The following is a 115,343-nucleotide window of genomic DNA, read 5'->3' on the forward strand; positions in this document are numbered from 1 at the left end:
GTCCGCCGCCGAGCGGGAAAAGGCATCACGCTCCCGGTTCGCCCAACACTCCATCCACCCCGAGGAGGTGGCCCGCGAGGTCGCCGCGATCCGCGACACCCTCGGCCGCTCCGGTGAAGTCCGTAGCTTCGTACGCCGGGCGCTGCCCGCGCTCAACGCTGTCCTCCGCGACGAACCGGGTGGCTCGGGAGACTTCACCGCCGAGCTGGGTGGCACGCCAGCCGGGCTGCGTGACGCCCTCTCTTCGGTGCTCGGCGGCGACGTCGTCGAACAGGACCGGCCGGTCCCGTTCCGTGGGACGGCGGCCGTCGCGCGCGGCGAGGCCGCGCTGGTCCGTACCGATCCGGCGGTGGCGGCGCTCGCCGGGTACGTCCTCAACACCGCCCTTGACGGTCGGGCGACCGGGCCACGCCCGGCCCGCCGCTGCGGCGTCATCCGCACCCGCGCCGTTGACGGGCGTACCACGCTGCTGCTGGTCCGCTACCGGTTCCACCTCACCCTGCCGTCCCGGACCGGGATCCGACAGCTCGTCGCCGAAGACGCCCGGCTACTCGCCTTTGCGGGCGCACCCGCCAGCGCCAACTGGCTGTCGGCCGAAGCCGCGTTGAACCTGCTCGACGCCAGCGCCGACGAGAACACCGACCCCACCTTCGGGGAACGCACGATGGGCCGGGTGCTCGACGGGCTGCCCGCCATCGCCGACCACCTTGAGACGTACGGCGAGGAGCTGGCCGCCCAACTCCTCGCCTCACACCGCCGGGTCCGCAGCGCCGCCGGCGAGATCGTCCGGGGCCTGACCGTCACCGCGCAGAAACCCGCCGACCTCCTCGGCGTGTACGTCTACCTGCCGGTCTCCACGACGGCGGGAGGGCCGACCCGATGAGCCCCACCGCCCGCAACCAGGTCTTCACCGCCGTCCACACCATCGGCGGGCTGATCCCCACCGACATGCTGGAGCGGATCTCCGAAGGCAGGGACGTCACCGGCTCCCACCCCGCCGACTATCGCGTCATCGGATCCCGCTCGGTACGCGACGACGCCGAACGGCACTGGAACTACCTCAAGTTGGTCTGGGCGGAGCTGCGCGGCAAGCTCCCCGCCGCCCCGGAGGCCGACACGCCCGCCGACCCGACCGGGGTCGCGATCAGCCAGTGGCTCGAACCGCTCTTCGAAGGGCTCGGTTTCGGGCGGCTGACCGCGATCGGGGCAGCCGGAATCACGGCCGACGACGGCGGCAAGACCTTCGCGATCAGTCACCGCTGGAATCACGTACCGCTGCACCTGGTCGCGTGGAACGCCACCCTGGACAAGCGGTCGGCCGGCGCGGGGACGATCCCGCCGCAGTCGCTCGTGCAGGAATGCCTAAACCGGTCGACGGCTCACCTGTGGGGGATGCTCACCAACGGCCGGCAACTTCGGCTGCTGCGCGACTCCAGCGCGCTCGCCACCGCCTCGTACGTCGAATTCGACCTGGAAGCGATTTTCGACGGCGAGCTGTTCAGCGAGTTCGTCCTGCTCTATCGGCTGCTGCACGTCTCCCGCTTCGAAATCGCGGCGGAGGCCACCCCGTCGGCGTGCTGGCTGGAAAAATGGCGCACCGAGGCGATCAAGACGGGGGTCCGCGCCCTGGACCAGCTCCGCAAGGGCGTCCAGGAGGCAATCACCACGCTCGGCACCGGGTTTCTCCGGCACCCCGACAACAGTCGGCTACGGGAGGACTTCGACGTCCAGGCGTTTCACAACGCCCTGCTCCGCCTGGTCTACCGCCTATTGTTCCTCTTCGTCGCCGAGGACCGCGACGCCCTACACCTGCCGGACACACCCGAGGAAACCCGCAAGCGGTACGCGGAATTCTTCTCCTCAGCGCGGCTACGCGTCCACGCCCGCCGCCAGGGCGGCGCGCACAGCGACCGGTATCAGGCGCTGCGGATCGTCCTCGACGCACTCGGCAACGAGAACGGTCGCCCGGAACTGGGCCTCCCCGGGCTCGGTGGCATCTTCGACAACAGCGAGGCGGACGCACCGCTGGACGGCCTGGCGCTGGCGAACAAATACCTGCTGACCGCCGTCTGGCACCTGTGCCAGGTGCACGATCCGGGCTCACGCCGATGGCGGACGATCGACTATCGACACCTGGACGCCGAGGAACTGGGCTCGATCTACGAGTCCCTGCTGGAGCTGGTACCGAAGCACAGCGCGGTCGACCGTACCTTCGAGCTGGTCGAACTCGCCGGCAACACCCGCAAGACCACCGGCTCCTACTACACCCCGTCCTCGCTGATCGAATGCCTGCTGGACTCGGCACTCGATCCGGTAATCGACGACGCGGTCAAACGTGGCGAGGTGGCGGCAACCGCCGCCGGTAAGCCCGATCCGGCCACCACGATCGTCTCCGAGCTACTCGCCCTCACCGTCTGCGACCCGGCCTGCGGATCCGGCCATTTCCTGGTGGCAGCCGCCCGCCGGATCGCCAAACGGGTCGCGGCGGTACGGGAACGCAACCCCGAACCGACCGTGAAGGCGGTACGCCGTGCCCTATACGAGGTCATCTCCAGGTGCATCTATGGCGTCGACCTGAACCCGATGGCGGTCGAACTCGCCAAGATCTCGCTGTGGTTGGAGGCCCTGGAGCCCGGCAAGCCGCTGAGCTTCCTCGACGCACACATCAAGCACGGCAACGCCCTGATCGGGGCCACGCCCGCACTACTCCTGCGGGGCATCCCCGATGAGGCGTTCAAGCCCATCGAGGGGGACGACAAGAAGTACGCCAAGGCGCTGGAGAAGCAGAACGCTGAGCAGCGAGCGGGCCAGGGCAGCATCTTCGACCTGCTCGAAACGATGAACGTCGTGAACACGGCTTTCGCTCAGGGGCTACGTCGCATCGCGAACGCGCCCTCCGCTGTATTGGGAGACGTACGCCGACAGAAGTCTGCCTATCGGGACTGGGCGAGCGCCACTGACTATCAACGGGCCCTACACGTCGCGGATGCCTGGTGCGCGGCGTTCGTGTGGAAGAAAACGGCCGATGCCCCACCTGCGGTAACCCACGACGTCCTCCGCGCGCTGGCGGGCCCGAACCCTTCGACTGTCACCCAGGCAACCCATGACGAAATCGATCGATTGCGAAAGCAGTACCGGTTCTTCCACTGGCACCTGGAGTTTCCTGAGGTCTTCAAAGTGCCGGAGGACGACACCGAGATCGACCAGACAGCCGGTTGGGCTGGCGGCTTCGACTGTGTGCTCGGCAACCCGCCGTGGGAGCGCATCAAGCTCCAGGAGCAGGAGTTCTTCGCGCAGCGAGACGCAGACATCGCAACCGCGAGGAACGCTGCTGCCCGGAAGCACCTGATCACCGCCCTCAAGCGCGACAAGGACCGTCGCCCGCTGTATGAGGAATTTGCGGCAGCCAAGCGAAAGGCGGAAGCCGAGAGCCACTTCCTACGCAACGGCGGCCGTTACCCGCTCACCGGCCGAGGTGACATCAACACCTATGCAGTTTTCTCGGAGACGGACCGCTCACTGGTGAGTGAACGCGGGCGCATGGGAGTCATCGTCCCGACCGGCATCGCCACGGACGCCACGACAAGGTTCTTCTTCAACGACCTTGTACGCAACGGGTCACTCGTGGCGTTGTATGACTTCGAGAACCGCAGCGGGCTTTTCTCTGGCGTCGACTCGCGCATGAAATTCAGCATCCTCTCTCTTGCCGGCGACCCTCTACCAGAACCCGATGCTCAATTCGCCTTCTTCCTCCACGATCCTGCGGAACTGGGCGACAATAAGAAATCCTTCACTCTCACATCCAATGAGATCGACCTCGTAAATCCCAACACTGGCACCTGCCCACTTTTTCGCTCACGCCGAGATGCCGAGATTACCCTCGACATCCATCGGCGAATACCGGTCCTCATGAAAGAAGGTGACCCTGAAGGAAACCCGTGGAACATATCGTTCATGACAATGTTCCACATGTCGAATGACTCGCACCTTTTCCACACCCGCGAAGACCTTACATCCGACAACTGGATCCTCAGCGGCAACATTTTCACCAAGGCTGGAGCCCAAATGTTACCTCTATACGAGGCAAAGATGCTCCATCACTACGACCACCGCTGGGCGACATACAACCAGGACGGCACCACCCGAGATATAACCCTGAGAGAAAAGCAGAACGATGACGTCGTGGCGTTGCCACGATACTGGGTTGATGAACACAAAGTAAACGAGAAACTCGCAGCCAAAAATTGGGAACACAATTGGCTTCTCGGATGGCGCGACATTTGCCGCGCCACCGACGAGCGCACGACAATCGTCGAGATATTTCCACGCTCAGCCGCTGGCCACAATCTTCCCATTTCCGTCTTTTCCACCGCCGATACTGATCTACTACCCGGGCTCCAAGCGTGCCTAACATCATTTGCCTCTGACTTCGCAGCCAGAACCAAGGTGGGCGGCACTCACCTGACCTTCTTCATTTCTCAGCAGCTGCCAACACTTGCCCCCACAACAATGGCACGACACAAAACCTTCTTAACGCCCCGCATACTTGAATTGTCATACACAGCCCACGATTTGACCATATTCGCTCGCGACATCGGCGACAACGGGGCACCATTTCAGTGGGACGAGGAGCGACGGCAAGCTATTCGGGCCGAACTGGATGCGCTCTTCTTCCACCTATACGGAATCTCGCGAGATGACGTGGACTACATCATGGAGACGTTCCCGATCGTGAGGCGAAAGGACGAGGCCAAGTACGGCACGTACCGAACCAAGGACCTGATCCTCGCTGAGTACGACCGCATGGCCGCCGCCGGTGTCAGCCCGACGAATCCGCTGATCGACGGGGAGAACTACACGTCCACCCTCAACCCACCTCCGGGGCATGGCCCCCGCCACCCGGCAGCTTGCAAGCAACAAGATCCCTCCTCCGGTTGATCAAGAGATTGACGTCACCGGACCCGCCCTCCGGTGACGTCAATCTCTTGATCAACAATGGGGGGCGGGTGGCATGTCACCGTGCACCACGACTCGGTCGGCGCGCTCGGCGCGCCGCCCGACAACGGCTGGTTCTCGCCTCTGCTGACCGCACTCGGCAACACCGGACGGAACCGGGCCTGCACGCGGGCGTACGACTGCTCCATTTCGCCTGCGGTGGACGGGGCAACGGCTTGCCCCGTCCATTGATAACTTTGAGATCCGCTGGCAACATGATCGTCGTTCCTCGGTCCAACCGGGAGGAGAGCAGCATGCGACTCGTCCGCTGGGCGTCAGCCGCCGCCGTCGCCGTCCTCGTGGCGTCTGTCCTCGTACCGTCGCCGGCCGGCGCGTGGGCGGCCACCGTTTCGTCGTCCGGCGTTCCGCTGCCCAACGGGGTCTACCCGGGGCAGGCCGGCTACCAGAGCGCCGGCTACTACCAGTACGCGCCGTCGGTGGTCCAGACCTCCAACACCCAGCGGATCATCTACTACTGCGCCAACCGGGTCGCGTACGACCGGGACGCCGGTAACGCGGTCGCCGCCACACACGACCATGTCCTGTTCAACGTCGGCACCCGCCAGTCGAACGGGAGCTACACCTGGGGGTCTACGCAGGTGGCGCTGCGACCGCGGCTCAGCCCCGGTGACCCCAACTACCATCCGGCCACGCCGAGTTGGTCGGCGTACCACATCTGCGACCCGGAGGTGGTACGCGGCAGCTTCACCTACACGACGCCGCAGACCGGTCAGCGGACGTACACCTGGGCGATGTTCTTCACCGGCGCGGACAATGACGACGGCGGTGCCGACGGGCGGTTCAACGTCGTGGGGGTAGCCCTCGCCACCGCCCCGACGGGTCCGTGGACCATCGTCGGAACACCGATCATCGACGTCACCGAGCCCGACTACAACCCCAGCGGGTACGGCGTGGGCCAGCCCAGCGTGACCAGCGTCGACGGGCAGGGCAACATGCTGCTGTTCTACAGCGGGTTGGACTGCCGGGCATTGGACGCCCCCGACCCGACCTGCAACGGCCTCGACCGGGGCACCGCCGTACGCACCCTGGATCTCGGCAACGCGAACGCGCCGGTCCTGGGGGCCAGGTCGTTCGTCACCACAGCCGGACTGACCCCGGAGCCGTACCTGCCCAATTCGGGGCGATTCCTGCACAACGCGTCCTGGACCTACGATGCCAGTCGGGACGTCTTCTTCATATCCCGGGACACCGGCGCACTCGATGGCAACGAGGTACAGGCCAACGTGGAGGTCGACCGGATTCCGGGGGTGAACATCTGGGCTGGCGGGGGCACCTGGACCGTCGTCGGGCAGATCACCAGCGCTCAGACCGGATACCGGTGGAACCACAACTCGGGGCTTGTTCGGGACGCCTACGGCGGGCTGGCCTACCAGCGGCCGGGTGACTATTCCGGAGTGGACGTCTACTTCGCCACCGAACCGGGAACCGGGAGCACTCCCCCGCCCTGGGACGGCTATTTCGCCTACCGCATGCAGCGCAGCACGTCCGCCCTGTAGTCGCCCCGCCGGCGAAGCCGCGACGCTGGCGTCCAAGGTGCGCGGCCAAATCTTGCGTACTCACGAGAATGCTTCAATGATCAAATGCGCAGCGAACGTATCGGGGCAACTATCGGTTCCATCGGTGGCCTCGCCTTCATCCTGATCAACTCAGGCAATCTGCCCGGAACAGCAAGCCTGCTCGTACGCATCGTCGGGGTCGTGGCGTTCCTGGCGGTGTTGTGGTTCGCCGTGATCCGGTCACCCGCCCAGCCGCAGCCGTCGGAGCCGCCGTCGCGGCGCGCGATCCGCATCTACGGAACCTCGGTCACGGCGATGGGCATCGGCATCCCGGTCGGGGCGAACATCATCAACAACGTGCTCGACCTACCGGTGCTCACGGTCCCGTGGGTCGTCCTGCTGGTGGGTGCCCACTTCCTACCGTTCGCCAACGCCTTCGCGGCCCCGGTCTTCGCCCGGCTCGGCTGGACCATGATCGGCCTGGCCGTCGTCGGATCCATCGTCAGCCTGGTCGTCACCGAGGCCGCGGCTCCGTGGACGGGTGTACTGGCTGGCTTCGCACTCCTCGCGTTCAGTTCCGCGGGGGCACAGCGGGCGCGGCCAACCGCCTAGATGATTGAGTCCTAAATCTTTGCTGGTGGGAGGTGCCGGCGTACTGGTACAGGGAAGGGTGTCGTTGTCTGCTCGTGACAGCTGACATCAACACCCTTCTGACCGCACTGTACGTGTTCGTAGACGATCACCTGGTACCGCGTCGCCGCCGTCCCGGCCGGCCCCAGCGGTTGTCCGACGCCGAACTGGTCTGCCTGATGATCACCCAGGTCCTGTTCGACTTCCCTCGTGAACGGCACTGGATCCGCTGGGCCGGCACCCACCTGCGCGACATGTTCCCGTACCTGCCGACCGCGTCCGGCTACGGCAAACGGGTCCGCGGCAGCGGTCAGCTCATCGCCACCGTGCTCCGGGCCCTGGCCCATGTCACCCCGACCAGTGCCCCGATCCTCAGGTTGATCGACTCCACCCCGGTACCGTGCGGCACCTCGCGGGAGACCACGAAACGTTCGGACCTGGCCGGGGACGCCGGCTACGGCTACAGCGCCTCACACTCCCGCTACTTCTGGGGCATGCGCCTGTATCTACTGGCCACAGCCGAGGGCATGCCCGTGCTGTGGTGCCTGGCCAACCCGAAACTCGACGAACGGGAGGTGATGGCCGCCCTCATCGAGGCCGACCACCACCTAATCGCCGACGGGCAGGTCATCCTGGCCGACCGTGGCTTCGCCAGCCCGGAGTTCGACCAGTTCTGCGACCTGCGGAGCATCCACCTGGTCCGCCCGAAACGCGCCAACGCCAAGGCCGACGCCCCACGCACCCCGGCCGAGAAAGCCCTGCTCCGCGCCCGCCAATGGATCGAGTCGATCTTCCAGAGCCTGAAAGGCCAACTCTCCCTGGAACGACACGAAGCCCGCCGACACGACGGCCTGTTCGCCCGCGTCGGTCAACGCCTACTCGCCCTGGCCGCCGTGATCTGGCACAACACCAACATCGGCGCACCCAACCCAAGATCACTCATCGCATACGACCATTGACCAGCAGGGATTTAGGACTCAATCATCTAGTCGAACGTTCGACCCAACCGGCGACCACCGCGGACACGCCGCCTACCCCGGCCCCTGACCAGGATGCGACTCTGGCACGGCACCAACGACGAGATCCTGTCGTACCCCTACTTCGGCGAGGCCATCGAGCAGTGGACCAATGTCCACGGACTGAGCCAGACGCCGACCTCGACGGACCAGCCGCAGCCGAACTGGATCAATACCCGGTATGCCACCGGTGCCGTCCTCGGCCGGTTCGAGAAAGGTGGCTCAGTGTTCGAGATATGTGGCGTGATCGAAGTCGGCGTACACCCCGTCATTGCCGAGGTCCTGCACCCACTGTCCCAGGAACGCCCCGGTGAAGCCCCAGGCGGCGGGCTCGCCGTTGACGATCAGGGCGGCGTGCTCGTCGGAGAGGATGGTGGCGTCCAGTTCGACGGGTAGCTGCCGCCACTCGTCCCCGAGGTCGTAGCTGAACCGCACCACCGGGCCGTCGAAGACCGCGCGCAGACCGATCCGGTCGGCCGCGTCGACCTCGACCGTCAGTTCCGGGTACGACGTCCGCCGGCCACTGTCGGAGCTGAGCAGTTCCAGTACGGTCCGGCCGTCGTCGGCCCGGGTCAGATAGAGATAGTGCCAGTTCAACGTGTTGTAGTAGGCGGTCAGCCCGGCCAGGTGCCGATGGTCGCCGTGGATGCGCAGGTACGAGGGCGGGTACGCAGGTCGACTCAGTCGACCGTGGCGGGACGACGCAAGGTGGACCAGCAGGTGGCCAGCTGCGGTGCATCGAAGTGGTCGGTGGCCGGCTCGGCGGGCCACGGGTGCGGGGCAGCCCGGGGTCGGGCGGCGAGGTGCGCCAGGTACCACCCGCCGTGCTGGGGACGCACCAGACTTCCGTGCCCGGCCTCCTGCAGCCGCAGGTCGGGGCGACCGGCCGAGGTCAGCAGCGGCCCCACCGGGTCCACCTCGTACGGCCCCAGCAGGTCCCGCGACCGGGCGACAGTCACCTGATGCGTCCAGCTCGTCCCCCCTTCGGCGGTGACCAGCCAGTACCAGCCGTCATGGTGGTACAGGTGCGGGGCTTCGGTGACGCCGACGGCGGTGCCGGCGAAAGTGACCCGCGCCTTACCGACCAGCTTTCGCTCGACCGGGTCGTAGCGCTGGATCTCGATGTCGGCGAAGCGCTCTCGACCGGGCCGCCAGTCGGCGCTCATGCTGGGCAGCCAGCACGTGCCGTCCGGGGCGTGGAAGAGCGAGGCGTCGAACCCGTGCGAGTGCAGGCGTACCGGGTCCGACCAGGGGCCGGTGATGTCGCGGGCGGTGGTGAGGAAGTTCTGCGGTCCCAGTAGTCGCTGACAAAGCTGGCGACGTCGCTGTAGACCAGGTGGAAGAGCCCGTCGTGGTACGACAGGCATCGGTTGATCAGTGGCCGGGAATACTACCGTCAGGGGAGCTGCTCCGGCGGTCACGGCACCATCTACGACAGCTACAACTAAAGCAGCACGCCCCTCATCCACTCCTCCGACACCGACTGCTATTCGATCTTCTGCTGGTCGGGCAGCAGCGGTCTCGGTGGCGGACCTGCCCCGGTGGTCCACAGATAATGGTGCCGGACCACGAATGTCGGGTGGCTGCGACGATCGACACATGGTGCTACGGTGAGGCCGCTCGAATGCCCGCACAATCATTCCGGGCCGGGTCGACATGGGAATCCAGCCGTCGCCCGGCTCCAAGACCATGACGTCGGCTTACGTCTTGGGGGCGCATGCCATGGAACTCATGATCGAAACGGTCGAGGCGGGCTGGCCCCAGGTGTTGGATCTATTCCGTGGCGATACCGCGGCAAGGATCGCCACCCGGCACGGCATTTCTTTCGATCTACCCGGCCTCAATGTCTGGCTACGCAACCCGAGCGACCTCACCCCGCCCGCCGACTATCCATATCCCGAGCTGATCAAGGATTATCGGAACCGGTTGTTCGGCAACCAGCGAGACAAATCGCTGCTTTTCCAGCGGATGCGCCGATGGCAGGACGACGACCTGAACCCATTCGATCAGTTGAATCGGATCACCGAGCTGCTCCGGCGTGACCCCAGCACCCGGTCCGCCGTCTTCTCCACCTGGCTCCCTCCGTCCGACCTGACGGCCGACTACCCGGTCTCCCCGGTCGGCGGGGCGGTACGCGTCGTGGGCGGCACACTGCATCTCTTCGTGACCGCCCGCAGCGTCGACGTCTGGGTCGGGTTCGTGCCTGAACTGCTTGCCTTCGCCCAACTGGCTGGCGATCTGGCGTTGGATGTGGGCGCTCGCCGCTCTGTCGTTTCTTATCAGTGCTGGAGTGCGCACCTCTACGAAGTGGATTTTCTCAGCTACCTGACGAGGCAGTGATGGAACGCTCGCTCACCATGCTGGACAGTGGTCTGGTCGGCTACGACACGATCGACCGGGTGCTACAGGCGGTGGTCTTCTTCGCCGACTCGATCGCGATCCGTTCCTCGTACGAGATCGCGCCAGTGGACAGGCCCCGGGCAAAGGTGATCGAGCGGCGGGTCGCCGAGCTTCGGGAGCAGGGGTTCGTCAAGCTCTGGGCACACGAGTACGAGGTGGACGACGCCGGCCGGGCACGGAACCCGACCGTGGTCGACGGGATCCGGCGACCCGCCGACCTGGTGGTGCCGGCCGCCGGTCTCGGCACCGGCCTTAGTGAGATGGACGAGGTGATGCGCGCGATCCGGGAGTCGGCCTATCGGGGCGACGGCAGCGGACGCTCACCGTTACGGCAGGGTACGGCGGAGATCGTGGGTTTGCGTAACCATCTCGCGTCGCTGGTCATCTCCGCCGAACTCAACCAGGACGGGATGCTGACCAATCCGGCGGCGCGCACCGCGCTGGCGAGCACGTTCCGGCGCGGGCCCGGGGAGGGCTTCCAGACGGCGGTGGTCCGCGACGTGATCGCCCAACTCCAGTTGGGTTCCCTGGCGCAACTCACCGCCGAACAGGTCGAGGAGTGCCGCCGGTTCAGCGTCGACTTCCGCAAGCTCCTGGATGCGTCCCTGGTGGCGGTGGCCCGGGGCGTCGATCCGGTGCTGACTCCGGAGGCGACGGCACGCGAGATCATGACCAGGTATCGGACCATCTCCACCGAGTACGCATTGCCCCGACTCGGTCCGGAGGTCGGTGGCGAGATCATCTGGGACGTGCTCGGCGCGACACTTCCGCCCAGCATCGTGTTGAAGTATGGCATCAAGGCGTTCAAGTGGCGGAAGGTCGCGAAGGAGGTGCGGCCATATCTGCTGTTGATGCATCTGGAGCGGGCGCTGCATCGGCCGGGGCTGGACCGATAGCGCTCCGAGCAGCGGCGACCTTGCCGACGACCACAGCAAGTGGAACAATATTCCCCAATGGCCCGTAATACCATCAACGCGAAGAAGCCTCGCCCCTGACGGAAGGGGAAAGCCCTTGACGCCGTTTCGGGGTCAGATCAGTCGGGACACCTGCCATTCGATCATCGCGGCAGGCGCCAATCTGTCCCTGACGGAAGGCATTCGCTGGCGGGTCACGCCGAGCACCCACCCGGCACCCCTGAGCGCGCTGTCGCACCGGCTCCGCACCTGTCAGATCAACGGAGACACCTTCGAGCTGCCCGAATCACTGCGGGACTGGCTTCCGGTACGGTTCGACATCGCTGACGCCACCTATCCGCTGGCGATCATCTACCTGTGGATGCTGTCGAACATCGAGCGTGGCAGCAGAACACCGGAGCGACCAGATGCCACCAATGCCCTACTTTGGTATTTAAACGTCACGACACCGCATCTCCGGGCCGGCGAGCTGAGGAAGCTCCGACGGGCCCTTGACTCAACGACGAGACTCGATGTAGAAACATAAGCCCAGCGCTCGCACCGACCTAACCGACAAGCCGCACTCTGCTAGCGATCAGACCACGGATCGGTTGGATCGCGAGAAAGCGTGGTGCCCCGTGGAAAACCGCGTCGACCAAATCGGCACTGCGATTATCTTCGAAGACGAGCACATACGGGTGTGGCTACTTGACCTGCCGCCGCACGGGGCGTCCGAGTGGCACGACCACCACAATCCGTACCGCTACGTGGTAACCCGCCCCGGACTGGTCGCGACCGAATACGAAGACGGACACCGGGAACTACAGGACGACCTCGTCAGCGACACCCGCTTCCAATCCGCGGACGCCCGTCACCGTCTGGTCAACCTCAGCAACTCGACCTACCAGAACGTGGTCATAGAATTCCTTCGAGTGCGATGACCCGGCCCACACCGCAGCAGGCGCTCTCCGATTGGGTTGCCTCGCTGCATCCCGACATCCCCGCCGTCGCCGCCGCGATCGCCGCTTCCCAGGCCGAGGCACCGGACCGTATCTCGTCAGCCTATCGAGAAATGCTCTCCGGATACCGGACGAATCGCGACGACCTCATCAAGGTCACCGTCGAGCTGGACGAGTCCACCGAATACGCCGGTCTTGTCGTCGCCCGTGACATCCCGTTCGTATCGCTCTGCGCACACCACTTCCTGCCGTTCTTCGGGCACATCCAGATGGCCTATCAGCCGGGCCGGATCATTCTCGGCATCGGCAAGCTCCCCCGACTCGTCGACATGCGGGCACGGCGGTTCCAGATCCAGGAGTTCATCGCCCGGGACCTGTGCGACGACCTCATGGACGGTGCCCACGCCCGCGGTGCCTTCGTACAGACCTCGGCACGACATCTGTGCGTCTGCGGCCGAGGGCCCAACAAGCCCGAGGTCTGGAACACCACCACCTACGCGCGGGGCAGCCTCGGCCACTGGCGCCAGCTGCCCAACGACGCCTGAGCGGTCGGACCATGGTCGACTGGTCGGCGCTGCTACCCGCCGAGATCGACCACATCATCGCCGTACCCGATTCGTTGCTCTCCCCGGTGATCGCCCGGGTGGTGGAGTCGACGGCGGTCGACTATCTGCAGACGGTGCACGAGTCCCAGGCGGTGGCCCTCGCGGCAGGACTGGCCCTGGCCGGTCGCCAACCACTGCTCTGCATGGAGAACTCCGGTCTGCGGGCCGCCTGCGAGACCATCGCCCGGTTGGCGCTGCTGCACCAACTCCCGATCCTGTGCCTGGTGTCGCACCGTGGCGAGTTCGGCGACCCGAACTGGTGGGCCCAGGACCATTCCGAGCACATGTCCGGGATCATCGCCCTGTTCCACCTGCGCTCGACCGTGGTGCGTACCACTGAGGAGCTGACCGCCGCCTTGCGGGCCGGCTCCGACGTGGTCCGGACCCGGATGCGCTCCGTCGTGGTCATTGCCAGCACCGACCTCCTGGAAGGGCTACGTCGTGCGATCGGTTGACGCGGTTGGTCTGGTCCACGACGTGCTCGGGGACGACGTGGTCGTCGTGGCCGGCGTCGGTCGGTCCGCCTACTGCGCGTTGCGGTACTGGCCAGGCCGTACGCTTCCGGTCGACGCACTGGGCGACGTCCTCCCGCTCGCCCTCGGCCTGGCCGTCGGGTTCGGCCCTCGGGCCCGACTGGTGTCGCTGGAGGGCGACGGGTCCTTCCTGTTCGGGCTCAACGGCCTGACCACCCTGGCCATGCTGGGTGACCGGCTCGCCTCGTTCACCGCGGTCGTGCTGGACAACGATCGGTACGAATCAGCCGGCGGCCTCCCATCCCGGCACTTCCCGTTGGACTGGGCAGCGCTGGCAGCCGCGTTTCGGCTACGGTTCGCGCAGGCTGGGGAGCTTGACGAGATCCCTGCCGCAGCCCGCGCCACGGCCCCGGTCGGGTTGCTGCGACTGATGGTGCACGACGACGTCCCACTGCCCGTCCCGACCCGGCCTGAGAACGGCCGCGAGACCGTCCATGCGTTCCGGGCGATGCTGGCCGCCCGGTACGAGGTGGCGCTGCCGGTCGCCGCGCGGAAGTTCTAGCCTGTTGCGATCGACGATGCGGCTTGAACAGACTGGCCGAGACGGGTTCTACCGGGTTCGGTCGGCCGCCCCGCTCCGCCTCTTCGTCTCCTCGTCGCCGGCCGGACGCCGGTTGCTCTGTGACCCGACCCTGGTCGGTACCGCGTTTCAGGCCACCCTTCGGCAGGCATGCGAGAGGGCCGTCACCGACCTGCTCCAGGCGGAGCCGAGCGTGACCGAGGCGCTCGTCGACGTGCTGCCGGACGTGCTCTACATCCTGCGCGGTGGCCTGAACTTCGGGCTGCACGAGGTGGTCGAGCAGGTGCTCGGACGACCCTGCCGGGTCAGCTTCATGAGCAGCCGCCGGGAGGTACGCGACGGTCGGGCGGTCGTCACCGGTGACGAGTACCGGCAGATCGACCTGGGTGGAGCCAGCGTCCTGTTCGTCGGCGACATCGCGGCCACCGGGCAGACGATCACGAACGCGCTCACCGTACTGGGTGGGCAGGGCGGTGACGGCGCTTTTGCGTCGCACGTCGTCATCGTCACCATCGGGACGAGAGCCGCCGCCGAGCGAATCTCCACACTGCTCGGTGAATCGACCGGTGCCCCACGCGGCCTGGTGACCATGGTCGCCCTGGAGGGCCTGTTCGGCGTCTACCAACAGGAGTACGACCTGGCGCTGCATCTGGACCAGACGGACTTCATCCCACGTGGCGGACTGATCTCACCGGAGTTCCGGGCCGCGTCGGCCCGAGACCCGGTGCACCTCCTGGAGCGGTGTGTGATCTACGACGGCGGGCTGCGGGGCTTCGCACCCGGCGCCCATCTGCGTCACCTACTCGACTACTGGGAAATGTTGTGTGCGGCATTCGCCGAAAACCACGACCTGATCGGTCGACACCTGGCCGGTAAGAACGATCATCTGCCGAGCGGAGTAGATCTTATCGAAGTGGACGATGAATTGGTGAGCCGGCTTGACTACGGGTCGATCCTTGGCCGATGCTACGCGCACCGCGATCGCATTCGACGTGCATACGATCGACTGACTGGGAGCCGAGCGTGAAGATTATCGACAAGCTGGCCTGGCTACGGGTAGAGGACGGCAAGATCCTGAGCACCCGCTCATACGGAAAGGACGCCTATTACATTCCTGGCGGCAAGCGTGAGGCGGGCGAGAGCGATCACGAGGCGCTGAAGCGGGAGATCCAGGAGGAGCTCTGCGTCGACCTGGTCGACGACACGATCGAACTGGCCGAGGTCTTCGAGGCACAGGCCCACGGCAAGGCCGAGGGCATGATCGTGCGGATGACCTGCTACCGGTCGGACTACAAGGGCTCACTCAAGCCCGGTGCGGAAATCGAGGAAGTCATCTGGTTGGACTACTCCGGTCGGGAAAAGTCGTCCATGGTGGACAAGCTGATCTTCGACTGGCTGCACGACCGCGGCGAGCTGTAACCCAGGCCACTCACTGGTCGATGACGACGATTCCGCGCTCGACCAGCTGACCGAGGCGTCGACAGGCGATCTGCGCGATATCGGCGAAACAGCGCAAATTCCGCCCGCCCGGAGTGCCGATTCCCATGCGGCGGTACCGGCAGATCACTCGAACTTGAGAACCTACGTCGACACCACCTGTTGCCTGCGGGACAGCGACTCACTACTCCCGATCCGCGCCAACGGAAAGATCCGCAGACTGAGCCTCGGTGGCGGTGGCGCTGTTGGCGATTTCGGCGGTGTCAGTGGTTGGACGCGAGAAGCGGCTCCTGTTGCCGACGGGCTTTCGAATGCCGCTCCCGGGCGATGGGCAGCATCGCGGCGATGATGGCGGCGAGTACGGCCACACCCGCGCCGACGGCGAGGGCCACGCGGAACCCGTTGAGGGAGGGCACAGCGTGTCCGCCCAGGTCGAGAGTCATGCCGGCCAGGACGACGCCCATGACGGCCGCGGCGACCGACGACCCCACGGAACGGGTCAGGGAGTTGAAGGCGTTCGCGGCACCGGTCTCGTGGTGCGGTACGGCAGCCATGATGAGGGCGGGCATCGCACCGTAGGCGAGGCCGACGCCGCAGGAAGTCAGGATGGTGCTGATCAGCAGGGCTGGTGCGGAGTCGAGCAGGAACTGCGCAGAGCCGTATCCGAGTGCGATCACGAGCCCGCCCACAGCGAGGGTGACCTTGGCACCGTGGTTGCGGGTGATCTTCGCGCCCACCGGACTCATCGCCATCATCATCACGCCCGCCGGTGCCATCCACAGACCCATGGCCACCATGGACTGCCCCAGGCCGTACCCGGTCGAGGTGGGCAGTTGCAGGAGTTGGGGGACCACCAGGGACTGCGCGTACATGGCGAAACCAACCAGGAACGAGGCGACGTTGGTCCACAGGACCACCGGGTGGGCGGTGGTCCGCAGGTCGATCATCGGGTTGTCGGCGCGCAACTCCCACCAGCCCCAGACCAGAGCGACCAGGAGTGCGGCGGCCAGCAGTCCGAGGACCCTCGGGGAGCTCCAGCCCCAGTCGTTGCCCTGGGAAACCGCCAGCAGCAGGCAGATCAGCACCACCGACAGGCCAAGCGCGCCGATCAGGTCAAAGCGGCCCCGTTCCTCGGCGTCGGGGGCCACGGTGGGCACCCAGGCGGCCACGGCCGCGGTGATCAGGATGCTCAGGATGGCGGCGAACCAGAACAGCAGACGCCAGGATCCCCGTTCGGCCACGGCGGCGGCCAGGGGCAGCCCGAGGGCACCGCCCACCCCCATGGAGGCGCTCATCAGGGCGATCGAGGCATGCAGGCGTTCCTGCGGGATCACGTCCTTGATCAGTGAGATGCCGAGCGGGACGATGCCGATGCCCAGGCCCTGCAGCGCTCGGCCGAGGATGGTCAGACTCACGTCCGTGGCAAGGGCGCACACAACCGAGCCGACGATCATCGGAACGGTCAGGATCAGCACCACGCGCTTCTTGCCGTACATGTCGCCGAGCTTGCCGGCGACCGGCGTTGCCACCGCACCGGCCAGCAGCGTCACCGTGACGATCCACGAGGCTTTCGAGGCGGTGGTGTGCAGCAGGGCGGGAAACTCCGCGATCAGCGGCACCACGAGGGTCTGCATGATCGCCGAGACGATCCCGGCGTACGCCAGCGCGACGATGACGCGCGTCTCGGCTCCGGTTCGCCGGGACGCGGGCGCGGCTGTGGCGGGCTTCATAGGGGGGTTCCTTCGGACAGGACGGGCAATGAGATGCGCCGGTCGGCGATCGCCGATCAGGACCAGCTATATGCATGATACATGTTATATGCATAGCACACATGTCATGCATGACGCATATCGCGTACGCTTGGGGGCGTGAGCAGCCTGGCGAGGTCCATCGAACGTGAGGTCATGCTGCTGGGCAGGCACGCCTTCCTCAGCCCGCCTGGCTCCAAGGGGCGCGGCAACCGGCTGGATCGATCCGCCTACGTGCTGCTGACCCGACTCGAGGAACAAGGCCCGATGTCCGTCGCCGAACTGCAGGAAGCATTCGGCCTGGACCAATCCACCCTCAGCCGGCAGACCTCCGCGATGCTGCGCGCAGGTGTCGTGGAACGTATTCCCGACCCCGACGGCGGGCTGGCCCGCAAGTTTCGTGCCACCCCGCTCGGGATCGAACGACTCGAGGCTGATCGTTCCGAGAAACTCGCCGCACTCAGCAAGGTCCTACGCGGCTGGAACCAGGACCAGATCGAGGCGTTCGCCGAGATGCTGCGTCAGTTCAACGAGGGCATCGAGCAGGTCGACGGACGACCATGGCCCCGAGCATGACGACCCGGGGCTGACGGGCGAGGCGGGGTACACGACACCTCGTCCTGCTTTACTCGCGCTTTACCGCCCGTAACGACGCTTTGCCGATGATGCTCCATCGCTCCTCGGGCCGCGCCCTGGCCGCGGCCACCGTGTTCGCCATCATCTCCACCACGACCTGGGGTGCCTCCCCGGCACCAGCCTCCGCCACTGTCACCACCACCGCAGCCCCCCCAACCGCTGAGGTCACCGAGGCCCAAGGGGTCGCAAAAGCCGTAGCTGCGGCCAAGCGAACCGGTAAGCAGGTGGAGGTCATCGACGAGCGGACCGAAACCTCGCGTCTCCTTGCCAATCCTTCCGGCACCCTACTGCTGGAGCAGCATGCGATGCCGGTACGGGTCACCGTAGGTAATCAGTGGGTACCGGTGGACACGACGCTGGGCCGGACCGGCACCGGTGCGGTCCGACCGGCGGCGGTCTCGGTCGACCTGCTGCTCTCCGATGGGGGAACCGGTCCGCTGGTCACCCTCGGTCGGCACGGGCGCGAGCTGTCGTTGTCGTGGCCAGCCCCGCTGCCGCAACCGGTGCTCGACGCCGACACGGCGACCTACCGTGAGGTGCTGCCCGGCGTGGACCTGCGGGTACAGGCGACGGTTGACGGATTCACCCAACTCCTTGTCGTCAAGGACCGTCGAGCCACCGCCGACCTGCGCCGGGTCACCTACCGTTTGGCCACCAAAGGGCTGACGGTCCACGCCGGCCCGGACGGCACCACGACCGCCAAGGACGAGCAGGGAAAGGTCCACTTCTCGTCGGGTACACCCCTGATGTGGGACACACCACCGGCCGTTGTCACGTCTGGAGCACTGACCGGCCCCGTCGAGTCGCACCAGCGAGCAATGGGACTGACCGTCGATCGTACGAGCCTGACCGTCATCCCCGATCCGAAGCTGCTGGAGACAGGTGGGCTTCCGCTGTACATCGACCCGTCCTACTCAGCCGGAGCCAGTGCCTGGACCTACGTGAACAAGCAGGCACATACCACGTCCTACTGGTCGACGAAGGACAGCACTCGCGCGAAGGTGGGCAAGACCTGGGGCAAGAGTGACGGGCCGTACCGCTCGTTCTTTCAGATGGGGATGTCACGGATCGCCAACGCGACTGTCAAACGCGCGTGGTTCTACATCGTGCTCGACCATTCCGCGGACTGCGCAGCCGGCCCGGTGGAGCTGTGGCACACCGGCTTGATCGACCCGACAAAGTCATTGACCTGGGACAACAGCGCCTCGCTCTGGCTACGTAACCTCCAGACGCAGTCGGGCAAGGCAAACGAGGGCAGCGCCTGCCCGTCACCGGACGATCCGATGGAGTACGAGCCGGCCGCCTTGAAGACCATCGTCCAGGACATCGCCACCCGTAGGCTCCCCACCATCACGGTAGGACTACGAATTCCGGCCAGCTCCGAGACGAACCAGTACCACTGGAAGTACTTCCACCCGAGCAGCGCCCGGGTCAACATCGAGTTCAACACCCCGCCGGAAGCGCCGGCCGGATTGACGACCGTGCCGGCGACTCCGTGCGGTAGCGCGACTGCGCCGACCGCACTCAACACCGCCACGCCCACCTTCTCGGCGGTACCCTCCGACCGCGACAACCACAATCTCACCACCGACCTGGAGATCCTCCAGGGCGAAACGGTGCTGACCTCGATCCGCTCCGGGACCTCGGGATCCGGTGCCGCGATCAGCTGGCCGCCGCTCGACTACGGCGTCCTACCGGAGGACCAGCCGACGACGGTCTTCAGCTACCGTGCCCGGAGCCATGACGTGCCAGCCGACTCGGTGGATGCGTTGTCGGGTGACTACACGCCTCGCTGCTACTTCACGGTCGACCGTGCGGCGCCCGCGCCGGGCACGATCGGCTCCGCCGACTTCCCGAACGGGGTCGCGGTCCGATCGGTCGGTGAAACCGGGACGGTGACCTTCGCCAAGGCCGCCGCCGACGGCGACGTCGCCGGGTTCCGCTACGGCTTCAGCCGAGAGAGCATCACGCTCTTCGTGCCAGCCGGTGCCGACGGCACCGCCACCGTCCCGATCACCCTGTGGCGCCGGGACCCGGCCGACCCGTCCAGTATCTCCCGCACGCTGTTCATGCGGGTCGTCGACCGGGCGGGCAACCACAGCGGCACGGCCGGGCCGTGGACACTGACCGCCACCGACCGTACGGTCACCGCGCCGGCGGTGCGGGCGGACGTCAACGGCGACCGGCGCGCCGACGTCACGACCCTGGTCGACCAGGGCAACGGCGGCACCGTGGCCTGGAACTTCGTCAGCACGGGCACCGCCGCACGCGGCTACGTCGGCTGGGATGCCGGCGGCGCGGGCGGCTTCCCCTCCTACCGCGTCACCAGTGTCACCGCCGAGGTGGACGGCGACGGACGGACCGACGTGGCGGCCTTCCGTGAGGACCCGGACCGTACGACCAGCCTGTTCATCCTGCGCTCCGACGGGACCCGGTTCGACGCCGGGGTCGCGGCCTGGACCGGCACCACGTTCCGGCTGAGCCACATGAAGGTCGTCGCGGGCGACTTCGACGGCGACGGGGACGACGACATCGCCGTGTTCCAGGGTTCCGCGGGTCTGCAGACGAAGCTCTTCGTGCTGTGGTCGAACGCCGGGGTGTTCGGTGCGCCGGTGCAGTTGTGGGACAGCCTGGCCAATGGCTGGGACGTGAGCCGGTCCCGGTTCACCGCCGGTGACTACGACGGGGACGGGGACGACGACATCGCGGGCTTCTACGGCTACGTGGGCAACCAGACGAAGCTGTTCGAGTTCATCTCGAACCGTACGGGCTTCGCCGCCCCGGTCGTGCGGTGGGACAGCGGTGCCGGTGCCTTCGACCTCGACCAGGCGACGTTCGCCAGCGGCGACATCGACGGCGACTCGGCCGGGCGCGACGAGGTGATCGCCAAGTACAACGCCGGCGGTGCCACCACCCGGCTGTACACCTTCTGGCCCGGTGCCACCTGGACCCAGCAAACCTGGTGGACCTCCGACACCGGCGCGCTGGACGCCGCGAAGACCACTCTCGCCGCGGGCGACTACGACAGCGACGGCAGGACCGACGCGGCGCTGCTCTACGACCTCGGCGGTGGGGCGCGGCGGCTCTACACCCACCTGTCGACCGGGACGGCGTTCAGCGGCGCGCGCACCGACTGGGAGGGCGGTGTCGGGGCGGCTACCCCCACCCTGTTCGTCGAGCCGGGGCGCAAGTACAAGCTGCACCCGGTGCACAGCGACAAGTGTGCCGACATCGCGGGCAACAGCCTGGAGAACGGTGCGGCCCTCCAGCAGTGGAACTGCACGACCGGCACCAACCAGCAGTTCCTGGTCGAGCGGATCGGCGCGAGCCCGTACTTCCATCTGAAGGTGGTCCGATCGGGCAAGTGCCTCGACGTGAACCGCTGGGATACCGCCGACAACGTCAAGGTCCAGCAGTGGACCTGCGCCAATCTGGGTGCCTCACAACCCAACCAGCAGTTCCGGCTCGACTACATCGAGGGCGCCGGGCTCGACGTGGTGGTCCAGCCGGTGATCGTGCATAGCGAAAAGTGCCTGAACGTCACGGGCGCGGGCACGGCCGACGGGGCCGCGATCGTGCAACTGACCTGTTCCGGTGCCACGCACCAGCGCTTCTACCTCCGTCTGGAGCCGTAGTAGCGAAGGACCGGGCCGCTGAGGATGGTCTCCTCAGCGGCCCGGTGCGGTGCTCTCCGCCGCGTCAGCAGTGGTCGGCCTGCAACCAGACACCATCGATGGACTCAAGGTTCGACGAACGCACCACGACCGTGGGCGAGCCGAGCCCGGCGATCAGGGCATCCAGGGTGGCCTCCACCGCCAACTGTCGTTCCTCACTGGGAAAGCGCCAGATGGGTGCCCAGTGCGGACCGGTGGGCGGCCCCTGATCACGCAGCGCCTCGTCGATCGTCGCCTCCGCGCCGGCGGGCAGGGGGGCGAGCAGGAAGAGGTTGTCGTCCTCCTCGTCGTCCCACGGTCGCTGGGCGAAGATCGTGAAGTGCCATCCGGAGCTGGGGTGGTCGAGCCACAGGAATCCCGCGCGTGGTCCGTCGTACCAGTCCAGAATGATCGTCCGGGCGACGCGGATCGGGCCGGAGAAGCTCCCGACGAGATCCGCACTGGGATCGGGCACTGTTCTCACCTCTACTTCGATCGACCGAAGGCCGTGTTGAAGGCCTTCTGCACCGCTGCGGTAACCGGTTTGGGCAGGTCCACGGTGTGGTGGAACTTGTCGTTCCTCGTCGGCGTGTGTCGGACCGTGAACCCGGCCGCCTCAAGCTGGCCCCGGGTCGCCGTACTCATGTTCGCGCCAGCGACCCTGGCCGGATCCGCAGTGACGGAGACGCCGTGCCCGAATCCCTTGTCCTCGGCCTCCCCCGCCTTCCTCGCCAATCGCCCGGTGCTCTCCCACGAGGTTCCCATCCGGGCAAGGACAGTATCGCTGTTGGAAGTGAACGACGATCTCGCCGTGTTCGCGGCGAGCCCCGCACGCGCTCCCCGGGCGGCGCCGCCGGCCAGGCGGCCTCCCGGCACGATCGCCATGAGTTCCATGGCCGCCCCGGCACCGTCCCCGTTGGCACCCGCGATCATCGCGTCGACGACGCTCATGCCGGCCGACGCGGCCAGGCAGACGCCACAGCCGAACATGGCGGCGACGCCAAGTCCGATCTTGACCGCATTCCAGATCTTGCCACCGGGTTTGGCGTTCCTACCGACCCACTTGGCTCCTTGCCAGGCCTTCTTGGCCGCCTTCTTGGCCACCTTCTTGGTGGCGTTCCAGGTCTTCTTGGCCGCCTTCTTGACGTGTTTGACCGCCTTCTTGACCGCCTTGGTGACCTTCTTGACGACCTTGACGACCTTTTTGATGTGCTTCTTGACCTTCTTGACGACCTTCTTGGTGACCTCCTTGGCCACCTGTTTGACGCGCTCGACGCCCTTGTCGACAAAGGACACGGTCTGGTGGACGACCGTCTTGACCGTGGAGACCACCGGCTGGACGACGGTACGCACGACGGTCTTGAAGGAGTGGACCACGCTGCCGAAGAACTTGCCGTCCGGATCGGAGAAGGTAGCCGGGTTGTTGTTGGCATAGGCGTAGCCGTTGGCCTGCTGCGGATCCTCGTAGTCCACCATCGGATCGACCGAGAGGAACCGCCCGGTACCCGGGTCGTACTGCCGGGCGCCGACGTGGATCAGGCCGGTCGACTCGTCAGCCGTGCCACCGACGAAGCTCTTCTCCCCGGGCCAGCCGGCGGGCTTGGCGCCCCGCTCCTCGCCGTATGGCGTGTAGCGGCGGCGCTGCACGGACTGGGTGTCCGCATCGATCGCCAGTTCCGGGGTGCCGTGGTGGTCGACACCGAGCCAGGTGAGCTTGGTGCCGCCGGCGGACGCCACCCGGACCGCGACCAGCTTGCCCGCGTGACCGTAGTAACGGGTGCCGGTCACCACGCCGTTGCCGTCCACCCGGACCTCGGTCTCCCCCAGGTAGAGCGTGGTCCCGGTGGGGTCGGTCCGCAGCAGTCGGTCGCCGTCGGCGTCGTACACGAAGGAAGTGGTCTTGTTGCCCTCGACCACCTTCGACAGGTAGCCCTCGGCGTCCCACTCCAACGACTGGGTGCTGCCACCGCGCTTACGCATGGTGGTGTTGCCGGTGGCGTCGTAGCCGTACTCGTTGGTCGTCGTACCGGTCGGGCCCGTCGCGGCGACCGTCCGGAGGGTGTGCGGCTGCGCGGCGCCCGCCGCCGGATAGGTGTAGGTGCTGGTGGTCTGACTGCCGTCGGCCGCCGTACGGGTCTCACTCGTCCGGTTGCCGGTGGCGTCGAAACCCCAGGCGTGCCAGTAGGCGGAGGGACCGCCGAGCCCCGCGGCGCTGGGTGCCGCCGCGCAGTCCCCCGACGTCGGGGTCCACGCGTCGGTGGTCCGCCGCAGGTAGTCCTGCTTGAAACACTGCGTCTCCGCGGAGATCCCCGTCGCCGGGTCCGGCGCGTCGCCGATCTTGAGTACGTTTCCGGCGTCGTCGTAGCCATAGCTCACGTTGGCGACGAGCTGTGCCGTGGTCTCCCGCTTGATCTGGACGCTGGACAAGCGGCGGGTGCCGTACTCGTAGTCGTACTTGTGCTTGAGCCATTTGCCGCCGGCGGAGAGGCTCAACTCGTCGATCTCGCCGTACTTGGTGTAGGTGGTGCTGGTGACGTACGACGTGGTCCCCGACAACGTCGTCGGACTACCCAGGTTGTCGTGCCCGTAGGTCAGGGTCTCGGCCGGCAGTCCACCGGCGGCCGGCATGCTCGCCGTGGCCACCGCGCCGTCCTGCTTGAAGGTCGTGCTGAAGTGGTAGGTGCCGGCCAACCTGCTGGCCTCACCCCCCAGGGCAGGGATGGTGATGGACGTCCCCGTCGGTCGTCCCGCGTCGTCGTAACCGGTGACGGCGTTGGTGTACGCCTTGCCGTCGACCCACCGGGTGGCACTGGTCGGCAACCCCTTGGCCTTCGCCGTCGGATCCCCGGCGATGACGTCGAAGGTCCAACCCAGGCGCTTGGGGCCGGTGAGTGAGCCCTCGTGCACCGCTGTCCGGCGACCCAACTCGTCATAGGCGTACGCGAGGACGATCCCGCGCGCGTCCCTACTCGTGAGCATCTGTTCGGCGTCGTCGAAGGTGTACTCGGTGATACCGCGATCAGGGTCCTCGCTGCGCACCATGCGGCCACGTGCGTCGTAGGCGAACCGCCAGGTGTTGCCCACCGGGTCGACGACGCTGACGAGGTTGCCGCGCCGGTCGTAGTCGTAGGTGGTCTTGTCGTACGCGCCGGTGGGGGTGCCGCCCTTGTACTGGCGCAACTCGACGAGGCGACCCTCGGCGTCGAGGATTCGACTCGTGGCGGTCTCGCCGGCGGGCGGCGTCAGGTCCACCCGGGTCACCCCGGGCGGCTCGACACCGACCCCGTTGGTGCGATGGCTGAACGTGGAGCGCCACTGCTCCACGCCCTCCACCTTGAAGATCTCCGCGATCGGCTGGTCGTCGCCGTCGTACTCGGTGACGGTCTGCGCCGGCAGTAGCGCCTCGTCCGGCACGAACAGGTCGGGCCCGACCGGACCATCGTTGTAGTACGGGCCGTTCACCTTCACCGGCAGGCCACGCGAGTTGTAGACGGTGTCGACGATCGTCCGACCACCGCCGGGTGCCGGGTCCTGGCTCTGCCGCAGCCGCATCAACCCGTCGTAGAGGTCGTACTCGGTCTGATACGTCCCGTCGTGTTGCAGCGTCTTGGTGGAGATGACGTTCGCGCCATCGGCGCGCACCACATAGCCGTACTCGACGGTGGGCGACTGGTTGTCGGCGCGGCCCGGTTCCCACACCTTGGCCATCCGCCCGAGCGGGTCGTAGGTCCCCCTGGTACGCCGACCATTGGCGTCGGTCACGACCAGTTCCTCACCGATCGCCGGATCCAGGTCGGTGCTCGAGGTGTGCCCCAGCGGGTTCGTCACGGTCATCCTGGTGACCGGCCCGCTCGCCGGGGTGTAGCTCGTGGTGGTCTTCCTGTTCTGCACGTCGATCGCCTCGATCTGGCGACCGTAGGCGTCGTAGCCAGCGCGGGTCGTGGTGACATAGGTGGGTGCCCCACCCGCCCAGCCCGAGATCTCCTCCTTGCGGGTGATGTTGCCCTTGGTGGGCGCGGTGCCGAAGGTGTCGCTGCCGTCGTAGAAGATGCGCTCCTCGGCGATGACATCCTCGGCACTCGTGGGCTGACTGGCGCAGCTCAGCGCCGCGATCTGCTTGCGGGCCAGCAATCCGACGATGCCGGGGCCGTCGGAGGTGTACGTGTACCGGGTGCAGGTGTCGTCGGTGGCGTCGGTGACGTCGTTGAGTTCCTGCGCCTGGACGAGCAGGCCGCGCGCGTCGTAGACGTGGTCGGTGCCGTTCTCGCGCCAGCCACCACCGGTGGCCACCTCGCCCTGGCGGACCTTGGCTTCCTCCACCATCACCGCTTTGGTGGTGCCCCACGGCCGGGTCCTGGTGGCGGTCGGCGCGCTCTGCCAGGGGTCCGTGATGGACCGTTGCAGGACCGTCCCACCCGCGGCGGTGTAGGTGATCTGCTCGCGCTGCACGCCGGACAGGTGGTTGTCGTCGTTCCAGGCCCTACCGGTCGAATCGACGACCTGGACGGACTTGGGTGTGCCGGTGCTCGTACGGTCCCCGTGCATGCCCCGGAAGTAGCGGGTCTCGGTCTGCGACTGTACGGTGCCGGCGCGCCCCTCCTTGGTGATGACCTTGCTGTAGCCGCGCCACTGACCCCAGGTCTTCTGGTCCGTGGGGACCATTCCGTCTTCCTCGTCGAAGCGCCACGCCGGCGGCTCCGGGTACTCGATCGTCGTCTCCTCGGCCTCGACCCGGGTGGTGACGTCCCCCTCGGTGACCTTGGTGACGACGTACTTGTTGAACCAGTCCTGGCGCTCCTTGGCCATCGGGTCGTTGAGGAAGTCCGGGGTCCACTTGCGGGGGAAACAGCGCTTACGGTTGCTGTCCGGCGGGTCGAGGTTTCCCGCTCCGGTGCTGCTGGGTGCCACGCACTCCTTGGTCGCGTAGTTCACCGTCAGAACGCCGCCGGTCTCCAACCGGACCCGGTTGATCCGCCACCAGTTCATCGGTGGGATGTCGTCGGTGCCGTCGACCCGGTTGGGCATCTGCACACCGTCGAAGTTGACCGGTGGCATGCTCAGCGTGCCGCCCAGATGGCCGGTGTGCTGCAACGAGGAAAGCCACATGCCGGCACGCGTGCCGTCACCCGGGGCGGGAAAAGAATGCGTCAGCGTCCACGAGTTGACGTCCTCGTGTCGGGCGGTGGCGCTCCGGTAGACCTGGGTGGTGACCTTCGCCAACCGCTTCGACGTCCAGAAGGTCGGCGTGAAGTGCTTGTTGCTACAGGAGGTGGTCGACGTGCAGGACTGGTCCCAGGGCGTGTCGGGATACGAGGCCGGAGACGACGACGTGCAGGTCGAGCCAGGGATGCACCGCTCCGCGGTGGTGAAGAGGACCTTCGCCACCGCCGGGGTGGTGTAGACCGCGCCCGCACGCTGCCCGTACTCGATTCGGTTGAGCTGCGCGGCCCGCTGGTAGGTCGACACCTTGGTGGTGGTCATGTTGCGGGCGTAGTTGTTGTTCTCCGGCGTGTAGAACAGGCTCATCGTGTTGCCGTTGGTGTCCACGACGTAGTCGAGGTACCACCGCCACGCCTGCGCGCAGTACGACGAGTCGAAGGCGGTCTCGTAGCACGGCTCGCCCGGATGGTTGCCGTACACCGGGACGGTCAGCGTCGATCGCGTCTGCGGATTCGGATCCACCCAACCGGGCAACCTGTTGCGGCCGAAGAAGTACTGGGTCCCGTCCCGCGAGGTGATCTTCCAGTATTCCCCGTTGCGCGCCCCGTTGCCGGTAGCCGCGTCGTTGATACGCTCCACCTTCGAGCCGTCGTCGGCGCGGGGCCGCCACACGCCGGTGGCGTCGTCCCGGATGAGTTCGCCGCCCTTGCCGTTGAGCGCGAAGGTCGCGTTCTCCGTCCCCCAGCACTGGTCGCCGGTCTTGCGCTTGGCGTTGTTGGGCGTCTTGCCGTCGACCGCCTTCTGGTCCATCCCGCAGGAGACGTAGCGCCGCTCGATGAAGCCGCCGGGAGCGAAGTCGAAGCCCTCACCGACCCAGGACGGCTGGTTGTTGGAGGCCGACGTCGATCCGTCCACGCCACCCGAGGAATAGGAGATGTTCAGTTGCGGTGACGGCCCTTCGAGGGACGGCGGGACCTCCATCGGGTACGCCCAGCTGAAGTCGCCGGACGAGCCGCCCACCTGCCACGTCGACGACGCTCCCAGTTGTGAGGCACCGAAGTCTCCTCCGGCGGAGGAGGCGAACGCCACCAGGCCGTAGAGCTGCCCGGCTCCGGCCCCCGGCAGGAGCACGTCAGCCGAGAGCGTGCCGGTGCCGTTGTTGCGAGTGGGAATCATGGTGCCCTGGCACTCCTGCGCCTCGGGCGTCTTCAGCGCACACTCGGGCAACTCGACGAGACGCAGCCGTAGCGCCCAGTCGCCACCGTAGGCGCCGCGGAATCGGGAGTAGTCCACCTCCACCGGCACCTTGCCCGCCTCGGCCGCGCCGACGTCGGTACGCGCCAATCGGAACAGCGGGCCGTCCAGACGCTTGTCGAGGACCTCGACGCGTACCTGGGCGGTGCTCGCCCGCCCGACCCGGACCGGCATTCCCGCGACGTCCAGCCGGGTGCCGGCCGATACCACTGCCGATCCCTGTTTCGGCCAACTCACCGCAGGCACCTGACGGACCTCTGCCGCCTCCGCCGGATCCGGCGGCAACTTCTCGGCCACCGCAGTGCTGCCCGAGATGGATTTCTCGGTACGCGCGGCGAACGCCGGACCGGCTTCCGCGTGCGCCGGAAATGCCGGAACGGCGATGAGGCCGGCGACCATCACCGCACCCGTAGCCGCACCGATCCACCGCCGTGGCAGTTTGGATCTCTGTCTCACCCTACCCATCACCAGGACCTCCCCGTGCAAGCCAACCCACCATGTCGATGGCGCTGGCATCGTGGGCCGTCGCGGTGAAGGTCCGGTAAAGGAGACCAAACTTGCGGTAAATATCGACTGGCGTCATGATGTGCCAGATGTGCGCCGATGACGGGGATCGGTAGCGATGCGCTATCACGTGTTAGGCCCTCTGGAGGTCTGGGCTCATAACGCCCGGACACCACTGGCTGGCCGGTGGCGAGCCCTCCTCGCTGTTCTCCTGGCCAACGCCGACCGGACGGTCTCGGTCGACCGACTTCTCTACGAGCTGTACGGAGAGCAGTCGCCCAGGTCCGGCGGCAAACTGATCCAGGTCTACGTGAGCAAGCTCCGCCGTGCGCTGGGCGACGCCGACGGCAGATCCCTGGTCACGCAGCCGGCTGGATACCGCCTCCGACTCGACGCAGATGAGATGGACGCCGTTCTGTTCGAGCGGCTGGCACTCCAGGGACGGCAGGCACTCCACGCCGGCTTGCCGGATACCGCCGCTGGGTTCCTGCACGATGCGCTGGCAATGTGGCGCGGGCCCGCCTTCGCCGACGTGCCGCACTCAGCGGCGATCCAGGCAGCCTCCCTCCGCCTGGAAGAGCTACGGCTCGCCACCTGGGAGGAGTGGGCCGACGCGCAACTGGCCCTGGGGCACCACACAGAGATCATCGGCGAGCTGCGCCTGGCAGTCCTCGAACAGCCACTACGAGAGCGGCTACGCAGCCAGCTCATGCTCGCGCTCGCCCGGGACGGGCGGCGCGCCGACGCACTGGCCGAGTATGTCGCCGGCCGTCGGATCCTGATCGACGAACTGGGGGTGGAGCCAGGTAGCGCGATGCAGGCCCTACACGCGGAGATCCTGTCGAACGGGCTACCCGGTCGACAGAGTCTCCACGTTCTTCCAGCCCACGGGGAGGAGCCGGCAGGCCGACCGCCGTGCCAGCTTCCCCGGGCCGTGCCCGATCTCGTCGGACGCGACGCAGAGACGCAGGGCGTGCTCCAACTGCTGACGGGATGCACTACGCAGGATGGTCCGGCTGTCGTGGTCATCACGGGTCAGCCCGGCGTGGGAAAGAGTGCCCTCGCCATCCAGGTCGCCCACCGGTTGCGACCGGAGTACCACGATGGACAGTTCTATATCGACCTGGGCGCCACAGCAAGCGGGCCCGAACACCTCAGCGACCTGCTCGCCGGCCTGCTCAGCGGGGTGGGCTACCCGCCCGCGCACCTTCCTGAGGGAGCTGCCCAGCGAGCCGCCCTCTGGCGTGCCGCCCTGGCCGACCGACGCATCCTGCTCCTGCTGGACAACGCGAGCAACGAGCAGCAGGTGCGACTACTTCTCCCCGGCACACCGGGTAGCGCCGCGCTGATCACCAGCCGGTCCTACCTGACCGGAGTGGAAGCCGTTCACCGACAGCGCCTCACTGAGCTTACCGATGCGACCGCTGTCGAAATGCTTGCCAGGATCATCGGCGAGGAGCGGGTAGGTGCCGAGCCGGAGGCCGCGGTCGACATCGCCCTCCTGTGCGGGTTCCTTCCCCTGGCCCTGCGCATCGCAGGGGCCCGCCTGGCGATGCATCCGGAGCAGACACTCGCCCGCTTCGCCACCACACTTCGCCCGGTCGGCCAGCGGCTGGATCAGCTCATCGCCGGTGACCTGAACCTGCGGGAGGCGATCCGGCTCAGCGAGGTGGACTGCGACAGCCGGGCGACGCGAGCCCTGCACCATCTCGCGATGCTCGACATCGCCGACCTGCCGGAATGGACCCTCGGCCCGATGCTCGACCTCCCCGAGGAGGCATCGTACGAAGCCCTCGACTACCTCCTCGAGCGCAACCTGCTCTCCGCGCGGCCGGTAGGGGTCTCCGAACCCGCCCGCTACCGGCTGCCCGAACTCATCGCCGTCTACGGTCGGGACCGCTACGAGAAGAGCCGTACCCCTGTCTCAGCGGAAGAGCATCGCGCAGCACTGCGACGGTTGTGCGTCAACTACCTGGCACTGATCCATACAATCAAGCAACGATCTTCGATGAGCATCGAGCCGCCAGCCGGTCATGCCGGACCGCCACCGCACCTGTCCGAACGCAGCGTCAACGCGATCCTCGCCGATCCCCACGCCTGGCTGGAAGCGGAACGCTCGACGGTGGTGGACCTCATAGAACGCGCCGGCGCGGCAGGGCTGACCGAGGAGACGGTTCGGCTGGCGGTCTCACTGGGCCCGCACTTCGAGGCGGGTGGCCATCTGGACGACTGGCGGCGCAGCCACGAGGCGGCCCTGCGGGCCGCACAGGCCGACGACGTACCCGGCGTCGGTGCCGTCCTACGCCAACTCGGCGAGCTGCACACCGTTGCGGACCGCTACCCCACCGCCATCGAGTACTTCGACACTGCCCTCGCCGCCTTTCGCGGCACCGGTGACCGGGTCGGCGAAGCAGCCGCACAGTCAGGCCTCGGATACGTGTACCGCCTGCAAGGTCATTACGACGACGCACTCCGCCATCTGAGGCTCAGCGCTCGGCTCGCCGGCACGGACGAACGCTGGGCCGCGGTGGCCTACGCCAAGGTCCAGATCAGTGCGATCCACCTGGAACACGGCAACCACGCCGTCGCACGCCGTCACCTGCAGGGCGCCCTCGCAATGGCAGACCGGTCCAACTTCACTCCCGGCATCGCGGCCGCACAGCGATGCCTCGGCCTCACCGAACTGGCAGCTGGCGATCTGACGCGCGCCGAGGAACATTTCCGGACCTCCATGGAGGTCTGTGCCGACATCGGTGACCAACTCAGCAGGAACCACGGTCGCCAGTGGTTGGGCTACGTCGCTGCGTTGCGCGGTGACCAGCGGCTGGCGGCCGAGACGCTCCACGAGTGCCTTGCGCAGTACCAGGGTGCGCGCCAGATCTTCGGCCAGGCCATCACCCTCCGCAGCCTGGGGGTTCTCGACTTGCGCGCCGGCCGGCTCGATCAGTCCCTGACCCACGTACGCGAAGCGATGGGTCTCTGGGAGCAGATCGACTCCCCGTTCTGGACGGCACGCACGCTCGACGTCCTTGCCCAGCTACATGCTCGTCGGGCCGACTCGCACAGAGCTGCCAGTTGCGCACAACGCGCCTCCCGACTCCGCGTCCGAATCGGCATACCGACCAATATGGGTTCTTGAGTGCGCGCAGTTCGACTGGCTGGAACTGCCAAGCCGCGAGTGGACAGCGGACCGGCTGTTTGGCGCGGACGACACCAGTTACCACCTGCTGGCCGTACGGATGGCTACACCTGGCGGCGCGTTCCAGGACCACCTGAGTGGTGTCCACGGAAAAGGCGGGCGAGTCGCCCCGGGAAGCCGATGAGGACCTTCGCGGTGAACCGGCCAGTGAAGACGGTGAACCACAGGGCACCACGAAAGGCGATGGCCGTCATGACGTTCACCCGTAACCGGCGGCCGTTGACCCGCACGATCGGGGTGCGACCCCTGGGCTCCCGGCTGCGTCCTGGTGGGCTGCTTCGCCGCCGCGTTTGTCTGGCTCGGCCGGCTGATGCGCGACCGCGATACAGCGCGGATATTGGCGGGGGTCGCCGCCCCGGCTGAGTCTGAGGTGGTGTCGACATGACCGGGCTGGTGTTGCTGGCCGGGCTCGGCACCGGAGTGGGGCTGTGGCTGCTGGTGGTGGGCTGGTTCCCGCGCCCGCCTCGGCTGGACAAGACCCTGGACGCACCATACAGGCTCGACCGCGCCGTCGATGCCGCCGAGGTCCGGTCTCTGGGGTGGACCGGGCGGTGGGGCCGCCCGGCCGTGCGGTGGCTGCGCCAGGCGGGCCTTCCCCTGCCCAGCACCCGCCGTGACCTCGCCACCGTTGACAAGCCGGTCGACGTACACCTCGCCGAGCAGGCGACCGCCACGGTGTTCGGACTCCTGCTGCCTCCCGCCGCCGCGACGTTGCTCGCCATCGCCGGGGTGGGTACCGGCGTGACCATGCCCGCCGCCGCGTCGCTACTGCTCGGCGCGGCCGGGTTCCTCGTCTCTGAACTGTCGGTACGATCGGAGGCTGCCAAGCACCGGGCCGCCTTCCGCGACGCGTCCGCACCGAGATCACCGGCACCGCCGCGACCGTGGTACCTGGCGTGCGGTGGACTGTCCGCGCCACCGTCGTACGACCCGTCGAGCGCTTCGTGCCCGAGGTTCGTGGGTTCGCGATTACTGAAGCACTGGCGGCAATCAACTGAAGGAGGTGAAACGTATGGCGAGCTTAGCTTGGTGCTTCAGTTCCCGGTCTGACGTCGTGCACCTCGGCCGGCAGGGCGATGCCCTGTGTGGCCGCGAGCTGGTGGAGTCGGGCGATCTGGTGCCGAAGCGTGACGAGTTCCTGGACCAGCGCCAGGATGTCGATCTGGCTCGACCATTCTCGGATGCGGTCGGCGCGTTGCGCGAGGAGGTCCTTCTCAGCACCGCGTATCTCGGCAGCTGCCTCGAAGTCCTGATTGTCGACGGCGATTTCCTTTTCCTTGCGCAGCCGGTCGATCAGTTCGCCGAGCTCGTGTATGTCGTTCGGAACAGCGATGGGCGGTTCCACGGGCTGTTCCCGAGGCGGCGGGCACTCGTGCGAGGTCAGGGTCAGGATTCCGTGTATTTCAGCGCGGATGCGGTCTGGTGTGGCGTGCCAGCGGGCGAGTACTTGACCGGCGCCGGAGCCGTCAGCGGCCAGACCGAGCAGGATGTGTTCTGTCCCAAGGTGTTCGGCGCCCATGGCGGTGCTTTCGGCATGCGCCACCTGGAGCATGTGCGTGAGGTGCGATGTGGCGGCGGGTGCGGGGTTGGTCGGTTCGCCTGGATGCCCGGGTTCCCGGTTCAGTTCCTCGCGGAGTTGATCGAGTGGAATGCCGATCAACCGCATCAGGTCCCAGCCAAAGCCTTCGCCTTCTTCCAGCAGCGCAAGCAGGTAGTTCTTGGGGATGACGTGCTCTTGGCCCCGGGAGCGGGCGTCCTGCTCCGCGAGTGTGGCCACTCTCCGGGCTCGGTCGGTCCATCGCTGGCGGTGGTCGGGGTGGCTGGCATCCGGCATGGAGGTCCTTGGCTAGCGGTGTGTCCGTCGTTCGCCAGTGTCACTCGGCTAGTCGAGTTCGGGGTGGCTGAGCGCGGCGGTGTAGATAGCCGCGCCGGCGGGGCTGAGGCCGAACAGTACGCAGATGCGTTTGACGTCGCCGTCGGTGGCGAGGACTTCGTCGAGGATGCGGTCGGCGCGGATGCCGCGGGCGGCTGTCCCGAGTTGCAAGCCGAGCCAGCGTCCGCCGACTGGTTTGAGGCCCAGCGCGGTACGCATGTGGATAAACAGGTGCGGGTTGGCGGTGTGTGGCCAGGTGGCGGCGCGGTGGTCGAGGTAGGCGGACAGCCGGGTCAGCACAGGTGGGGCGAGCGGGATGACGCGGCTGTCGAGGTGCAGTCGCTGGTCGCGGATGTCGGTGAGGTGGAGTCCGCGCAGTTGGCCTGGGGTCAGGGCATGGAACGCCAGCAGTGCGGCGAGAGCCGCGCGGGCGGGTTCGGCGGAGTTGAGGGCCTCGCGGATGACGTCGAATTCGGCGGGTTCGGGAACGCGGGTGTGCGGTGCGCCGAGCTTGATGCGCGCGGTGGGGTCGCGGAAGACGACCTTGTGCCCTTTAGGGTCGAGAAGATCGAGCGGAGACAGGAGCCGAGCAGGTAGCGGGGGTGGCCTTCGTCGGCGGCGCGGATGGCGTCCAGGACGAGGGTGCGGGTGATCTCGCGCAGCGATTCGTGCCCGGCTGCGGCCCAGGCGTGCAGGGTGGGCAGGACGGTGTTGAGCCGCGCTCGGATGGTGCTCTGGGTACGGGCGCGGCTTCGGGGCGCGTTGGTCTTGTGACCGTAGAACATGACGTCGAACCAGACCCGCAGCTCGGCGCGCATGGGCGCGGGAAGGTCGGCGACCTTGCCGGTGAACCAGTTCTGCAGGGCGGGTGTCAGGTCGTCGTCGAGCAGGTCGAGGCCGCCCAGGAACTCCCGCAGCTGTCCGGTGGCCCTGTTCAGGGGCCCGAGGTCACGCAGGAGACTGGCCTTGATGCGGGCACCGGGAGTGTCTTGCAGGCCGAGTACCGCGTGCAGGCCGCTGCGGGCCTTGCCGAGAGTACTGGCGCTCCAACCATGCAGGGTGGCGTGCTCTGCCAGCAGTTCGGCGAGCATCTGCGCGGTGTGGGGGTCGGGTGGCGGGGGCAGGGCGATGCCGGGGCGCAGGTGGCGCCGCACGTCGAGCAGGACGAGCTGCTCGTGGTTGACGGGCCGGATGGCGTGTACGGCTGCGGGGTCGTGGCGGCGCGGCCGTCGCCGTGCGGGCCGCCCGGCCTCGCGCCTGCAGGGGTTCGCCGAACAAGTTGGCGATGAACAGCTGCTGGCCGGCCTCGTTCGCCTCAAGGATGGTCAGGCCGTTGCGGCTCCACCGGATCATGGCGGCTTGTCGCCAGCACAGCCGGCAGATGTCGCGGTCGTCCACAGGGACGTGACGGCGGCAGGACAGGCAGGTGCCGTAGTCGTTCTTGGTGCGCCAGCTGACACAGCCCCAGCACATGTACTTGGTGTGGCGGGTCACGCCCCAGCCCAGGCAGTGCTTGCAGGAGGTGACGTGCTGCGGGGCGGCGGGGTGGCAGCGTTGGCACAAGCCCGCCGAGTAGTAGTCGTCGAGGGCGGCGCAGACACGACACGGTGGTGGGGTGAACGGCCCGCCGGGCAGGCACTGGTAGCAGAAGTCGACGCGCGGGTCGGTAAACGCGACAGGGCGCGTGCGGCAGACCGGGCACGGCTTGGGTGGTCTCATGCCGGTGGTGCGGAGCGACGTCGCCTCCGCTGCGGCGTGACGACAGCTCCGACGGCCGCGGCGGGTAGCGCCGGCGCCGCCTTCGTGGGCTTTCGCGCGGCGACCTTCTCCGGCTCGCAGATCAGCAGGTCCGCCGGGCTGCATCGCAGCACCGCGCAGATGACGTCCAGGTCGTCGAGACGCACGGTGGTGGGGGTACTGGTCCACAGTGGTGCCCCGGGCCGACGGCACGGCTTGGAGGAGTGGGATCAGCTGGGTGACGTCGTTGCGGTTACCGCCGGTCAGGGTCGACTCGCTGGAGAGCACCGCTCAGTCTTGCCTCAGCAGCATGTGAGTAGGTAGACCCTCAGGTCGTCCAGGGCACCCAGGCCGCCGTCACGGTCGGCGGTAGAGCACGATTTTGCCTTCGCGGCGGGAGGTGACAATGCCGCCGCGCCGCAGCAGGGTCAGCTGCTCCGATACGGTGGATTGTCCGATGCCGGCCTGCTCGGCGACCTCGCTGACCGATAGTTCCGCGCCCTGGGAGAACAGGAGCCTGATGCGTTGGCGGGCGGGACTCGCCAGGGCTTTTAGGAAGTCGTGCGTCTTCTCCGACACCTGATCGCCCCAGCCGTTACTGAGGGTTTTCGGGGGCAGGTTCAACACTACATAGACAAGCATCAAGGCCCCGACCAGATTCTTGCTGGTCGGGGCCTTGTTTTGTGCGCCGCCAGGGACTCGAACCCCGAACCCGCGGATTAAGAGATTGGTCTTGGACGGGTCGTTCGGTCCAGCGGCGCGCCCTGGATTCCATGTGTTCGCGATTATTACCCAATCTCGTCGAGACGGCGTCCCCGTGAGTCCAGCTAACCTCGGCCCGTCCGCGGCAACCGAGCACCCGACGAGCACCTATGGGCTGACGGTTTCGTCGGCGCGAGCGCCTGCGGCTGAACCCACCCCGCACTGGCCGCGCAGCCGTGGAGCAAGGGCCGTGGAGGTTGGAGCCGGTTCAAACGGGTCCACCTCCTCGCAGACCTCATCTGCGCCTGCTTGCTCCGTCCTGGTCAGGATAAAGCAGCCCTTCGTCCCGTTGATCCAGGGTGTCGCGGATGCTAGACATGACTTCGCGTGTACGCTCGCACGCTGAACCGCAGGGGGCGTGTGCAGTGGTTGATCGTTGGCTATCGGTGGACGAGGTGGCCGAGTACCTCGGCGTAAGCAAGGACACCGTGTATGCCTGGGTTGCGAACAAGGGCATGCCAGGCTACAAGGTCGGTCGGTTTTGGAAGTTCAAGCGCGAAGACGTCGATGGCTGGGTCCGCGCCGGAGGCGCGGCGAGCGCGTCGGACGAAGACTTAATAGAAGGGCACGCTCATGAGTGACGACCTCGGGGTCAAGGACGTCGATCGGTCCGGCGACGATGAGGTCACCTCGCTCGAAGAGGGCATTTTGCTGGACTACATCACCGCCAAGCCGGTGAAGGACACCCCGAAGGAGCAGGTGCGTCAGCGGATCGCCCGAGCGCTGCTCCACGAATACGGCATTTCCGTGGACGACATGGTGCCCGACTACAAAATTCGGGTTGACGGGCGGCTGAGGAAGATCGACATCGCGATCTTCAACGCGGGCATGGGCCACACAGTGGAAAACCTACGTCGCGTAGTCATGTGCGAGAAGGAGCCCGCGAGGGGTACCAAGAGCGCGTACAAGATGCGCGACCACGAACAGGCGAAAAAGGAGTTCGACCCGCTGTACTCGGTGATGACCGAGGCGAAGGACTGTCAGTACGGGCTGTGGACCAACGGCCTGGAGTTCTTCTTCTTTGAGAAGCAGGTCACCCGCTTCGATTTGAAGTTTCAACCATTGGGCGACTGGCCGCTCGGTGACGACACCCTGGGCTCGCGAACGGTTGCCTCGAACGCCCAGCTCCGCAGGGCCGACCGAGAGATGCTGCTCACCGCCTTCCGCCGCTGCCACAACTACATCCACGGCAACGAGGGCATGTCGAAGGACATCGCTTTCCGACAGTTCCTGTATCTGATTTTTGCCAAGCTGCACGACGAGCGGCGCCGGCGCGATGAACCGCCGCGGTTCTGGGCCGGCATGTTCGAGAAGACGGTTAACGGCCGGCGCCAGCTCGTCGACGAGCAATTCGACCGGGAAGGACAAAAGGCAATCCGCGCCCGGATCGAGCCGCTCTTCGAGGAGGCGAAGAAGGACTACGCGGGCACCATCTTCCAGGGCGACGAACGGATCGAACTTTCGGACCGGGCTCTCGCCTTCATTGTCGCCGAGCTAGCCAAGTACGACTTCCGCCGCACAGGCTTGGACGTGAAAGGTGCAGCCTACCAGGAATTGGTGGGGACGAACCTGCGAGGCGACCGCGGCCAGTACTTCACGCCCCGAGGTGTGGTCGACCTGATGGTCGAAATGCTCGATCCAAAGGAGAACGAGCGGGTCCTCGACCCGGCCTGCGGTACCGGCGGCTTTCTTGTTTCCACTCTCAAGCGACTGGATCAGCGCCTCCACGATGAGAAGGAAGTCACGGCTGGCGACGAGTCGACTGCGGACTTCCTATCCATCCGGGACCGCCTGGCGAGCTTCGCACGCGCGAACCTGTTCGGCGCGGACTTCGACCCGTTTCTGGTGCGCGCAGCCCAGATGAACGTAGTTATGGCCAGCGAGTCGGAGGCACGACTGTTCCACATGAACTCGCTCGAGTTCCCGGCCGGCCACCTACCGGGCGTCGCCGCAGCTCGCAAAGATGCGCGACTCGAGTCAATGGACGTCGTGATGACAAATCCGCCATTCGGTTCGGACATTCCTATCACAGACGCAAACATGTTGAAGGCGTTTGACCTTGCCTACGTCTGGGAGCGCACGGAGGACGGCGGGTTCCGAAACACTGGACGCCTGCAGAGCAGCGTCGCTCCCGAGGTACTCTTTATCGAGCGTTGCTACCACTGGCTGAAGCCAGGCGGCCGAATGGGGATAGTCCTGCCCGATGGAATTCTAGGCAATCCCGCTCAAGAATACATTAGGTGGTGGCTGTTGCGTCGCTGCTGGCTGCTAGCGAGCGTTGATTTGCCGGTCGAGGTATTCATAGTCGAGGCCAACGTGAACATCCTAACCAGTCTCGTCTTCTTGAAGAAGAAGACGAGCGAGGAACTGAAGGCCGCGGACTTGGGCGAATCCCGCGATTATCCAGTATTCATGGCGGTGGCAGAGAAAGTCGGGTTTGATAGGCGAGGCAACACACTTTACAAACGACGGGCCGATGGAGAAGAGATTGTCGAAGAGGTAGAGCATCGGGAGCGAGTGCGCATCGGCGGCCAGTCAGTCGTTCGAGTGCTCAAACGAAAAGAGAAGGTCATTAACAATGATCTCCCCGAGATTGCTACCGCCTATTTGGCCTTCCGTCGCGACTCCCTGGAGCCTGGCGAATGATTGTCAAGCGCATTCCGTTTTCATGGATCGCGGAAGAGGAGCACAGGCTAGACTGTGGCCCGTTTACACGCGGCGGAATCGAAGCCAAGAAGCGGCTGGAGGCTTCGTCTCTCCAAAAGGAAGATCTTATCGATCTGACTACCGGTGGAGCCACCGGGATGTACCACGTAGGAATGGACAAGCTGCGCTGGGTCGATGGGCGAGATTATGGCGTTCCGTTCCTGCGGAGTTCCGACATCCTTAAGGCCGATCTATCGAGTCAGCCGCTGATCTCCAGGGAACAGGCTGAGGCTAATCCACTCTTCAGGTGCCCGGCCGGCAGCACCCTGATAACGCGATCCGGCAGTATTGGTCGGATGGCATACTGCAGACAGGACATGGCCGATATGGCCATGTCACAGGACGTACTGAAGGTGGTGCCGGACAGTTCTCGAGTTCCGCCGGGTTACCTTTATGCGTTCCTCTCGTCTAGGTTCGGGGTACCACTCGTGGTTAGTGGGACGTTCGGATCGATCATTGTTCACATTGAGGCGGAGAACATTGCGCGCTTGCCTGTGCCGCGCCTCGGTCCACAAGTTGAAGAACAGGTACATGCCCTTGTTCAAGGCGCGGCTGCGGCTCGGAGTAAGGCCGTAGGGCTGCTGGAAAAAGCCAGGCAGCGAGTCCGGGGAATGTTGCCGGTGCACGCCGGGCCAAGTCCCTCCCTGTGGACATCAGTTCACTCGTCGCGGCTCCAACCCCGGCTTGACGCGTTCTACTTCAGCGCGCCGTGCATCGCTGCTCGGCGGGCCTTCGATGGTGCCGCAGTAGCGGAACACCGGAAGCTGGGCGACGTCGCCAGGGTATTTATCCCGGGAATCTTCAAGCGCCGCTACGCCGATCCCGAGTACGGCATTCCGTACCTCACTGGTAACGACGTATTCCAACTTGCGCCGACGTCGGATCGGTACCTGATGCGGTCAGTCGCTGAGCAATTCGACTTGGTCGTCTCGCAAGGTGACATCCTGATTCAGGAGGCCGGCCAAATTGGCGGGCTCATAGGACGATCGGTGCTCGTCGGCAGTTACCTCGACGGGTTCGCTATATCGAACAACATGATCCGACTCACGCCGCACGAGGCAAGTGATTCCGGATATATCTCTGCCGTGTTGTCGACGTCCGAAGGAGTGCTGCTGATTTCGCGAGAAAGCGCGGGATCTAGCATCCCTCATATCGACGAGAGTCGTGTGCGCAACATCCGTATACCTTGGCCACCGGCCGCTGAGAGACGCACGATTGGAGACGACGTCATTCGAGCGCAGGAGCTACGCGACCAAGCATGTGTCGATGAGAGCCGGGCACGCATGCTGGTTGAGGATGCTATCGAGGCGGCGAGTTAATGGCTGCGACGGTGATCGCGGTTGGCATGCCGGTCAACGAGGCTGAACGCCGGGCCATCGCGTATCTCCGGGATCATCTGCCGAGCAGCTACACGCTGATGCACAATTTCGAGATTCACCGGAACGGCGAGGTCTTCGAGGTTGACCTGGCGGTGATCGCACCGCATGCGGTGTACCTGGTCGATATCAAGGGCACCCGAGGCCTGATTGAGGTCTACGGGCCGAAGTGGTACCCAGAGCGCCGACAGCCGTTTGCCTCACCGCTGGTCAAGCTGCGCGGGCACGCGCGTACCCTTAAGGGCCTCATTACGGCGAGCCAGCCGAACCGGCGTGATCTCGACGGTGTCTATGTTGATTCCGTCGTCATCCTGGCGGCACCGGACGCGGTCATCCAGGATCCGGGCGGGCGGGACGCGCCAAGTGTCACGACGCTTGCGAAGTCGGTGTCGTTCTTCCAGAACACCGCCCGCATTCCGGCCAAATTCAGCAAGAACATCGCAGGCGTGCAGGCCATGGTCCGCCGGGCGGTGCAGGGAGCGGCCCACGCCCGCACCGGGCCACTGCGTTTCAACAGTTGGGAGGTGGAGGAACGGCTGGGCGGCACGGACGCCTACACCGAGTATCGCGCCTTCAACAGCTACGCCGGTGCAAAATCCGGTCACGTGCTACTGCGGGTGTACGTCACCGATCCTTACCTGCCCAAGGAGGAGCGGGCCGGGCAGCGGACCCGGATCGCCAACGCCTACAAGGCACTGAACCACATGCCTGGCCATCCGGCCATCATCGGTGTACGGGACTTCTTTGCCACCGAGGGCGAGGACCGCTATGTGCTCGTCACCGAGGATGTTGCCGGACAGGCGTTGCGGCTACACATCGACCGGCCGAACCTCGCGCTGACTCTCGACCAAAAGCTCGCGGTCACCGGCGAATTGCTGGACGCCCTGGCGCACGCGCACCGGCACCAGGTCGTGCACCGCAACATCACCCCGGGCACGCTGCTGCTGGGCGCGAGTGGGCACCTGCATGTCATTGGGTTCGAGTTCGCCCGCGCCGGGGTGGACCGGTCGAAGACCATTGCCCAAGCCATCGTTGATGACTTGGAGCCGCTCTACCAGGCGCCAGAGACGTTTCGGGAACCGGCCAATGCCAGCCCCGCGTCGGACGTATACAGCGCTGGCCTGGTGCTATACGAGCTGTTCACCGGCGAGAAGCCGTTCAGCAGCCCAACCGACGTATACGACCAGGGTGGTGTCTTTCCCGCCAAGCCGTCCGACCTCCGTAGCGAAGTACCGACCGCGATCGACAACTGGCTGCAAAAGCTGTGCAGCTTCGACCCGGATCAGCGACCATCCGCGGCGCAGGCGAACGAGGATCTGCGAGGGCTCCTTGCCGCCCGGAACAGCGACGACTTTGGCGGGGAGCCGTTGGCGACCCCCGCCGAGACCGAGGCTGCGTCGATGGTCGACTACGGGCGGCTGGTACCCGGCACGATGCTGACGTCGAAGTACCTGGTGGAGAAGCGGATCGGCGCCGGGTCATTCGGCGTCGTCTATAAGGTCATCGACACCTTGGGTGACGTGCCCCGGGCGGTCAAGGTGATCCTGAAGGATCGGCACTCGACGCTGGAACGGCTGAAGAAGGAGTACCGGACCCTGCTGCGGGTGCCCGAACACCCCAACGTGGTGCGGGTCTACGACGCGCAGTTCTCGGACTCCGGTTTTCCCCCGCCATTCATCGTCTTCGAGTACATCGACGGGTTGGACATCAGCGAGATGATCAACCAGAAGCTGTTCTCACCCGACGACGCGCTCGATCTGGCCAAGCAGGTGACCGATGGTCTGGTCCACCTACACCGGCATGGCGCCTACCACTGCGACATCAAGCCCCGCAACCTGCTGTGGACCGGCAACGGGGTACGCATTATCGACTTCAACGTCTCCGTCCTACGCAACGTGGACAACGGACATGGCGGCGGGTCAGACCGCTACCTTCCTCCCGACCTCGACCGCACTGCCTACCCGCAACCCGGCGATCTCGCAGACCGCGACCTCTTTGCGCTGGGCGTCACCCTCTATGAGGCGATTACTGGCCGCTACCCTTGGGAAGCTGCAGCTCCTCCGCCCGGTGTCCCAGCAGCCGATCCACGGGAGTTCTCCGGGCTCGCGGAACTCGCACCGGCCTTTGTGGACGTTCTGCTCAGGGCGATCGCACCGAAGCGTTCGGATCGCTTCGCCTCAGCAACCGAACTCCAGTCAGCCTTCGGCAAAGTCAAGCAGGCGGTCCGGTCACGCCCGGAGCCCGACCGGACCGGAACGATCCACGGCCCTGTCGACACAGACGCCTTGCCGCCGAACACCAACCCGTACGTCTCGCGCCTGCTGACACTCTACAGCCAGAGCGCGCACAGCAACGCCGGTACCCGGGGACTGGACACGCTGGCCGAGCGGACGTACGTGGAAACGGCGCTCGACCGGGAACTGGAGCCGGCCGTGCTGGCGGGTGAGTTCCGTTTGGTGATGATCACCGGGAATGCGGGTGATGGCAAGACGGCGTTCCTGCAGCGACTGGAGAACCGGGCCCGCGAGCAGCAGGCCAGCTTCGCGGCGCCGCTGCCCAACGGTCGGCGGTTCACGCTACGCGGGCGCACGTTTGTGACCAACTACGACGGCAGCCAGGACGAGGGCGAGCAAAGCAGCGACGACGTGCTCACTGAGTTCTTCGCGCCGTTCGCCGGTTCCGATCCCGAGGCGTGGTCTGACAGGGAGGCCCACCTGATCGCGATCAACGAGGGACGTCTGGTCGACTTCTTGGCCGCCAACGCGGCGCGATTCCCCTTGCTGGATCAGGTCGTCCGCAACGGCTTGGTGACCGGGGCACCAGAGCACGGGGTGGCAGTTATCAACCTCAACCTGCGCAGCGTCGTTCACGATCCGCTCGGCTACAACGGTGACGAACAAGATGGCGATGAGTCAATCTTCGCGCGCACCCTGCGGCGGCTCACCCACGAAGGGTTCTGGGAGCCGTGCCAGCGGTGCGACCTGCGCGACCGTTGCTACGCCTACCACAACGCTCGTACTTTCCAGGATCCGGTGGCCGGGCCGAAGGTCATCGAGCGCTTGAAGACCGCGTACACCCTGACGCATCTGCGCGGCCAGTTGCATATCACGCTGCGGGACATGCGGTCTGCGCTGGCCTACATGTTGGTGGGCACCCGCGACTGCGGGCAGATCCACGAGCTCTACCAGGCCGGCGACCGGGAGGCAATCCTGCAGGGGTTCTACTTCAACAGCTGGCTGGGTGGCGACCGGACCACCGGTGACCGCCTACTCGACCTGCTTAAAGACGTGGACATGGGCGTGTCGAGCGACCCCCGGCTGGACCGCGGCTTGGACTTCATCTCGCCCTCCGCCGATCGCACGCTGTTCCGGTTCGATCTGCGCGGCGCCTATGACCGTGACGTGCTGCGGAGTCTGTTCGCAGAGCTGCCTCGCGACTACTCGGGGCAGGCGACCGAACGCCGCGGGGAGGTTCACCGGCAGTATGTGGCCATGGCCCGCCGGCGGGCCTACTTCGAGCGCCGCGATCCGGGGTGGCGCCAGATGCTGCCCTACCGCTCCGCCGAGCGGATGATGAATCTGATCGCTGGCCGTTCCGACCTCGTTGCCGCGCTCGCGGACGTATTGCACGCGATCAACCGAGGTGAAGGGCTCAACAACCTGGGCCAGGTGGAGGGCAAGCTCGCGTTGCAGGTACGCCAGGTCGAGCGGGGTACGGTGCGCAGCTATCGGATGTTCCCGGCCGAACGGTTCTCGTTCAGCGTGGTCGACGCGGCAAGTCGGGCGAGGTTCGTCGAACACATGCCCGCAAGCCTCATGCTCAGGCATCACGCAACCACGGGCAGCTCCGCTGAGCTGCTGGTGAACCTCGACGTGTTCGAGATGCTGGAGCGTCTCAACGCTGGCTACCGCCCGAGCGTCGAGGAGGAGCAGGGCTACTACCTGAGCCTGGCGGTCTTCAAGAACCGCCTCGGCTCCGAGCCTTACCAGGAGGTAATGCTGACGACGACCGGACACGACTTCTACCGGGTGGAGCGTCATGACGACGGCCGGCTCGAAATGAGCCAGGTGACCGGGACGCCGGAGGACAGGAGGTAGCCTGATGCCGCTGTCCAAGCGCGACCGCGAGTTCCGTCTCACCAAAATCAGCTATTTGGACTTTAAGCAGATTGAGATGGACCGGGTGCTGACCGCGTTCTTCGCTCGGCTGGCGCACAAGGGATACCCGAGTCGCCTGCGTCGGTCCATCCAGCTCACCACCGAAGCCTTCGTCGACGAGTTCCTCACTCATCCGGAGTGGTTCACCGGCTTCGCGGAGCACCGGGACATTCTCGAACGCTGGGTCGAGACGCACCTGATGGACGTGGTCAACCGCGGGAAGTCCTCGCAAGCCATCGCCGCGCCGAGGCCGCTTCACGGGTATACGTACCGGTTCCGCAATCCCAAACACTCGCGTGACTATGGTGCCGCGCAACACCTCTACGAGATGCTCTACCACGCCCGTGACGGGGCCGGGCAGAGGGCGCTCGAACACCTGGAGACCTTCTTCTTCCACGGGCACGACAGAGTCACCGGCCTTCCGGACAGCGCTGTGACGCTGGACGTCGAGACGCAGGCGTTGCTGCGCCTGCTCGATCAGGTCGAGGACACCGCGGACACCCGGGAGGATCGGGGAAGCTTTCCGCCCCTCTGTGTCGGTGCGGCGGACCTCCTCGCCGACGATGTGACTCGACTCCTGTGTTACGAGCGCTTTATCCCGCGGTCGGTGATGGTGGACTACCTGAAGGTATTGTTCTCCTTTCACCTGGCCCTCTATCACCTGCGCCTGCTCAAACTGCTGCCCGCTCTGGTGCGCCGCAGGGGCGGCGACCCGACCTGCGGTGCATGCCCCGTGGCCGCGAAGAACCCCAAGAGTCCGCACGGCGACTGTCAGTACCAAATCGGGCTGCTCGTCGACGTGGCCGCCCAGCCCGGGACGCCCATGTCGTACCTTGCCGAGCGCAGCGCCGACCTGCATTACCGGCGGATCCCCGCATTCGTCAAGGCATACTTCGCGACCCGCAAACTGGACGAGTTCGCCACGTACCTCGCTCGGAGTAGCAAGCTCCCCAGGCCACCGAGCGGCGACTTCTCCGTCGGCCAAGTGCTGGCTCTACTCGGGCCGGATCGCGAGGCTGAGCGGGAGAAGTACTTCGGCCAGCGCGCGATCTCTGTCGAGGACACCGGCGGGGCGACAGATGGGGATCTTGATCCCGAGCTAACGGCTGTACGCGCGATGGGACTGGGCGAATTCGACGCCTACATCGAGATGCTGGTCGCGGTTCGGGGTCGCTTCCACCGTCAATACCTCACGGAGTGCCTGGACTCGCTGCTGCTAAAGAACCGGCCGGGTGCGCTGATCACGCAGCCCCGGGCGAAGAACTCAGCACGTCGGTTCATCCTGGACAGCCGTCTACTCGAAGTGCTGCTCCAGATCGCCGTTCTACGACCCGGGGGCGTCCACGGGTACCACACCGGCGAGCTACGGATCGACGAACTGCTCGCCTTTCTGCGTGAGCGGTATGGGCTCCACATCGACCGGTTGCCGCCCGGCGACGGGTTCGGCAGTGCATCGATCACCGATCAGCAGGCCCTGCGCGGCAACCTCGCCGCCTTCAGATCACGCCTGCGTGAGGTCGGCTTTTACCGCGACCTTTCCGACGCCTACGTCACCCAGACGGTCACCCCTCGGTACCGCATCGACATCACTGGTGTCACACCCAAGATTCCGACCACCGGAGGTGTGGCATGACCCAGGGACTTCAGGAAATCGACCCCCAGGCCATCGCCGCCGAACTGGAGAGCGTGTTGCTGCCCCGGCTGCGCCGCCTGCTCAGCTCGCGGGGGCCGGGCCACTGCATGCGAATCACCGATCTCGACACCGACCTCATGGCACGACTGTGCGGGCGACTCCGCGCCGAGGTGCCCGGCACGGAGATCGTCATGCTCGGCGGTGGTGACGGCAGCCTTCCGCGCGACCTGACGGTCAGCAGCACCAAGCTGGTCGAGCTGCGCAACCCGCTGCCGGACGGCACCCTGCGGCCTCCGCTTCTGGCGTTCATTCCGAACGACGTGCGAGCCGCCGCCGAGGACTCATTCGGTGTCGCAACGTTCGAGCAGGTGCAGCTCGGCGATGTGTACGGCGAGTTGCGCCAGAAGCTCCTGGACGAGATGCCGCCCGACATACGGGGAGACCTCGCGGAGGCACTGCGGCGGATCACCGACGGCGACAGCCCCTGGGGATTCGCCGACCCCGTCGCCGTCGTCCGGTTCCTGCTGACCGCTAAGGCCAACGACAACGACCCAGAGGCGATCGGCGCGGCCTTGTACGAACTCGCTCTCGTGCCCGACTTTGAGCTGCTCGCCATGCCTGACAGGGCGCCACTTCGAATCAGCCGTAATCGCGAATGTGTGGAAAAACTTACCTGGTCGGCGAAGTCAGAGCGCGGTCGGGTCTTGGACCTGGGACTTACCAGCAGCGACATGCGTAACCGGCTCGGCGACTTCTTCACAGAGGCCGGCCTCGAGGATCCCCGGACGTGGACCCGCCGCATAGTCATTGACCGCAATCACTGGAGCCTCGCTTTCAACCGGTGGGAGTTCGACAGCAGCAGCGAACCGCCGGACTCGATCTGTATCAGCGAGGTGACGGCGAGCCTGCCCATAATCGAGGAAGGCGAGACCGATCCGAGGCTGAGTCAGTTGATCGGTCAACGGGTTCTGGCGCTCGGCAGCAAAGGGCTGCAGAAGTTTAATGTGGCCTTCCGGGTTGACCCGCAGCCCAGCACTGTGCCTGGGCTTGCGAGCTTTTTCCTTCAGGTCATCTCCCAGGAACAGGGACCCATCGGCCTGGTACGCACTAAGAAGGCGTGGACCTCGAAGCGACCCGACGCAACTGTCAGCTTCACCAGGATCAACACCGTCGGTTGGGAGGAAGGCTGGCACTTCATCCGTGTCCTCGCCAGGACCGAAGTAGGCGATTTCATCCCGCTCGTGGACACCGCAGGGAGCCCGATCTTGTGGGCGGCCGACGATGATGACCCCTCCCAGCAACCGAACGAGAGCGACCTGTTCTACGTGCTCCCTGATGGCGACGTGGACATCGAACCGCCCCAGCGAGCACGCCAACGCGAGGTTGGTCTGGTCCACGCGCGAACCCGGCTGCAGTTCACCGCCCTGATCGACGGCCGGGACCCGGAGGCCGTCGCGGTGACCTCCGTGAACTGGACCGAGCGCGCACCCGGAGCGCGGAGCGTGGGCAGCGAAATGCTAGAGGTCGACTTTGGACGCGACGGCACAATGAACGTGCCGGTGAGTCGACAACTTAAGGCACTGGAACAGCGTATTCTCGCCGCGCCGGCGGGCCCGATCAACTGGCGTATCCCGATCGCTCTCGGCAGCGCCGGCCAAGCCAGCGGCGAGACCTCCCGTTGGCCCCAGGGCGAGGCCACCTCGCGGTTCCTGGCCGCACGCGAGGCGTATTTCCAGGCGGTCCGGGCAGGAGCGACGGAACTGGTGACGCAGGCCGCAGACGTCCGTGCGCTTCGCCCCCTTATTTCTGAGTACGCTGACGCCTACCGGCTGCTTATCCAAGGTCTGCTGAAGCGGGCTGAGACGGCGACGACGGACGCCGCGCAGCACGCGCTGGCCGACCTGCGGCGGGTACTGGCTGTCGACACCGTGACGCTGGCGATCCGCAATCATCGTGGTCGACGGAGGGAAGCCGCTCTGGTCGCCCCCACCCATCCGCTTCGAGCCCTCTGGCTCGCTGTCTGGGCACAGCTCACGCAGATATGGCTACAACGGGCGAAGCGGGCCCCCCGCGAGTTTGCGGTCCCGACACGGGAAGCGTTGCTGCGCGGTCTGGCGCCGATCGGCTTCCCGCCCGTGCTGCCGATGGCCAACGGTCGCCTTCTCGCGGCAGTCGACAACCTTCACCCGTTCTGGACCCTGTACGCGCCACCCCACGAACAGGACCCGCGCAGCCTCGTCGGCGACGTGTGCGACGCTCTCGGTCTGCCCGAGCCGGCTACCGCCGGCACGTCGATCAATGGTGCCTACCTCGCCTCCCGTGTCCAGCGGTATCTCGTTCAGCACCCCTACGTACGAACATTGATGATCAACGCGTTCAACCCCGGACGCGCGGGCCTCCTCGCCGACATGCTGCTCGAACTTCAGCGGCAGCCAGCGATCGCCGACATCCGGTACGACATCCGACTATTCGCTCCGGACGCCGATGCACCGGGCCTCGGGGAGGCCCTCGGCGAGTTGTTGTCTCCGACACCCAGCGTCACGGCACGCGAGGCGGACGCCTTCGCGGCGCCGACCGAGACGCATCTGCGTCCGAAGCTGGCTCTCGCCGTGAGGCCCACCGCCGACTTCCGGCGCTCACCCAACGACCACCCCGCGCACCTGTCGATTCTGTTCGACCTCTTCCCCGCCGAGGAGGTCGGCGTGGCCAGGGCCTCGATCAAGGAGTCGGTCTCCCCGGTCCACGGACTTGTTCAGGAATTTCACGTCGAGTACCGCGACGACGAAGCGACGGTCGCCTGGGCCCGACAGCCTCGACACGGCCAGGCAGTGCCCATCGACGGCGCGGAGGAACTCACCGACCTCCTGTCAACGCTGCCCGGTCTGGTGTCCACCGCGACGGCTACTGTCTCGACGGGAGAAACAGAACTGGCCCTGCGGCCGGTCATCACACTCGCACTGGACGCCGAAGACCGCAGCATTCTCCATCAGGTGCACGAGGTGAGCGACTGGGTTCTAACGCTCGACCGCAACATGGGTATCGAGTTCTTCGACCACGGCGGGCTCAGCGACCGGCCGGACTACCTGATCGATCACAGCCCGGAGACGACCGGGCAGGGCCACCGCCTGGTCATCACCTCCCGATCGGTGGCAGAACTCGAAGCGATCCTCAAGCCGGTGCTGGATCAGTACCACCTCAAGGCCGATTCGGCGCATGCAGTCGCGCTCCTCAACCAGTTGCGTTCGCTCTCGGGCCGCCTAGCTCTCAAGCTGATCTCCTCCCCGACACAGCGCGCAGAAGCGCTTGGGCTCGCCCTGTCCCGCCTGTTCCTAGAGCACCAGGGTGTGTTCGCCAACCAGGTCGTCGTGCCACTCGACGCACACCTCGATCTGTACCGTGCGATCAAGAGGAACTCTGACGAACTCGGCGACGAGGTCAGCTTCCGGCGAACCGACCTCGCCCTGTTCGACCTCGACGCCCGCGCGCGAACGATCACCTGCCGACTGGTCGAGGTAAAGTGCTACAACCAAGTGGGCGACCTCGGCGCCTACAACCAGCTCAAGAGCGACATCGCAGAGCAGATCGCGCAGAGCGAAGAGGTAATCGGCTACCACTTCGACCCGCACCGCTCACTGGTGGATCGGCCCGACAGGCTCATGAAGACGCGCGAACTCAGCACCCTGCTGGAGTTCTACCTCAACCGTTCGGTCCGCTACGGGGCGATGACCGGCGACGCCGCGGAGGAGGCCCACTTCCTTCTCCGAACTTTAGAAGACGGATACCGGCTCGACTTCGCTCGTGCGGCCCTCATCTTCGACTTCGACAAGCCCGGTACCGAGCCAGCCGAGCTGGATGCGGGCATTGAGTACCACCGCGTCGGCGCCAACCTCATCCAACAGCTCATCGACGCCGCCGCGCCCGAGCCCATGGCCGAGGAGGAAGAACCGGATCCGGCACGCGGCGAGGAAAGGGCCGAGTCTACGGCGGCTCGGAGCATCGCCGACATCGCACGGCGCCGCGAGCGGGCGCCCTCCGTCCCGACCTTGGACAGCGCCGCATTCCTCAGCCCACCGCGTGACCGCACCGTCTCATGGGAGGACCTCGCTGCCAGGCGTACCCTCGGCGACGATGATCTGAGCTTGCCCCAGGATGCTCGTCAGCGAGACGACGCTGAACTCGCCGAAGACGGGCAGACATTAGTCGATCTTCCTGGGGACACGCGACCTGATGGCTCGCAACCAATGCAGATCGACGCGGTGACGGATGGGTCGGCCGCCTCTACGTGGCCAGAAAAGCCGGTGCTGGCGGAGTCGGAAACCCCCAAGTCACCCGACGACGAGGACGTGCCGACACCGTCTGCGGCCGGGGCCGCAGCCGGCGACTTCGAGCCTGGGCAGCCCGGCTACGACGTGCTGATCGGAGCAACAAGCCCCTCGCCGCAGTACGGCATCCTCGGCGAGATGTCGGGGCGCAAGGTCGCCCTTGATCTGAACCAGACGCACACAATCAGCCTCTTCGGGGTCCAGGGCGGCGGAAAGTCCTACACACTCGGCACCATCGCGGAAATGGCCTCGTTGCCGATTCCGAACCTGAACCGGCTGCCGCATCCACTGGCGACAGTGATCTTCCATTACAGCCCCACCATGGACTACAAGCCCGAGTTCACCACGATGATCGCGGCGAACACTGACGAGGCCCAGATCGACGCCCTTCGGGAACGGTATGGTGCACAACCCCGGGCTCTCAGCGACGTCCTCCTACTCGTGCCGGCCGACAAGCTCGACGAGCGCCGCACGGAGTATCCGGGAATTGAAGTCCGCCCGCTGAAGTTCGCGGCAGCCGAACTCCAGGCAAGCCACTGGCGGTTCCTCATGGGAGCGGTCGGCAACCAAGCCACCTACATGCGCCAAGTCAACCGTGTCATGAAGGGCCTGCGCCACGACCTCACGCTCGAAGGCATACGTGAAGGAATCGACAACGCACCACTTCCGGACCACCTCAAGGCCATGGCAGGATCCCGCCTCGACCTCGCCGCCGAGTACATCGACGACAGCACCCGCCTGAGTAACCTCATCCGCCCCGGTCGGCTCGTTATCGTCGACCTCCGGGACGAGTTCATCGAGAAGGACGAAGCCCTGGGACTCTTCGTAGTTCTCCTTCAGCTGTTCGCCGACGCTAAGCACGGCGGCAAGGCGTTCAACAAGCTGGTCGTCTTCGACGAGGCTCACAAATACATCGAGAGCCCTGACCTGGTGGCCGGTCTCGTCGAGGTGGTACGGGAGATGCGGCACAAGGGCACGAGCATCATGGTTGCCAGCCAGGATCCACCGTCCGTGCCTGTGTCGTTGATCGAGTTGTCGAGCCAGATCATTCTGCACAAGTTCAACTCACCGGCCTGGCTCAAGCACATTCAGAAGGCCAACGCGGCCCTAACCGGCCTTACCGCCGACAAGATGGCGCACCTACGGCCCGGCGAGGCGTACATCTGGTCGAGCAGGGCTACCGATGAGACCTTCAGCAAGGGGGCAGTCAAGATCCGCTGCCGGCCGCGCGTCACGCAACATGGCGGCGATACGAAGACAGCCGTAACTAGCGCCGATCAGGGTTGAGGTGTCCGACTTGTCGTGCGCCAGCCCATCCTTCTCGAAGGCCAGGACCGGCACGCTCAGTAGCAGCATCAGCGGGTCTTCTCTCAGGTGAACGTGCCAGCTCTGCCGCCCGAGCGTGAGGCCCACGTGCTGGCGCGGATCATGCTGCCGCTGCGAGGCAGTAACGGGCCGCGCAGGCGCGACGTAGGCCGCTGCGGCAGCCAAACCTGCCAGAGACTCTGCAGTCGGCGGCCAGCCAGCGAGGCGCCGGCTGGCCGTCGCTGCTGACGGCGGGTGGGCAGCTTCCGGGCTACGCCGGTCTTGTCGTGCCACGCCGTCGCGGAACGACGGATGCGGTTGCTTCGGCTGCGGCGTGGGAAAGCTCGGGGAGGACGTCGCCGTAGAACTTGGCGGTGAAGTGTGGGCTGGAGTGGCGGAGTCGGTTGGAGATGACTTTCATCTGGACGCCGGCTGCGAGGCCCATGGTGGCGGCACCGTGGCGAAGATCGTGAAGCCGGATGGGTGGTAGGCCGGCTTGGGTGGCGAGGTGGTGGAAGTGGTCGGTGACATCGGCGGGGTGGAGTCGTCCGCCGGTGGGGGTGGTGAAGACCAGCCCGGTCTTGGTCCACGCGGTGCCGGTCGCGAGGCGTTCGCGGTGTTGCCGGGTTCGGTGGGCGCGGAGGACAGCGACGGTTTCGGTGTCGAGGGCGATGGTGGCTTCGCTGTCGGTGGTCTTGGGGGTGTCGATGGCGGTGGCCCAGCCTTGTTGGACGAGTTGCCAGCGGACGGTGAGGGTGGCGGCGTCGAGGTCGAGGTCGTCCCAGTGCAGGCCGCAGGCTTCGCCTCGGCGTAGGCCGGTGAAGGTGATGAGGTGGTAGAGGGCGTAGAGCCGGTCACCTGCGTCGTGAGTGTGGTCGAGGAACCGACCGGTGTGTTCGGGGGTCCAGATCATGACAGGGCTGGGGGTCTTGCCGGTGTCACGCCAGGTACGGATGCGTTGGTCGGTCCAGATGGTGGGCTTTGGTGCTCGGGCGGCGGGTAGCTCGACCAGGAGGGCGGGGTTGATGTCGATGTAGCGGTGGCGGCGCATCGCGTCGTTGAGGGCTTTGCGCAGGGTGGCGTGGATGACGTGCAGGGTCCGGTTGCCGACGATCCGCTGGTTCTTGACCTGGTCGCGTTTCGCGGGGTCGCGGCTGGCGCGCAGGGTCGCGATGGTGGCGTTGCGTTCGGCGATGGCGTCGTACATGGCGTCGATATGGCCGGGCCGGAGCCGGTCGATGCGCAGGTGCCCGAGGTGCGGAATCAGGTACAGGCGGATGTGCCCTTCGTAGGAGCGCAGAGTGCCTGCCTTGATGTTCTTGCGTCCAGCGAGCCAGTCGGTCAGGTACGCCTGCATGGTGGGCAGTTCGGTGGGGGTGATGTCCAGGTGCAGCGCGCGCCGGACCTGGTCCGGGCTGGGGACGGGCGCGCCGGTCTTGACGGCGGTTTCGATGAGGTCGCCGGTCTTGACGGTGGCGTGCAGGTCGGTGGGGTCGGGGACGGCCAGGGCAGCGCGGATGCGGTCGAGGATGGTGTCGGCGTCGGTTTGGGTGGGGTAGGGGCCGTGGCGGAGTGTGCGGCGGGTGCCGCCGGCGCGGGCGGGGATTTCGATCTGCCAGTGCCATTGGCCGTGGTTGCGGGACCAGCCGCCGCCGGGCCGGCGAAGCTGGGGACAGGATCGTCCCAGTCGCCGACCCGTGACGCTGTCGCGGCAGCCGCAGCGCTTGAACGTGGAGCCCTTCACTCATCGTCTCCTGGGTGCTCGACGTGGTGCCGCCAGCGGTGGTGGGTGTAGTCCGCTGGTGGCGGGGTCGTTGCATCCACGCTCGGCACGGCGATGGGATCAAGTCGCCGGCTGCCGTCGTCGGGGTTCGGGTTCGTGGGCTGGTCGAGGAGGAGGAGTCGCAGGAGGCCGGCGACCGGGACGATGATGCGGGTACCGGCGCGGATCAGCGGTGTGGGAAAGGCGTCGGTGGCGGCCAGGCGGTAGGCCTGGGATCGGCTGATACCGAGTACGGCTGCGGCGGTGGGCAGGGTGGTGGCCGCGCCGAGCGCACGGATCTGCTCGGCGGTCCACACCCCAGCCGCAGGTGGTCGTGGGGTGTTCGGCGGTGCGTGGTGTGTCGAGTCGGCGTTGGTGCTCATGGCGTCGGTTCTCCTTGCGGTAAGTGGGGTACCCGTCGTGCGGGCGAGGTGTCAGGCTCGACGGTGGCGTATGTCGTAACGGGCTGGGTGTCGGCCGCGAGGTCCCGGGCTTCCTGGTCCTGCTGCGGTGACCGGGCTGCCGGGGGCTGTTCGTCTCTGAGGGTTTTCAGCAGGTGTGATGCCCTGGTGTTGGACACGGTGTGCCCGGCGGTGCGCAGCGCTGCGGCGAGCGCCGCGCGGGTCAGTGGCTGTTCCTGGGCGGCGAGTTGGTCGCGGGCACGTCGTGCCGCCGGGAGGAGTTCGTCGGATCCGTTCGTGCGGCCAGCGGACGGTCCACGCCGTGAGGTGCGGCGCCGGTGGACCGGTCCGCTGGGATGGTGGCGGTCCGGTCCACCAGGACGGTGCTCGTCACCGGCCTCGTGGTGGACGGTCCACGCGGAGGCGGACCGGTCCGCGACGGGCACGGGCGACGGGACCTCGCTGTCCGGGACGGTCGGCAGGGCGGTGCTGTCGATGGACGGCCCCGCAAGTTGGACAGCGGCGGGGTCCACCGGTTGGGTGGTGGACGGGGTGACATCGGTCCAGCCGGTCCCGGACCTGGTGGTGGTGTAGCCGAGGGCGATCTTGACCATGACGAGGAAGCCGAGCGCGGGTACGGCTGCGGCGATCCAGCCGATCGGTGACGACTCGGCCTCGACGACCTGCGCGGCCAGGGACAGCGTGACCGCGCAGACCAGCACACTCGCCGGGAATGCTGTCGGGGCGTGGGCGCGTTTGCCGCGGCGTAGTTCCAGGCCGGCGGCGATGGACATCAGTTCCAGCACGATGGCGTCGGCCCAGGCCAGCCATCCGGGTTGGCCGTGAGCGGCGGCGACGTTGTGGACGTGGGTGAAGCTGGCCGCCCCGGCTGCGCCGCCGATGGCGAGCATGATCACGATCTGGACGCCGCCCTCGGCCCGGCTGTGGCGCGTACCAGGAGCCAGGTCATCTGCCGATGGCGTCGTGGCGGACCACCTCCCCCGCCCGGTCCGCGAGGGTAATCCGGCCGCCGTGTGGTGTGTACTGGGTAGGCGGGCGGGCAGTCCGGACGGTCCGGTCCGTAACTGGGCGGCGGACCGGCGGGCCTCCGATCGCGGACCGGACCGCGCAGGGGCGGGGCGATACCCGTGTCCCTGTGTCCTGGGAACGGTGCCGGTCTGTCACGGGTCTGTCAGCCGTCGTGTACCGGATGCTGACAGACCCGTGACAGTGGCCGGGGGTTCCGGTCCCGGCCACTGTCGAGGTACCGTGCGCGGCTGCCCGCTCGATACGGGATGTCATACGACCTCGCCCGGGTAGTCTCGGCCGTCGACGACGTAGCGAGCGAGATCGGCCAGGCGGTGCCGGGGCCCTCCCCTACCGGCGGCGGCCCACACTGCCTCGGCCGGGCACAACCCGGCCCCGGTGGCGTGGTCGCGGGCACCGGTGGCCACCGGCAACAACGACGGGGGCAGGTCGGCGAGCAGGCGGCGCAGGTTGGTCTCCCGGGCAGCGGAGTGCAGCCAGAACAGCACCGGCCACGCCCGCCCGATCGTGGCGAACAACTCCCCGTAGCCGGCCAGCTTGCCGACCAGCACCGACAGTGGCTCGCGACCGGTGTCGTACTCGACGAAGAACGGCACCCTGGCACCGTCTTCGGCCCACCGGCCGTAGCCGTCCGGACGCACCCGCGGCTGGTAGGCGCGCACCAGTCCCGAGTCCGCGCGTGTGGTGAAGGCGCCAGCGCGGGCGCAGGCGGCCTCCGGCAGCCACTCGACCAACCCCGCGTCCGGGTGGGTGCGGGCGTAACCGGCCAGTTCGGTGAAGAAGCCGTTCACCCCGAGGCGGTGCGCCAGCGTGCGGCTGGATGTCCACCGCCGCCGCTCGACGCGGGCATGGTCACGCCGAGGTGGCCGCTCCTGCCGGTCGACGGTGACAACCTCCGCGCCGAGCTGGTCGATCACGTAGTGGTAGGGATAAGAGCCACCGTCGGCGCGCTGCGGCCGGAACCGGGCCACCAGCCGCAACCGGTACAGGGTACGCAGCCGGCGTTGGCAGAAATCCAGCGACGGGAACAGGGCATGGGCGATCTGGAACGAGGTCAACACCCCGTGGTCGAAGAGCCAGCCCAGCAGAATCCGATCCCGATCGGTCAGCTGGGACTGAACGCGAAGGACCGGATCATCCACCGGATCTCACGCTCCTATCGGATTTCGTGATGCGGATGCGGGTCCCTGGGGAGAGACCCGAGACCATGCAGGGTCTCTCGCAGGACACGTGGCAGGTGCTGACAGAGGTCGTGACCTGCGTTGTAAGCGATAGTCGGGGGTCAGTTCGGGGGTCCGGCTGAAGACTGACCCCAACCCGGACGTCAACACGGACGCCCGAACCGAGGTCAAGTTGGGATCTGTCACTGCCGCCGGCAAGGAGCCGAAGCGGCGAGGGGAAGCAGTCGGAGAACAACACAACTCCTTGATTGAAGGTCTCGACGGCGCCGACAGTCACGACGCCGTGGTGAGGTCGCCGGCCGCACCCACCGCACGGCCAGATCGAGGCGTGCGGCGGGCAGCCGGCACCCAGCCGGGTCACGCCCGGCAGGGTCACGCCCGGCAGGGCGGGGCCGCGCGAGGACGGCTGGCGGGAATGCTCACTGTGGAGGTGTCAACGAACACGCCGCCGGGCGCACCGGAGGACACGCGACGGATCAGGGCAGCAGTCATCGCCACGACCGTGACCAGCACGATCGTGTACACGAAGATGGACATCAACGGCGATCCGAACCGGCGGGCCTCACACCCGCTTCCGGCAACCGGAGCAACCGTTCTGGGACAGGGGCACTCCCGCTCCGGCCGCTCAGCACACCGTGTTGCGGCCAGACGGGCGTCGGCTCAACCCGCCGGGAGAAGATCCTTCATCGCGGTCCTCCTGTCACTCGGTCGGCACCCCGTCGACCGGACCACCGCACCAGGCCGCAACGAAGAAGAAGCGCCCTGACGAGCGCCCACCCATCGACCAGTCGGCCCAGCGAACAAGCCCGCCGTACGGGGAACGTGTGTCCAGTACCTCTCGACCAGGCTGCCGCTGTCAAGCGAGTCAACCCCAACGATCGACGGCCTCGGCACGCCCTCGGCGCGGCACGGCGCGGGACAGCGCTGGTCCGGCCTCACCAGGCCCGCCACCTGCCGTAACGGTTCCCACCGTCCACACGACCCGACCGTCCCACTCGGATACGCCCCACCTGAGAGCGCGTCGAAATAGGTGGCTTTGACCGAAAGCTGAGCATTCTCTGGAGCACTTTGTGACGACGAACACGGAGTCCGCATGCTCGCCGACACCCGCCCGCCTGAGTCAGTCCGGAGTCTGGCCGATCACCTACCCCTCGCCAGCGACGGTGACCCTCCAGCCGGAGTCGGCACGCGTGTCGACGGAGCTCACGAGCCGACGCGGCACTCGCACACGGCGCGCTGCTTCCCGAGCCCCCTTGTAATCGAAGATCACCGACACGCCGTCTGCCCATCTGTCGCCATCGGTGTTGATAAAGCGGCAGGCGGTCGAAGAGCGTCGCCGCCGGCAGGCGGCCCTCGATGAGGCCCGTCCCCAGGCCGCCGAACTCGCATCGAAGACGCTGCCGCCGAACATGGGATGGCTGTAGACGTATGCCCCGACAGGTAGCTCACGCAGGAACGCGAGGGCTGCGTTCAAGCTGTCGAGGTTACGCATGGTGACGATCGGCGCGATGCCACGTTCGGCCGCGTTGTCGATGTCTTGCGGTTGCCAGCAGCAGGCGAGGATGCGCTGGGGTTCGGTGACATCGAGCCAGAGATCGAGTATGGCGGCACGCTGGCTAGGGGTGAGGGCTTGGCCGCAGGTGGTGGAGCCAGACAGGATGAAGTAATCGACCCACGTAGCGGCGGGTGTTTTCGTGGTGGATGGCGCCGTTGCTGCCCGGCAGGGTAAGGGTTGGTACCACGACGTCGAAGGTTCCCGTCATTGACGGTTGTACTCCTCTGGCGATGTTGTCGGCGGTGACCAGTGCGTCAATCGTTTTGGCGGCTTGCTCGGGCGCTATCTTGTCCGTGCTTAGCCGGGCTAGAAAATCGGACGCGTTGGCATGTTTGAGGTCTTCAGCTGTCTCGTCCCATGCAGTGAGGCGTGCGTCGATGTCGGCAGAGCCCCCGCGCTACGGCGCGTACGGCTGTCGTCTCGCGGGAGCACCAGAGAAGGATGGTGATCCAGCGGGCCGGATAGGCGGTAACGGCGCGTATGCCTGCGATTTGGCCGAGATGCAGGACTGGCGTCTGCTCGGATTTGAGTATCGCGGATAGGTGCGGCTGGTCAACGACGTAGAGGTTTCCGTAGCGTTCGTTTCGGTACACAACGTGCCCATGGCCGTGGAGGCGCGCAAGCTCGTCTGGGCTGGCCAGCCGATAGCCTCGGGCGTTGCCGCTGCCGATCTTCAAGCGCTGGTAAGGCGCATAGCGGGGATCGAGCTGCTCGAGCGCCTGTGTGATGGTGTCTTTACCGGAGGCGGGTGGCCCGTAGAGGATGACCGCCGATGGGGTCATGGTCATTGGACGATCCATTCTGATACCCGCCGCGCTTCGTCGATGAGCTGGACGGCGCCGTTGAGGGAGTTGTCGACGTAAAAGTGTGGTATCTGAGGCCGCATGCTGATATCGATTTGTGTCAGGTAGTCGTCCCAGTGGTTAAGTTTCCACGTGTCGCGGGCGGCGTCGCGTCTTTGCAGGTAGGTGTACATGGTGTCGGTGTCCGCGCCGACCCACACGATTTCCAGGTGTGCGTTTGCGGCGGCGCAGCGGTGCATGAGACGGCGAAGCCACTGCGGGTCCACGACTTCGGCAAGGAACGGGGCTGTGACGATGGTCGACGTCCTGTTGTCGATGTTAGCGAAGGTGGCGTTAGCCAGGCATCGATACTCAACAGGCCGCACTTGAGTGCGGTAGATCTCGGAGTGCCGGTCGTTGGGGTCGCCGTTGAGCGTGGTCAGCATGGTCTCCACGAGGGGGCGGGTTAGCACGTCCTTGTCGAGTAGCGCCCAGCCGGTAACGGAGTTGAGGAATTTGGCGAACTCGGTTTTTCCGGAGCCGGCGAACCCGGCGACCAGGACAAGGTTGGTGTCGCGGTGGCCGGTGTAGCGGCGGTCAGTCCACGCCCGCATAACCAGTTCCTCGAAACGGTGCACGTCGGGTGGGTTGTTGTCTTTGACCTCGGCCGGGCGGGAGACTTCCAGCGCGTTGCGCAATGTGGTGGTCAGCGCGGCGGGCACCGCCGTGGCCGCGACGAGCCCTCCGGCGACGGCGCCTGTTTGATCGCCTGTCCGTAGTCCCATGCTGAGATAGTCGCGTGGGATGTTCAGCCCAACCGCAACGCGTACATACACGTCATAGTTCTCAACGCGGCGCTTGCCACTGGCGATCTCACGGACACGCTGTTCGCCAATGTCGGTGGCCTGAGCGATAGCGCCCCAACTCCACCCCCGGCGGTGCAGGAAGTTGAAGACGGCTTTGATGTTACGCTGGGCCAGCGCGTCACGCATGGCAAGGCCGTCGATGTAATCGGCGTTCCACCACGCCGGGTCGATGGGCTGGCGCACTGACATGGGTTTCCTGTCCCAGACCTGTCGGTGAATGATGTGCGGTATCTCTATTGGATACTAATTAGGTCGATCCAGTGGCGTCCCGCTGGCCCGAAAGCACTGCAGAAGAGATCGCCCGACACGTGCCGATTTGTACACGTCACAGGGTGCCAGCATCGTCACGCCCACGAACCCGCCACCCTGTGACGCACACGGTAACCTGATTTCGATTAGGAACCGGCCGCACTTGAGGAAGCTGTGAGGCCTGCGAAGCCGCCACCGATGTTGAAAACGAATCGGCCGCCTGGTCATAGGATTCGTTTGATCGCAGCAAACGTCGTGGTGGTGTCGGTCTTCCAGATGGCTGCGTTGCACAAAACCGCGTCGACCGGTCCGGTCACTGCGGTGGCGACGTCTTCGGCGTTGGCGAGGATCCAGGTGATGCGGGGGTCGGTGTGGGTGCGCCGCCCCACGGCGTGCATGGCTTTTGCGTTGTCGATGGAGATGATGCGCCCGCGCCGGGGCATGGCGGGTCGAGCGTCTACCTGCCAGTTTGACGTGGAATACCTTGCGACAAGGGGGTTGAGCCGGTGGCGCTGTAGCGGTGGTGGACAGGGGCCACGCCTGTGGCGGCCGAGGTGGCGGCCAGGCTCGCGGCGTCGATAACGGCGCAGCTGTCGATGACGATCTCGTCGAGTTCAGTCAATAGGCCGTAGGTGCCCGTGAACGCCTGCCGCAGATCGGGGCGGTCGTGCCAGATGCGGGTTGCCATTCGGACGAGGTCGCGCGTGGGCAGATCGTGGCGGGCATGCTCGAAGTCGATGACGCGTACGGTGCCCTGTTCGTCGCGGATGAGGTTACGAGGCATGAAGTCCAGGTGGCATGGGGTCAGAATCGCCAGGTCGAGTTGGGCGAGTGTGTCCAGTTTGTGGCTTAGCTCTGCCAGATGTGTCGGGTCGATTGGCGTGGGGACCCGTTGCAGCCAGTAGGTGCCGCGCTCGGCCAGGTATTGACAGAACCGCGGGTTGTAAACGGTGGGCGCTGCGGCGTGTAGGTCGCGCAGGATCGCGCCGGCCTGGGCGAAGGTGTTCTGCTCGTCGGCTTGGGACAATGTCAGTTCTGCGACGGGCCGTCCCGGCATGCTGGTGATGGCAATCGCCAGTAGCTCGTCGTTCACGGCGATGAGCTGCGGGGCGCGGTCGCCGAGGGCGGGGACCCATGCGCGGTAGGCGTGGACCTCGCGGTCGTGACGCTGGCGATCCCGGTGAATCTTGACGATCACGTCACCACCGTCGGTGTGTGCACGTAAGAGCATTGTGTTGTTGTGGCCGTCGTGCCAGGTGGCGACGGTGAATGCGCCCAGGAGCCTACGGGCGGCGTGCAGGAGTGCCGGGCGGCTGGTCATGGCAGCTCGGCGAGGTGCTGAGTGTCGTTGTGGGTGTCGAGGAGCCAGGTGGCACGGCCGCGCCGGTTGACCTGGAGGCGCCAGCGCGCAATGGCGGTGTGGTTGCTGTGGATCCAGACGCGAGTGCTGGAGCCGCGGGGGAGGCCGAGCAGCAAGTTATGAGCGGCTTCGATGGTCTCACTGTGTCCGATGATCAGTATGCGGTTGCCTTCGTGTTCGGTGAGGATGCGGTCCAGGGCGGCGGTCGCCCGATCGAGGTAGCTGTTCCAGGAGTCGCCACCCGGGGCGATGGGTTTGTCGGGCTGGTGCTGCATGGATCCGCCAAATGTTTCCTTGATCTGCGCCCAGGGTTGCGCGTCGGCGTCGCCGTGGTCGGGGCCACGCAGGTCGTTGATGACGGTGTACGGCAGGCCGGTGGCGGTGGAGATCGGTTCGGTGGTCTGGCGTACGCGGAGTCGGGGTGAGCAGACCAGCATGTCGTAGGGCTCGATGTGGTGTTCGGCGCTGATCCGGCCGGCGACGGCGTTTGCTTGCCGGTGGCCGAGGCTGGTCAGGCCGGTGCAGCCTTTCTCGCCGCCGACGATGGCGGCGGCGTTGCAGGCGGCTTCTGCGTGTCGGATGAGGGTGGCAACAGTGCGGATCGTCATCAGAGTCTCCGGGTGAGGGGGTGGGGCCACGGGCGCAGGGAAGGCCAGTGTTGGTGGTAGCCGTTTCGGCCGGTGTAGGGCGTGGTGAGCAGCCAGTTCAACTCGGCCCAGATCGCCAGGTCCTCGGGGGTACAGCGGACCTGGCCGAGGGCAGAGTTGTAGGCGTCCAGCGCCATAGCGATGACGTTGGTGTCGAGCGGGCCGTGGGTCATGGCCATGGAGACGACGAGTTTGGCCAGGTCGTAGCCGTAGGGGGCGAGGGTGAGGTCGTCGAAGTCGACGATGGCAACCCCGTCGGTGTCGGTGATGAGGAAGTTGCGAAGGTTGCTGTCCTTGTACAGCGATGCGGGCAGAGTGCTGGCGGCTTCGAGGACCCGGTCGACGGCGGTGATCGGGATGTGGTGTGTGCGGGCGGTGTCGTGGAGTCGGTGACGACGTGTGTGGATGAAGTCGGCCAGTTCGCAAGCCCCGACATCGTGTGGTCGGTCCAGCCGTGAGTCGCGGAGGCGTGGTGCCGCTGCGGTGTGCAGCCGGCCGATGGCCGCTGCGACGATCGGCATCCGTACCGGTCCCGGTATGTCGCCAGGCATGGCTTCGAATGCCAGCCCGTCGCTGAACCGGTCGAGCAGTCTGGGGAGCCGGACGTCGGCGTTGAGTCCGACGAGCCATGCGTGATGGGTCTGTGCGGCCCGCAGTGTGGCGGGGGTGGCGTAGCGTTTGACAAAGATGGTCACCGCCTCACCCCGATCAGGTAGGAGACGGTGGAGTTCATCGTCACCGACTGGTCGGATTGCCGTCGGCGCAGCCGCCGGGCGATCTGGTCGACGCTGGCACCGCCGAACTGGTGGCGGGGAGTGGTGGCGAGATAGACGGCCAGATGACGGCGGTCGTGGAAGCGGAACAGGTGCCGTTCATGGCAAATCTGTGCCACGAACAGGTGCAGATCGACAGCGGCGGTCAGGCCCCAGTCGTGACTTCCGTCACGAACTTGTTGGCTTGCTGCCTGCTGGTAAAGGTCAACAGTCTGGCGTGTGGGGCGTGCTGCTGGGTGAGGGCGGTGACCTTCGGTCGCATCTGCTTGCGGTAGCCGATGATGTAGCGCACGAAGCTCCAGGTGATCCGGTCGAAGACGCCGTCTTGATGATGCTGGCCACCGCGATAGCGCAATCGCCGTTGGACGATGCCCCATAGACACGTCATGGCCGGCAGGTCGAGGAAGATCACCGTGTCGGCGGCGGCCAACCGGATGGGCAGCGTCGAGGCGTGGTTGCCCTCGATCAGCCAGCGTTCCGCGGCTACGAGCTTTTCCTGCCTCGCGGCGAACTGGTCCTGGGGCAGCGGCTGCCAGTTCTCGTCGTAGTAGACCGCGTCCAGGTGTGTGATGGGCAGGTTCAAGGCACGGCCGAGTCGCTTGGCGATGGTGGACTTGCCGCTGCCACCGCAGCCGATGATGGCGATGCGTTCCATGGCCCTCCACGGTAGGCGAAACGTTGATAAGCAGATGGTCAGGTGCCGGCATGTCGCCACTCGCTATGCAGCAGTCGGTTCAGCACCTGCAGTTGCCGGGATAGGCGGAACAGGTCGAGACGTTTCAGACAGCAGGCGATCAACTCGGCATGAAGCCGGGTGCCGGCGATGTCGGCCAGCCAGGTGCACAGACGGATCACGTCGGTACCGTCGGCGGTGTGGACGCTGGCCGGGGCGAATTGGGTGGCGGATCTGATGACGGCGGGAGTGATCGGGATGCAGCCGGCCAGGACCGCCTCGAACAGCCGCTGGGTTATCTGCCCGGAGGCGGCGTAACGGGTCGGGCAGCAGCAGGACGGTGGCCAGGCTGGTGCGGTAGATCCTCTCGACGTCAGCGAACGGGACCCGACCGGAGAAAGTGATTTCAGGCCATGCGCTGGTGTCGGTCCATTTCCCGGCGACGACGTGGGGGACGGCCGCAGCGGCGGGGGCGAAGAACTGCCCAAACATGGCGTCACGGTCGTACTGGTTCCCGACGTACGCCAAGGTGGTTGACCTACTCAGGCGGGCCAGCGACCACGGGTCGGCGGCGTCTAGCGCGCGCTCGTCGACCGGGAACAGGAGCCTGGTGTCGGGGTACCCGCTACCTGGTCGAACTGCCTCCCGGTTCGTGGTCCCGGTCCCGCTGACCGGCCGGGACACGTTGACCGTCGGGGACGCGGTCATCGCCGCCGCCGGAACCCTCCCACCGCAGCTGGCCAAGTCGTTGACCTGGGACTGCGGGGCGGAGATGGCCGGGCATGCGAGGATCACCGCCGCCGGGTTACCGGTGTACTTCGCCCGCCCGCACTCAGCGTGGCAGCGGGGCAGTAACGAGAACGCCAACCGGATCCTGCGCGAGTACTTCCCGGAAGGCGTTCCGATCACCTCAGACCCCGAAATACCTCGCCATGGTGGCTGCTGAGATCAACGACCGACCGCGTAAGATCCGCGACTGGAAGAAACCCTCCTAAATATTCGCCGAACTCGTCGAGGCAAATGCTTCCACCTTCTGAACCCGCAGAGATCTATCGCGTACCCGAATCAACCTGGAGGATCTCAAATCATCTTGGGAAGTCCTTCAGGTTTCAAGAAACAGCCGCGATGGCTGCATTGACGGCGCGGTCGTGGACAACCCCCGATCTTGTAATCTGCGCCTTCGTTTCGGTGCAGTCGACGATAGTTAGGTGATTGGCCAGTGGACTGATGCCGCCGTCGATGCAGTACGCGACGCTGATCTCAGACTCCGCTACAAAGCTTTCAACCTCCGCAGCTGTGATTGCTGGACCTAACGTATTAGCCGGGTTCGAGAGATTGGCCGTGGTGGCAGCGATAGGCACGCGACTTCGCTGGGCAAGTTGACCGAGTAGGCCTGAGTCGAGGGTTACGAGAGCGTTGGGCACGCCGACAGGCTGGTGCTGCTGGGCGTGTTCGGAGTCTCGCCAACGGAGAATCATAGCCAGATCGCCGGGCCAGAAGGCTGAGGCGAGCTGGATTGCGGCCGGTGTCATGACGAACAACTCGTTGGCTGCGACGAGCGATGGCAGTATGTAGGCCAACGACTTCGACCGTGGCCGGCCCTTGCCAGCGTAGATGCGCGCGCAGGCGTCGTGGTCGCGCGCGTTGGCGCAGATCATGTACCAGCGTTGAGTTGGGACAACGACAAGCTCGCCGGCTTCGAGCGCTTCAATTGCTAGCGGGAGTTCGTCGGGGCGGATCAGTTTCACGGCCTCAGCCCTTCAACCCTCGGGAGTGATATCGTGCTCTTCACGGATCTGGTGCTGTCGAACGTCGGCATCGGCGGGGATATTGTGAACCGTGACCGGGCGCAAACTCAGGACGATGTTGACCGTGCCCGACGCCACCTGATGCGCCATTGTGTCGGCCTTGGACGCCGGGATCTCTATCGCACTCGGGCGATGAGTGGCGGGAAGTCGAGCCACGGGTCGCGAAGCGCGTCGAGACGGCGGCTGGCATGGCTTACATGGGATACCCGGAAGTAGGCCATGATCCGCGGGATGGCGGTCAAGTTGCGGCCAACGGCGTGGGGGACCAAGTGGTGCATCAGCAGTACATCACCGGGCTTGCCCAGTAGCGGGGTGCCCTGCTCGCTGTCGATGTGTGGGGGAACTTGGGCAGTGATGCCCAGCGACCATTGGGTCCGGAACCACTCCGCCATCCGGAGGTGTCCGCCGACGACGTAACGCAGGGCACCACCGGCCGGATCACTGATGTCGGAAAGCACGACACCCACGAGAAGCGAGAAGGTGCGCAGTTCGGCGGGGTCGAGGTGCGGGCAGGCGACGCCATCCACGTGCATGGCCTTTTCGGGTTGCGCTTGGCCGAGGTCGCGTTCCGGAACGCGAATCTGGATCTGCGTAGCGGTGACCGGTGCCACGTCGCCAATGAGCTCGCCTGCGAGCCCGGCCACACCTGACTCGTTAAATAGCGCGAGCAGGTCCCTGTGGTCACCAAGGTGCGGGGCGAAGGTCCGCTGCGTGAACTCGGCGATTCGGCGTTGATCTAGGCCGGTGCGATACCAGTCGGTTACCAGCGCCGCCGCACGGTCGATCAAATGTGTCGGAACGAAGTTGCGTTTGACGATCATGCCCTTGATGGTGAAGGTGGACAGGTCGTCAGTGCTGAGGGGCATGGTCGTATCCCGTCGGTGATGGACTACAGGTGTTGTAGAACCTGATCGGATGCGTCCAGGGCGCTCGCGATGATGGCTTCCCCCAGTTCGGCGGAGGCCAGTTGCGGGTTACCGCCACTGATGCCGAAACTGGAGATGCGGTCATCGTCAGAACTCCACGGCCACGTGGTGCCGCGGTCGAGGACGAGTCGCTGGATCTCGTGGCGGTGGGCTGGGTCGACGACGAACGTCTCCGGTAGTCGGTTCAGGTGTACGTCGCTGGGGGCGAGGGTCAGCATTATGCTGGTTTCTTCCACACCCGCGTGGATCTCCGGCAGTTCCGACGTCGCATGTACGGTCGAGAGTGAGCTGGGGTGGATGATGCAGACCTGCACATGATGCGTGGCCTGCAGTTCGTAGCTAACTGCCTCGAGGATGCCGCGATTGCCGCCATGCCCGTTGACGATGAGAAGCCGTCGGGCAGGGGTGGTCCGCGCGAACTCGCCGACAATGGCATTGAGCAGGGTGGTAAGTACGCCGACCTTTAGGGAGACCGTGCCGAGGGCCCAGGAGTGCTCCAGGGACAGGCCATACGGCAGCGCCGGCAGCGCCCAGAGGTCGTGTGGGTCGCCGTAGCGCTCAATGAGCCGGTTGGTGAACTGCGCGGCGATGACGGTGTCGGTGTGCAGGGGCAGGTGCGGGCCGTGCTGTTCATATGAGCCGATGGGCAGGCACAGGACCGATCGCTCGGTTAGGTGCGTGGCGATCTCCGGTGCCGGGAGCGATCCGTACCAACGGTTCATGCCCGTTCTCGCCGGCCGATGCGGATGAGAAACTCGTTGTCCTCGGCGAAGGTGTCGGTATCGCTGTATTGGGCAAGGGTGGCACGGACAGCGCTGTCGAACTCGCCGAGTCGGTCGCCGAACAGTTGCGGCGCGGCGAACGAGGTGGAGTGCAGGTATCCAAGGATGCTGTCGGCGGTCCAGGTCCGGTTGACGGGCACAGTGTGCTCCTCGACCTGGCTGAACGGCGACTCATGCATGATCTCGCTGTATGGGCGGTTGTGATGCTGGAACGTGCGTTCGCCAGCGCGACGCTGCTCGCCGAGGAAATCTTGGATGACCGTGCGGATTGCGGCCTTCCAGTCGCTGGTAGCGGTCCAGAAACTGTTGTCGCCGAAGATCGCGACCGCGCCGTCCGGGCTGACCTGTGCGTCCAATCGGATCAGGATCGCGGCTTGGTCGAGCCAGTGGAATGCTCGGCAGATCGTCACCAGTTCGGCCTGCCAGCCCGCCGGTGGCGTGAACTCCTCCGCCGTGACCTCCTGCAGCCGTAGCTGAGCGTCGGCGGGTAGCTGCGGGCGGAGCGCATCTTCGGCAGCGGCGAGCATGTCTGGATCGTTGTCGATGGCGATGATGTCATCGAAACGGCCAAGCAGAGCCTCCACCACGAGGCCGGTGCCGGTGCCTACGTCGAGCAGGCGTCGCGGCGCACCGGTAGGGACCGCGGTATCCAACACGTCGGCCACGGTCGCCGGGATGCCGGGCCGGTACTGCCGGTAGAAGCCGACGGTTCCGTGAAACAGACTCATGATCATCTCCGTGTAGCGAGTTCAGTGATGTGCTGGCTGGCGGCGCTGAGATCAGCGGCCACGAGCAGGCCAACGTCGTCGAGCCGTTCGGGCTGAGGTACTGGTCGTCCGTTCGATACCCAGATGACGATCACCCCGGCAGTTCGGGCACCGATGACGTCGCAATCCCAGTCGTCGCCGATGTGCACCATATTCGCCGGGCTGCTTCGGCACTCGGTGGCCACGCAATGGAAAGCGGCTGGATCGGGTTTGGCGTAGCCGGTCCGACAGGAGGGGAAGTAGTCGATCACCCATGGAGACAGCAGGTTCCGCAAACGGTCAGTATCGGCCTCCAGGCAGCTCGCATTCGACAACGTGACGATGGTGGCGTGCCGACTCATAGTCCGCAGCGCCGCAACTGTCCCTGGCAAGAGCTGTGCCGGCGGCGACTCGATGGGTGTCGGGAACGCGCTTACGGGGATCTGCAGCGCATCGCAGACCTCCGCAATGACTGCAGAATCAATCGAGGCTCGGGTGTACAGCTGCTGGCGGATGACCGAGCGCGCGTCGGCGGGCCTGAGCGGCGAAGCCTTCGCCAAGATCGTGGCCACTGTAGGTCCTTCGAACTGGCAAAGGGTCCCCCCGACATCAATGCTTAGCAGTAGCCGTTTCACGAGACACTATCCACTGCTGGCAGGGCAGTGACAATCGCGTCGATTCTGGCCTGCCGGATCGCCGGAGTGCTTGCCTCGGCGAGGAATGTGAGCGCGTAGCGGCGCTCGGCCTCGTCTAGGACGGTTAGGTTACGGCGCGCGACATGGACTGCGGCCACCAGGTCGTCGGGTATCGACCGGGTGCGCCAGCCGTGCGGTAGGTGCAGGATGCCGGCCCATGATCCGGCGGGAGGTGCGTGCGATGGGTCGAGCAGGCGCAGGACGGTGACGTCGTCGAAGCTCAAGATCTGTACCTGTACCGGCGGAGAGTCGGGGAGTTGGAGCTGGCCTGTCAGGAAGGTGTCGTGTCCGTCGAGTCGTTCGGACAGCACGAGCAAGGTGCCGTTCGAGTCTGCTGCGACGGTCCCGGTGATGGGCAGGCGCTGAATGGTTTCGGGCATTAGCAGCTCCTCGGCGTGGCACCCAAGCCTGGAGACCTGGGAACGGTGATCGCTCCGTGTGAGGGCAGCCAAGGCTGTGCATACCTTTGCTGCCGAACCGGTTCCCACTGCAACCGGTATTCGACTGCGGCGATCGCATCCGGATAGGCAGCGGCGAGGTGAACGGCCGGAACAAAAGAGCGGCCGTGCGGGTAGACCAGCACGCCGAGCGTTTGTGCCGCAGTCACCAGGTCGACCGCGCGTGTGAGTCCGCCGCACGCCACCACGTCAAGTGTGAACGCCTGTAGCTTGAGTCGGAGAATCGCCGCGGCGTCGGCATGCAAGAGAAGCCGTTCGCCGAGGGCCAACGGCATGCTCATCGCCAATGCCTCATACGTTTTAACGTCACATTGTGGTAGTGGGTCCTCCAGCCAGCGCACCGAAGCCGGGTCCAGCTCATCGAGGAACAGGAAGGCGAATTCGGGATCCCAAGTGAAGACGGCGTCGAATGCAGCTTTCTGCCTGAGCGCTGCCTCCATGGCCCGTACCGCCGCAGCAAGCTGGGCGGCCTCCGCCGTGCGGTCATCGGTTGCTGGATTCTTGCGCAGTCCCCATTTCGTAAAATGCCATCCGTCGCGTTTGACGCGCTCGACAGCCGCGACGGGTATGCCATTTGTTACGTCGAGGCTCAGCCATGAGGCGTAGAGCGGCACCCGCCGCTGCGGCGTCGCTCCAAGCAGGTCAGCTACGGGCACTTGGGCAAGTTGGCTATGTAGGTCCCAAGCGGCGCAATCCACTGCACCGACGGCCCACGACGCCACCACGCTGGTGTCTGCCCGGATTGCCCTACACAGGGCCGCATGAAGTCTCTGGTGGTCGTTCACCGGCTCGCCGAGTGCTGGTTGTGTAAGGACAGCCTCCACGTACCGTCCAATCTCCGCCGTCACCGGCCCGTACCAGCCGATCGTCCCGGCCGCATAGAGGGCAACGAACGTGGCGTCCTCGCTCGAGCCGGCTTTGGTGGTAACGACGCGGATCGCCTCAATCCTGGCTGCCATCAGCGCTTCCGCTTGGCTAGCAGTGCCTCGGCTGCCGAGGTAACGCCAGCGACATCGAACCCGGCGTGCGCCGCCAACCTTTCCTGTGACATCGGGAACGACGGCTCGGCCCAGCCGATTACGTCGACGTCGCGGTGCAGCCGACCACCGAGCAGCCCCCAGATCGCGGCCGGGTGCCCGAGCGTCACGATGAGCACGGCGGCGTGAGTTCCGATGTAGTGATGCAGGTCCGGGTCTGTAAGCGCCGTCAGGTCGTGGACGTTGACCACCCGGATCCGACAGCCAGAGTGGCTGCGGATCCTCACAACGGCGTCCGTAACCACTGCTGCGGCGAGGTCGCCGGCGCACACCAGCGTCAGGTCTGGCTCGCCTGGGTCGCTCAGGTGGCGCCAGACCGCCAAGCCGCAGTGACGCTCCTCATCGACCGTCTCCCCGGGGTAGGTCGCGGTGGTGTGCTTGCCCGCGACGATGACGTTGACGCGTCCCATTGACCGCAATGCATCGTCGAGCGCGACAGCGACCCGGTCTGAGTCGGCGGGCGTGAAGACGTGCACGGCCGTGTCGCCCGTCCCTAGCAGCGCGGTGATCAGTGAAGGGTCTCCGTGGCTGTACACGTTGTGCCAGCCATACGAGGTCAAGAGCAAGTTGATGCTCGGCAATGAATGCTTGATGAGCCGCCGTTGCTTGAGCTGTCCGATCAGTCCGGTCAGCAACAGCGGCGCGAATGCCTCGTACGAGATAATCAGGCCGCGATGGCCTGTCGCTGTCCACCCGGCAACCCAGCCGAGGAGGACTTCCTCAGCAAGTACCTCATGTGCCCAAGCTTCGCCCTGCAGGTCGCCGAGGCGGTTCGACCGCAGTTCATCCGGGCTAAAGACCTTGATGTCGCCGGTTGCGGCATGCGCCCGCAGCACTGCGGTCACTTCCGTTGCGAAACCCCGCCCCGTTGCCGCTACTGGCGGGGGCATCGGCGGAGCATCCAATAGCGCGCTGCCAACGTCAATGGCGTCCAGCGCAGACGCGAGCGCACCAACGGGCTGCGCGTCGGCGTCGAACAGTTCACTGGGCCGGTAGGACGACAGCCAGGCACGCAGCGCCGCCAGTTGACACGGATCACCGGCCGGCTCTGTGAGCGGTGTCTTGTGCGCCCCAATGGGGCCGGACCAGCCCTTCACGCACCGTAGGAACACCACCCGATGTGCTCTGCGGGCGGTTGCCTCGACGCCGGCCACGAGGACACGGTGGAACTCGGCATGCTCGCCTAACCCGCCGTCTGTCCCAACTTCGACGACGACCGGCTCCCAGCCCAGACCCCGTGCGTAAGCGCTCACCTCCTCGTCGCTCATGCCACCCAGCAGCGACGGGCCGCCCATTCGATGACCGTTGAGATGCACGACCGGCAGCACCATGGTGTCGGCTAGCACGCGCCGGGCCAGCCAGGAGGCCGCCGTGGCAGGAGTCTCGCATTCGCCGTCACCGATGATCGGCACGACGACCCGGTTCGGGGAGTCCAGCGCCATGCCCTGGGCAAAGGCGAACGCGCCGCCGAGCCACCCGCCCATGTAGGCACCGGCTGGCAACTCGGGATGAACCTCCGAGCCGAGCGCGTCCCCGTCCGGAAACGCCGCAGCCAGTGCTGCCAGCCCATCAGCGTCTCGCCCGTACCGTGGATCCATCTTAACGATGTCGCCGGTCATCCAGGCCAATGCACGCTGGACGACACCAGCATGGCCGGCGCCCAGAACTGGAACTATCTGCAGACCGATGCCGCAGCCTGCGGCGAGGACGGCATGCGCCAGCACCCATGCCGTGCCGGGTACCGTGCCCCAATGACCTGCCGGGCGCGGCTTAACGTCGGACTCATCAAGGCAGTCGACAGCGAGCACGTTCGATCGAAGGTGAAGCTGCGCGACCGACAGGTACGTGAGCGCACGCCAAAGGGCATCCGCACGATGGGCGAGATCCACCGACACTTCAGACTCCCACCAGTCGTTCACCAGCAAAGCTGAAGTACCACAACGGCCGGTAGCACTCCCACGCCTGCGGCCGCAGCCCAAGTCCACCCAGAATCTGTTCGATCGATGCCCTGGCCTGCAGATAGAACTCCAACTGCTCGGCACCCGGCGTCCGCAAACCCGCCATGATCGAGTTGTGGGCCTGGTACACCTGGAAGTTGGGAAACTCGGTCACGTGTCCGCCGAGTGCGGCCACACCGGACCGCAGTTCGGTGAGCGGATCGAGGCCCACGATGTAGGTGAACGAGGTGCCGAGTCCCGCCTGGCGGGCCCGACGGAGCAGGTCGGGCATGTCGGCCCGCCGGAGTCGTGCCTTGCTTGTCTTCAATAGCAGGTCACGCCGGGTGAAGCACTCGGCGGTCAACCTCAGGACGAACGGCGCGACGCGAGCAGCGAGATCGGCAAACGCCGTGTCTGACTGGATGACCGACGTCAGGAAACCTATCCGGGCACCGATACCCTGCAAACCGAGCGCGGTTCGCAGGCCTACCAGGTGAGCAACGGCGGCGTCTTCCCGCTCGAAGCATCCGGTCGAGACAGTCACCTCGCGGAGTTCGCTCAGGTTTCGGCGCGGGTGCTGCTCAACCATCGCCGCCAGTAGTTCGGCGAGCTCCCGCTCCTCGGAGAAACGTGGGTCCGCGGCAGCTTCCAGCGTGTTCGGGCAGAACGCGCAGCCCACACAGCGGCTTCGGGCGTTCGGGTTCAACGTCGCGGCCCTGCCGCCATCCCGGAAATAGCCTCCAACCGCCTCGTCGGCATCGATCCGCTGCACAGTACCAATGCAATCCTGTCCCAAATGCAGATCGTGATCGCCAAGCCGGAACGGCGACCCTACCGCGTTCAGGGGCACGATCACCTTCCATGACACCTTTGATGCCGAGGCAATTGTTACGCTCACCCGAGCTCGGTGCTGACAGTGATCCGACGAGATTCCGTACAGGTTCAGGGCGATCAGCACAGCATCCTCGACCGGCACCTCATAACGAGCGGCCAGCCTGACTACCTCATCGATCTCTAGCTTGGTGTTGGGCGTCGCTATAGCCATCCGAACCTGCCTTCGAATCGTGGACCAATCCCCGCATGTATCGTGTTCGGTGGAACTCCCCGGGCCTCTAATGGTGTCGACGAGGACAACCAGGCCCCTTGATTGGGTCGATCTATGGATCGGCAGTTTCATCCTGATGTGGGTACCGGATACAGTCGGCGATATTTCACGGTTGCGGAAGCCGTTGCCTTACGCTGGCGCGGCTCTCATGCAGTTGCGCCGGGCGACCTACGGAGTTAAGCCTGACGGTTCGGGCAATTGCCTAGGACTCGGTCTGATGCGGCGGGTCCCATCATGCCGCTCCTTGTCCACCGGCGGGCTTCCTCAGGCGTCTATCATCTGTATGGCGTCCAGACGGCCTCGACGTCGCCGCTTTTGAAAGTCGTCAATCGATGCCGCCATTGTGGAGTAAGGGATGGGTTGTCATGCAGTACCGGCAGTACGCTGGTCACGAGCTGGAGTTCGCGAAGTTGACGGAGGACTGGAAACCCTGGCCAGTCGGTTACATCAGTGCCATATGCTTCGGCTAGCTCCTCGTGGACGTTTCCGGCGTAGGCAAAACGTAGCTTTCCGACAGCAGTAGGTGTCAGATCCCATTCGCGTGGTCCGTACGCGGCAGAGTCAAAATCGCAGATTACAGGACCCGTAGGGCCTGGAATTAGGTTGCCGATAAAGCTATCTCCATGAATAGGCCCCGGCGGTATGCTGTACCTAAGGTCGACGATTGCTCCCTCCAGCTCATCGCACTTTGATTCGAGGAATAGCCGGTCGCTTTTTGGGAGAATGTCAGTCTCGGCAATGCGTTGTCGAATAGGCCTTAGCGGTCGCCAACGAGGGAGTGGTGTGGCGGGAGGTGGCAAACTGTGGAATCGGCGCAGGATTCGGCCCAGATCAGATGCGGTTGCCGCAATTCCGGTAGCGGGGACACTGTGCCAGATTGTCGCTAGGTGCCCATGTGCCTCGATAGGCTGCTTGACGTTAGGGAGTAGCTGTACGGATGGCATACCGTGTGTGGTTAGCCACTTGGCGACGGCGATTATCTTGGGCACTCGATCGCGAACGGTCTGGGATCCGGCAATCCGAACGACTATGGGTTCCTGGGCCAATTCAAAAACCGCGTTGTTAGTGAATTTGATCAGCCTCGCACCTGAAGGGTTCAGGCCCGACCGGCCGCAAATAGCGTGCAAGACGACATCGAGTCCGTCGCGGTTTAAGGGGATAGGGGTATGGTCTTTGATGTGTAGGTTGATCATGGGGTACCTCGCATCGTGCTAATTTCATTTGCAAGATCCTGCAGATCGCCCTCTTGTAAAGCCGCGAGGCTTCGAAGGGGCTCCATTCGATCGATCGTGCGAACTGATCTTACCGATTTCGCGTTGGCTACGGCCTGGCGGCCCGCGTGAAGGCCGCCATCGCGCTCGCCGATCCGAAGGCACATGACAGCGAGAGTGGTTAGCTCGAAGATGCGACTCCGCGCCATGCTAGAACCTCGCAATGCGACTGCTGTTTGAAGAAGTGCGATGCCTTCTTCGAGGTCTGCCTCGCGTGGTTTCGAGAGGGCAGACAGGGTGACTCCAATGGATGCATAAAGATCGGCCTCGCCGAAAAAACGCACCCAGACGGGCGCATTCTCATGATCGGCGCGTGCGAATTCATCCCGGGCTCGACTAATAGAACGTTGCATCTGTTGCGAATCTCCGAGCAGTGCATATGCCCACGCTTCGTTGGCGCAGAGCATGGCGACCGTGAGCCCAGAGCCGGAGTCCTGGGCTGTTATCTGTCCTAGCTGGAAGAAACGCAAGGCTTCACGGTGCATGCCGCGATGTAAGTGAAGGCGACCCATGCGGTACAAAACGTTCGCCGCCAACGAATTATCTGCCGCATGCTTGGCTTGCTCATGGGCACGGGCGAAGTGCTTTCGCGCCACAGAGTACATTCCAACGTCAAACGACGTCCATCCCGCGAGATTATGTAGATCCGCCAAAGCTAAATGCAAACGAGACCGGGTTTGGTCATCACATGCGGCATTAAGGAGCTGCTGAGCCCAGCGGACCTGGGCTGCGACAGCGTCGCGGCAGGCACCGCCACCGTGTCGGTAATCCAAGACCCGCATCGCAGCAGTGAGCGCCTCAATCTGCGCGACGTCCCATGTGCCCACACGGGTGGGGGCGGGAGCGACCTGTCGGTCGATTGGCTGCCACCATCGTGTGACCTCGTCCGTGGCAGTTCCCATCGTTACATTGGCTGCGTGGGAGAGGAGGCTCCTCACCTCTTCCCGCTCATTCGCGTGAGTTGAGCATGTCGCGGACGCTAAATCGAGAGCGATTTCGGTCGACTCGTCGTAGGCCACACCCATGTACCCGCGTGGGATGCCGAAGCCATCGGCAATGCGGACCAACACCTCGTGCGCCATAATTCGGCGGCCCTTGAGGACCTCGTAGACCTCCGAAGCTGTCTGGCCCGTCAGACGCGCGATCCTTCGTTGTGAGACCCCGACACGTTGAAGGCGCTCGTATACCGTCTTTAGATCGCGGGAGGCGAGCGCCTGGCGCATCTCGCGGTGTTCCCACACTGTGGGGGCTACGGCATCCGTAGAAACCAGGTCGGTGTTCATATCGGCCCCAGTCGACTCGAGGGCAGGTCTGTCTCTGCAGGCTAGCCGCAGCTTGTTCCGTAGGGAACCCCGACTTGCCTAGCCGACTAGCGCAGCTAGGCACTCACGACGCCTACCGAAGCGGCTCGGTCCCTGCGCTTACACAGTGCGTTACGTCACGGGATCCTGAGTTTGCGATTGACGATTCCCAGGGGATCGCTACCTGGAATGGGATGCACGCGTATCGAGAGGTAGGACGCTCTAGAGAGGCGTTGGGTGAGAATGGCGGTGGCGGATGAGTTCTTTCGTCTGGCTCATGATGATGTGACTGGTCGTCTTCGGTTGGCTGGTCGGCCTGCATCGTTGGGTTTGGCGGCGGCGTTGTTGGGCGAGCTGGTTTTCGGCGGGAATTTGTGGGTCAAGGACCGGTATGTGTCAGTACGGGCCTGTGACGCGCCGTCAGATGTGCTTGCTCGTGGGGTGTTGGATCGGCTTGCTGCTGAGCCGGGGTTGACGGATGTGCGTACGTGGGTGTCGATGCTCGCCGATGACGCGTTGGAGGATGTGGCGCGTCGTCTGTGGCGGGCTGGGCACCTGCGGCCCAGGCGGAAGCGTCGGCGGCTTCGGCCGGAGACGGTGTGGGTGCCGACGAGTATGAACGCTGCGGCTATGCCGAGGGCGCTGTTGTCGGTGCGGCTGCGTCGTGGCGAGCCCCTGACTCAGACGGATGTCTTTCTGGCCGGTTTGTGTGTTGTGACGGGGCTGGATGGGCTGCTCTTCGATGGGGCGCCACTTGAGTCTCGCAGGCATCTGGCCCGGCTGGTGGATGAGTTGTGGCCGCCGGCGCGGGAGTTGGTGGAGACCGCGTCGACTGCAGTCGCGGACGTCATTCTCGCCGCACGCTGACCCTCGACCTCGACCTCGGCAATCAAATCGAGTGATTAGTAGGAGTTCTTGATGCCTGTTTCCATGTCACCGCCAGGTCGGGCCACCGCCTCGTTGGCTGCTGGGCGGCTTGGTGTGCCGGCGGTGGTGTTCTTCGTGATGTCCGCGGCGACGCCGTTGACGGTGGTGGCGGGGGTGGTGACGACCGGCTACGCCACCACAGGTCTGACGGGTATCCCCGTCGCGTTCGCGCTGGTCGGTGTGGTCCTGGCGGTGTTCTCCGTTGGGTATGTGGCGATGGCGCGGCGGATGGCCAACGCGGGCGCTTTCTACGCCTACATCGCCCGGGGGATCGGTCGTCCGGCGGGTGTGGGGGCCGCGTGGGTTGCCCTGCTGTCCTACAACGCGTTGCAGGTCGGCCTGTACGGGGCGATCGGCGCGGCCGTCGGGCCGCTGGTGGAGCAGTGGATCGGCATCCACGTCGTGTGGTGGGTGATCGCCCTGGCCGCCTGGGCGACCACGGCGGTGCTGGGGCTGCTGCGGGTGGACATCAACAGCACAGTGCTGGCCGTGTTGCTGTTGGCCGAGGTCGCCGTGATCGTCGCCTACAGTGTCGCGGACCTCGCCCACCCGCTGCTGGTGGCGTCAGCATGGCGGCCCTGTCGCCCGGCAACCTGATCGGACCCGGGGTGGGGGCGATCCTCGCCCTGGCGGTGCTCGGCTTCGTCGGGTTCGAGTCCGCTGTGGTGTTCTCCGAGGAATCCAAGGACCCGCGGCGGACGGTGCCGACCGCCACCTACATCGCCGTCGGCGGCACCGCCCTGCTGTACGCGTTCGGATCGTGGGCGATGACGGTGGCCACCGGCCCCGACCAGATCGTCGCCCGATCCCGGGCCGAAGGGCCTGACCTGGTCTTCCACCTCGCCCAGGGGCATCTCGGGTCGACGGCTGTCGCCGTCGGGCAGGTCCTGTTCGCGACCAGCATCGTCGCGGCGATGATCTCCTTTCACAACACCACCGCCCGCTACATGTTCGCGCTCGGCCGGGAGCGGGTACTACCCGCCGCCTTGGCGCGTATCACCCGACGCGGCAACGCGCCCCGCAACGCCAGCCTCGTCCAGTCCGGCATCGGCCTAGCCGTCATCGTGACCTACGCGGCAGGCGGCTGGGACCCGATGACCCGGCTGTTCTTCTGGTGCGGCACCTCCGGCGGCCTCGGCGTCCTGATCCTCATCACCGCCACCGCGATAGCCGTCCCCATCTTCTTCACCCGCCACCCCAACGCCGAGAACACCTGGCGCAGTGTCACCGCACCCGTGACCGCGCTACTCGCCCTGCTGGTGGTGCTGTACCTGGCGATAGGCAACTTCGGCACCCTGCTCGGTGTCCCACCCGGCCACCCACTGGCCTGGGCCATCCCCACGACGCTACTGGCCGTCGGTGCGTCCGGCTTCGGCTGGGGCCTGATCCTGCGGGCCACCCAACCCGCCGTCTACGCCGCCATCGGCCTCGGCGCCAAAGCCCCCCACATCGGCACCGGCCGGATCCCCGCCCGCCGGACCGGCGTCCACCACCACATCCCCACCTGGCCGGAGAACCGTCGATGAAGACCACCAAGGACCTGCCGCCGGTCGTGACACCGAACTGGGGCGACATCAACACCATCGCCGGTCTGATCGCCGAGGCGTTCACCCCTCTACCAGCCGCCGGATGGCTGGTACCCGACCCCGAGCAGCGCACCAGGGTGCTTCGTGACCAGTTCAAGATCCTGGTCGAACACGCCGTCTTCTACGGCCACATCGACGTGCTGCACGACCGGTCCGCAGCAGCGGTCTGGTTCCACCACCTCGGCCCCGTACCACCACCACGCCACTACGACCAGCGGCTTCACGAGGCGTGCGGCACTCATGTCCACCGCTTTCGCCACCTCGACGCGCTTTTCGACAAGTACCGCCCTGCAGAACCGCACCACCACCTCGCCCTACTCGCGGTCACCCCCGCCGCACAGGGCACCGGACGCGGCACCAAACTGCTTGACCACCACCACCGGCACCTGGACCAAGCAGGCATCCCGGCCTATCTGGAGGCCAGCAGCCCTCGCGCCCGAGACCTCTACACCCGCCACGGCTACCACACCCGCCGGGCGTTCACCCTCCCGGACGGCACCCCGTTCTGGTCGACGTGGCGCGAGCCGCACCCAGATCGTCGCAGCTGAGACCTGAACGACCCGCTTACCCGATGAATCTCGTGAGGACGAAGTGTCACCAACAGCAACAGCCGCCGCCGTCGTCGAGCGACTACGGGTCATGCAGACAGGTATCGAGGTCACACGAACCCGTGGGTCTGCCGCGGACAACGAGGTGGAGCGGATCATCGCCCGCGCCGCCCACGCTGGTTTCAGCACCATCGCCGTCGGAATGACACAGGTGAGGGAGGCGATCCGGCAGACCCACACCACCCTGGCCGCCGTCCACACCGCCATCAGTGACGCCTCCGCCGCCGTCACCCGAGCACCCGTGCATGAGTCACCGGCCCAGGCGATGACGGAGCTGGGCCAAGCGGGGCAACACCTCAAGACCGCCCACGACGGCATCATCGCCTCCATCGGCCAGATCGACGAAACCCGAACACTGGCCATGAGAGTGCTGCACGGCGGCGACCCCGGACCGTTGCTCTCCATACTGGAAATGATCAAGCAGAACCTCGTGCAGGTCCTACACACCGGCACCGCCGCCCAACAGTCGATGACCGCACTCATCCACAGCGCACAGAAAATGGGGCGTTCAGATAACTGAACGTGCCTGCCGGCGGGGATGACAAACGAACATCTATTGCTTAGCGGCCTCGTCGGCATCTATCTCGGAAGGGGAAATCCGTGTCACATTTGCTGATAGGTGTGGCCGGCACGCTGATCGGGTTTGTTGGTGGTTTTGTCAGCTATTGGAAATCGAGACGCTGGTGCGGCCAATGTGGTCGGACACTTACCTGCTCCACCTGCACGTTACCGAATCCCACACAAAACACAGAGACGCGCGTCCGCTAGCCGTTGAGGCTTACCCCCAGAGGCCAACCACGTCGAGATCAGAGTGGAGAGCAGTCGTGACCGACAGCCCGCCCAGCAGAAAACGAGGCAGGCGAACCAAAAGCGAACGGCTGAAGTTGCTGTCCCCTGACGCGGGCGCGAATCAACCGCTTGTGTATCTCGTAAAAGAATCCGGATTCCGATCACTGAGCGCCTTCGCCGCCGCGATCAACAACCGCGCGTCACTGAAGTACGGGATACAGCTCAACCACGACCACAACATCATCAGACGGTGGATCAACGGTGGCGCGTGCACACATCCGGGAATCGTGGCCGATGTCCTGAGCGACGCGTGGGGCATGACGATACCCCCCAGCGTGATCTGGCCCGACGAACGCAACGGTCTCTCACCAGTATCAGCCCACCTGCAACCATGCATCGCCGAGCACACCCTGGAAAACCTGGGAGCCTTCCTGCGGCGTGACGCCCTCCGCGCAAGCGTGTGGGCCGACCCCATCCCGATAGTGACCCGCGACGAACTAATGAACCCAATATCGAAATGGCTGTCATCCCCACCGATCCGCCTACCCACCGCCGATCAGCGGCCACGGCACATCGACCAAACGACAATCGAACGAATAGAAGCAGCCACCACCCACTTCATGGCCGTTGACGCCGCAGCCGGCGGCGCGGCGGTACGCGACGCCGCGGCAGGACAACTGCGATACGCCGTCGATCTAGCCAACAACCACCTCCCGCCCGACACCCCCACCCGCAACCGTCTGCTCACCGCGATAGCCACACTCGCCGGCGAGGTCGGCGCAATGGCACACGACGCCGGCCTCGACGGCACCGCCCAGCAGTACTTCGCCTACGCGCTCCAGACCGCACGAACTGCCGACAACGACCACGCCAGCCTCGTCGTCGTACGGGTCCTCGCTCACATGGCCCACCAGATGTGCGAACTGAAATCGCCCCGAACGACGCTCCGTCTTACCGAGCTCGCTGCTCACCACATGGGACATGCCCCACGCGGCCTCATGCAAGGCATGCTCTGGATTCTCAGAGCCCGCGCCCTGGCCCTACTCGGACCCAACTGGATGAGCGAAATCAACAGCTCCATCAGCCTGGCCTTCGCAGCATGCGAGACCGCCGAAACAGAAACCCCACTGCGGCAAAACATGTTTCCCCACCTGAACAGCGCCCACCTAGAAAGGCACGCCACAGAAGCCTACCTCGACCTTGCCACCCTCGACGACGACCACGCTGCCCACCTTGCCGCCAAAGCGGAAGCACGCTCACTCTCCGCGCTCGCGACCCAATCCCAAAACCACACCCGCGAAAAGGCGCACAATCTCGTCAACCTCGCACGGTCACGATTCCTTCTCGGTCGACCGGACGAGGCATGCGACGACGGGGCCCAGGCACTCCAACTCGCACGACAGATCCCAGGCTCAACCCGACTCGCCGAACGCATACACACTCTCAGCGTCGCCGCCGAGCGGTTCCCATACCATCCGCGAGCACGAGACCTCCAGCAGAGGGCAATCCAAACCCTGCAGGCATGAACGACCCGAATCGACGCCACCTACGAAAGTAGCAACCCATCGACGTAAGCACCTAGCCTGCTGGCGCTGAAACTTCTCGAATCCCACATTGTTACCCCCCCGGTCGGCGGCACGGACACGTCACGCCCGCCCTGCACGCGGCGACCACGCACTCTCCATCCGAAACAGCAAAAACAGAGGACGCTAGATATGTCGGAGTTACTCATTGCCACAGTGGGCATCACGCTTCTGGGAATCGCGCTCATCAGGGGCGGCGCGTCGACCACAACGTGGTTCCTAACCCGACTACGCCTGAGCCGAATACTCACCGTTGCCATAGTCCTGCTCGTGGTCGGGGCACTGCTCGCCCAGACACTCGGACGGGCCAAATGAGGTACCGGCAGACGGCGACCCCGACAGGGACATGGCGTGGTCGGGTTCCTGCTGGTCACGGCGTCGATCAGGGCTTGGTGGAGGTCTTCACGAGAGCAGGGCCTCCTCGTTGGAGATGATGAACTCCTTCAGCGCATCCGGCTTGAGATCCACCGCAGACAGCTTGTCGATCGCCACCCGGTCGAGCTGGTAACCGCCACGCGACGGATCAGCGAACTCCTCCCCGGTACGGGCGTCATCGTTCAGCTGACGTAGCCGACAAGCAAAGAAGTGCTGGACAGACACACCCTCACCAGCGGGGGCGGTGAACAGGAACACCTGGGCGAACCGGTCCGCCTCAGCGCCAAGCTCTTCGTGCAACTCGCGGCGGAGCGCCGCCTCCAGGGAGACATCCGTCGACTCCAGGCCGCCGCCCGGCGTTGTCCAGTAGGGCGCCTGGCCGGGCTTGATCCGCTTGATCAGCACGAGTCGGTCGTCCTCATCCAGAAGGATGGCCCGCACCGACCTACGTACGATCTGACGCACGACTTGCCCCTATCCGCCCACAGCACGACCGCTAACAGCAGCGTGAAGGACCCGGTCTCAGTTTGGGCGGTAACTGTCCGTGCCTCGTCCGCCGACACGACGCGCCAAGGGTTGAGCCATCCCTCCCCTGGCATCGCACCGTGTCCCACTGTCCCACCGATGCCAATCCGGTCCAACGGCTCCCGAGCACCCACCGAGCGACCACCCGCCGCCGGCGTACACGAAAAAGACCCCGACCCGGTGTGAACTACCAGGTCAGGGCCTTGCTCGTTGGTGCGCCGCCAGGGACTCGAACCCCGAACCCGCGGATTAAGAGTCCGCTGCTCTGCCAGTTGAGCTAGCGGCGCTCGTTGGCAACGGGGAAAACCTTAACATGCCCTCGGCGGGGGCTTCCAATCAGATTCACCTCCGCGATCGGGGTCCTCCGTTCACCGGACGCGGGGGCTGAAAACCGTCAGAATTCGCGAGCGGGGCACAACTTTCTGGCGCTCGTGGGGCACGATGTGCTGCGAGCCACGCGAGTGAACAGAGGTGGGAATGGGCAAGTTCACGCGGGCCTGGGCAGTGACGGCTGCCCTGGTGACGCTGGTACCGCTGGGTCTGACCGGTTGCGGCTCCTCCTCGGAGGAGCCGCGCATTGTCGGAGGCGGGACGGAGGGCGGCAGCAGCGCTACGCCCACATCACCCGCCGAGCCACTGAGCCTCAGCATCACCCCGGGGACCGGGGCCAAGAAGCAGCCAGTCAGCACGGAGATCGGCACCACGGTGGCCGGCGGCAAGGTCACCGACGTCACGCTGACGATGGAGGGTGGCGGCAAGGTCGAGGGGGCGTTGCGCGAGGACGGCTCCTCCTGGGTGCCGGCAGTTCCACTGAAGTATTCGAAGACCTACACCGCCTCGGTCACCGCGACCAACTCGACGGGGCAGACCGATACGAAGACGACCTCCTTCACCACGATGAGCAAACCCAGCTCACAGGTCGGATCGGGGCTGTATCTCTTCGACGACAAGACGTACGGCGTGGCGATGCCGGTGGTGGTCGAGTTCTCGCCGGGCATTCCGAAGAAGGACCGCGCAGCGGTGCAGAAGCGGATGTTCGTCAGCACCAATCCGCCGCAGCCGGGCACCTGGCACTGGGTGAGCAGTGGCACCCAGGCCTACTACCGGGCCCCGGAGTACTGGCAGCCGGGGACGACGATCAGCGTACGGATCGGCCTGGAGGGCATCCCGCTGAGCAACGGCCGGTACGGCAACATGGACCGTAAGGCCACCGGCAAGATCGACAACAACAAGATGGAGTTGAAGGTCGACAACGCCACCAAGAAGATGTCGGTCTACGAGAACGGCAACCTGATCAAGACGATGCCGGTGAGCCTGGGCAAGAAGAGCACCCCTTCGTCCAGCGGCACGATGGTGATCATGGAGAAGAAGGCGGCGACGACCTTCGACACCATGGACGATCCCAACCCGGCAAACCGCTACGTCACCGATGTCGAGTACGCCCAGCGTCTCACCTGGGGTGGCGAGTACATCCACGCCGCCCCGTGGTCGGTGGCGGACCAGGGCCGCCGGAACGTGTCGCACGGCTGCGTCAACGTGGCCACGGCCAACGCGAAGTGGCTGTTCGAGAAGACCAAGATCGGTGACCCGATAACGATCACCGGCACCGAGGTCAAGCTCGCCAACGGTAACGGCTGGACCGCCTGGAACCTGTCGTGGGCGGAGTTCATCAAGGGCAGCGCGCTGCCCGTACCGGCGGATCTCACCTCGCCGGGTGCGGCGGGCACCGCCTCGCCCACCACCTGAGTACCCATTGGTGATGCCCTGGTCTGACTGGTAGGAATACCAGTCAGACCAGGGCATTTAACTACTCGCAAATTTCGCTTATCCGATATGTCCTCACATGCTGTCGGTGTTCTTGTTCACGGCCAGCAACCGAAATTTGTTCTGACGCGTCGGTGAGAGACGATGGACTACGGCATTCCGGACTGTGGGGGAATCATGCGAGCGAGTCGAAGCCAGCGGATACGACACGGCACGGAGCGGCGTTCGCCGGCCCGGATGGTCGCGGCGGCTCTCCTCGCCAGCGCGATGATGCTGACCTCGGCCGCGTGCAGCAGCGGCGACGGCGGCGGGCCCGCCTGGCGTGGTGGTGGCGACGACAATGCGGCCAAGTCGGCAGCGACGATCACCACACCGGCGGCGGACGCCAAGGACGTACCCACCTCGACCGAGATCAGCTTCACCGCCCCGGGCGCCACCAACCCGACGGTCGAACTGAAGGACGCCGCAGGCGCGGTCGTCGAGGGAAAGCTGGCCGCCGACGGTAAGACCTGGCTGCCGAACGCCCAACTGAAGTACGAGACCACCTACACCGCGACCGTGACGGCTGCCGACAGTGACGGTAACCCGACCACGACGACCAGCAACTTCACCACCATGACCAAGCCCGCCAACCAGATCCGGGTAAGCAGCTTCCTCGGGGACGGGGCGGTGGTGGGCGTCGCCATGCCGCTGCGGCTCAGCTTCAGCCGCAACATCCCAGAGGACTACCGGGACGACGTACAGCGCCGGCTGATGGTGCAGGCCGACCCGCCGCAGGAGGGCATCTGGCACTGGGTCAAGCCCAACGAGGTCAACTTCCGCCCGAAGGAATTCTGGCAGGCGAACACGAAGATCTCGTACAAGGCACAACTCGGTGGGCTGCCGATGGGCGACAACTGGTACGGCCGCTCCGATCTCACCGTCGACATCAAGGTCGGCTCGTCAGTGATCATGGTGGTCGACAACAAGACCAAGCAGATGACCGTCACCAAGGACGGCAAGGTCATCCGGACCATCCCGATCAGCCTCGGGAAGAAGAGCACCCCCTCCTCCAGCGGCACGATGGTGATCATCGAGAAGCTGAAGAAGACCGTCTTCAACACGATGGACGAGCCGGACCCGGCAAACCGCTACATCACCGACATCGAGTACGCCCAGCGCCTGACCTGGGGCGGCGAGTTCATCCACGCCGCGCCCTGGTCCGTGGCGGACCAGGGCAAGCGCAACGTGTCCCACGGCTGCGTCAACATGTCGACCGCCAACGCCGCCTGGTTGTTCAACCAGACCCGGGTCGGTGACCCGATCACCGTCAAGAACACCGAGGTCAAGCTACAGAACGGCAACGGCTGGACGGACTGGAACATGAGCTGGGAAGAGTACGTCAAGGGCAGCGCGCTCCCGTACCAGCCGGCGACCGACGCCACCCCGGGCAGCGGCGACCCCAGCGGATCACCCACCACCTGACCGACAGCCCAGCCTCAGCCCAGACCGCTCACGCGGGACGACGTCCGCCCCCTGGCAAGAAGGGGTCGGACGTCGTCTCATTCCTGGGCGGGTGGAGGCCACAAGACGAATCGGGCGGGCGGGTTACGGAGGCACAAATACGGGTCAGGCCCCCTTCCTGTAGGAAGGGGGCCTGACCCGTATTACCAGTGGGGTGACTGAAGGGATTTGAACCCTCGACACCCGGGACCACAACCCGGTGCTCTGCCAACTGAGCTACAGCCACCATGTCGACCGTCCGGAAGTTTCCTGCCGGGCGGACGCGCCGACCAATGATAGCCACAACCCCACCCGTCCCGTCGAGCGGGTTACCTCATCCTCGGATTACAGCTCGGCGGCGATGGCCTTGGCGGTCTCCACGTCCGGGCCGGGCAGCGGTACGAAGAGCGTCCGCCGGTAGTACTCCAGTTCCCGGATGCTCTCCCGAATGTCGGAGAGCGCCCGGTGGGCCAGCCCCTTGGCGGGCTGCCCGAAGTAGACCCGGGGATACCAACGGCGGCACAGTTCCTTGATCGACGAGACGTCGATCATGCGGTAGTGCAGGTGCGCGTCGAGCCGGGACATGTCCCGGGCCAGGAATCCCCGGTCGGTGGCGATGGAGTTGCCACAGAGCGGCGCGCTGCGCGGATCCTTGACGAAGCTGGTGACATAGTCGAGCACCATGTCCTCCGCCTCCGTCAGGGTGACCGCGGAACGCCGTACCTCCTCGGTGAGCCCGGAACGCTCGTGCATCGTCCGGACGATCTCCGGCATGCCGGCCAGGGTCTCGTCGTCGGCATGGATGACGACGTCCACGCCGTCACCGAGGACGTTGAGATCAGGATCGGTGACAAGCGCGGCGACCTCGATCAGCGCGTCCTTGCCGAGATCAAGCCCGGTCATCTCACAGTCGATCCAGACAAGAAGATCAGCCACGGCCACAGCCTACGCGCAGCTTGGGAGCTCGCGCCTCAGCACAGCAGCCAGAACCGACCGCTAGGGTTTTCCCGTGCCTGCAGATCCCGTCGTACCCACCGTCACCGTTGAAGATGATCCTGGCGGTAGGACGGCGCGCCGACTCGTGGGCATCGTCGTCCTCATCGCCCTGGTGCCGGTGCTCTATCTCCTCGCCAGCCCGCACAACTTCTTCGACCTGCACATCTACATGAGCGCCATGCGCTGGTGGGCGGAGGGCAACCCGCTGTACGACTACGTGCAGCCGGACCGGGTGCAGGGCGAGCTCTACTTCACCTATCCACCGTTCGCGGCGCTACTGCTGCGGCCGTTCGCGGGCCTCCGCCTCGGTGCCACGGTCGTCATCTTCACCGCCTTCACGCTGGTCGCGGTGCTGGTGACCACCTGGTGGTTGGTCACCCCGGTCGCCGACCGGCACCGCCTGTCCCGCTGGTTCGCGTTCGGGCTGGCCGTGCCGGCCGTCTTCGCAGTGGAGAGCATCCGAGAGACGATCACCTTCGGTCAGATCAACATGTTGCTGATCGTGTTGATCCTGGCCGACCTGCTGATCGCCGTACCCCGGGGGTCACGCTGGGCCGGCGTCGGCATCGGGCTGGCGACGGCGCTCAAGTTGTTTCCGGGCATCTTCATCGTCTATCTGCTGGTCAGTCGGCGCTGGCGGGCGGCGGCGGTGGCCAGTGCGACGGCAGCCGCTGCGACGCTGCTGGCCGCCGCGATCGCCCCCGGTGACTCCTGGCGGTTCTGGACGCACGAACTGTGGGCGACCGACCGGGTGGGGCGTACCGACTACACCGGCAACCAGTCGCTCTTCGGCCTGCTCAGCCGATTCTTCATCCCGGCCGAGCCCAACCAACTGCTCTGGCTGGGGCTGGTGGCGATCGTGGCCGGGTACGGGCTGTGGCGGGCGGCCCGCGCGGCACGCGCCGGGGACGAACTCGCCGGCCTGACGCTCACCGGGCTGATCGGCGCGTTGGCCAGCCCGATCAGCTGGACACACCATGTCTACTGGTTCATTCCGGCCATCGTGCTGCTGGTCGACGCAGGGCTACGGCAGCCAGCCCAGGGTCTACCTGAACAACCACTGGATCAGGGACGAATCGAGGTCGGACGGGAGCGTCGAACGCCCCTTCTGGTCCTGGCAGCGGTGGTGTACGTCTGCATCGCCTACGGAGTGGTCTCGTACTACGACTGGGGGGTGGCCGCCGAGCGGACCAACTCCCCCGTTGAGTTCATCCTGCGCAACATGTACGTGCTACTGGCGCTGCTGCTGTTGTTCGTACTGCCGATCCGGCGCGGGATCGCCCCGTCGCCAGCCCGCGCCGTACCGCCGCCCGACTAAGGGACCAATGGTCGAACTTGCGCTAAATGGACAGATCTACCTTAGTCCCCCGCATGGTGGGTAATCTGGTGTCAACAACCTGAGACGTCCCTTCAGTACACCGATCCCCCGGTGAGAGTGGCCCTTCGTGTCGGCAGCGCGGAGGGCCACTCGCCTGGGTCACGGCGCCGAGGCAGCCCTCGACGCCACAGTGGGACGGTGGATCAGGGACATCCAGGGCTGGTCGGCGCCTCCCGCTTGGCGTCGTTGCGCCGCCGGACCTCATCGGCCGTCTCCTCAGCCAACAGGTTGCCAACTGCCCGCTCCGGTCCACCGCCGGCAACCAAGGTGCCCTGCGCCGCCACGACACCCACGGCTCGCCGGGCCAGCGGGTCGCGGGGGGCCGACACCGCTGGGGCATTCTCCGGGGCGGTCTGCTCGACGGTCCGGCACCCCTTCAGCCGACTCGCCACCGGCCGGGCGACCCCCTCCGCACCAGCTCGGGCCGGGTCGTTCGGCCCGACCTGGGCCGGAGCCGGGGCCTGACCCGCTGGTAGCGGGCTCGCCTGGGCGGCCGGGGGCGGAGTCGCCCGCCCCACCGACGCCGAAGCAACCGGAGCCGGGTCGATCTGGGCCGGAGCCACCGGAGCCGCCGTCGGGACCGGAGCGACCGGGGTCTGAGCATCCTGAGTGACCGGAGCCGGGTCGATCTGGGCCGGAGCTACCGGAGCCGCCGTCGGGACCGGAGCCGGGTCGATCTGGGCCGGAGCCGCCTGACCCGCCGGGGCAGGGGACACCTGGTCGGGAGCAGGGGACGGCCAGGCGAGTACCAGGCGGACCGGTGGGACGCCCTCCAACTGCCGATTCCGTTCTGCCCCAGCGGGCAGATAGGGCACGACGTCGGCCAGCGTGACCGGCCGGGATCCCGGGACGAGGGCCGGCTCGATCGGCCGGACAGGCAGGGTCTCCACCGTCTCCACCGGCCAGGACGGTGGCACCGACCCCGCCGGGCCCTGAACGACCACATCGGTCTCGGAGTCCGCCACATCCGCACCGTCGACTGCACCTTCACCGTCTAGGCAACGCTGGCTGTCAAGCGCACGCTGACGACCGTCAAGAGCATGGTCACCATCAACGGCGAGGTCGTCATCAGCGGCAAGTTCACCTTCGAGAGTTGGCACGCTCCCCCGGGCCCGCCCCACGCGACCGAGTTCGGCCAACGAGGAGATGCCGACCCGGGCGGCCAACAGCGGCACCTGGTCAGGTTCGACCACGAAGATCACCTCTCGGGGGCGGCTTCGCCAGACCAGCACCGCAACCCCGAGCATGGTGAGCACGACGCCGCCGGCGAGTGACCCCCAGGCCATCGGATCCAGCCATCCGGTGCGTACCTCGGCGCGCATGTCCAGGGAGATGCCGGGCTCGGCGTCGGCGCGCATCAGCACCAGACCGAGCCCCTGGTCACGCAGGGCGGCGTGGTCGATGTCGATCGTCCCGTATCCCTGCTGAACCCAGAACGACTGGGCCCGGGGCGGCTCGACCGGGGGCTCGCTACTCGACACCGGGCTCGTGTTCGGACCTGGCAGGCTGCTCTGCACCGGCATCACCGGCTTTACCCGTACCGGTAACGGGCCGCGGGTCACCGCCACCCGGTCGACCGCCACGTACGGTGCCTCCGCCAGGTAGGCGGTGATCGTGTCGGTGGGGGCCAGACCGAGGAAGACCGCGCCATCGGGGGTCTGCGCGGTGAGCCGCAGTAGCCCCTGATCGGTCCTCGTGAACGGCGCATCCCGGTACAGCAGGGTGGCCAGGTCGGGTACGACCACGGCGTACCCGGGGGTGTCCAACTTCTCCATGCTCGCGCTGAACGCACCGCTGTCGTCCCGGTGCTGTAGCACCATCCACAGTGCGCCACCGACGAGCAGCCCTGGCAGCCCGATGATCAGCAGCAGGATGCCAACTATGGCGCGCCCGAACCGCATTCGCGTCTTCCCTCCTGGTCACAGTACCTCGACGACCATACAGAGAGAAACCACCCAAACACGGACGATTTAACAAGACTATGCCGCAAAACGGAACTGGCCCGCCGGAATGTCCGGCGGGCCAGCGAACACCGACGATCAGCTGACCGGCGGTGCCGCCGACTGCCGGGTACGGGCGAACGCCAGCCCACCGAGTACCAGCCCGGCCAGACCGGCGACCAGGCCGGCGATCCCCAGCCCCAGCGCGGCACCGCTCGACCCGTTCTCGTCGTCGGCGTCGGCATCGGCCTTCGCTGCTGCCGAGGATGCGGAACCACTGGTGGCCGTGGCATCCGCCGCCGCCGCCGAGAGCTTCAGCACCGGTGCCGGGTGCTCCGGCTCCTCCCCACCTGCCGTCGGCTCCTCGATCCAGCGCACCACGTTGTTGTCGGAGTAGGTCTGCAACGCCTTGAAGACGATGCTGTCCACCTTCGGCAGCGGTCCCATCGAGACCGGGAACTCCTGGAACTGGCCCGGCTTGACCGCGGCGTCCTGATCGGTCACCGTCCAGGTGATCTTCGACACCGCCTCGTTCACCTGGCTGCCGTGCACCTCCAGCGGCGGATCGACCTTGCGCTTCTCGACCGCCACCGACCAGCCGGGCACCGGCATGGTGGTCACCGACGCGATCGGAGCGTTCTCCGGCAGGTTGACCTCCACCTTGGTGGTGGACGCGGAGTCGCTCTCGGTCGGTACCCGGAAGGCCACCCGGGCGTATCCGCCCTGGGTCGCCTCCTTGGGGTTGACCGAGACGTGCGCGGACGCCGGCGCGGCGAACCCGAGTACGCCGGTGGCGGCAGCGCCGATGGCGAGAGCAACCGCGGCTGCCGCGGTACGCCGGTGACGGATCATTACGAACCTACCTCTGCTACTTGATGGGTACGGTGGCGATCACCGTGGCCTGGTCGATCTCGGACGTCCGGACGGTGATGCGCAACTGCCAGTCCCCCCGGGCCGGCAGTTTGATCTCCCCGGTCGCATGGTTGTCGGTGAGGGGCAGCAGCGGGACCTCGATCGGCTCGATCCCCTGGGCCGGCAGGGCGGCGGTGACCCGCCACTCGACCACCGGCAGTGGTTTGCGGTCCGGGGTGAAGACATCCAGGTGGAGGGTGTTGCTGCCGACCTCGGCCGGGTCCACCACCAGTTCGAGGCTGTAGAGGTTGCTGGTCAACGTGGTGGCGTAGTAGCCGATCGTGCCGCCGCCCGGGGCGTCCGCGTCGGCGGTCCGAGCCGGTGTGGTCTGCACCAGGGCCGCCGCCACCGCCAGGATCACCGCGGTGATGCCCAACTCGGCCCAGACCGCCCGCCGGATCCGACCCGGCTCGTCGGCTGCGGCCCGCCGACGCACCAACTGACGGGAGTACGCGGCCACCGCGATCACCAGGGCGAAGAGTCCCACCTTGGCGAGCAGCAGCCAGCCGTACCGGGTGGACACCAGGGCGGCCGGGGTGCCGACCTCGATCAGGGCCTGCACGGTGCCGGCGAGCACCAGGGCGGAGACGGCGGCCGTCGCCCAGCGGGACCAGACCGGCATGATCGCGGTGAGTTCCCGCTCGTCGGCCTGTCGCAACAGGACGGCGACCAGCATGGTCAGACCGCCCAGCCAGATCGCCATGCTGCCCAGGTGGACGGCGTCGACGACCACCGAGACCGCCGGCACGGGCGATGCCGCAGGGTGTCCGGCGATCGGCCAGGTGGCCAGGGCACCGAGGCCCAGGATCACCAGCAGCCACTGGTCGACCGGCCCGGACCGGCCGGCGAGCAGTGGACGCAGCAGGATTCCGATCGCCACCAGGATGCCCAGGCGCACCAGGTGCGCCGCGCCGAAGGGACTGCCCAACACGTCGGTCAGGGCGGACCCGTCGACGCTGAACAGACCGCCACCGTTGGTGTAAGGCACCTGTAGCCACAGACCGGCCAGGGTGGCGAAGGCCACCAGTCCGAGGCCGGTCCAGGCCAACCGGGCCGCCCGGTGCCGGGACAGTCGCTGCGGCCAGAGCAGGCTGAGCACCAGCACCACGCCGGCCAGCAGGACCAGGCCGACGTAGCCGACGTACTTCGCCACCGGCACCGCCACGGCGACCACCGAGTCCACCGCGCTGCCGGTGTCGCTGTCCGCCGGTGGGGTGCTCGGTGCCCCGACCGAGTAGGTGTAGCCGCCTGCCACCGGGTGGCTGTCCGCGGAGATCACCCGGTAGCTGACCAGGTACGTCCCGCGCGCTCCGCCCGGGTCGACCGGGATCCTGACCAGCGCGCCGTCGAACGTCGGCTCGCCCCGGTCCACCCGGGACCCGTCCGGCCCGAGCACCCGGATCTTGCCGGGTACCTGGCGGACGGGCTCACTGAAGGTGAGCACCACCTCCGCGGGGGCGCTGGACAGCACCGTGTCCGGGACCGGGCTACTACTGGCCAGCACCGCGTGCGCGCTGGCCGGCGTACCGGGCGCGACCAGCAGGGCGAGTGCCATCACCAGGAGCCCGAAGGTCGCGGCGACACGCGCGGGCCAACGATTCTTCGCGACAGTCATGCCCGACATGCTCGCCGAACCGGCGGCTGCCGCGCGACCTCGGGTCACCCGTGGCCCGTCGTCATGGCGGCGGCCATCGGCGGATCGGTACGCCGGCTGACCCGGCCCAGCGCCCACAGCAGCCCGGCCTGGGCCACGGCGGCCAGGTGCCCCATCTCGTGTACCAGGGCGGTGGTGGAGTTGGCGATGTCGACGATGCTGGTGCCGGCCAGGCAGACCGCCAGCACGAAGGCGACCGGTACGAACGCCTGGGCCCGTTCGGGCCGGTAGGCGGCGAGCACGAAGCCCACCGAGAGTGCCACGTCGAAGGAGGCCATCTCCCGGCTGACGTGCGGGTCGGCGGCGACGCCAAGCCCGGCGAGCAGAATCGGCAGCGCGACGGCGAGTTGCGCCACCGCGGCCACCGCCACCGCGACGCGCAGGATCTGCCGGGTGCCGTACACCGTGTCGGTCCGCCGCTTGCGGGCGGCGGCCGTGGCCTTCGGGTCGGCCGCGACCGCGGCGAGCACACTGGCGGTGAGGTCGGGGACCTCGACCGCCCGTACCCGGACCAACCGGGTGACCTGTTCGGCCTGGGTCAGCCAGGTCCGACATGCGCCGCAGTTGGTCAGGTGGCCGTCCAACGCGGTCGCCGGGGCCTGCGGATCCTCCCCGTCGAGCCGGGCGGACAACGCGATTCGCACCCTGTCGCATGTCATGCCTGGATAGTCGGTGCGACGGTGGCAGAAGTTCCCCGGTTCGGGGCAGGAATTGGCAGGTCGGGAACCCCACGCCGGGGGCCGGGCCGGCCGCGTACCCTGGGTTGCCGTGATCCCCGCCCAGCGTGACCTCGTGGCCGACCCGGTTGAGGCGGCCGGCTCCGCGCTGGAGACCGCCACGCACTGGGCGCTGGCGGCCCGGGACGGGGATCCGGTGGCGCAGGCGGCCTTCGTACGGGTCACCCAGGCCGAGGTGTGGCGGTTCGCCGCCGCACTGGTCGATCCGGACAGTGCCGACGATCTCACTCAGGACACCTACCTTCGGGCTTTCCGGGCGTTACCCTCGTTCGAGGGGCGGTCCAGTGCCCGTACCTGGCTGCTGGGCATCGCCCGTCGGGCCTGCGCCGACCATCTTCGTACCGTGGTGCGGCGGCGACGGCTCGATGAGCGGCTGACCGCCCACGCGCACACCGACCATCCGTACCCCGATCCAGCCGGGCAGCTCGGGGTCGCGGACCTGCTGCGCCGACTGCCGGCCGACCGGCGGGGGGCGTTCGTGCTCACCCAGGTACTGGGACTGTCGTACGCGGAGGCGGCCCTGGTGGAGGGGGTGCCGGTCGGCACCATCCGCTCCCGGGTGGCCCGGGCCCGGGCCGAACTGGTCGAGACGATCGGCGACGCGCTGGCCAGCTGACGCCGGCGGCGGCCACGGTACGACGCGGAGCCGATCGACGATACGCGTCGACAACCGGCCGTGGCCAGGGTCGCTCGACCCGATCCGGGAGGGGCCCGCCGGCCCGGTCGATTCGGGTCCCCCGACCGGGCCACCGAGTGTGGTGGAGACGGCACAGTGAGACCCGGCACAGCCGGAACTTCTTTGGAGATCGGCACGACTAATGACCGTGACTCTCGCGACCGGCCGCAGTTCCCGATGGCGTAGCGTCCGGCCCTGGATCGGCCTGGCCGCCCGGCTCGGGCTGGCCGCGGTGTGGTTGGCCGCAGGCGGTTCGAAGGTCGGCGACCTGGCCGGCTCCGGCCGGGCGGTCAACGCCTACCAGGTGATGCCGTACGACCTGGCGATGGTGGTGGGTGCGGCACTGCCGTTGGTGGAGATCGCCTTGGGCGTACTCCTGCTCGTCGGGCTGGCCACCCGACTTGCCGCCGGGATCTCCGCGGCGCTGTTGGTGGTCTTCATCGCCGGGATCGTCTCCGCCTGGTCCCGCCGCCTCAACATCGACTGCGGCTGCTTCGGCGGCGGCGGGGAGTTGGCCGCGGGGCAGAGCCCGCAGTACGGGACGGAGATCCTGCGGGACGTGGGCTTCCTGATCCTCGCGGGAATCCTGCTGACCTGGCCACGCACATCGCTGTCCATCGACGCCTGGCTGGCCGGTGGGCACCTTCCGGAGGAGAAAGATGAGCAGTCGTAAGGGGCAGCGCACCGCCGCCCGGGTGGTACGCGAGCAACTCGCCCGGGAGCGGCGCCGGAAGCGCACCCTGTGGACCTCGGTGGTCGCGGTCTCGGCGCTGGTCGTCGCCGGCCTGATCGGCTGGGGTGTCTACGCCAGCCAGCAGAGCGGCGAATACACCGCCCCGAAGGGTGCCATCGCCGATGGCACCGGCATCGAGGTGGGCTCCGGGCCGGTCACCGTCGAGGTCTACGAGGACTTCATCTGCCCGGCGTGTGGGCAGTTCGAGCAACGGATCGGCGGCACGCTGGACCAGCTCGTCGCCGAGGGCAAGGTCCGGATCGTCTATCGTCCGGTCGCCTACCTCGACCGCTACTCGACCACCGACTACTCGACCCGGTCCTCGGCCGCCTCCGGCTGCGCCGCCGAGGGGGGTAAGTTCCGGGAGTACACCAAGGCGTTGTTCGAGCGGCAGCCGCCCGAGGGTGGACCCGGCCTGAGCGACAAGGAGCTGATCGACATCGGCACCGGCGTCGGGCTGGACGGGGACAGCTTCGGTGCCTGTGTCCGGGACGGAAAGTACAAGCCGTGGACCCAGCACGTGACCGACGCGGCGGCCAAGGCGCAGATCAACCAGACGCCGACCGTGCTGGTCGCGGGCAAGCGGGTGGACACCAGCGCCGAGGCGATCACGGCGGCGGTGGCAGCGGCCAACAAGTAGTCTTCAGGAGGTTCTGGCGGTGTGGCGGATCGGCCTTCGCGGCGCGACGGCGGTAGGCGGTACGCCGATGGTGGACGGTGCGGGGCCGGTTGGCCGTACGCGGGTGATGGTAGGCGGGGCGGGCATGCGCGGGTCGGCTGGTCGGCTCGTCCTGGCCTTCCTCGTCGGTCTCGTCGGAGCCGTCACCCTCGCCACTCCCGCCTGGGCCCACGGCGCTGACGCTCCAGACGGCACCGACTACCGCAGCGAGGTAACCGAGGTCACACCGGCCCCACCGGGGCTCACGGTGCGGACCATCGAGGCCGGTGCCCGGCTGGAACTGATCAACCGGACCGGACGCACCATCGAGGTGCTCGGCTATTCCGGCGAGCCCTACCTGGAGGTACGGCCGGAAGGGGTGTTCGAGAACGTCAACTCCCCGGCGACGTACCTGAACCGGACCCTGGCCGGGGACACCGTGCCACCGACCAACGCCGACCCGGCCGTGGCACCCAGTTGGCGGCTGATCGCCGACGAACCCGTGGCCCGCTGGCACGACCAACGCACCCAGTGGCTGGGGAGCGGCCTGCCTCGGCAGGCCCAGGCCGACCCGAGCCGGGAGCACCGGATCCGGGAGTGGGCGGTGCCGCTGCGCGACGGCTCTGGCACGGTGCAGGTCCGGGGCACCCTGGACTGGGTCCCGCCACCGAGCCCGCTCATGTGGTGGGCGGTCAGCCTGCTGACCGCCGCCATGGTGGCGTTCCTGGGCCTGGCGTTCCGCCCGGCCGCCGCCGCCGCCGTCGCCCAGCCGACAGCAGCCGCCGGCGACACCGACCCGGGTACGCACCCCGTCGGCCGGGTCGGCACGGTGGTGCTGGCCGTGGTGGCCGCACTCGGCGGGGTGGGTGCGGTCGTCTTCGCCGTCGCCCGGGAGATCGACGCCGGGTCGACCAGCCTCGGGGCCATGCTCCAGGGGCTGCTCACCGCCCAGACCTGGGCCGTGCTCGCCGGCCTCGGTGCACTCGCCGCCGCCGGGTACGCCCTGGCTCGCCGACCGGCCGCCGATTTCGCGCTGGCCCTGGCCGGTTCCTGCCTGGCACTCTTCGCCGGCGTGGCCAACGCAGCCGTCTTCCACCGCGCGATCGCCCCGGTGCCGTGGCCGGCCACCTGGGCCCGGCTCCTGATCGCCCTGATGATCGTGACCGGCGCCGGGGTCGGCCTGGCCGGTGTACTGCGGCTACGCGCCACCGGCCGGGGCGAGGCCGGGGCAGCCACCGAGGAGGCCGCGACACCGGTCTCGGCTGGTTGGCGCGTCGCCACCAACTCCGACCCGGCCGAGCAGCCAGACGCCTGATCCGCCCCCCACCCACCGGACCGCCCGACCCCGACCCGGTCGACCTCAACCCGCCCGACCCCGGGCCGGTCGACGAGTTACCGGCCGGCAAGTCCCGGCTGGCCCTGACCGCTCCTCGCGGCGGCCAACCGTGGATCGAAGCCGGTGGGCAGCTCCAACCGGTGCCGGGCCAGCAGCGCCTCGTCTACGAGCAGGTCGATCGTCGCCCCGTCGGCGACGATCCGACCCCGGTCGAGAATCACCGCCCGGTCGCACAACTCCAGCGCGTACGGCAGGTCGTGGGTAACCATCAGCAGGGTCACCGGCAGCCCGCGCAGGATCTCCGCCAGTTCCCGGCGAGCCGCCGGGTCGAGGTTGGACGACGGCTCGTCGAGCACCAGGATCTCCGGATGCATGGCGAGCACGGTGGCGACCGCGACCCGACGACGCTGCCCGAACGACAGATGGTGCGGGGCCCGGTCCCGATGCTCGGTCATGCCGACCGCCGCCAATGCCTCGTCCACCCGGGTGGCCAACTCGGCACCGCGTAGCCCCAGGTTGGCCGGGCCGAACGCCACGTCCTCGGCGACGGTGGGGAGAAAGAGCTGGTCGTCGGGATCCTGGAAGACGATGCCCACCCGGCGCCGGATCTCGGCCAGCCGCGCCCGATCCCGGTCGACGGCCAGGCCGCCGACCGTGATCGTCCCCTCGGTCGGGACGAGAATCCCGTTGAGATGCAGCACCAGGGTGGTCTTACCGGCGCCGTTCGGGCCCAGCAGGGCCACCCGGCCACCCCGGGGCACGGTCAGATCCACCCCGTGCAGGGCAAACCGCCCGTCCGGATAGGCGAAGCGCACCCCACGTACGTCCAGCGAAGGGCTGCTGTCCTCGTACTCGGTCATGAGAGTCCGACCGCGACGGCGGCGATGGTGGCCGCGCAGACCGGCACCGTCGCGGCGGTCAGCCACTGGCCGACCGTGGCCGCACCGGCGCTGCGCCAGAGCACCGGCATCCGCCCCTGGTAGCCCCGGGAGACCATGGCCAGGTAGACCCGCTCGCCGCGTTCGTAGGCCCGCAGGAACAGCGTGCCCACACCGGCCGCGAACCCGCGTAGCTGCCACAGGAACCTCGGATCGTCACCCCGCGAGATCCGGGCGATCCGCATCCGCCGGGCCTCGCCGACGAGCACGTCGAGGTAGCGCAGCATGAAGGTGGCGATCTGGGTGATGATCTGCGGACACCGCAGTCGGTCCAGGCCGACGATCAGGTCCCGCATCGTGGTGGTCGCGGCCAACAGCAACGATGCCAGTACGCCGAATGTGCCCTTGGCCAGGATGTTCCAGCCGCCGTAGAGCCCGTCCACGGACAGGTGCAGTCCCAGCCAGTCGACCCGCTCGCCGGTGCCGAGGAACGGCAGGGCGAAGGCGAAGAACACGAACGGCAACTCGATCAGCGACCGGGTGAGCAGCCAGCCGGGGCTGACCCGGGCCAGCGCCGCCACCGCCACGACGAGTACGGCGTACCCGCCGAACGCCCAGAGCGCCTCCCGGGGGGTGGCGACCACGGCGAGGGTGAACACCACCATCGCCGTGATCTTCACCTCGGGCGGGAGCCGGTGCACCGGCGAGGTCCGGTCCAGGTAGAGCACGTGCGCATGCCCGACACCCACGGCGGTCCGCCTAGCCCACCGGTTCGGTGGGCGCGCCCGCCCCCGAACCAACCCTGGTCGGCCCCGCACCAGCCCTGGTCGCCCCCGCACCAGCCCTGGTCGGTCGGCGGCGGACAAGCCAGAAGAGCCCGCCCCCGACCGCGAAGGTCAGTAGTACGCCGACCACTCCGGACAGCCCGGTCGACAGGTACTCGTTGTCGATTCCCTTGACGCCGTAGTCGGCCAGCGGCAGGTCGGCGAGCTCGTGGTCCTTGGCCGCCTCGGCGGGACAGTTGCCGCCGGTGATGTTGTCCTCGGCGTCGAAGGTGCAGCCGTCTCGTAGCGACGAGTCCAGGCCGTCGGGGTGCGGCGAGGCGAAGCTACTGACCACCCCGGCCAGCAGCAGGGCGACGAGCAGTCCACCGACGATGAATCCCCAGGAACGTTTCGTCACCGGGCACCTCCCGGCATCGGTACGGATACGGCCGCCGGCGTGGCCCGGAGGGCGCGCAGGGCGTAGACCAGGTCGGGGCGTACCTTCGCGACGGTGGCGACGGTGGTGGCCGCGATCAGCCCTTCACCGATGCCGATCAGCAGGTGCACACCGGCCATGGTGCCGGCGAGTCCACCGAGGGTGCTGCCGACGTCCGTGGTGCCGCCCAACCAGTACTGCAGGATGAAGCCCTGCGAGGCGACCACCACGCTGACCACCGAGGCGACGAACGCGGCGATCGACACCCCGGCCGGGGTACGGGGCAGAACCCGCACCAGCAGCGCGATCAGCAGGTACGCGGCGGCTGTGCCGAGGATCGCCATGTTGGTGATGTTCAGCCCCAGCATGGCAACCCCGCCGTCACCGAACACCAGCGCCTGGACCACCAGCACCACCGCCACACAGAGCGCGCCGACCCAGGGGCCGACCAGTGTCGCCGCGAGCGCCCCACCGAGCAGGTGGCCGCTGACCGCACCGGTGAAGATCGGAAAGTTGAGCATCTGGACGGCGAAGATGAAGGCGGCGACCAGGCCGGCCATGGGTGCCAGTCGGTCGTCCAGGTCGGCACGGCCGCGGACCACGCAGTACGCGAGCACCACCAGCGCGAACGCCGCGAACACCGCGGCGACGGGACCGTTGATGATCCCGTTCGAGATGTGCATTGCCAGGTTTTCCACGCCACCTCCCCACGTCTGTCGGCGAGGAGGTCCCGCCGGCCGCAACAGCCTATTTATCGATGAACACTGTTGCCAAGAGTTGGCAGCATGTTGCTCATCGGGACATCTGTCGCGCCACCGCTCCGTGATCGTTCCAAGTTCGACCACGGCAGAGGCAGGGCTGGACGCGCCAAAGTCGGCGGCGACCGGGCTGGACGCGCCAAAGCCGGCTGCGGGGACCAGGCTGGACGCGTCGACGCCGGCGGCGGGGACCGGGCCGGACGCGTCAAGGTCGGCGGTAGGGTCACTGCCATGACCGCACCGACCCGCCTCGCGCCCGGCGACACCGCACCGGAGTTCACCCTGCCTACCGACACGGGCGAGACGCTCTCCCTCAGCACGTTGCGGGGCCGCACGGTGATCCTCTACGCCTACCCGGCCGCGATGACCCCGGGCTGCACCAAGCAGGCGTGCGACTTCCGTGACTCACTCACCTCGCTGCGGACCGCCGGCTACGAAGTGGTTGGCATCTCACCCGACACCCCGGCCAAGCTCGCCAAGTTCCGCGAGCAGGACGCGATCACGTTCCCGCTGGTCTCCGACGGCGACAAGTCGGTGCTGACCGCCTACGGCGCCTACGGCGAGAAGCAGCTGTACGGCAAGACCGTGACCGGGGTGATCCGCTCCACCTTCGTCATCGACCCGGACGGGAAGATCGAACGGGCGTTGTACAACGTGAAGGCCACCGGTCACGTCGCCAAGTTGCGCCGGGACCTCGGCCTGGACTGAGCACACTCTCGGCTGGACCGAGCATGCCAACCTGTCGTACCCCATCGATATGGTCTGCCGATGGCAAAGTACAGATATAGCCGGGAGGACCTCGCTGCAGCCGCCGAGCAGGCACATAACATCACCGAAGTCATGCGCTTACTCGGCATTCGGATCAGCGGTGGTTCCCACGCTCACATCAGCCGCCGTCTGAAGCAGGTCGGGATCAACACATCCCACTTCACTGGGTCGGGCCACAACCGAGGGCGGCGTGGCTATCGACTCACACCCTCCACGGCGCTGGTCAAGCTACCCGAAGGGTCACGACGGACACCTGGGTTTCGACTGAAGCGCACGCTGCTACGGATCGGACTGCCGGAAAGATGTGAGAGATGTAACACCGGCACAAGCTGGCAAGGATCAGAGCTGACCCTACAGGTCGATCACATCAACGGTGACTTCCTAGACAACAGGCCGCACAATCTCCGCCTGCTCTGCCCCAACTACTGTCACAGCCAGACGGCCACATACGCTGGTTGCCGGCGGCCATCTACCGTTGAAGCCGACGTAGTCTATGATCCAGACGCGACAACACCTACAGGCATCCCGATCGGTCGACGCTTACCGCGTCAGCCACAATGGTCTTGGCGTTTGCAGGTGTACAGCATTAGGGGCCGTAGCCCAATTGGCAGGAGGCAAACGGTTTAGGTCCGTTCCAGTGCGGGTTCGAGTCCCGCCGGCCCTACCTCCACGTTCGCATTACCACCTTTCCAGATGACACTCTGCCGATAGGAAGTGTCATCACCATCACCATGACGGTTGGTGGCAGGGCAGGTCGGCCCTGTTCCGGTCAGGATGGGCGGCATGGCCCTGCGTTTCGTGCTCGATCCCGTACTCACCCCTGAGCTGCGTCGACAGGTCGTGGCGCTGTGGGTGGACGCCACCAACGCCGGTGGGGCGGTCGGCTTCGTCGCGCCGGTCACCACCGAGGAGGTACGACCGGTCGCCGAGCGGGCGCTCGCGGGCGTCACCGACGGACCGGACCGGCTCCTGGTCGGCTACGAGGGCGAGCAGCTCGTCGCGATGCTCCTCTTCGTCAACAACCGGTTCGCCCTCACCGAGCACTGGTGCGTCCTGAAGCGGGTGATGGTGCACCCGGGCCGCCAGGGGCACGGCTACGGGGTGGCACTGATGCGCGAGGCGGAGCGGCTCGCTCCGCAGCTCGGCTACGAGGCGTTGCACATCACCGTACGGGGTGGGCACGGGTTGGAGCGGTTCTACGACCGGTGCGGCTACAAGGAGGTCGGCCGACTGCCTGGAGCGCTGCGGGTCGGCACCGACGATGAGCGGGACGAGATCCTGATGTGGTTGCCACTGAACCAGGCCGACCAGCCCAGCGGCACCATCTGATGCTCAGTCCAGCACCGCCACCGGATCGCCGACGGTAAGCAAGCCCAGGTCGTCGATGCGGTGGAAGCCCGGGTCAGTGCGAGAGTCCGCGTCGTCGACGGGGTGGGAGTCCGGGGTGGCTGCCCGCTGGGGGATGAGGTTCAGGCCGAAGAGCAGCTTCTGGTCGACGTTGCGGTGCCGGGCCAGCGTCCGTAGCGGCTCCCGCCCCCGCTCACCGTTCTCCTGGTCGGTGGTGGTGACCACGCAACGGTCAGACGGCTTGACCGCCCGGAAGACCACCGTACCGATCTGTAGCTGCCGACCCAGCCAGCCGTCCTCGGCCCATGGTTCGGCATCGCTGACCACCAGGTTGGGCCGAAACCGGGTCATCGGCAACGGCCCTTCCCGGCTGCCTGATTCCTGGATCCAACCGTTGAGCACGTCGAGCGAGGCGGCGTTGGTCAGCAGGAGCGGATAGCCGTCGGCGAAGCTGACCCGGTCACCGGGCTCGCCGTACTTCGGGTTGACCTGGCGCACGGTCGGATCGCCCAGCCAGACGAGTCGTACCTTGCGGCCGAGCAACTCGCCGAGCCACTCGTCGGCCATCGCCCCGGCCAACCGGGCCGGTACCGGCTTCGTGCTCTGGAACACCCGGACCTCGATCGGCTCTCCGTCGGCCGGGTCGGACAGTTTCACGGTCGGGAATCCGCTGGCCCGCAGCTCCAGGCCACCGGGCCGGAGCTGCGGCCGTAGGGCGGTCAACCTGGCGATCTCACGCTGGGTGACCCCGACACCGGCCTCGTCGAGGATCATCCAGCGGCGGTCGCCGGCCAGACCCCACGGCTGCACCCGCGCATCGTCGTGGTCCAGCCGGTGACACCCCTTGATCGGGTACGTGTGGATCGAGGCCAGTCTCATGGCTCAAAGCCTCGCACAGCACGCCAACGGTGGTGCCACCCTGGTCACCAGGCGGCACCGATCCCGTCCCCGGGAAACCAGTGCCGGGCCGGGGTCTCCCGGTAGGCCAGGAACCGCCGGCCGGTGCGTTCGGCGTGCTCGGCCAGGACGTTGGTCATCGTGACGTTGTCGGTCAGCAGTAACGCGCCGGGGGCGAGCTTCGCTTCGATCGCCTCGAACTCACGCCGTTCGTGGGTGACACTGTGGTCGCTGTCGTGCAGAAAGATGTCGACCGGTCGGTCCAGCGCCGTGATCGAGGCGATGGAGTCACCGATGACGAGGTCGACGACGCTCGCCCAGGGCTCGGCCCGAGCCAGGTAACCGGCCTCCGGGTTGATGTCCAGCGAGGTGAGTCGGCCGGGATCGCCCTCGGCGGTGTTGCGTAGCAGCGCCGAAGCGAGCACGCAGGTGCCCAGCCCTTTGTCGACGCCGGTCTCCACCACGTGGCCGGGTCGGGTGGCGCGCACGATCGCGTACCAGCCGATCCGCCGCGCGTAGCGCACCCGGCGGTCCGCCAGGCCGCGTCGGGCGGAGGTGGCTGTGGCGCGTTCGATGTGCCCGCGCAGCGTGTCGTCGGATTCGATCTCGGCCAGGTAGGCGCGGACCTGTTTGACCGGTACGTCGCAGGTCAGGCTGACGAACCAGGCGAGGTGCTCCCGGCTGAGCCGGGTCAGGTCGTAGGTGTAGTTGTGGTGTTCCCGGGAGGTGAACAGCCAGCGGGCCGAGACGCCGAGCACCCGGGCGTCGTGTCGGGCGACCCGCAGCAGGCGCTTGGGAAAGGCGGCGGCCGGGGCCAGTCGGCTGCGGGCGAGGGCGCGGCGGAACTGCAAGGCATCCACCCTTGTGGTTCTATCACGATCTCCGGCGGCCGTAACGCCCGTCTTCTGGTCTCGTACGGGGGAAATGGTCGCGCATTCGGGGCGGCAATCCGGATGGTTCTGTAGGGCAACTGCTGCGAATCACCGGATGGTGTCTGCCGAGCCCGGTAATCAAGGTTTCAGGCATCAATCCGGACAGGGGGCCCGATACCGATCGGATAGTCAGTACGATCACCGTATGCAACAGAGCCAGCAGTCCGCCGAGGCCGAGTCAGCCTCCCGGACGACGTCGACTCCCCCGTGGAGCCGATGGAGTCGGTGGAGCCGGTGACGGATGGGCGACCACGACGACGTCGGGGATGGCGGATCGTCCTCATCATCCTGCTGGTGTTGGCGCTGCTGGGCGTGGGCGGCGTCGTCGCGGGTGGGCTCTACCTGCGGTCGGTCGAGTCGGACATCGAACGAGTCGACGCCTTCGAAGCGCTGCCGCAGGAGGAACGGCCGCAGGTCGTGGCCGAGAAGGCCATGAACATCATGATCCTCGGCAGTGACTCCCGCGACCCCGAACAAATGAGCGGGTCCCGTACCGACACCATCATCCTGGCGCATGTCCCGCAAGACCGGAAAAGCGCGCAACTGATTTCAATCCCTCGGGACACCTGGGTGCACATACCCCGCTCGAAGGACGGCCAGAACGGCGGGCGAACGGCCAAGATCAATGCCGCGTTCGCCTGGGGCGGGGTTCCCCTGATGGTGCAGACCGTGGAGCGGTTCACCAAGGTTCGGGTCGACCACGTCGTGATGGTCGACTTCGCCGGATTCACTGAGATCATCGACGCGCTGGGCGGGATCGACGTCAATGCCGAGCAGACCTTCACCTCGACCCATGCGCCGTACCGCACCTACAGGAAGGGCGTGCAGCGGTTGGACGGCGAGGCGGCACTCGACTACTCACGCCAGCGTAAGCAGTTCCCGGACGGGGACTTCGCCCGTATCCGGCACCAGCAGCAGGTGATCAAGGGAATCCTGGACAAGGCAGCGAGCGGCGGACTTCTCACCAACCCTGCCAAGCTGAACGACTTCCTTCAGGCCGTCTCGAGCGCCGTCTCGGTCGACAAGAAGCTTTCCCTCGTGGACATCGCCGCCAAGCTGCGTCATCTGCGAGGTGGAAACCTGACGTTCATGACAAGCCCCACCAGGGGCACCGGTCAGGTCGGCACCGAGAGCGTGGTCTTCGCCGACGACGAGAAGGCGAAGACCTTCTACGACGCCGTACGCCGGGACGCGGTGCCGGAGATCCTGAGCACCGGACGTTGACCGCCAGCCGGCCGTTGCCCGACTGCCCGTCGCCCTTCCCCCAGCCTTCACCGGCAGGAGCACAGATCAGCCGCCGGCTGCTCCCGGCCGGCCTTCTCGCAGCGCCCGTACCAACGCGCTGTGCGCAAGCTTCGGTCTTATGTCGGTATCGAACAGGCACGCCGCGCCGTAGCCCGGATAGTTGTGCGGAATCCAGCTACTGGCGTCGGTGAAACCCCAGAGCGTGAACGACTCGCAGGTGGAGACGGCCAGGCAGGCGGCGAGCATGTGTTCGTAGAGCATCGCCTGGCGAGCGAGCTTCTCCGGCGTCATCGGCAACTGGATGCGAACGTCCAGCTCCGTTATGGCGACCGGAATCCCCAGGTCCGCGAAGCGCTGAAGGTTACCGGCGACATCCACCGGCTGCTTGTCCCACTGAAGGTGGCCTTGGAAGCCCACGCCGTGGATCGGAACCCCCGTGGCCCTGAGCTTGCGGATCAGCCGCAGTAGGCCATCGGCCTTACCGGTTCGGCCCTCGGCACCGTAGTCGTTGATGAAGAGCCGGGCATCCGGGTCGGCCGCGTGTGCCCAGCGGAACGCGTCGGCGATGTAGTCCGGACCGAGTTTGCGCAACCAGATCGTGTCCCGCAGGGAGCCGTCCTCGTCCAGCACCTCGTTCACCACGTCCCAGGCCCAGATCTTTCCCCGGTAACGCGAGACCACGGTCGTGATGTACTGCTTGAGCAATTCTCGGAGTTCCTCCGCCGACCACGACTCCGACACCCACGGTGGGACGCTGTGGTGCCAGACCAGGGTGTGCCCGTACATCGCCAGACCGTTCTCCTGGGCGAAAGCCACCAGGTCGTCGCTGGCGCGCCAGACGTACGTGTCGCGAGTCGGTTGTAACTGCCCCCACTTCATGGCGTTCTCAGCGGTTACCGCGTTGAAGTCGCTGGTGAGCACCGCACGGTACCGAGCGTTGGTGGCCAGCGCCTGGCCGTTGACAGCGGTACCGATCCGGACGTTCGACGGCATGAGGCCGCGCAGCGCGGGCCAGTCGGGCGCGAGCGGGGCAGCGACTGGCGTTTCATCCACCGACGCGACCTCACGCTGAGAGCCAGCGTATGCGCCACATGCCGCGACCAACGTCAGCACGGCCAGCAGTGTGAGCCACACTCGACCTCGCCGGAGCCAACCGAAAAGACCGGGACGGTCGGGGCCGGCTCGATCGGCTACGCGTACGGTGCCACCGCGCACGTCTTCGGCCATCATCGTCCCCAGATCAAGCAGCGACGCCAGCGCGGCGAGGACCGACAGACGGTCCCTGCCGATCCTACGGTGCGGACTTCAAACGCACAGCTTAGCCGCCATCTGCGCGATTCGGGGTCGGAGGTATGATTCTGCGCTCACCAGCTACGATCCGCCCTCGAACTCCGCACCGGCACCCGAGGATGATGCCTCCCGTGAACGCCGTACCGACGGCACGTGCCGAACGCCGCGCTTCCGCCCTCATCCGGGCCGGCGCTCTGTCGATGCTCGCGTTGGTGGCGGTCGGCGTCACCCGGCTCGTCCATGGCTCCCTCACCAGCCGGGCCACCGACCAGGCAACCTACGGTCTGGTCGGCATCATGCTGGCCGCCAGCATGATTGCCAGCCTGCTACTGCCCGGCGGCCTCTCCAGCGGCATCGCCAAGTTCGTCGCGTTCCATCGCGGCGCGGGCGACGTGGCGGGGGCCTGGGCGGCACACCGCTTCCTGTCCCGGCTGGGACTGGCCTCATCGGTCGGTCTCGGCGTGCTCAGCGCCCTCCTGGTGGGACAACTCCACCAACTCGACCTACTCGATGCCATATCACTGGCACTCCTGACCACCACCTACTCGCTCTACACCCTCGACAAGGCCGCCATGTACGGACATGGCCTCGTTGCCCAGTACGCCCGGATCGAACTTGGCACGTCCCTGTTGGCCATCGGCAGCACCGTAATCGTGATCATCACCGGGCAGAGCGCCTACCTCCTGCCACTGTGCCTGGGCTACGGATCGTTCGCCGTACTGTGCCGTCGTCAGATACGCCGTCACCGCCGGGCGGAAGGAGTTACCGAGCAAGGCTCCTTCGATCGCCGACAGGTGCTGACGTTCACCATCCTCGGCAGCATCGGGACTCTCGCGAGCGCCGGATTCCTCCAGGCGACCCAGCTTCTGGCGGGACATTTCGCCGCGCCGGCCGAGGTGGCTTTCCTCGCGGCGACGGTCGCCCTGATCGCACCTCTGTACTTCCTGCCGAGAGCCATGGCGCTGGTGCTATTCCCGGCGATGGCCGGGGCGCACGGGTCGGGTGACCGCTCGGCGGTACGACAGCAGGTGGATGCCTCGACCCGGGGCCTCGCCGTCGCGATGACACCCGTGTTCCTGGTGGGCCTCCTGGCGGCACCGCTCATCCTCGGCCTCTACGGCGGCAGCGAATACTCCGACGGCGCGAACGTACTCCGCCTCATGCTCTGCGCCTCCTACTTCGGCATCCTGCAGGTGCCCTCGGTCAACGCCCTGGCCAGCGGGGCACCCGCCCAGGCACGGATACCGGTCCTCTCCGCCGTCGTCGGCTGCCTTGCTGGTCTCAGCGTCGTGATCGCCACCGCTGGTCCCCTGGGTGCCGCCGGTGTCGCCGTCGGCTACCTCGTGGGAACAGCGATCACCGCGCTCATTCCCGTCGTCGTGGTCTGGCGGATCCATCAGCTGACATGGGCAGGCGTCCTCACACGTTGCGTCATGCTGATAGGCGCGGGTGCCCTGATCACCGAACTCGATCCGCTGCGCAGCTGGTCGTGGTCGGCAGCGGGAATTACCGGCGTCGTCCTCGTAGTGGCCCTGGTGGTGCTCTGGGGCGATCTGCGCCGGCTACTCTCGCTGCTGCGGCAGGGCCGCACGCCACTCGCCGACCAGGATCCCGACCCGCAGACCGGGCCACCAGCTCTCAAGGGAGTAGCTCCGTGACCGAAGCCCTCGGCGCCCGACCATCGGCGCTGCCTCCGGCCCGTCCACTCCGTATCCTGGCGGTCACCAACCTGTGGCCTGAGAATGGCAGCTATCGCGGCATCTTCGTGCAGCGTCAGGTCTCTGCCCTGCGGGCGCTCGGACACCATGTCGACGTGGAGGTGATCGCCCAGTCCCGGGGCAAGCAGGACTACTTCACCGCCGCTCCCCGGGTCCGGCAGCGGGCACGACAGGGCAACTACGACATCGTGCACGTGCACTACGGCATGGCCGCACCAGCGGCCCGACTGACCGGGCATCCGGCCACGGTGCTGTCGCTGTACGGCAGCGACATCAACGTCCCACGTCAGCGCCTGATGACCAAGCTGGGCTGGGGCACCAGTCGGGCCCGCATCTACGTCTCCCGCCGCCTCGCCGAGACGGCCGGGGATCCCGACGGACACGTCATCCCCAACGGAGTGAACTTCGAGTTCTTCCAACCGGGTGACCGGCTCACCATCCGGCGGGAACTTGGCATCACCCCCACCGCCAAGGTCGTGCTCTTCGCCGCCGATCCGGCCCGTCCGGTCAAGAGATACGACCTGTTCCGTGACGTCCTCACCGAGCTACGACGACGGGACGACTCGGCGCAGGAGCTGATCCTGCACGCCGAGGGCCAGTCGCAGGCCGACCTGGTGCGCAAGTTCGACGCCGCCGACGTCCTGCTCTTCACCTCGCAGCGAGGCTGCGAAGGCTCACCCACCGTCATCAAGGAGGCGGCCGCGATGGGCCTTCCGGTCGTCTCGGTGGACGTCGGAGACGTCGCGGAGATCCTGGACGGCGTACGGCCGAGCGCCGTGGTCCGGTACCCGGCGGGCCCCATCGAGGGCGTGGCGCACACCCGGCTGGTGACGGAACTGGCCGATCGCGCAGAGGAGATCCTCACCGCTGGCCGGCGCGCCGACGGACGCGAGCGGGTCTCCTGGCTGGACGAACGTCTCGTCGCACAGCGAATCACCGACGTCTACCACACGGTGCTCACTTCGTGATCAGACGCTGATCATGGCGGCCCCGGCCCCGTCGGTTCGATGAGCACGGCGGCATCATCGGCCGACCGAGGTCACCAGCCACTTGCCGAGTTCACTAAGGACGCGAACCGCGACGGCAAGGAACGCGAGCCCCGGAACCCGGGGTCGGCTGTACTTCCGGATGACCCGGTACCACACCGAAAGGCCCGCCAGCCGGCGTCGACTGATGTTCCCGCCGTGCCGGTGAAACCTGACGACCGGATATGGGAGATGTTGTGGCTGAATACCGCTGCTGAGTACGCGGAGGAGCAACTCGACGTCAACCTTGATCGGGATCTGCTCGTCGTAGCCTCCGAGCCGTTGCAGGAGGACCCGGTCGACCGACATGCCGGAATGCTTGAACGGTAGCCGCGGTCGCAGCATCACCGACCAGAGCATTCTCCGCGCCGTCCGATATGTGGGCAGTCTGATGACTCGGCTACCGCCCTGCCCGACGACCTCCTCATAGTCGGTGTAGATCCAAGCGGCTCCAGTGCCGGTCAGGAAGTCGTTGATGCGGCCAAGACCGTCCGAAGTGAGTTCGTCGTCCGAGTCGAGCACGGTGATGTACCGGCCCCGGGCCACCCTGAGCGCTGCGTTTCGCGCGGCACTGATCCCGGACGGACGCTGACGAACCAACCGGATGCGCTGGTCGGCCAAGAGCCCCGCCTCGGCCAACGCCTCTTGGACCGGCACTGCGGAGCCGTCGTCCACCACCACGATCTCAAAGTCACCAAACGCCCCGCGAAGCACACTGTTGACTGCCTGGACCAGCAGCATGGGACGGTCTCGCACCGCGATACAAACCGAGAACGTGGGAGTCACGGAGGCACCGGACTCCTCCTGCCCGACTGCTTGCCGGTGGACCACCGGACCACCGGCAGCGTCGAGAGACGGATCCCTGTCGAAGTCGGAGAGTTCGGCAGGTCTTCCATCCGGCGACTGACTCGAAGCGGACGTCGGACGATAAGTCATTCGCCCAACACCTCACAGCCAGCCGGGCTCCGCCCCGGTGCGCCCATACTCCTGTCACCCCCGTACCTGTCGCCTTCGTAGCGGCAATTGCCGGCGACGTCCTGGGCCGCAAGGATCCCATCCTTCACGAACACAGCACACCGCCGCCCATAGATCATCGCGAATCAGGTCGGCTCTGCCGCTCCCGCTCCGCTCGTTCAGTCCGGTGGCACAGGTCGTCGGACTCCCCGCAGCACGGCTTGGGTCCCCTCAGTCGACCGCATCCGAGAATCGGTGTCCGGGTCGCCGGAAGGGTCACTGACCGGGTCCGCTGACGCCGTGTTGGCAGCGCCGACGAGAACTTCGGGTTCCCTGTCGCTACGCCGCGCCCACCAGGCGATACCAACGATCGCCCAGAGCAACGCCGGCAACAGCGGATCCTCAAAGGCCGGCGACAGGAACGCCGCGACCCCGGCGAACACCACTGCGGTGACGCCCCAGAGCATCGCGGCGGCGTTGGACGGGCGCGGCACCGGTCTGCGAGCCCGCAACAACGGAGACGCCAGGGGCCACACGATCAGCACGAGCCAGGCAAGAAACACCACCAGCCCGAGGATCCCCACCTCCATGACGAGATGCAGCCAGAAGGAATCGATCTGAACAGCCTGGAAGCCGTAGCGGTTGAAGCCTTCGGGACCCAGCTTCGGGTTCTTGTGCCAGTCCGGATTGTTCTTCTGGGCGACGACGCCGCCGAACTGGCCAATGCCGAATCCGAGCAACGGTTGGCGAGGCAGAATGTCGACCACCTGTTGCAGGTACAACACCCGGATCTCGCGGGCCGGGGTAGGCGAGGGGCTGCCGGCACCGGTGGGCGAGGATCGAGCCGTCGGCTTAGGCTCGACCGCGCCAGCGCTTGTCTTCGGGGCGGTCGGCGTCGGCTGGGTACCCTGCGCGGGCCTACTCGCAGCACCTGTTGGCGTGCTCTGCGCGGGCCTACTCGCAGCACCTGTTGGCGTACCCTGCGGACTGCGCTCGCTACCAGCCGGATTGTAAACACCGGCCACGACGTTACCGATCCGCCGTTCCCACTCCGCGCGGTTGTCGGGTCGGGCAACGATCTGCGCCATTGTGCAGACGAGGAGGATGAGACAGACACCGAGCACCCGACGCGCGCCCCGGGGCACCAGTATCGCGACCAGCACACCGGCGACCAGCACACCCAGCAGGGATTCCCGCGACTGGGTCGCGGAGAGCGCGAGCGCGACCACGCTGGCAACCAACCACCAGACGAACCGGATCCGATCGTTGACCGCCGCCCACGCGATGAACCCGAGCAGGGCGAGACCCAAGACGTGGCCGAGGTGATTCGGATGGGACAGAAGCCCCTGTGCCCGGCTCTGCTCGGCCCAGGTCAGGTCCACCCAGCCGAGAACGGAGTAGGCAGGCTCTCCCACCACCATCTGCACCACGGCCACCAGTACATTCAGCCCGACCAGCGCACCCACCACGAGTAGCAGCCGGCGGACCATGACCTCATCGATGTCCGCTGCACGGAGGGCGTAGAAGATGAGTACGCCACGAAAGTAGACGAAGAGCGCCTCGCCCATCAGTGTGAGGGAGGAATCGTTCAGCACACCGGCGAGCACCATGACCAGACCGAGCACGAGGAGAGCCAGATCGGCCCCGGTCCGAAACCGGTGCCACAGCCGGTCGGCGGCGACCTTCCCGACGGTGAGTGCAGCTAGGAGTAGATAGAGGCCGGACTTCAGCGTCTTAGGCCACTGGGCAGCCGTCTCCAGATTGACCCGCGGATCCTCGCTCGTAGGGCCGGTCATGACCTGTGCCCACGTCTCGAAGAGCACATGCACCAAAAGCACGCCAACGACCGTCACGAGCCCGATCGAGAGGAGCCGCGACAGCGGTTTCGGACGAGCGACGTCCGGATCGGCGCGTCGAACGGCAATAGGGGATGACACGCCGCAAGAACCTCTCACTCGCAACTGGCCTCGTCGATTGCATGACGCTAGCAGCCGCGCAACAACGCGGTAGATTCGATCGGATGCTGGCAGGTGGCACAACCAAGCCCATAAAGGACAGTGATAGACGTTCCAGCATCGACCTCAGCGACGTCGCCGCAACATCAGCACGATAAGCACAACGAGTCCAACGATCAGTATTCCGCCAACTCCACCCAGTAGAACAACCGGCCAAATCGGTCGACCCGACGAATCGTCCGCCGAGTTCTGGCGCTCGACTGCGATCTGGCGGTACGCCTGCGCCAGCAGGTTGGCAGGCGATTCCGCAGCGGCCTTCTCCAGTTGGGAAACGGCGGACGAGTGCCGGCCGGTGAAGTAGGCGTCGAGGCCGTCACGGTACGCCCTGTCCGAGGCGCCAAGTTCGTTCTTCACGCCCGCCTCAGTCAGTAGGTCGAGCAGGCCGGCGGCCGGCAGCACCACGCGATTCGCCCGGTCGGGCCGAGCCAGGTCCTGATCCACCATGCCGGCAACCCGACCACTCGGGTCGATGGCAAATCCTCCGTGGGAGTTGGCGCCGACATCGTCGTTGATCCGGTACATCGACGCGTCGCCGCGCCGGGCTGTGCCGGTGACCGTCACCAGCTTCGGCCGCGGGGTGTAGGCGGCGGTACGGAAATCGGTGTCGTCAGTGCCGAATCCAACGACCAGCAGGGAGCTGCCCTCCTTGACCTCGGCCGAGCCGCTCAGCTCCACAACCGGAAGGTTCTCTCGGGCAAGTTTGATCAACGCGATGTTCCCGGTCTCCGCAGGGCGCGCCTTGACGAGCTCCGCCGGAATGGCCGGATCTCCGACGAGGTTGCCCTTGGCATCGTTCATCTGGCCGTACATCTGGCTGGTGGGCGCCGAGCCCGGGTCGATCCCGGTGAACTCGGTCTTCTCAAGATTGGTCTTGATGTAGTTGTCGACCTGCCCGGGGGCGAGTGTCCCTTCCCGCACGAGCATTCGGGCGACCGCGTCGAGTGCGATCTGACGGGTGGTCTCCGCCGACGGATACACGCAGGAGCTACTGGTGAGCACATGCCCACCCGTCGTCACCACGAACCCGCTGCACCGGCGGCTGAAGGTGATCGGCGTCGTGCGCACCGGTGCCTTGGTTGCACGGTTCCTCAGATAACCGGTGAACACCGCCTCGATGAAGACCAGTGACGGAGCTGCGGTCGCCAGTGAGCGTTCCTCCGGACCATTCGGCGGAAACAGTGCCCACGGCTTCAAATTGGGACCCGGTAGGCCGGTTGTCGGGAAGGCCGAACTGCCGACGCTTGGCTCCGCCGGTTCCTCCGTTCCAGAGCTGAGCCAGAACACCAACCCACCGCTGGTGGCCACGAGCACCAGGACGAGTGCCGCGATCGCGACCCAAAGCCCGTTGCTCCGCTTGGGCGGGGACGAAGGCTGGATTCGCCTGACAGGCGCGGAGAACGGATCGTGCGGCGGGGCGCTTGCGGGACGCTCGGCCTGCACCGGCGGCGTCCACGGCGAGGCCGTCACGAAGTCTTGCTCACCACCAGCGGTCTGTGCCGAAACACCGACGCCCCATTGTTGCTGAGCCGATGTGGACACTGCCGGTCCGGACTGCCACTCGCCGGTTTCGAAGGGCGCAGCAGACACCGAATGCGACGGCGACGACACCGGCTGCGACTGGGGCGGAAACGGCCCCGGCATCGGCTGGGGCGGGCCCGGCTGGGGCGGCGCCGATACGGGCTGCGGCTGAGGCACCGCGGAAACCGGATGCGGTGGGCCCGACACGGGTTGTGGTTGTGGTTGTGGTTGCGGCGGGCCCGACACCGGCTGAGGCTGGGGCGGGAACGGGCCTGACTGAGGCGGAGACGACACGGGTTGTGGCGGAAACGGTTGCGCCTGTGGCTGAGGCGGGAACGGACCCGGCTGTGGAGACGACACTGACTGTGGCTGAGGCGGGAACGGACCCGGCTGTGGAGACGACACTGACTGTGGCTGAGGCGGGAACGGACCCGGCTGTGGTGGAGATGACACTGACTGTGGCTGTGGTCGTGGCTGCGACGGGATCGGAGTTGGCCGATTTTGTCCCGGCACCGGCCCGGCCGGGGCAGCGCCCTGCTCAGGTCGCAGATCCATGCCGAGCACCTGGAAGAGTCGCTGCGCACCAAGCCCTTCGTTCGCGGAGGGATACGACACCCAGGGGTGGGCCGCGTAGAAGTCAGCGCTCTCGTAGCGTGGGCCGTCGACTGTCTTCGACATCGCCTCGGCCGCGTTTGCGAATGCCTCGCGCCAGCGTTGGTCGGCCGCGGCGGCGCCCTCCAGCACCGCCACCGTCACAAGTCGGTCCAGACCGTCGACGGCCCACCAGGCTTTGCCCACCTGGCACACACCAATTACCTCGGTGAACCGGTACGGACCATTCGGCTGCATGTCGACTCCTCTGCCTCGCCCGCCGTGCGGATCTTACCGAGACGACGCTCATCGCTCTGTCCTGTAACCGTTCCCACCCGTACGGCCAATCCCGTCCAGGGGCGATTGCCGCTGAAAGTTTTCATGCATACAGTCGCAACATGAATGAGGGCGCTGCCTTGGCCTCCGCCGACCGGGTACTCGACCTGTTCCACGGCGTCCGGCTCACGCCAACGCAGCGGCGGATCGCGCACTTCCTGGTGCAGCACGCAGCCACTGCGACGTACCTCTCCGCCGCCGAGGTGGCGGAACTGGCCCAGGTGAGCCAGCCCTCGGTGACCCGGTTCGCGACGGCACTCGGCTACGACGGCTACCCCGCCCTGCGTCGTCGGCTACGCGAACTCAGCACCGGCGGCGCCGGCACGACCGGGCGGACCGGTAACGAGTTGCAGCGGGCGGTCCAGGCGGAGCGCGAGAACCTGGACCGGCTGGCCGAGCAGTTGGCCGACCGCGAACCCATCACCGCCGCCGGTGCGCTGCTGGCCGCGAGCCGCCCCCTGCCGGTACTCGGACTGCGTGCCGCCGCGCCGCTGGCCGCGTACTTCGCGTACTTCGCCGCCAAGGTTCATCCGGACGTCCGGGTGCTCGACGACGGGGGCAGCCAGCTCACCGACCGGCTCGAACAAGCTGGCGCGGCGGGGGCGAGTGCCCTGCTGGCGTTCCTGTTGCCCCGCTACCCCCGGGAGACGCTCGACGCGCTGGGCGAGGCGCGGGCCGCCGGGTTCTCCATCGTCGCGATCACCGACTCCCCGGTGAGCCCAGCGACGGAGTACGCCGACATCGTGCTGCCCGCGGCGGTCGGCGCACACCTCGTCTTCGACCTGCACACCGCTCCGATGGCGCTGGCGATGGTGGTGCTCCAGGCCATCTGTGACGCGGCACCGTCGGACACCCAGCGACGACTGGAGGAGTTCGAACTCTCCGCCGCCCGCCGACAACTGTTCGTCAGCTGATCCCCGTACCTCGAACCTCAGCCGACAGGAGGCTCCCAAATGCCCGAGCCGATCCGCGCCCCTCGGGGCACCGGACGTACCGCCCAGGGTTGGCCGCAGGAGGCCGCCCTGCGCATGCTGATGAACAACCTCGACCCGGAGGTGGCCGAGCGCCCGGACGACCTGGTCGTCTACGGCGGGACCGGACGGGCCGCCCGGGACTGGCCGTCGTACCACGCGCTGGTCCGTACGCTGCGCGAGCTCAAGGACGACGAGACGATGCTGGTGCAGTCCGGCCGCCCGGTCGGCGTACTGCGTACCCACGAGTGGGCCCCCCGGGTGCTGCTGGCCAACTCCAACCTGGTCGGTGACTGGGCCACCTGGCCGGAGTTCCGCCGCCTCGAACAGCTCGGCCTCACCATGTACGGCCAGATGACCGCCGGCTCGTGGATCTACATCGGCACCCAGGGCATCCTCCAGGGCACCTACGAGACCTTCGCCGCCGTCGCCGCCAAGCTCGCCGGCAAACGTGGTGCCGGGCAGCAGTGGAGCAACGACACACTCGCCGGAACGCTGACCCTGACCGCCGGCTGCGGTGGGATGGGCGGGGCACAGCCGCTGGCCGTCACCATGAACGGTGGGGCGTGCCTGGTCGTCGACGTCGACCCGAGCCGGCTGGCCCGTCGGGTGCAGACCCGCTACCTGGACACGGTCGCCGACTCGCTGGACGAGGCGGTGGCGCTGGCGGTCGCGGCGAAACAGGAGCGCCGAGCCCTCTCCGTCGGTGTGGTCGGCAACGCCGCCACCATCTTCCCCGAGCTGCTGCGCCGGGGCGTCGGCATCGACATCGTGACCGACCAGACCAGCGCCCACGACCCGCTGTCGTACCTGCCGGAGGGGGTGGAGTTGGCCGACGCGGCGGAGTACGCGGCCAGCAAGCCGGCCGAGTTCACCGACCGGGCCCGCGCCTCGATGGCCAAGCACGTCGAGGCGATGGTCGGCTTCCTGGACGCGGGTGCCGAGGTGTTCGACTACGGCAACTCGATCCGGGGCGAGGCACAGCTCGGCGGCTACGACCGGGCGTTCGACTTCCCAGGATTCGTACCCGCCTACATCCGACCGCTGTTCTGCGAGGGTAGGGGTCCGTTCCGCTGGGCGGCGCTCTCCGGCGACCCGGCCGACATCGCGGCCACCGACCGGGCCGTACTCGACCTGTTCCCGGAGAACGAGTCGCTGGCCCGGTGGATCCGACTGGCCGGTGAGCGGGTCGCCTTCCAGGGCCTGCCGGCCCGGATCTGCTGGCTCGGCTACGGCGAGCGGGACCGCGCCGGGGTGCGGTTCAACGAGATGGTCGCCTCCGGCGAGCTGTCCGCCCCGGTGGTGATCGGTCGGGACCACCTGGACTGCGGCAGCGTGGCCAGCCCGTA

94 protein-coding genes, 3 tRNA genes and 3 pseudogenes (2 of these 100 cut by a window edge) are annotated in these 115,343 nt (G+C 66.6%); 46 read left to right on the plus strand and 54 right to left on the minus strand.

Annotated elements, in window-relative coordinates; all coding sequences use genetic code 11:
• The 5 genes from FHR38_RS07045 to FHR38_RS07065 form a co-directional block, all read left to right on the plus strand.
• Positions 1-883 carry the 3' portion of a DEAD/DEAH box helicase gene (locus FHR38_RS07045; RefSeq protein WP_184533883.1) on the plus strand. Its footprint begins 2,162 nt before the window's first position, so 883 of the gene's 3,045 nt are visible here — the last part of the coding sequence; the start codon falls outside the window, past its left edge; its stop codon occupies positions 881-883.
• Positions 880-4,938 (plus strand): Eco57I restriction-modification methylase domain-containing protein, encoded by a 4,059-nt coding sequence (locus FHR38_RS07050; protein ID WP_184533885.1) that lies wholly within the window; start codon positions 880-882, stop codon positions 4,936-4,938. The genes FHR38_RS07045 and FHR38_RS07050 overlap by 4 nt, the downstream gene beginning before the upstream one ends.
• A 272-nt stretch (positions 4,939-5,210) precedes the next feature.
• Positions 5,211-6,512 carry a glycoside hydrolase family protein gene (locus FHR38_RS07055; protein WP_184533887.1) on the plus strand — a complete coding sequence of 434 codons (1,302 nt, stop codon included), beginning with the start codon at positions 5,211-5,213 and terminating at the stop codon, positions 6,510-6,512.
• A gap of 84 nt (positions 6,513-6,596) precedes the next feature.
• Positions 6,597-7,124, plus strand: coding sequence for a hypothetical protein (locus FHR38_RS07060; protein WP_184533889.1), 528 nt, complete (start codon positions 6,597-6,599; stop codon positions 7,122-7,124).
• A gap of 74 nt (positions 7,125-7,198) precedes the next feature.
• Positions 7,199-8,101 (plus strand): IS982 family transposase, encoded by a 903-nt coding sequence (locus FHR38_RS07065; protein ID WP_184533893.1) that lies wholly within the window; start codon positions 7,199-7,201, stop codon positions 8,099-8,101.
• A 279-nt stretch (positions 8,102-8,380) separates the two neighbouring features.
• On the opposite strand, the gene FHR38_RS32030 is transcribed toward FHR38_RS07065, so the two are convergent.
• Entirely contained in the window at positions 8,381-8,755 is a 375-nt protein-coding gene (locus FHR38_RS32030; protein WP_246446346.1) for a beta-xylosidase family glycoside hydrolase, read from the minus strand.
• 83 nt (positions 8,756-8,838) lie between these two features.
• Positions 8,839-9,525, minus strand: coding sequence for a family 43 glycosylhydrolase (locus FHR38_RS32035; RefSeq protein ID WP_246446348.1), 687 nt, complete (start codon positions 9,523-9,525; stop codon positions 8,839-8,841).
• Between the two features lie 355 nt (positions 9,526-9,880).
• Between FHR38_RS32035 and FHR38_RS07075 the strand changes: the two genes are divergently transcribed.
• The 9 genes from FHR38_RS07075 to FHR38_RS07115 all read left to right on the plus strand — a co-directional run bounded on the left by FHR38_RS07075 (position 9,881) and on the right by FHR38_RS07115 (position 15,487).
• Positions 9,881-10,498, plus strand: a complete 618-nt coding sequence (locus FHR38_RS07075; protein WP_184533895.1) for a thymidylate synthase — start codon at positions 9,881-9,883, stop codon at positions 10,496-10,498.
• Positions 10,498-11,454, plus strand: coding sequence for a hypothetical protein (locus FHR38_RS07080; RefSeq protein WP_184533897.1), 957 nt, complete (start codon positions 10,498-10,500; stop codon positions 11,452-11,454). The genes FHR38_RS07075 and FHR38_RS07080 overlap by 1 nt, the downstream gene beginning before the upstream one ends.
• Before the next feature lie 115 nt (positions 11,455-11,569).
• A complete protein-coding gene (locus tag FHR38_RS07085; protein ID WP_184533899.1) occupies positions 11,570-11,998 on the plus strand; it encodes a hypothetical protein in 429 nt (142 codons plus the stop codon).
• 91 nt (positions 11,999-12,089) lie between these two features.
• On the plus strand, positions 12,090-12,392 hold the full coding sequence (locus FHR38_RS07090; RefSeq protein WP_184533902.1) for a cupin domain-containing protein: 303 nt from the start codon (positions 12,090-12,092) through the stop codon (positions 12,390-12,392).
• Positions 12,389-12,955, plus strand: coding sequence for a GTP cyclohydrolase I (gene folE, locus FHR38_RS07095; RefSeq protein ID WP_184533904.1), 567 nt, complete (start codon positions 12,389-12,391; stop codon positions 12,953-12,955). The genes FHR38_RS07090 and folE overlap by 4 nt, the downstream gene beginning before the upstream one ends.
• An 11-nt stretch (positions 12,956-12,966) precedes the next feature.
• On the plus strand, positions 12,967-13,470 hold the full coding sequence (locus tag FHR38_RS07100; protein ID WP_184533906.1) for a thiamine pyrophosphate-binding protein: 504 nt from the start codon (positions 12,967-12,969) through the stop codon (positions 13,468-13,470).
• On the plus strand, positions 13,457-14,050 hold the full coding sequence (locus FHR38_RS07105; RefSeq protein WP_184533908.1) for a thiamine pyrophosphate-dependent enzyme: 594 nt from the start codon (positions 13,457-13,459) through the stop codon (positions 14,048-14,050). Before FHR38_RS07100 ends, FHR38_RS07105 begins: the two co-directional genes overlap by 14 nt.
• Before the next feature lie 16 nt (positions 14,051-14,066).
• Positions 14,067-15,095: a hypothetical protein gene (locus FHR38_RS07110; protein WP_184533910.1), complete on the plus strand. Its 1,029-nt coding sequence runs from the start codon at positions 14,067-14,069 to the stop codon at positions 15,093-15,095.
• Positions 15,092-15,487 carry an NUDIX hydrolase gene (locus tag FHR38_RS07115; RefSeq protein WP_184533912.1) on the plus strand — a complete coding sequence of 132 codons (396 nt, stop codon included), beginning with the start codon at positions 15,092-15,094 and terminating at the stop codon, positions 15,485-15,487. Before FHR38_RS07110 ends, FHR38_RS07115 begins: the two co-directional genes overlap by 4 nt.
• A gap of 281 nt (positions 15,488-15,768) precedes the next feature.
• Here the strand turns inward: FHR38_RS07115 and FHR38_RS07120 are convergent, their stop codons facing one another.
• Complete coding sequence (locus tag FHR38_RS07120; protein ID WP_184533913.1) at positions 15,769-17,235, minus strand: MFS transporter; 1,467 nt, start codon at positions 17,233-17,235, stop codon at positions 15,769-15,771.
• A gap of 138 nt (positions 17,236-17,373) precedes the next feature.
• On the opposite strand from FHR38_RS07120, the gene FHR38_RS07125 reads away from it, so the two are divergent.
• Together FHR38_RS07125 and FHR38_RS32810 are read left to right on the plus strand one after the other, a co-directional pair.
• Complete coding sequence (locus FHR38_RS07125; RefSeq protein WP_221448939.1) at positions 17,374-17,829, plus strand: MarR family winged helix-turn-helix transcriptional regulator; 456 nt, start codon at positions 17,374-17,376, stop codon at positions 17,827-17,829.
• A gap of 86 nt (positions 17,830-17,915) precedes the next feature.
• Positions 17,916-21,524, plus strand: a complete 3,609-nt coding sequence (locus FHR38_RS32810; protein WP_184533914.1) for an RICIN domain-containing protein — start codon at positions 17,916-17,918, stop codon at positions 21,522-21,524.
• Between the two features lie 64 nt (positions 21,525-21,588).
• Here the strand turns inward: FHR38_RS32810 and FHR38_RS07135 are convergent, their stop codons facing one another.
• Positions 21,589-22,017, minus strand: coding sequence for a hypothetical protein (locus FHR38_RS07135; RefSeq protein WP_184533915.1), 429 nt, complete (start codon positions 22,015-22,017; stop codon positions 21,589-21,591).
• Between the two features lie 11 nt (positions 22,018-22,028).
• Complete coding sequence (locus tag FHR38_RS33150; RefSeq protein ID WP_184533916.1) at positions 22,029-28,412, minus strand: RHS repeat domain-containing protein; 6,384 nt, start codon at positions 28,410-28,412, stop codon at positions 22,029-22,031.
• Positions 28,413-28,590: 178 nt separating this feature from the next.
• On the opposite strand from FHR38_RS33150, the gene FHR38_RS07145 reads away from it, so the two are divergent.
• Positions 28,591-31,599, plus strand: a complete 3,009-nt coding sequence (locus FHR38_RS07145; protein ID WP_184533917.1) for an AfsR/SARP family transcriptional regulator — start codon at positions 28,591-28,593, stop codon at positions 31,597-31,599.
• Positions 31,600-32,040: 441 nt separating this feature from the next.
• Positions 32,041-32,511, plus strand: a pseudogene (locus tag FHR38_RS07150) (type II secretion system F family protein); the annotation flags it as partial.
• 169 nt (positions 32,512-32,680) lie between these two features.
• Here FHR38_RS07150 and FHR38_RS07155 read toward each other — a convergent pair.
• The 5 genes from FHR38_RS07155 to FHR38_RS07170 form a co-directional block, all read right to left on the minus strand.
• The gene (locus tag FHR38_RS07155; protein WP_184533918.1) at positions 32,681-33,493 is read right to left on the minus strand and encodes a UvrB/UvrC motif-containing protein; all 813 of its coding nucleotides are present in this window, start codon (positions 33,491-33,493) and stop codon (positions 32,681-32,683) included.
• A 48-nt stretch (positions 33,494-33,541) separates the two neighbouring features.
• Complete coding sequence (locus tag FHR38_RS32050; RefSeq protein WP_246446355.1) at positions 33,542-33,832, minus strand: hypothetical protein; 291 nt, start codon at positions 33,830-33,832, stop codon at positions 33,542-33,544.
• Positions 33,833-33,921: 89 nt separating this feature from the next.
• Positions 33,922-34,686 (minus strand): hypothetical protein, encoded by a 765-nt coding sequence (locus tag FHR38_RS32055; protein WP_246446357.1) that lies wholly within the window; start codon positions 34,684-34,686, stop codon positions 33,922-33,924.
• Positions 34,687-35,247: 561 nt separating this feature from the next.
• Positions 35,248-35,460, minus strand: a complete 213-nt coding sequence (locus tag FHR38_RS07165) for a helix-turn-helix domain-containing protein (RefSeq protein WP_221449488.1) — start codon at positions 35,458-35,460, stop codon at positions 35,248-35,250.
• 166 nt (positions 35,461-35,626) lie between these two features.
• Complete coding sequence (locus FHR38_RS07170; protein WP_221449489.1) at positions 35,627-35,911, minus strand: ArsR/SmtB family transcription factor; 285 nt, start codon at positions 35,909-35,911, stop codon at positions 35,627-35,629.
• 437 nt (positions 35,912-36,348) lie between these two features.
• On the opposite strand from FHR38_RS07170, the gene mads1 reads away from it, so the two are divergent.
• From mads1 to mads8, 6 genes are read left to right on the plus strand one after another with little or no spacing between them, the layout of a single operon-like run.
• Positions 36,349-36,612: a methylation-associated defense system helix-turn-helix domain-containing protein MAD1 gene (gene mads1, locus FHR38_RS07175; protein WP_184533920.1), complete on the plus strand. Its 264-nt coding sequence runs from the start codon at positions 36,349-36,351 to the stop codon at positions 36,610-36,612.
• A complete protein-coding gene (gene mads2 / locus FHR38_RS07180; RefSeq protein WP_184533922.1) occupies positions 36,605-38,677 on the plus strand; it encodes a methylation-associated defense system DNA methyltransferase MAD2 in 2,073 nt (690 codons plus the stop codon). Before mads1 ends, mads2 begins: the two co-directional genes overlap by 8 nt.
• Positions 38,674-40,056 carry a methylation-associated defense system restriction endonuclease subunit S MAD5 gene (mads5, locus tag FHR38_RS07185; RefSeq protein WP_184533924.1) on the plus strand — a complete coding sequence of 461 codons (1,383 nt, stop codon included), beginning with the start codon at positions 38,674-38,676 and terminating at the stop codon, positions 40,054-40,056. The genes mads2 and mads5 overlap by 4 nt, the downstream gene beginning before the upstream one ends.
• Positions 40,056-44,210 (plus strand): methylation-associated defense system protein kinase MAD6, encoded by a 4,155-nt coding sequence (gene mads6 / locus FHR38_RS07190; RefSeq protein WP_184533926.1) that lies wholly within the window; start codon positions 40,056-40,058, stop codon positions 44,208-44,210. The genes mads5 and mads6 overlap by 1 nt, the downstream gene beginning before the upstream one ends.
• Positions 44,211-44,214: 4 nt before the next feature.
• On the plus strand, positions 44,215-45,903 hold the full coding sequence (gene mads7 / locus FHR38_RS07195; RefSeq protein ID WP_184533928.1) for a methylation-associated defense system protein MAD7: 1,689 nt from the start codon (positions 44,215-44,217) through the stop codon (positions 45,901-45,903).
• Entirely contained in the window at positions 45,900-51,512 is a 5,613-nt protein-coding gene (gene mads8 / locus FHR38_RS07200; protein ID WP_184533930.1) for a methylation-associated defense system ATP-binding protein MAD8, read from the plus strand. The genes mads7 and mads8 overlap by 4 nt, the downstream gene beginning before the upstream one ends.
• A 289-nt stretch (positions 51,513-51,801) precedes the next feature.
• Here mads8 and FHR38_RS07205 read toward each other — a convergent pair whose 3' ends face one another.
• The 14 genes from FHR38_RS07205 to FHR38_RS07270 all read right to left on the minus strand — a co-directional run bounded on the left by FHR38_RS07205 (position 51,802) and on the right by FHR38_RS07270 (position 63,008).
• A complete protein-coding gene (locus FHR38_RS07205) occupies positions 51,802-53,274 on the minus strand; it encodes a tyrosine-type recombinase/integrase (RefSeq protein WP_184533933.1) in 1,473 nt (490 codons plus the stop codon).
• The gene (locus tag FHR38_RS07210; protein WP_184533935.1) at positions 53,271-53,675 is read right to left on the minus strand and encodes a hypothetical protein; all 405 of its coding nucleotides are present in this window, start codon (positions 53,673-53,675) and stop codon (positions 53,271-53,273) included. The genes FHR38_RS07205 and FHR38_RS07210 overlap by 4 nt, the downstream gene beginning before the upstream one ends.
• On the minus strand, positions 53,672-54,604 hold the full coding sequence (locus FHR38_RS07215) for a DUF2637 domain-containing protein (protein WP_184539347.1): 933 nt from the start codon (positions 54,602-54,604) through the stop codon (positions 53,672-53,674). Before FHR38_RS07215 ends, FHR38_RS07210 begins: the two co-directional genes overlap by 4 nt.
• 387 nt (positions 54,605-54,991) lie before the next feature.
• On the minus strand, positions 54,992-55,882 hold the full coding sequence (locus tag FHR38_RS07220) for a replication-relaxation family protein (protein WP_184533937.1): 891 nt from the start codon (positions 55,880-55,882) through the stop codon (positions 54,992-54,994).
• A 411-nt stretch (positions 55,883-56,293) separates the two neighbouring features.
• The gene (locus tag FHR38_RS07225; RefSeq protein WP_184533939.1) at positions 56,294-56,458 is read right to left on the minus strand and encodes a hypothetical protein; all 165 of its coding nucleotides are present in this window, start codon (positions 56,456-56,458) and stop codon (positions 56,294-56,296) included.
• 1,359 nt (positions 56,459-57,817) lie between these two features.
• Positions 57,818-58,264: a guanylate kinase gene (locus FHR38_RS07230; protein ID WP_184533941.1), complete on the minus strand. Its 447-nt coding sequence runs from the start codon at positions 58,262-58,264 to the stop codon at positions 57,818-57,820.
• Positions 58,261-59,307 carry an AAA family ATPase gene (locus tag FHR38_RS33160; protein WP_221448940.1) on the minus strand — a complete coding sequence of 349 codons (1,047 nt, stop codon included), beginning with the start codon at positions 59,305-59,307 and terminating at the stop codon, positions 58,261-58,263. Before FHR38_RS33160 ends, FHR38_RS07230 begins: the two co-directional genes overlap by 4 nt.
• A 290-nt stretch (positions 59,308-59,597) precedes the next feature.
• Positions 59,598-59,816 carry a methyltransferase domain-containing protein gene (locus FHR38_RS07240; RefSeq protein ID WP_184533943.1) on the minus strand — a complete coding sequence of 73 codons (219 nt, stop codon included), beginning with the start codon at positions 59,814-59,816 and terminating at the stop codon, positions 59,598-59,600.
• Positions 59,817-59,830: 14 nt separating this feature from the next.
• Positions 59,831-60,694: an aminoglycoside phosphotransferase family protein gene (locus tag FHR38_RS07245; RefSeq protein WP_184533945.1), complete on the minus strand. Its 864-nt coding sequence runs from the start codon at positions 60,692-60,694 to the stop codon at positions 59,831-59,833.
• Positions 60,691-61,341: a histidine phosphatase family protein gene (locus FHR38_RS07250; protein WP_184533947.1), complete on the minus strand. Its 651-nt coding sequence runs from the start codon at positions 61,339-61,341 to the stop codon at positions 60,691-60,693. The genes FHR38_RS07245 and FHR38_RS07250 overlap by 4 nt, the downstream gene beginning before the upstream one ends.
• Positions 61,341-62,075, minus strand: a complete 735-nt coding sequence (locus FHR38_RS07255) for a phosphotransferase (protein ID WP_312881934.1) — start codon at positions 62,073-62,075, stop codon at positions 61,341-61,343. Before FHR38_RS07255 ends, FHR38_RS07250 begins: the two co-directional genes overlap by 1 nt.
• Complete coding sequence (locus FHR38_RS07260) at positions 62,072-62,272, minus strand: hypothetical protein (protein ID WP_184533948.1); 201 nt, start codon at positions 62,270-62,272, stop codon at positions 62,072-62,074. Before FHR38_RS07260 ends, FHR38_RS07255 begins: the two co-directional genes overlap by 4 nt.
• Before the next feature lie 26 nt (positions 62,273-62,298).
• The gene (locus tag FHR38_RS07265) at positions 62,299-62,808 is read right to left on the minus strand and encodes a P-loop NTPase family protein (protein ID WP_184533949.1); all 510 of its coding nucleotides are present in this window, start codon (positions 62,806-62,808) and stop codon (positions 62,299-62,301) included.
• A gap of 38 nt (positions 62,809-62,846) precedes the next feature.
• Positions 62,847-63,008: a hypothetical protein gene (locus FHR38_RS07270; protein WP_184533950.1), complete on the minus strand. Its 162-nt coding sequence runs from the start codon at positions 63,006-63,008 to the stop codon at positions 62,847-62,849.
• A gap of 461 nt (positions 63,009-63,469) precedes the next feature.
• Between FHR38_RS07270 and FHR38_RS07275 the strand changes: the two are divergent.
• Positions 63,470-63,821: pseudogene (locus FHR38_RS07275) on the plus strand (IS30 family transposase); the annotation flags it as partial.
• A gap of 114 nt (positions 63,822-63,935) precedes the next feature.
• Here the strand turns inward: FHR38_RS07275 and FHR38_RS07280 are convergent.
• From FHR38_RS07280 to FHR38_RS07335, 12 genes are all read right to left on the minus strand, one after another.
• Positions 63,936-64,574: an L-threonylcarbamoyladenylate synthase gene (locus tag FHR38_RS07280; RefSeq protein ID WP_184533952.1), complete on the minus strand. Its 639-nt coding sequence runs from the start codon at positions 64,572-64,574 to the stop codon at positions 63,936-63,938.
• A 12-nt stretch (positions 64,575-64,586) separates the two neighbouring features.
• Positions 64,587-64,724, minus strand: coding sequence for a hypothetical protein (locus FHR38_RS07285; protein ID WP_184533953.1), 138 nt, complete (start codon positions 64,722-64,724; stop codon positions 64,587-64,589).
• A 26-nt stretch (positions 64,725-64,750) separates the two neighbouring features.
• A complete protein-coding gene (locus tag FHR38_RS07290; RefSeq protein ID WP_221448941.1) occupies positions 64,751-65,455 on the minus strand; it encodes a phytanoyl-CoA dioxygenase family protein in 705 nt (234 codons plus the stop codon).
• 68 nt (positions 65,456-65,523) lie between these two features.
• Positions 65,524-66,282: a creatininase family protein gene (locus FHR38_RS07295; RefSeq protein ID WP_184533955.1), complete on the minus strand. Its 759-nt coding sequence runs from the start codon at positions 66,280-66,282 to the stop codon at positions 65,524-65,526.
• The gene (locus FHR38_RS07300) at positions 66,279-67,076 is read right to left on the minus strand and encodes a class I SAM-dependent methyltransferase (RefSeq protein ID WP_184533956.1); all 798 of its coding nucleotides are present in this window, start codon (positions 67,074-67,076) and stop codon (positions 66,279-66,281) included. Before FHR38_RS07300 ends, FHR38_RS07295 begins: the two co-directional genes overlap by 4 nt.
• Positions 67,073-67,723, minus strand: a complete 651-nt coding sequence (locus FHR38_RS33165) for an HAD family hydrolase (protein ID WP_376771390.1) — start codon at positions 67,721-67,723, stop codon at positions 67,073-67,075. The genes FHR38_RS07300 and FHR38_RS33165 overlap by 4 nt, the downstream gene beginning before the upstream one ends.
• Positions 67,720-68,163, minus strand: coding sequence for a YdeI/OmpD-associated family protein (locus FHR38_RS07310; RefSeq protein ID WP_184533958.1), 444 nt, complete (start codon positions 68,161-68,163; stop codon positions 67,720-67,722). The genes FHR38_RS33165 and FHR38_RS07310 overlap by 4 nt, the downstream gene beginning before the upstream one ends.
• A complete protein-coding gene (locus FHR38_RS07315) occupies positions 68,163-69,200 on the minus strand; it encodes an enolase C-terminal domain-like protein (protein WP_184533959.1) in 1,038 nt (345 codons plus the stop codon). Before FHR38_RS07315 ends, FHR38_RS07310 begins: the two co-directional genes overlap by 1 nt.
• Positions 69,200-71,197, minus strand: coding sequence for a phosphoketolase family protein (locus FHR38_RS07320; protein ID WP_221448942.1), 1,998 nt, complete (start codon positions 71,195-71,197; stop codon positions 69,200-69,202). The genes FHR38_RS07315 and FHR38_RS07320 overlap by 1 nt, the downstream gene beginning before the upstream one ends.
• The gene (locus FHR38_RS07325) at positions 71,175-72,260 is read right to left on the minus strand and encodes a hypothetical protein (RefSeq protein ID WP_184533960.1); all 1,086 of its coding nucleotides are present in this window, start codon (positions 72,258-72,260) and stop codon (positions 71,175-71,177) included. Before FHR38_RS07325 ends, FHR38_RS07320 begins: the two co-directional genes overlap by 23 nt.
• A 335-nt stretch (positions 72,261-72,595) precedes the next feature.
• Positions 72,596-73,513, minus strand: coding sequence for a phosphotransferase enzyme family protein (locus FHR38_RS33525; protein WP_184533961.1), 918 nt, complete (start codon positions 73,511-73,513; stop codon positions 72,596-72,598).
• Positions 73,510-74,874, minus strand: coding sequence for a helix-turn-helix domain-containing protein (locus FHR38_RS07335; protein WP_246446365.1), 1,365 nt, complete (start codon positions 74,872-74,874; stop codon positions 73,510-73,512). Before FHR38_RS07335 ends, FHR38_RS33525 begins: the two co-directional genes overlap by 4 nt.
• A 267-nt stretch (positions 74,875-75,141) precedes the next feature.
• On the opposite strand from FHR38_RS07335, the gene FHR38_RS07340 reads away from it, so the two are divergent.
• From FHR38_RS07340 to FHR38_RS07360, 5 genes and pseudogenes are all read left to right on the plus strand, one after another.
• Positions 75,142-75,759: a GOLPH3/VPS74 family protein gene (locus FHR38_RS07340; protein ID WP_184533962.1), complete on the plus strand. Its 618-nt coding sequence runs from the start codon at positions 75,142-75,144 to the stop codon at positions 75,757-75,759.
• A 63-nt stretch (positions 75,760-75,822) separates the two neighbouring features.
• Positions 75,823-77,345 (plus strand): annotated as a pseudogene (locus FHR38_RS07345) (APC family permease).
• Entirely contained in the window at positions 77,342-77,953 is a 612-nt protein-coding gene (locus tag FHR38_RS07350; RefSeq protein WP_184533963.1) for a GNAT family N-acetyltransferase, read from the plus strand. The pseudogene FHR38_RS07345 and the gene FHR38_RS07350 overlap by 4 nt, the downstream one beginning before the upstream one ends.
• 91 nt (positions 77,954-78,044) lie before the next feature.
• Positions 78,045-78,533, plus strand: a complete 489-nt coding sequence (locus tag FHR38_RS07355) for a DUF6244 family protein (protein WP_184533964.1) — start codon at positions 78,045-78,047, stop codon at positions 78,531-78,533.
• 304 nt (positions 78,534-78,837) lie between these two features.
• Positions 78,838-80,328: a tetratricopeptide repeat protein gene (locus FHR38_RS07360; RefSeq protein ID WP_184533965.1), complete on the plus strand. Its 1,491-nt coding sequence runs from the start codon at positions 78,838-78,840 to the stop codon at positions 80,326-80,328.
• A 459-nt stretch (positions 80,329-80,787) separates the two neighbouring features.
• Here FHR38_RS07360 and FHR38_RS07365 read toward each other — a convergent pair whose 3' ends face one another.
• On the minus strand, positions 80,788-81,225 hold the full coding sequence (locus FHR38_RS07365) for an NUDIX hydrolase (RefSeq protein WP_184533966.1): 438 nt from the start codon (positions 81,223-81,225) through the stop codon (positions 80,788-80,790).
• A gap of 271 nt (positions 81,226-81,496) precedes the next feature.
• A tRNA-Lys gene (locus FHR38_RS07370) sits at positions 81,497-81,572 on the minus strand.
• 190 nt (positions 81,573-81,762) lie between these two features.
• On the opposite strand from FHR38_RS07370, the gene FHR38_RS07375 reads away from it, so the two are divergent.
• Both FHR38_RS07375 and FHR38_RS07380 read left to right on the plus strand, forming a co-directional pair.
• Positions 81,763-83,031, plus strand: a complete 1,269-nt coding sequence (locus FHR38_RS07375) for a L,D-transpeptidase (protein WP_184533967.1) — start codon at positions 81,763-81,765, stop codon at positions 83,029-83,031.
• Positions 83,032-83,226: 195 nt separating this feature from the next.
• Positions 83,227-84,513 carry a L,D-transpeptidase gene (locus tag FHR38_RS07380; protein ID WP_184533968.1) on the plus strand — a complete coding sequence of 429 codons (1,287 nt, stop codon included), beginning with the start codon at positions 83,227-83,229 and terminating at the stop codon, positions 84,511-84,513.
• A gap of 189 nt (positions 84,514-84,702) precedes the next feature.
• Here FHR38_RS07380 and FHR38_RS07385 read toward each other — a convergent pair.
• Together FHR38_RS07385 and orn are read right to left on the minus strand one after the other, a co-directional pair.
• Positions 84,703-84,778 (minus strand) — tRNA-His (locus tag FHR38_RS07385).
• A gap of 98 nt (positions 84,779-84,876) precedes the next feature.
• The gene (gene orn, locus FHR38_RS07390) at positions 84,877-85,473 is read right to left on the minus strand and encodes an oligoribonuclease (protein WP_184533969.1); all 597 of its coding nucleotides are present in this window, start codon (positions 85,471-85,473) and stop codon (positions 84,877-84,879) included.
• 67 nt (positions 85,474-85,540) lie between these two features.
• Here orn and FHR38_RS07395 point away from each other — a divergent pair, with 67 nt between their 5' ends.
• Complete coding sequence (locus tag FHR38_RS07395) at positions 85,541-86,845, plus strand: glycosyltransferase family 87 protein (protein ID WP_184533970.1); 1,305 nt, start codon at positions 85,541-85,543, stop codon at positions 86,843-86,845.
• Positions 86,846-87,048: 203 nt separating this feature from the next.
• On the opposite strand, the gene FHR38_RS07400 is transcribed toward FHR38_RS07395, so the two are convergent.
• From FHR38_RS07400 to FHR38_RS07415, 4 genes are all read right to left on the minus strand, one after another.
• Positions 87,049-88,806 (minus strand): hypothetical protein, encoded by a 1,758-nt coding sequence (locus FHR38_RS07400; protein WP_184533971.1) that lies wholly within the window; start codon positions 88,804-88,806, stop codon positions 87,049-87,051.
• Between the two features lie 138 nt (positions 88,807-88,944).
• Positions 88,945-89,697: a YcnI family copper-binding membrane protein gene (locus FHR38_RS07405; protein WP_184533972.1), complete on the minus strand. Its 753-nt coding sequence runs from the start codon at positions 89,695-89,697 to the stop codon at positions 88,945-88,947.
• A gap of 16 nt (positions 89,698-89,713) precedes the next feature.
• On the minus strand, positions 89,714-91,381 hold the full coding sequence (locus FHR38_RS07410) for a copper resistance CopC/CopD family protein (RefSeq protein WP_184533973.1): 1,668 nt from the start codon (positions 91,379-91,381) through the stop codon (positions 89,714-89,716).
• A gap of 35 nt (positions 91,382-91,416) precedes the next feature.
• Positions 91,417-92,070: a zf-HC2 domain-containing protein gene (locus FHR38_RS07415; protein ID WP_184533974.1), complete on the minus strand. Its 654-nt coding sequence runs from the start codon at positions 92,068-92,070 to the stop codon at positions 91,417-91,419.
• Between the two features lie 109 nt (positions 92,071-92,179).
• On the opposite strand from FHR38_RS07415, the gene FHR38_RS07420 reads away from it, so the two are divergent.
• From FHR38_RS07420 to FHR38_RS07435, 4 genes are all read left to right on the plus strand, one after another.
• Positions 92,180-92,764: a sigma-70 family RNA polymerase sigma factor gene (locus FHR38_RS07420; protein ID WP_184533975.1), complete on the plus strand. Its 585-nt coding sequence runs from the start codon at positions 92,180-92,182 to the stop codon at positions 92,762-92,764.
• A 202-nt stretch (positions 92,765-92,966) separates the two neighbouring features.
• Positions 92,967-93,497: a MauE/DoxX family redox-associated membrane protein gene (locus FHR38_RS07425; RefSeq protein WP_184533976.1), complete on the plus strand. Its 531-nt coding sequence runs from the start codon at positions 92,967-92,969 to the stop codon at positions 93,495-93,497.
• Positions 93,484-94,197: a DsbA family protein gene (locus FHR38_RS07430; protein WP_184533977.1), complete on the plus strand. Its 714-nt coding sequence runs from the start codon at positions 93,484-93,486 to the stop codon at positions 94,195-94,197. The genes FHR38_RS07425 and FHR38_RS07430 overlap by 14 nt, the downstream gene beginning before the upstream one ends.
• Positions 94,198-94,216: 19 nt before the next feature.
• Entirely contained in the window at positions 94,217-95,530 is a 1,314-nt protein-coding gene (locus tag FHR38_RS07435) for a hypothetical protein (protein ID WP_312881939.1), read from the plus strand.
• A gap of 77 nt (positions 95,531-95,607) precedes the next feature.
• On the opposite strand, the gene FHR38_RS07440 is transcribed toward FHR38_RS07435, so the two are convergent.
• The 4 genes from FHR38_RS07440 to FHR38_RS07455 are packed head-to-tail and all read right to left on the minus strand — an operon-like array spanning position 95,608 to position 98,327.
• The gene (locus FHR38_RS07440) at positions 95,608-96,411 is read right to left on the minus strand and encodes an energy-coupling factor ABC transporter ATP-binding protein (RefSeq protein ID WP_184533978.1); all 804 of its coding nucleotides are present in this window, start codon (positions 96,409-96,411) and stop codon (positions 95,608-95,610) included.
• Positions 96,408-97,178, minus strand: coding sequence for a cobalt ECF transporter T component CbiQ (gene cbiQ / locus FHR38_RS07445; RefSeq protein WP_184533979.1), 771 nt, complete (start codon positions 97,176-97,178; stop codon positions 96,408-96,410). Before cbiQ ends, FHR38_RS07440 begins: the two co-directional genes overlap by 4 nt.
• A gap of 10 nt (positions 97,179-97,188) precedes the next feature.
• A complete protein-coding gene (locus FHR38_RS07450) occupies positions 97,189-97,611 on the minus strand; it encodes a PDGLE domain-containing protein (protein WP_184533980.1) in 423 nt (140 codons plus the stop codon).
• Positions 97,608-98,327, minus strand: a complete 720-nt coding sequence (locus FHR38_RS07455) for an energy-coupling factor ABC transporter permease (protein WP_184533981.1) — start codon at positions 98,325-98,327, stop codon at positions 97,608-97,610. Before FHR38_RS07455 ends, FHR38_RS07450 begins: the two co-directional genes overlap by 4 nt.
• Positions 98,328-98,618: 291 nt before the next feature.
• Between FHR38_RS07455 and bcp the strand changes: the two genes are divergently transcribed.
• The 4 genes from bcp to FHR38_RS07475 all read left to right on the plus strand — a co-directional run bounded on the left by bcp (position 98,619) and on the right by FHR38_RS07475 (position 100,484).
• Positions 98,619-99,095: a thioredoxin-dependent thiol peroxidase gene (gene bcp, locus FHR38_RS07460; RefSeq protein ID WP_184533982.1), complete on the plus strand. Its 477-nt coding sequence runs from the start codon at positions 98,619-98,621 to the stop codon at positions 99,093-99,095.
• Between the two features lie 132 nt (positions 99,096-99,227).
• Positions 99,228-99,782 carry an HNH endonuclease signature motif containing protein gene (locus tag FHR38_RS33530; RefSeq protein ID WP_376771470.1) on the plus strand — a complete coding sequence of 185 codons (555 nt, stop codon included), beginning with the start codon at positions 99,228-99,230 and terminating at the stop codon, positions 99,780-99,782.
• A tRNA-Leu gene (locus FHR38_RS07470) sits at positions 99,745-99,819 on the plus strand. The genes FHR38_RS33530 and FHR38_RS07470 overlap by 38 nt, the downstream gene beginning before the upstream one ends.
• A gap of 119 nt (positions 99,820-99,938) precedes the next feature.
• Positions 99,939-100,484, plus strand: coding sequence for a GNAT family N-acetyltransferase (locus FHR38_RS07475; RefSeq protein WP_184533983.1), 546 nt, complete (start codon positions 99,939-99,941; stop codon positions 100,482-100,484).
• A 3-nt stretch (positions 100,485-100,487) separates the two neighbouring features.
• Here FHR38_RS07475 and FHR38_RS07480 read toward each other — a convergent pair whose 3' ends face one another.
• The gene (locus FHR38_RS07480; RefSeq protein ID WP_184533984.1) at positions 100,488-101,381 is read right to left on the minus strand and encodes an MOSC domain-containing protein; all 894 of its coding nucleotides are present in this window, start codon (positions 101,379-101,381) and stop codon (positions 100,488-100,490) included.
• 44 nt (positions 101,382-101,425) lie between these two features.
• Positions 101,426-102,259, minus strand: a complete 834-nt coding sequence (locus tag FHR38_RS07485; protein WP_184533985.1) for a class I SAM-dependent methyltransferase — start codon at positions 102,257-102,259, stop codon at positions 101,426-101,428.
• 288 nt (positions 102,260-102,547) lie between these two features.
• Here FHR38_RS07485 and FHR38_RS07490 point away from each other — a divergent pair, with 288 nt between their 5' ends.
• Positions 102,548-103,555, plus strand: coding sequence for an LCP family protein (locus tag FHR38_RS07490; RefSeq protein ID WP_184533986.1), 1,008 nt, complete (start codon positions 102,548-102,550; stop codon positions 103,553-103,555).
• A gap of 66 nt (positions 103,556-103,621) precedes the next feature.
• Here FHR38_RS07490 and FHR38_RS07495 read toward each other — a convergent pair whose 3' ends face one another.
• On the minus strand, positions 103,622-104,629 hold the full coding sequence (locus FHR38_RS07495; RefSeq protein WP_184533987.1) for an endo-1,4-beta-xylanase: 1,008 nt from the start codon (positions 104,627-104,629) through the stop codon (positions 103,622-103,624).
• 368 nt (positions 104,630-104,997) lie between these two features.
• Between FHR38_RS07495 and FHR38_RS33170 the strand changes: the two genes are divergently transcribed.
• Positions 104,998-106,524, plus strand: a complete 1,527-nt coding sequence (locus tag FHR38_RS33170; protein WP_184533988.1) for a lipopolysaccharide biosynthesis protein — start codon at positions 104,998-105,000, stop codon at positions 106,522-106,524.
• The gene (locus FHR38_RS07505; protein ID WP_184533989.1) at positions 106,521-107,552 is read left to right on the plus strand and encodes a glycosyltransferase; all 1,032 of its coding nucleotides are present in this window, start codon (positions 106,521-106,523) and stop codon (positions 107,550-107,552) included. The genes FHR38_RS33170 and FHR38_RS07505 overlap by 4 nt, the downstream gene beginning before the upstream one ends.
• A 54-nt stretch (positions 107,553-107,606) precedes the next feature.
• Here the strand turns inward: FHR38_RS07505 and FHR38_RS07510 are convergent, their stop codons facing one another.
• The 3 genes from FHR38_RS07510 to FHR38_RS07520 all read right to left on the minus strand — a co-directional run bounded on the left by FHR38_RS07510 (position 107,607) and on the right by FHR38_RS07520 (position 112,045).
• Positions 107,607-108,545, minus strand: coding sequence for a glycosyltransferase family 2 protein (locus FHR38_RS07510; RefSeq protein ID WP_184533990.1), 939 nt, complete (start codon positions 108,543-108,545; stop codon positions 107,607-107,609).
• A 197-nt stretch (positions 108,546-108,742) separates the two neighbouring features.
• Complete coding sequence (locus tag FHR38_RS07515) at positions 108,743-110,401, minus strand: O-antigen ligase family protein (protein ID WP_184533991.1); 1,659 nt, start codon at positions 110,399-110,401, stop codon at positions 108,743-108,745.
• Positions 110,402-110,644: 243 nt separating this feature from the next.
• A complete protein-coding gene (locus tag FHR38_RS07520) occupies positions 110,645-112,045 on the minus strand; it encodes a trypsin-like peptidase domain-containing protein (RefSeq protein WP_184533992.1) in 1,401 nt (466 codons plus the stop codon).
• 1,040 nt (positions 112,046-113,085) lie between these two features.
• On the opposite strand from FHR38_RS07520, the gene FHR38_RS07525 reads away from it, so the two are divergent.
• Together FHR38_RS07525 and hutU are read left to right on the plus strand one after the other, a co-directional pair.
• Complete coding sequence (locus FHR38_RS07525) at positions 113,086-113,937, plus strand: MurR/RpiR family transcriptional regulator (protein ID WP_184533993.1); 852 nt, start codon at positions 113,086-113,088, stop codon at positions 113,935-113,937.
• Positions 113,938-113,976: 39 nt separating this feature from the next.
• Positions 113,977-115,343, plus strand: the 5' portion of a protein-coding gene (hutU, locus tag FHR38_RS07530) for a urocanate hydratase (protein WP_184533994.1). Its footprint extends 313 nt past the window's final position; only the first 1,367 of its 1,680 coding nucleotides appear in the window; the start codon lies at positions 113,977-113,979; its stop codon lies beyond the right edge, outside the window.

Source organism: Micromonospora polyrhachis (assembly GCF_014203835.1).
In the GTDB taxonomy this organism is placed as follows: domain Bacteria; phylum Actinomycetota; class Actinomycetes; order Mycobacteriales; family Micromonosporaceae; genus Micromonospora_H; species Micromonospora_H polyrhachis.

Excerpts from the sequence above, each read along its gene's own strand:
- FHR38_RS07050 (WP_184533885.1), top strand. The coding sequence starts at position 880 with ATGAGCCCCACCGCCCGCAACCAGGTCTTCACCGCCGTCCACACCATC.
- FHR38_RS07055 (WP_184533887.1), top strand. The coding sequence starts at position 5,211 with ATGATCGTCGTTCCTCGGTCCAACCGGGAGGAGAGCAGCATGCGACTC.
- FHR38_RS07060 (WP_184533889.1), top strand. The coding sequence starts at position 6,597 with ATGCGCAGCGAACGTATCGGGGCAACTATCGGTTCCATCGGTGGCCTC.
- FHR38_RS32035 (WP_246446348.1), bottom strand. The coding sequence starts at position 9,525 with ATGCCTGTCGTACCACGACGGGCTCTTCCACCTGGTCTACAGCGACGT.
- FHR38_RS07075 (WP_184533895.1), top strand. The coding sequence starts at position 9,881 with ATGGAACTCATGATCGAAACGGTCGAGGCGGGCTGGCCCCAGGTGTTG.
- FHR38_RS07080 (WP_184533897.1), top strand. The coding sequence starts at position 10,498 with ATGGAACGCTCGCTCACCATGCTGGACAGTGGTCTGGTCGGCTACGAC.
- folE (WP_184533904.1), top strand. The coding sequence starts at position 12,389 with ATGACCCGGCCCACACCGCAGCAGGCGCTCTCCGATTGGGTTGCCTCG.
- FHR38_RS07100 (WP_184533906.1), top strand. The coding sequence starts at position 12,967 with ATGGTCGACTGGTCGGCGCTGCTACCCGCCGAGATCGACCACATCATC.
- FHR38_RS07110 (WP_184533910.1), top strand. The coding sequence starts at position 14,067 with ATGCGGCTTGAACAGACTGGCCGAGACGGGTTCTACCGGGTTCGGTCG.
- FHR38_RS07120 (WP_184533913.1), bottom strand. The coding sequence starts at position 17,235 with ATGAAGCCCGCCACAGCCGCGCCCGCGTCCCGGCGAACCGGAGCCGAG.
- FHR38_RS32810 (WP_184533914.1), top strand. The coding sequence starts at position 17,916 with ATGATGCTCCATCGCTCCTCGGGCCGCGCCCTGGCCGCGGCCACCGTG.
- FHR38_RS07155 (WP_184533918.1), bottom strand. The coding sequence starts at position 33,493 with ATGCCGGATGCCAGCCACCCCGACCACCGCCAGCGATGGACCGACCGA.
- FHR38_RS07170 (WP_221449489.1), bottom strand. The coding sequence starts at position 35,911 with ATGCTTGTCTATGTAGTGTTGAACCTGCCCCCGAAAACCCTCAGTAAC.
- mads1 (WP_184533920.1), top strand. The coding sequence starts at position 36,349 with ATGACTTCGCGTGTACGCTCGCACGCTGAACCGCAGGGGGCGTGTGCA.
- mads2 (WP_184533922.1), top strand. The coding sequence starts at position 36,605 with ATGAGTGACGACCTCGGGGTCAAGGACGTCGATCGGTCCGGCGACGAT.
- mads5 (WP_184533924.1), top strand. The coding sequence starts at position 38,674 with ATGATTGTCAAGCGCATTCCGTTTTCATGGATCGCGGAAGAGGAGCAC.
- mads6 (WP_184533926.1), top strand. The coding sequence starts at position 40,056 with ATGGCTGCGACGGTGATCGCGGTTGGCATGCCGGTCAACGAGGCTGAA.
- mads7 (WP_184533928.1), top strand. The coding sequence starts at position 44,215 with ATGCCGCTGTCCAAGCGCGACCGCGAGTTCCGTCTCACCAAAATCAGC.
- mads8 (WP_184533930.1), top strand. The coding sequence starts at position 45,900 with ATGACCCAGGGACTTCAGGAAATCGACCCCCAGGCCATCGCCGCCGAA.
- FHR38_RS07210 (WP_184533935.1), bottom strand. The coding sequence starts at position 53,675 with ATGAGCACCAACGCCGACTCGACACACCACGCACCGCCGAACACCCCA.
- FHR38_RS07215 (WP_184539347.1), bottom strand. The coding sequence starts at position 54,604 with ATGCTCGCCATCGGCGGCGCAGCCGGGGCGGCCAGCTTCACCCACGTC.
- FHR38_RS07225 (WP_184533939.1), bottom strand. The coding sequence starts at position 56,458 with ATGTCCATCTTCGTGTACACGATCGTGCTGGTCACGGTCGTGGCGATG.
- FHR38_RS07230 (WP_184533941.1), bottom strand. The coding sequence starts at position 58,264 with ATGACCATGACCCCATCGGCGGTCATCCTCTACGGGCCACCCGCCTCC.
- FHR38_RS07240 (WP_184533943.1), bottom strand. The coding sequence starts at position 59,816 with ATGCCCCGGCGCGGGCGCATCATCTCCATCGACAACGCAAAAGCCATG.
- FHR38_RS07245 (WP_184533945.1), bottom strand. The coding sequence starts at position 60,694 with ATGACCAGCCGCCCGGCACTCCTGCACGCCGCCCGTAGGCTCCTGGGC.
- FHR38_RS07250 (WP_184533947.1), bottom strand. The coding sequence starts at position 61,341 with ATGACGATCCGCACTGTTGCCACCCTCATCCGACACGCAGAAGCCGCC.
- FHR38_RS07265 (WP_184533949.1), bottom strand. The coding sequence starts at position 62,808 with ATGGAACGCATCGCCATCATCGGCTGCGGTGGCAGCGGCAAGTCCACC.
- FHR38_RS07285 (WP_184533953.1), bottom strand. The coding sequence starts at position 64,724 with ATGGCGCATCAGGTGGCGTCGGGCACGGTCAACATCGTCCTGAGTTTG.
- FHR38_RS07290 (WP_221448941.1), bottom strand. The coding sequence starts at position 65,455 with ATGATCGTCAAACGCAACTTCGTTCCGACACATTTGATCGACCGTGCG.
- FHR38_RS07295 (WP_184533955.1), bottom strand. The coding sequence starts at position 66,282 with ATGAACCGTTGGTACGGATCGCTCCCGGCACCGGAGATCGCCACGCAC.
- FHR38_RS07300 (WP_184533956.1), bottom strand. The coding sequence starts at position 67,076 with ATGATCATGAGTCTGTTTCACGGAACCGTCGGCTTCTACCGGCAGTAC.
- FHR38_RS07310 (WP_184533958.1), bottom strand. The coding sequence starts at position 68,163 with ATGCCCGAAACCATTCAGCGCCTGCCCATCACCGGGACCGTCGCAGCA.
- FHR38_RS07315 (WP_184533959.1), bottom strand. The coding sequence starts at position 69,200 with ATGGCAGCCAGGATTGAGGCGATCCGCGTCGTTACCACCAAAGCCGGC.
- FHR38_RS07325 (WP_184533960.1), bottom strand. The coding sequence starts at position 72,260 with ATGGCTATAGCGACGCCCAACACCAAGCTAGAGATCGATGAGGTAGTC.
- FHR38_RS33525 (WP_184533961.1), bottom strand. The coding sequence starts at position 73,513 with ATGATCAACCTACACATCAAAGACCATACCCCTATCCCCTTAAACCGC.
- FHR38_RS07335 (WP_246446365.1), bottom strand. The coding sequence starts at position 74,874 with ATGAACACCGACCTGGTTTCTACGGATGCCGTAGCCCCCACAGTGTGG.
- FHR38_RS07350 (WP_184533963.1), top strand. The coding sequence starts at position 77,342 with ATGAAGACCACCAAGGACCTGCCGCCGGTCGTGACACCGAACTGGGGC.
- FHR38_RS07355 (WP_184533964.1), top strand. The coding sequence starts at position 78,045 with ATGCAGACAGGTATCGAGGTCACACGAACCCGTGGGTCTGCCGCGGAC.
- FHR38_RS07375 (WP_184533967.1), top strand. The coding sequence starts at position 81,763 with ATGGGCAAGTTCACGCGGGCCTGGGCAGTGACGGCTGCCCTGGTGACG.
- FHR38_RS07380 (WP_184533968.1), top strand. The coding sequence starts at position 83,227 with ATGCGAGCGAGTCGAAGCCAGCGGATACGACACGGCACGGAGCGGCGT.
- FHR38_RS07400 (WP_184533971.1), bottom strand. The coding sequence starts at position 88,806 with ATGCGGTTCGGGCGCGCCATAGTTGGCATCCTGCTGCTGATCATCGGG.
- FHR38_RS07405 (WP_184533972.1), bottom strand. The coding sequence starts at position 89,697 with ATGATCCGTCACCGGCGTACCGCGGCAGCCGCGGTTGCTCTCGCCATC.
- FHR38_RS07410 (WP_184533973.1), bottom strand. The coding sequence starts at position 91,381 with ATGTCGGGCATGACTGTCGCGAAGAATCGTTGGCCCGCGCGTGTCGCC.
- FHR38_RS07415 (WP_184533974.1), bottom strand. The coding sequence starts at position 92,070 with ATGACATGCGACAGGGTGCGAATCGCGTTGTCCGCCCGGCTCGACGGG.
- FHR38_RS07425 (WP_184533976.1), top strand. The coding sequence starts at position 92,967 with ATGACCGTGACTCTCGCGACCGGCCGCAGTTCCCGATGGCGTAGCGTC.
- FHR38_RS07430 (WP_184533977.1), top strand. The coding sequence starts at position 93,484 with ATGAGCAGTCGTAAGGGGCAGCGCACCGCCGCCCGGGTGGTACGCGAG.
- FHR38_RS07440 (WP_184533978.1), bottom strand. The coding sequence starts at position 96,411 with ATGACCGAGTACGAGGACAGCAGCCCTTCGCTGGACGTACGTGGGGTG.
- bcp (WP_184533982.1), top strand. The coding sequence starts at position 98,619 with ATGACCGCACCGACCCGCCTCGCGCCCGGCGACACCGCACCGGAGTTC.
- FHR38_RS33530 (WP_376771470.1), top strand. The coding sequence starts at position 99,228 with ATGCGCTTACTCGGCATTCGGATCAGCGGTGGTTCCCACGCTCACATC.
- FHR38_RS07475 (WP_184533983.1), top strand. The coding sequence starts at position 99,939 with ATGGCCCTGCGTTTCGTGCTCGATCCCGTACTCACCCCTGAGCTGCGT.
- FHR38_RS07480 (WP_184533984.1), bottom strand. The coding sequence starts at position 101,381 with ATGAGACTGGCCTCGATCCACACGTACCCGATCAAGGGGTGTCACCGG.
- FHR38_RS07490 (WP_184533986.1), top strand. The coding sequence starts at position 102,548 with ATGGAGTCGGTGGAGCCGGTGACGGATGGGCGACCACGACGACGTCGG.
- FHR38_RS07510 (WP_184533990.1), bottom strand. The coding sequence starts at position 108,545 with ATGACTTATCGTCCGACGTCCGCTTCGAGTCAGTCGCCGGATGGAAGA.
- FHR38_RS07525 (WP_184533993.1), top strand. The coding sequence starts at position 113,086 with ATGAATGAGGGCGCTGCCTTGGCCTCCGCCGACCGGGTACTCGACCTG.